The sequence below is a fragment of the Pandoraea sp. XY-2 genome (assembly GCF_004193915.1).
Classification (GTDB): Bacteria; Pseudomonadota; Gammaproteobacteria; order Burkholderiales; family Burkholderiaceae; genus Pandoraea; species Pandoraea cepalis.
In genome coordinates this window covers 173,015-288,357 of record NZ_CP030849.1, presented here as the reverse complement: position 1 = coordinate 288,357, position 115,343 = coordinate 173,015, and the positions used below count along the sequence as shown (strand labels likewise).

Here is a 115,343-nt window from a genome sequence, read left to right as displayed (position 1 = left end):
CGGCGAGCGTTTCGACGAGTATAGGGAGTCGATGCATGCATCGGAATTGCTTTTGCGTGCCGAAGTCATTACGATTTTGCATGACTTATGCGCCGCCATGCTGCCACGTTGGCGGAGCGGCGCTCGGTCTCGTTCCGACCTCCGGAGTGCCCTCCCCCTCATGAGCCTCAATCTCCAGCAATTGCGCGCTTTCACGACCATCGTCGAGACCGGCAGTCTCGGACGCGCCGCGACCGAGCTGCATCTCACGCAGCCCGCGCTGAGCCGCACCATCAAACGGCTCGAAGCCGATCTCGGCGCGCCGCTGTTCGAGCGTCACAGCAAGGGGATGGCCTTGACGGCGGTCGGGCAAGCGTTGCTGCCGCACGCCATGTTGCTCGAGCGCGAAGCCGAACATGCGCGTGAAGAAATCGATGCGCTGCGCGGGCTCGCGAAAGGCACGATCAAGGTCGGCGCGGTCGGCGCCATCGCCAGCCATGTGCTGCCGCTCGCGGTCGAGCGCGTGCTCGACCGCTGGCCGAACCTGCGCGTGGAAATCATCGAAGGGGTTTGGGACCGGCTCGCCCAGGGACTGATGCGCCATGAGATCGATCTGGCGCTCTCGACCGTGGCCCCCGACACCGACGACATCGTCGCGATCTCCGACTGCCATTGGAAGGACGACAGCTATGTGGTCGCCGCGTGCGACCATCCGTTGCGCCAGCGCAAGACGCTCACGCTGGCCGACACACTCGGGGAACGGTGGGCGATTCCGCCACGCGGCACGGCGCCATACGCGCATGTGGAAAGCGTGTTCGCCGCGCATGGGCTCGCGTTGCCGACCATTGTCGTGGAGACGCGCTCTGTCCCGGTGCTCAAGAGCATGGTCGCGCGATGTGGCTTTCTGACGTGGATGCCCGAGCCGATGTATGACGTCGAAGCGCGCGCGCGTGTGATGGACACCCTGCCAATCCCGACCGTTCACGCCACGCGCACGCTCACGGCGTTCCGCCGCCGTCAAGGGATCTTGCCAAGCCCCGCCGCCAAGCTGCTCGACGAACTACGTCGACTGACGGCGCCCGGCTGACGCCCCGGGCGCCGATCAGCCGCCCGCTGCCACGATCTGCGCGCGATGGTACGGCGTGCCGCCGTACTCCTTGGGGCCGTGAATCGTCTCGACGCGCTCGATGCGCCACGGCACCGGGCGCGTGAAGCGAGGGCCATCGTAGGCGAACGTGTGGAACTCGCCGTTCTCACCGCACGCGTCGACGTGCGCCGGCAGGTCGGCCAGCAGCGAGGCATCGTATTCGCGGCCGACGAATTCCGGCCCGAGGTGCCGACCGTCCACACAGACGATCACCGCCCGGTAGCCCAGCGAGATGAATTCGTGCGCGAGCGTCAGGCGCTCGCGTTGCCACAGCGGCAATACGGCGGTCATGCCCGCCGCCGCGCAGACCTTCTCTTCCCAATCGCGATGCGGCTGCAAATCGATATCGCCGAACAAACCGTGCGTGATGCCCTCGGCACGCATCGCCAGCAAGCGGGTGACGAACGCCGCCTCGTATTCGCGCCAGCCGGCATGGCCGACGTCGAGCGCGATGCCGAGCGCCTCGGCCTGCGCCTGCATCAATTCACGCGGCAAACCATGCGAGCGCGAGCTGTCGCCCGTTTCGTCGAACATCGCAAGCAGACGACGCACCTCGTAGTGCGGCTCGCCGCGCGTGTCGCCAGACAATGCGTGATGCAGGGCAAGGCAGGAATCCTTGCCGCCGCTCCAGGAGAAAAAGGCGGGGGTGGGCATGCGGTCTCGCGAAGAAGGGATCACACCAAAACAAAGCGGACCCCGCAGGGTCCGCCTTCGATACTCGTGGGGCCGTGCGATGCTGGCATCGTCACCGCCCCACGCGTCGCACTCAGTGCGAGCGGATCATCGTGCCGAATGGCTGTTCCGTCAGGATTTCGAGCAGCACCGAATGCTCGATGCGGCCGTCGACGATGTGCACCGACTTCACGCCGCTCTTCGCAGCGTCGAGTGCCGACGAGATCTTCGGCAGCATGCCGCCCGAGATCGTGCCGTCGGCGAACAGGTCGTCGATCTCGCGCGCCGACAGGTCGGTCAGCAGATTGCCGTCCTTGTCCATCACGCCCGGGATGTTGGTCATCATCACCAACTTCTCGGCGCCCAACACCGTGGCGAGCTTGCCAGCCACGAGGTCGGCGTTGATGTTGTACGCCTGGCCATCTTCCCCGACGCCGATCGGCGAAATCACCGGAATGAAAGCGTCGTCTTGCAGCGCACGCACCACGGCCGGATTGATCGAGTCGACTTCACCGACGAAACCAATGTCGAGCAGCTCGCCGGCGTTTTCGCGATCCGGAATCAACATCTTGCGCGCGTTGATCAGGCCGCCGTCCTTGCCGGTGAGACCCACCGCCTGGCCGCCGTACTGGTTGATCAGCATGACGATGTCCTGCTGGACTTCGCCGCCGAGCACCCACTCAACCACTTCCATCGTCTCTTCGTCGGTCACGCGCATGCCCTGGATGAACGTGCCCTGCTTGCCGATCTTCTTGAGCGCCTGATCGATCTGCGGACCGCCCCCATGCACCACCACCGGGTTGATGCCCACGAGCTTGAGAAGAATGACGTCGCGCGCGAAGCCTCGCTTCAGGCGCTCCTCGGTCATTGCGTTGCCGCCGTATTTAATCACGACGGTCTTGCCGTGATATTTGCGGATGTACGGCATCGCCTCAGCCAGAACTTCGGCCTTGAGAGCAGGAGCGATGTCGTCGATGGAAGACGGTTGCAGATCGGACATGGCGGGAAGGTTTTTCGCAGGTGGACCAGAAACACGCCGAATTGTACAGCCAAGGCGCCCGGCCGTGCGGGGCTTTGACGGGATTCGGCGGGGTCTGGGACTTGCGTCAGTCGATGCCCATGGCTACCCTTCGTCACATGCGGGGCGGCAACCGCAAATGCGGCGATTCTCGCCCCGTCAGCGGCGCAGGGCCGCGCGTGCGTATCACCCCTTTGGCCGCTCCATGCACGCCCGTCAGTGGCCGATTTTTACCGCGTCCGCTTTCGCCCCCGATTTACGCGCTGCGGCCCGCCGCCAGAGGCCAGCCCCTGACAACGCCGCCGCTGTTGCAGTTGTGCAACTCGTTTCGCCGCGTGGCACCGGCGAGCCGCCGGCAAAACGATTCCGACCGCTCATGCACGCCGCACACCCATGACAGACGAAGACTTGGCCATGACTGAGACGGTGGTGGATCAACGCGCCGATGGACGCGACGGACTGAACGGGCGGGACGGGCGCACGCCGGATCCCTCACGCTGCCCGCAATGTGGCGCGGCCGTAGCGTGTGGTGCGGTGACGTCGCCCACGGAACACCCGAATGAGGTGCGCTGCTGGTGCCTCGACTGGCCCTATCTGCCCGCTTCGCCCCGGCTCGGCACGGGCACCTGTCTATGCCCCGCCTGTCTTCGCGCGGCACTGCTTGCGGCCGGTGTGGGAATCAACGGCACCGCCGCCGCCCGTGCGACGTCCGCCAACCTCACCAACCCCACCGACCTCGCGACCATTGCCAATCCCGACTGAGCCCGGCCGACGGCCCGGCACCCCGGGCGCGCCAGACGCCGGTGGCGGAGGCCGCCCCCCGTGTAACGGGCGCCCGCCCGGCCGCCGACACCCGCCGCGCCGCGAAACATCAGCTTCTGCCGGGTACCGAGCGTCTTGTTGGCCATGACCTGAACCGCCGGTGCTTTATTGACTATGGGCGGCGCCGTGCGCCATGCCGGCCATACCGCTCATACCACTCATGCCGGCGCCCGCAGGCCCGCCCGCCGTCAGGTCGAGCACAGGGACTTGAACCTGCTGCTCGGACATCTTGTGATCGGCGGATTCGAAGCGCAACGTGACCGGCACGGTGTCGCCTTTCTTGAGCGGCGTCTTCAGGTCGCTAAGCATGATGTGATAGCTGCCCGGCTTGAGCTGCACGGGCTGATTGGCCGGCAGCGGCAAACCGCTCGGCAGGGCGCGCATTTTCATGAGCGTGCCTTCGAGCTTCATTTCATGCACTTCGGCGTTTGCGGCGGCGGGCGTGCTCACGCCCACAAGCGTGGTCGCCCGAGACGCCTGCAACGTCATGAAAATGCCGGTCGCACTCTGACCCGGCACGGTGCCACGTGCCCACGCGTCGGTCACCGCCACCTGCCCCACCTGTGCGTAGGCCGAAGCCATGCCGAGACTCAGTGCGGCAACTGCCCATAGCTTGTGCTTCATGCAAACTCCTAATCGTTGTCGACGGAGGGCCTCCGCCCTGTATCGCATGAGAGGTTACGCGACACCCTGCCGCGCAAGACTTGGATGCTCATTGTAGTCGCGCCCCGCCACCCGCGGGAACGCGTTGCGTGATGCCGCCCATCGGCGCCTCATCGGTTCTTCATCGGTTCTTCATCGGCCCCCATGCGGCAGAGTGTCGCAGCGCCCTGCGACGCGGGATAGCCCGTGACCCGGACTTGGTACACTTGTCGTATGACCCATTTCCCCATCGAGCGAGCCAACGTCGTTCAGCTCTTCTGGTTGCGCTGTCTGGCCATCGTCGGCCAGTTGGCGACGATCGGCGTCGTGCAACTCTGGCTCGGCGTACGTCTGCCGCTCGAGCCGATGCTCACCATCATCGCCCTCGAAGTTCTGTTCAACGTCCTCACGTGGGTGCGCGCGCGACGGGGTATCGAGCGCGCACGGCGCCGCACCGATCTGGACCTGATGAGCCAGTTGCTCGTCGATCTGGCCGCGCTCACGGCGCTGCTGTTCTTCTCGGGCGGCGCGACCAACCCGTTCGTCTCCCTCTTCCTGCCGGGCCTGGCGATCGCGGCCGCCGTGCTGCCATGGCGCAACGCGTCGCAACTGGCGCTGCTCTCGCTGGTCGCTTATGGCGCGCTGAACTTTCAGTACGTGCCGCTCGATCTGGCAGACCCGGGCAATCTGCTGCGCCTGCATCTGGCCGGCATGTGGGTCAACTTCGTGGTCAGCGTGCTCGTGATCGCGTGGTTCGTTTCGCGGATGTCGCGGGCCTTGCGCGCGCGCGACGCGCAACTCGCCCGCGCCGAACAGCGGCTGCTGCGCGATGAGCGGATGGCCGCTCTCGGCGCTCAGGCCGCGAGCGTTGCGCACGAACTCGGCACGCCGCTCTCGACCATGGCCGTGGTCATCGGCGAACTGCGCAGCGAGAGCCTGGGCAATGCCGCGTTGAAGCCCTACGAGCCGGATCTGCAGACGCTTGAACAACAGATCGCGCTGTGCAAGAGCGCCATCGGCCACGTGCAGACGCGTGCGGCGGCACCGGTGCGGCAAGCGTTGGCCGAATGGTTACCGGCGTTCACCACGCAATGGCGCTTACGGCATCCGCAAGTCCAGTTCCAGATGCGCGTACCGCCGAAGTTGACCGCGCGCATCGAAGACACCGTGCAAGTTGGCCAGATCCTGACCATCGTGCTCGATAACGCCGCGTATTTCAGCCCGTCGTCGGTCACCCTCGACGTGGCGGTCACGCCGGACGACATCCGCTTCACGGTCTGCGACGAAGGCCCCGGCATGACCGCCGAACTGCGTACCCGGCTGGGAAATTCACCCGTCATGAGTACGCACGGCGGACAAGGCATGGGCCTGTATCTGGCCTTTGCCAGTGCCCAGCGTCTCGGCGGCGACATCGTCCTCACCCCCAACACGCCGCAAGGCACGCGCGCCGAGCTGCGCCTGCCGATGGCCACTTTCCTCTTCGGCTCGCGGAGTCAGACATGAACGCCTCCCACTTCCTCCTTATCGACGACGACGTCGTCTTCGCCGAAACGCTCGCGCGCGCGCTGACGCGGCGCGGCTACGACGTCCAGATCGCCGCCGACAGTGCCGCGGCGCTGCTCGCGGCGCGTACGCGCCAGTTCGACCTGATCTCGGTCGACCTCCATCTGGGCCATGACTCGGGGCTGCCGCTCATCGCGCCATTGCGCGCGTTGCAACCGAAATCACGCATGCTGGTGCTCACCGGCTACGCGAGCATTGCGACGGCGGTGCAAGCCGTCAAGGATGGCGCCGACAACTACCTGGCCAAGCCGGCCAACGCCGACACCATCCTCGCGTCGCTGCGCAGCGACGCGAGCGAGACCCAGGCCGACGAAGCCATCGAAAACCCCTCGCCCCTGTCGGTCGCGCGCCTCGAATGGGAGCACATTCAACGCGTGCTCACCGAGCACAACGGCAACATCTCCGCCACGGCACGCGCGCTGAACATGCATCGGCGCACGCTGCAGCGCAAACTGCTCAAGCGTCCGGTAAAGCAGTAACGTCCATCGTCAAATCGTCAAACGCAAAAAAGGCCCCGAGGGGCCTTTTTCACATTGCAGCGAACGTTACGCCATCACAGCACGTAGCGCGACAGATCTTCGTTCTGCGCCACTTCCTCGAGGAAGCGATTGACGTAGCCGGCGTCGATCGACACGACTTCATTCGCCTGCTTGCCGGCGTTGTACGAGATGTCCTCGAGCAGCTTTTCGATGACGGTATAAAGACGCCGCGCCCCGATGTTTTCCGTCTTCTCGTTGACCGAGAAAGCGATTTCCGCGAGCCGCTTGATGCCGTCCGGCGCGAAGTCGAGTGTCACGTCTTCCGTGGCGAGCAAGGCCTGATACTGCTTCACGAGGCTGGCATCCGTCTGCGTGAGGATCGCTTCGAAATCCTGGACCGACAGCGATTCGAGTTCGACGCGAATCGGGAAGCGACCCTGCAGTTCCGGAATCAGATCACTCGGCTTGGCCAGATGGAACGCCCCGCTCGCGATGAACAGAATGTGATCCGTCTTGATCATGCCGAACTTCGTGCTCACGGTCGTGCCTTCCACGAGCGGCAGCAGGTCGCGCTGCACGCCCTGACGCGACACGTCGCCACCGCCCACTTCGCTGCGCGTGGCGATCTTGTCGATTTCGTCGAGGAACACGATGCCGTTCTGCTCGACGTTGCGCAAGGCCAGTTGCTTGACCTCCTCGTCGTTGAGCATCTTCGACGCTTCTTCGTCGGTCAGCACCTTGAGCGCGTCCTTGATCTTGAGCTTCTGGCGCTTCTTGCGCTGGTTGCCCAGATTCGCGAACATGCCCTTGATCTGCTCGGTCATCTCTTCCATGCCCGGCGGGCCCATGATCTCCATGCCCTGCGCCGGAATTTCCACTTCCAGCTCGACTTCCTTGTCGTCGAGCTGACCTTCGCGCAGACGCTTGCGGAACGTCTGGCGCGTAGCGTTATCCTCGCTGCTGGCCTCGACCTCGTGCGAGGCCGACCCGAAGCGGATATCGCGCGACGACTCGCGCCCGCTCGGCAGCAACAAATCGAGAATGCGATCCTCGGCGCGATCTTCCGCCGTGGTGCGCACCTTCTTCATTTCAGCTTCGCGCGTCTGCTTGATCGCGATTTCCGCGAGGTCGCGCACGATGCTGTCCACGTCGCGTCCCACGTAGCCGACTTCGGTAAACTTCGTCGCCTCGACCTTGATGAACGGCGCATCGGCCAGCTTGGCCAAACGGCGCGCGATTTCGGTCTTGCCGACACCGGTCGGACCGATCATCAGAATGTTCTTCGGCGTGATTTCCTGACGCAGGGGATCGGCCACCTGCTGACGGCGCCAGCGGTTGCGCAACGCCACCGCGACGGCCTTCTTGGCCTTGTGCTGGCCGATGATGTGTTTGTCGAGTTCGGAAACGATCTCTGAGGGGGTCATATGGGTCATGACGTTCGCCAAATTAGGGGGTTCGCACGGAGGGTGACGCCCGGCCGGTCACCTGCCGACCGGCCAATCGTGCCGCAGGAGGGAGGCCCGCTGCGGCACGCGCATCGTCACTGCGCTGCCTTCGGGGCAGCGCCTCGATGATGTGATTGCCGTTGGTGTAGATGCACATTTCGCCCGCGATCGTCAGCGCCTTCTTGACGACTTCCGCCGGCGTCAGGTCCGTGTTCTCGACCAACGCGCGGGCAGCCGCCTGGGCGTACGATCCGCCCGAACCGATCGCGGCAACGCCACCCTCCGGATCGAGCACATCGCCGTTGCCGGTGATGACCAGCGTGGTCTCGGCATCGGCGACGATCATCATCGCTTCGAGCCGGCGCAGCATGCGGTCGGTACGCCAGTCCTTGGCCAGTTCCACCGCCGAGCGCGTCAAATGCCCCTGGTGCTTCTGGAGCTTCGCCTCGAAACGATCGAGCAGCGAGAAGGCATCGGCCGTCGCACCCGCGAAGCCAACCATGACCTTGCCGTCGTAAATCGTGCGAACCTTGCGGGCGGTGCCCTTCATCACGATGTTGCCGAGGGTGACCTGACCGTCGCCGCCAAGCGCGACCTGATCGCCGCGCCGAACGCAGACGATGGTGGTGCCGTGATATTGCTCCATGCCTGTTCCTTTTCGGGGGACGACGTGCGCCCCGTAACGATTGGCCCGGCCGCGCGCGCCACATAACCGTGACGACGTGCCCGACCGAGCGAGATGTCACTGTAGTTTAGGGCAATCGAAAGAATATCAAGAGGCGTCGACGGCAACACGCGCGCCCTGCTTGGCGACCTCGGAGCGATGGCACGCAAAGCGGCATGGATCATGAAATTCGCGCGGCATTGCGCCGCGCGAATCCTGTGCTGCGAGGAAACTTCTCGGAAATTACCCCGTTTTTGCGGCGCAATCCCGCTCAGAACGTGGTGCGCAAACCGACGCGAACCGAGCGCGCCCCCTGCGGCGCAATGTCGCGCAGCACCGAGCTGGCCAAACGTACCTCCTGGTTGGTCAGGTTCTCTCCCTTCAAGTACGCCAGCCACTGCGCGCCACCCGCCTTGAACTGATAGGTGAGCGCCGCACCGAGCGTGGTGTAGCCACGGGTCGTCAGATCGTTGGCGGGCACGCGGCCTTGAGGACTCGCGTGCACCATTTCCAGTCGCGCGCCCCAGTGACCCAACGCATAGGCAAGCGCCGCCGTCAGACGCAAGGGTGCGATGCGCGGCAGCGGTTCGCCCGTCTCGCGGTTGCGCGCGATCGTGTAATCGCCGCGCAGTTCGAGATCGAGGTTGCCGTGACCGCGCCAAAGGCGCGCACGGCCGTCGGCTTCCATACCGTAGAGGTCGGCTGGCACGCCCGCGTACTGATAGACCGGCAAACTTTGGCCGCCCTCGTCGATCGTGCGCCCCGTATTGTTGAGTGCGATGAAGTTGTTGAAGCGGCTGTAGAAGAGACCGATGCTGGCCTTGTTCGGGCCCTGTTCATAGCGTAGCGACAGGTCCGTCGAAAACGCCTTTTCAATCGCGGCCTGCGGACTGCCGATTTCCCAGACCCCGGTCGCCAGGTGCGGGCCGTTCGCATACAGCTCGTAGAACGTTGGCGCGCGCTCGGTGTAGGAGGTGTTGAGCGCGACCGACCACGCGGGGGCCAATGCGAAGACCGCACCCGCCGACACGCTGCCCGGCGTGAAGTCGCGCGACGGGAGATTGTCGAAGCGCTCATTACCGCCCGCCGTCGGCTTGACGCTCGAGTGCTCGATGCGCGCGCCGAACGAGAGCTTGATCGCCGGATGCATGGCCCACTCTTCGAGGGCAAACAGCGCGACATTGCGCGTGTCGCTCTTCGGCACAAAGGCCTCTTCGCCTAGCGCTGAGAAGGTGTTCTGCGAGAACTGCACGCCCACGGCGCCGTCGAGTGGCCCGAGCTTCGCGTGACGCGCTTCGATACGGCCTTCGTAGCCGTGATTCTTGAAGGTCGTTCCCGTCTCGCCGTTTTCGATTTCCTTGTGCTCGTAATCCGTGTAGCCAAAGTTGAACTTGAGGGCCGTGATCGGGCCGCCCAGGTCGCGGATCTCGCTGGCCAATGCCAGACGTTGCTGCCGCAGCCGAATGCGTGTGTCCGCCTCGGCCACGGTGCCGTAATCCGAGTCGTAACCGGAGTACGACAGGCCCGTATAGCCGTCGGCCCACGTCCACGACGCACCGACGGCCGCGCCACTCGCCTGCCCCTGGCTGTTGGGCAAGGTGCCCGACGGTTGCGCCGTGGTCTCGTCGTCGCGGGCGCGTTGTTGCGCCGAACGGGCGAAGCCGGGAATGCGCAGGTCCGCGCTTTTTCGGGCGAAGCCGTCAACGTGGAACGCGAACTCGCCGTTGCCGAATTCGAGTTGCGCGGCCCCGGCGCGTTCGCGGTTCGCACCGCCAGCGCTGAAGTCCGTCGCACCGGAAATACCGGTGATGGATTCACGCGGAATGCGGTTGTCAATGGTGTTGATCACGCCGCCGACCGCGTTGCCGCCGTAGAGCAGTGCCGCAGGGCCCCGCACGACTTCTACGCGTTCGATCGTCAGCGGATCCTGCGCCACGGCGTGATCGTAGGACAGTGACGAGGCGTCGAGCGCCGCGGTGCCGTTCTGCAACACGCGAATGCGGTCGCCGTCGAGGCCACGAATGATGGGGCGGCTGACGTTCGGGCCGTACGACGTGGCCGAAACGCCGGGCAGCCCGTCGAGCGTCTCGCCCAGCGTGCCCGCACGGCGCAACGCCAGCGCCTTCCCGTCGAGTTCGGTGAGTGGCACGGTCAAGTCCGCGGCGGCGCGCCCAAGCGGATTGCCGGTCACGAAGGTGGTTGGCAACGTCACTTCGGGCCTCACCGGAACGGCAGTGGCAGACGTTGCATCCAAAGGTGCATCGGACACATCCGCCGCCTGCACGGACGCGCTTGCCGCAGCGAGCGCGCTGAACGTCAGCGCTGCGGCGAGCGGCCGTGGCGTGTTCACGGGCCACGCGCGGCGTGTTCGGCGAGAAGCCGAAGGGGCCTCGATGGGGAAAGCGGGAGCGGGCAAGGGCGTCGCGCGCTCACGCGCGCTGTTCAAAGCAGAAAGTGCCATGTCGGTATCGGGTGTGTTGGGTCGGTGCGCGGGAGCCTCGTCAGCGGGCTCCCGAGGATTCCGGGCGTCGGCGCGAACGAAACCCCGCCGCGCCGGCGATGATGGGCCGACGAGCGTGCAGCCGCCGCCGCCATCGCAGGCCCGAAGGCTGCGAGGGTCGGGACGGACAGTGGCAGGGATTCGCGCAGTCAGCGCGGAGAAGTTCGAATGACGCGAATGACGCGAGGTGTGGCGCAGATACGCGTCGCGTCAGATCGCGAGCGGCGGTGCGCGAGAGTCGAACGGTCGTCGGTGAACGCTCGGGTGACGGCGCCCAGTCGGGCGCTGAGGGAGGCTCGCGATGACGTTATCGCTTCCCCACGAAAGGACGGCCACGGCCATGGCCGCAGCCAGCGTGGCGCCTTCGAACAGATGGCAATGGTGGTGGGGGTTGCCGAAATCGACGGACGCCGTGCCGACAGCTTGGGCGCGGCCGTGTGCGGCCATCGCGAGATCCGCACCTCCCGCCTCGTCCGGATCATTCGCCTCGGCCGCCGCTGACCGGCTCGCATCTGCCGAAACGGGCGGCACGCCGGACAACCTTCGGGCATGCAGAATCTCGTGTTGCAGCCCCCAGATCTGTACGCCGATCAGCGCAACGATGAGCCACGCAACCCAACCGCTTCGCCCACACCCCACCCGCGTGCGCAGACGCGCGCGCCAAAAGCGGGAAGCGGATTCGATAGACGGCATGGGCGGCCACAATTGCAACTGAGTTGCAATTGTGGCATAAAGTTGGCTCGACGGCGAGCGTCAGCAAGCGTTGCGTGCAAGCCACAGTTCCGGGAGGAACGGGCGCGGTCGACCGGACGACGTCAAAAAACGGCAACAAAAAAGCACGTCGAGACGACGTGCCTTTGGCAAACCGGGAGCCGACGGACCTGACCTGCCGCCACCGCGCGGCGTCGGGCCGGTGGTGCGATGCGATCAGTCGCCGAACAGCTTCTGACGCAATTCGCGACGCTCTTGCGCTTCGAGCGACAGAGTGGCGGTCGGGCGGGCGAGCAGACGCGGAACGCCGATCGGCTCCCCGGTTTCTTCGCACCAGCCATATTCGCCCGATTCGATGCGAGCGAGCGACTGTTGCACCTTCTTCAGCAGCTTGCGTTCACGATCGCGGGTACGCAGCTCAAGCGCGTGCTCCTCTTCAATCGTGGCGCGGTCGGCCGGATCCGGGACGAGAATGGTTTCGCGCAGGTTCTCGGTGGTTTGACCGGCGTTACGCAAAATGTCAGCCTGCAGGTTTTCCAGACGATCCTTGAAGAAGGCGAGTTGATCTTCATTCATGTAGTCCTTCTCGCCCATCTTCAGAATTTCGGCCTCGGTCAAAAGTCTTTTCTTGCTCATGGGTTTTTGTGGCGTCTCTTTCGGATAGTCCGGTGACGCCCCTGCAGCGAGTGGGACGTCTTGCTTACCGGCGATGCCGCGGGCGGCTTCTTGGGTTACGTTCCTACCGGACGATTTGGGCGCCCCGTGCTTGGCGGCGGCCTTTTCGCCCGTCTTCGAATTACCTGCTGGAGCCCGCTTGGCGCCCGCTTCCGACGCCGGCTCTGACCGGCGCGCAGGGCCTGCGGTGGCAGTCTTGCTGGAGGTGGTAGCCATGGCGGTGCTCCCCTGCCTGCCCTCCGAGGTGCCGCGTTGGTTCGCTGGCGGCAGCCCCAGTGGGCACGTATTGTAACCGAATCGTTCAACAGCCCTGATTAAGGGGTTTCCCGTTGCACGGTTCGCCGGTCCCGCTCAGACCAGACAGCGCTCCAGCCCTTGCAGGATGATGTCTTTCGGCAGCTCGGCACCAATAAACACCATCTTGGTGTTCGGCGTCTCATCGGGTTGCCATTTCGCGCCCACGTCGCTGCCCATCATCTGGTGAACGCCCTGGAACACGACCCGGCGGTCGATGCCACGCATGTTTAATACACCTTTATAACGCAATAAGCGTTCGCCGTACACCTGTAGGATGCTCCCGAGGAAATCCTCCAGCTTCGCCGGATCGAAGGCTTTCTCGCTGCGAAAGACAAACGATTTGATGGCGTCGTCGTGGTGGGCGTGGGCGTGACCGTGGTCGTGCCCCTCGTGCGCGCACTGGTCATGATCGTGATCGCAGTGCGAGTGATCGTGATCATGGCCGTGATCGTGCGCGTGGTCGTCGGCGCCGAGGAATTCCGGATCGATGTCGAGCTTGTCGTTCAGGTTGAAGCCGTGAAGGTCGAAGATCTGCTTGAGCTCGGCCTGGCCGAAGTCGACTTCCTGCTGCGGCGCGCGCGGATTCATGTGCGCGAGGCGATGCTTCAGGTCGTCCAGCGCCTCGGGCGTGACCAGATCGGCTTTGGTGATGAACAGGCGATCGGCAAACCCCACCTGGCGCTGCACCACTTCGTGCTGATCGAGCTGCTGCTGGGCGTGCTTCGCGTCGACCAGCGTGATGATGGCGTCGAGCCGGTAGGTGTCGGCCACTTCGTCGTCGATGAAGAAGGTTTGCGCCACCGGGCCGGGGTTGGCCAGGCCGGTCGTCTCGATGACCACGCGGTCGAACTGAATCGCGCCCGCGTCGCGCTGGCTGTTCAGGTCGGACAGCGCCTTCACCAGGTCGCCACGGATCGTACAGCAGATGCAGCCGTTGCTCATCTGCACGATCTGCTCGGCGTTGTCGTGCACGAGGATGTCGTTATCGATGTTCTCTTCACCGAATTCATTTTCGATGACGGCGATCTTCATGCCATGCGCCTCGGTCAGGATGCGCTTGAGCAGCGTGGTTTTCCCGCTGCCGAGAAAGCCGGTCAGGATGGTGACGGGGGTCATGAATGCTATGTCCTGTTGTAATGCGGCGTACCTGACGCCGTCTGAATGTCGCCCACTGTACCCGAGGTAACGAAAAGCGGCTGGGAACGCGTCAGTTGGGGGCGCCCGCACACTGTGCGCAAGTGCCGTGAATCATCAGCTCGACCTGTTCGCCCACGAAACCCTTGGGCAGGCGCTTGAGTTCGCGCTCACTCAATTGGGGATGCTGGGGCCAATCGTCAAGACAGAAGGTCCGGTGGCAGCGTACGCAACGAAAATGTCCGTGTTGCGTATGCGGACGCGGCGATGCCGCACGCTGCGGGTCGACATGCTCGGCCATGACGAAGCGGAAGATTCGGTCATCGCCGGCCTGCTTGATGGCCCAGCCCTGCGCGACCAGCCAATCGAGCACGCGGTAGGCCGTTACGCGGTCCAGCGGATCGGCGTCGGTGGCCAGATCGGCCAGCACCTCCTGATGCGTGAGCGGACGGCCCGCCTTGAGCAGCATCGCCAGCACGCGCACGCGTCCGGAGGTCACGCGGCCCGACTGCTCTTGCAAGCTCGTACGGGCGGCTTCCAGATAAGGTTGTAGTTGAATAAGGCTCATGAATCGATTTAAGCACAGCACCGCCAGCACTGCAACGGAGTTGCAAAAGTAGGCATTTTCCGAGCCCCGAAGGCCGCCGTCCGAGTCTGTCCGGAGGTGCACGGGCAATGCGTCATACAATTGACGCAAAAAACACCGCTCACCATGTCGCTCACCGCTCTCGCCCTCGTCGTTACCGCCGCATTCCTGCATGCCACCTGGAATTTCCTCGCCAAACGCATCGACACGCGCGAAGGTGGCGGCCCGCAGCTCGTCTTCCTCTATGCGCTGCTGACCGTCGTGCTGTACACGCCGCTGGCGCTGTTTTTCCTGATCGGTTCAGACGCCAGTTGGCCGAATGCGCTGGGTTGGGGCGTGATCGCCACGAGCGCCATGCTGCACTACGGCTACACGCTGGTCCTGCAGCGCGGCTACCGGGTGGGCGACCTGTCGGTCGTCTATCCGCTCGCACGGGGCACCGGGCCGTTGCTGTCGTCGCTGGGCGCCATCGTGCTGCTGGGGGAACGCCCGGGCTGGCTGGCCCTTTTCGGGATCGGGCTGGTGGTCGCCGGCGTGCTGATCATCGCCGGGGGCGAGCGCCTGTTCCGGCGCGACACCATGCACGCGGGCGCGGGCTGGGGCGTGCTGACCGGCGGATTCATCGCGGCTTATACGCTGGCCGACGCCTACGCCATCCGCACCCTGCTGCTTGCACCGCTCGTCTACTACTACCTGGAGAATGTGCTGCGAGTCGTGCTCTCGGCACCGATGGCGTGCTCGCGTCCCGCGCGCATGGTCATGGTGTGGCAGGCAAACTGGCGCAAGATCGTGCTGATCTCGCTGATCTCGCCGATGTCCTACTTCCTGATCCTGACGGCACTCAAGTACGCGCCGGTGTCGCACGTTGCCCCGGCGCGGGAGATGTCGATGATGATTGCCGCGCTGTTGGGCGTGCGTCTGCTGGGCGAGGGGAGATGCACCGCCGCGTGGGCGGTGCCGTGTTGATCGCGTTGGGCGTGGTCGCACTGACACTGGGCTGACGTCCACAGAAGCGAGCGCTTACATACGTTGCAACCAAAGCCCTTTGAGATATTCGCCTTCGGGGAACTGGGTGAGCATGGGGTGATCCATGCCCGCCGACAGGCGCCGCAGAATGCGGGCGTCCACTCCCGCATCCACGGCCGCGCCCGCCACGATCTTCTGGAACAGATCGGCGTCGATCGCGCCTGAGCACGAGTACGTCAGCAGTTGGCCGCCCGGGCGCAGCAGCTTGAAACCGGCCAGATTGATGTCCTTGTACGCCCGTGCGGCACGCTCCACGTGATGGGCCGACGGCGCGAACTTGGGCGGATCGAGCACGATCATGTCGAACAGGCGCCCCTCTTCGCGCAACGCGCGCAGGGTCTTGAAGACATCGGCGTCGCGCCATTCGGCACGCGCGGCGTCGAAACCGTTGAGTTCGACATTGCGCGCGCCGATTGCCAACGCGTCGCCGGACGAGTCGATGGACAACACACTCTGCGCCCCGCCCGCCAGCGCCGCCAGCGAAAAGCCACCGGTATAGCAGAAACAGTTGAGCACGTCGCGGCCCTTGGCCTGCTGCTTCACCAGCAGACGATTGTCGCGCTGATCGACATAGAAGCCGGTCTTGTGCCCGTTGCGCACGTCGACGTAATACTTCACGCCACACTCGTACGTCGTGAGCAAGTCGGGCGCCTGGGGCGGCTCAGCCCCCGCCAGCACGCCAGTAAGGCTCGGCAGGCCTTCGCGCTCGCGCACGGCGGCGTCGGAGCGTTCGTAGACATTGGGGCAGCCGGTCGCGCCGACGAGGGCGTTCACAATCGCGTCCTTCCAGGCTTCCACGCCGGCCGCCATGAATTGGCAGACGATCTGGTCCGTCACGGGCGCACCGGGCGCGGACTGGTAGCGGTCGACGATCAGGCCCGGCAGGCCGTCGGCCTCGCCGAAGATCAGGCGGGTTGCCCCGGTGTCGTGGACCATCTGCTCGCGATATGCGAGGGCGGCGCTCACACGACGCTTGAAGAACGCATGATCGACCGGCTCGTTTTCATCGAACGTCCAAACGCGGGCGCGGATGGCCGAGACCGGGCTGAAGGCGGCGCGAGCGAGAAATCGCCCGTCGGCGGCGCGCACCACGACCGTCGCGCCGGAAGCCGGTTTGCCGTCCACGCGCGCCACGGCGGTGGCGTAAATCCAGGGGTGACGGCGCAGCAAGGACTTTTCTTTGCCGGGCTTGAGGGTCAAGGTATTCATGCGGGACGGACCAACGGTTGACGACGGGGTGACGGCAAGTCATCCAGCAGACGGAGAACGTGCGGGACTTGCTGAGGAAGGACGCGATTCTACACCGAGTCGCGCCGTCCGCCGCAACGCTCAGGGCTTCTTGCGCGAGCGCGGATGCGCCTGATCGTAGACCTTCGCAAGGTGCTGGAAATCGAGTTTCGTGTAGATCTGTGTCGTTGAAATATTGCTGTGCCCCAGCATCTCCTGCACGGCGCGCAGATCGCCGGACGATTGCAGGACGTGCGTGGCGAACGAGTGACGCAGCATGTGCGGGTGCACGTGTGTCGGCAGCCCGGCCGCCAGCGCGTGGCGCGCCAGCCCCTGCTGCACCGCGCGCGCGCCGATGCGCTTGCCGCGCGCCGACAGGAACAGCGCATGCGGCTCAGCCGTTGCCAGCCCTGCGCGCATGTCCAGCCAACTGGCCAGTGCCTGCGCCGCTTTCTGGCCCACGGGCACGCGGCGTCGCTTGTTTCCCTTGCCGGTCACGACCACCTCGCGTTCGGGCAAATCAAGCCAACTCACGGAACGGTAGCCCTCGGCCTCGACGTAGCGATGATCGAGGCTCGTGAGCTCCGACAGGCGCAAGCCCGACGAGTACAGCAGCTCGAACATCGCCCGATTGCGCACGGCCTCGGCCGACGTGCCGGAGACGAACTCGACGAGCGCCGATGCCTGATCTGGCGACAGCGCTTTCGGCAACGGCTTGGGCTGTTTCGGCGCGCGCACGCCGTCGACGGGATTGGCCGCCAGCGAGGTGCGCTGGGCAAGCCACGCGAAGTAGCCTCGCCAGGCGGAGAGCTTGCGGGCGATGGAGCGGCCGACGAGGCCCTCGCTGTGCAACTGCATGGCGAAGCGGCGAATGTCGCCGTGCTCCAGCGATTCGAGCGAGCGGCCGCGCGCCAGACGCTGCAACTGGCGCAGGTCGCGCGTGTAGTTCTCAAGGGTGAGCTCGGCGAGCTTGCGCTCGCTGGCGAGCGACGTCAGGTAGTGGCGGATGCCCGGTTCGAGCGGTGTCTCGTCGTCCGACGCCCCGGCTTGCGCCCCGGGCTTGCGCGCGCGATCCGGCGAGGCACGCCCGGCGCGCGCCTTGGGCGTGGCCACGCTGGCAGGACGCGGCGATCGGGTCGAGGTGACCATAAGGCGTGGTGAAAGGTGCCGTCAGCGCATCAGTCCGCCCGGGCGCCGGCGACGCGCATCAGTCGTTCGCGCGCAGCTTGCTGAGCGCCGCGCCGGCCAGTTCCCCGATCTGCGTCAGGAAGTCGGTCGCCATGCCCTCATGGAAACGGCGGGCGTCTTCCGAGCCCATGACGAGCAGGCCGAAGACCGGTCCATCCGTCACTTGCGGGTCGCGCAGCGCGAGCAGCGCCACCGACGCCGGATCGCTCGGCGCGCCGAGCCATGTCACGGCTTCGAAACCGGTGTTGGCACCGCAATAGGGAGTCGCCAGGCTCGAGGCGAAGATCTTGACCTCTTCGCTCACGCTGCGGGCGAACTCGGCCGGTTGGTACGGCGCGGCCACGTTCCACACGCGAACGGCCGCGAAGGGGACGTTGAAAACGTCGCGCAGGCCGCGGGCAATCGCGTCGGGCAATGCGTGCGGATCGCGCTCGCCGAGCAGGCCGAGGTTCCAGCGATGCAGCTTGGCCGAGATGTCGTCGTTCTCGTGCCCGTAGCGCATCAATTCGGCGAGGCGTCGCTCGATCTGCTTGGTCTTTTCGCGCTGCATCTCGATCTGGCGCTCTTGCAGCGACACGGCGCGCTGGCCGTGCGGGCTGGTGAGCCGCACGCCGGCCAGCAATTCGGCATGGCGTTCGAAGAAGTCGGGATGCGCGATCAGGTATTCCGCAATATCTCGGTCGTTCATGAGTGTCCGTCTGCTGTTCGTCAACTGCCGCCAGCCGCCGCTGCGCACGAGGCACAACGGTGGCGCACGGCCGCCAGGGTCGCTAAATCAGAGTCCGTCAGAAACCAAAATCCTACTGTGCCGCTCCCGCGGCCTGCCCGCGCGGAACACCGGGACCGACGCTTGGCGTCAGATCTCGATCGTCCCTTCGAAGACCGTGGTCGCGGGTCCCGTCATGATGACCGGACCGCTTGCGCCGTCCCAGTCGATGGTGAGCGTGCCACCGTGCGTTTCGATGGCCACGGGCGCGGCCAGCAGCCCGCGGCGGATGCCTGCCACTGCCGCCGCGCACGCGCCGGTGCCGCAGGCGAGCGTCTCGCCCGCACCGCGCTCGTACACGCGCAGACGCGCCTGATGCTTGTCCACCACCTGCAGGAAGCCCGCATTCACGCGGCGCGGGAAGCGCGCGTGACGCTCGATCAGCGGGCCGTCCGTTTCCACCGGCGCGGTATCGACGTTATCCACCACCTGCACCGCATGCGGATTGCCCATCGAGACCACGGAAATCCACGTCGTCTTGCCGGCCACGTCGAGCGGCCATAGCGTGTCGTCGCCCTCGCCCCGCCCGGCCAGCCCGCTGGCGTCGAACGGCACATCCGACGCCGTGAGGATCGGCGCGCCCATGTCCACGCTGACCTGGCCGTCGTCGCGCATCGTGAGCGTGATCAAGCCCTGCTGCACCTCGACGCGCACCGTGCGCTTGTCGGTCAACCCCGTGTCGCGCACGAACTTGACGAAGCAGCGCGCCCCGTTGCCACAATGCTCCACCTCACCGCCGTCGGCGTTGAAGATGCGATAGCGGAAGTCAACGCCAGGCTGCGTCGAGCGTTCGACGAGCAGGAGCTGGTCTGCGCCGACGCCGAAATGGCGGTCGGCGAGCGCGCGCCACTGCTCGGGCGTGAAATCGATGGATTGCGAGATGCCGTCGATCACGACGAAGTCGTTGCCGGCACCCTGCATCTTGGTGAATTTGAGCTTCATGGCGCTATTGTAGTGGAGAAGGCCGACGCGCATCCGGCGCCTGTCAATACACGCTCGGCTCGCCGGGCGGGCGCGTCTTGAAGCGCTTGTGCACCCAGTAGTACTGCTCCGGCATCTTCAGGATTTGTTCTTCGAGGAACGCGTTCATCCGGCGCGCATCGGCGTCGGGGTCGCCGCTGGGGTAGTTTTCCCACACGGGGAAGACCTTGAGGCGGTAGCCCTTGTAGTTGGGCAGCACCTCGCCGATGAACGGCAGAATCTGGGCCCGGCCGACTTCGGCCAGCCGGGACACGGACGTCAGCGTACAAGTGTTCACGCCGAAGAACGGCACAAACGTGGAGTTCCGCGCGCCATAGTCCATGTCGGCCGCCAGCATGACCGGCTTGCCCTTTCGGAACATGCGCAGCACATCGCGGGCACTGTCGCCGCGCGCGATCATTTCCGCGTCGAAACGACCGCGCTGCTCGCGGGCCATCGCGTCGAACGCCGGGTTCGACATCGGCGTGTAGAGCGACGCGCACGGCCGGTGCAGCGAGTAATTGATGAAAATCGAGCCCGCCTCGATGCCCACGAAGTGGAACCCGAGCAGGATCGTGGGCGGCATGTTCGGGTCGAGCAGGTCGACCGCCGAATCGAGTTCGATGAGCCGCTCCAGCTTCTTGCCGTCGGCGAACCATTGCACGCTGCGCTCCGCGTAGCTGCGAATGGCATGCACGAACGACGCCTTGGCCACGCGCTCGCGCGTCGCCTCGTCCCAATGCGGGAAACACAGCCGCAAATTGGTGTGCACAACGCGCTTTCGCGAGCTGGGAATCAGGTACAACAGGTGTCCGAGACCGGCGCCAAAGCGCGCGACCCAGCCATAGGGCAGCAGGTTGAGGCCGCGCAGCAGGCCGACGCTCAGGTAGTAGCCGAGGGATTTCTTGGGTGTGGTTGCCATGTCGCAAGCAGGATTTCTTCAGGGGCGTATAATAAGCGACATCGCCGAGTTAACTGACAACTTGCGGGGCGATTCGAATGTGCCACCCTATCGAGGCAGCGCATTCGACCAATTTTCCGCTAAAGCGTCGCCGCTTCCCCTCCGATGACGGCAACGTGAGTCGCCAAATTCGTTTAGAGGAGCCAGAAGTGGCGAACGATTATCTCTTTACTTCCGAATCGGTCTCCGAAGGTCACCCCGACAAGGTCGCCGACCAGATTTCGGATGCCGTGCTCGACGCCATCCTGAAGCAAGACAAGTACGCGCGCGTTGCCGCAGAAACGCTGTGCAACACGGGTCTCGTCGTGCTCGCGGGTGAAATCACCACGACCGCCACGGTCGACTATCAGCAAGTCGCGCGCGAGACCATCCGTCGCATCGGCTACGACAACACCGACTACGGTATCGACTACAAGGGTTGCGCGGTGCTGGTCGCCTACGACCGCCAGTCGCCGGACATCGCCCAGGGCGTGGACCGTGCGCATGACGACAACCTCGATCAGGGCGCCGGCGACCAGGGCCTGATGTTCGGCTACGCTTGCGACGAAACACCGGAACTCATGCCGCTGCCGATCTATCTGTCGCACCGCCTGGTCGAGCGCCAGTCGCAAGTGCGCCGTGACGGTCGTCTGCCCTGGCTGCGCCCGGATGCCAAGTCGCAAGTCACCATCAAGTACGAAAACGGCCGTCCGCACAGCATCGATACCGTCGTGCTCTCGACGCAGCACCATCCGGACATCGCGCTGGAAGCCCTGCGCGAAGCCGTCATCGAAGAAGTCATCAAGCCGGTGCTGCCGGCCGACCTGATCAAGGGCGACATCAAGTTCCTGGTGAACCCGACCGGTCGTTTCGTGATCGGTGGCCCGCAGGGCGACGCCGGCCTCACGGGCCGCAAGATCATCGTCGACACATACGGCGGTGCCGCACCGCACGGCGGTGGCGCGTTCTCGGGCAAGGATCCGTCGAAGGTCGATCGCTCGGCCGCCTACGCGGGCCGTTATGTCGCGAAGAACATCGTGGCCGCCGGCCTTGCCTCGAAGTGCGTGATCCAGGTTTCGTACGCCATCGGCGTGGCGCGACCGACGTCGGTCATGGTCAACACGTTCGGCACGGGCAAGATCAGCGATCAGCGTATCGCCGAGTTGGTCGAGAAGCACTTCGACCTGCGTCCGAAGGGCATCATCCAGATGCTCGACCTGCTGCGCCCGATCTACGAGAAGACCGCCGCCTACGGGCACTTCGGCCGTGAAGAGCCGGAATTCTCGTGGGAAGCGACCGACCGCGCCGACATCCTGCTGGCCGACGCCGGCCTGCGCGCGGTGGCCTGATCCGACATCGCTCTCGTGGTGCCCGCCGGTCTCGACCGGCGAACGCCCAACAAAACCCCCGCTCGGGACTGAACCGGCGGGGGTTTTGTTTTATCGCGACGTCGGATGCCCGACGTCAGAGCTCAGAGGTCAGCGCATCAATTGCCGGATCATCGTGGCGAACACCTTGCCATACGGTGGATTGAGCAGGCCGGCGCCGTTCCAGCGCGCCTGCCGGAAGATCGGCTTCTCCTTGGAGAACGTCCGGAAGCCCGCCTCGCCGTGGTACCCCCCCATGCCCGACGGTCCCACGCCGCCGAACGGCAGCGCATGCTCCGCAACGTGCAGCAGCGTGTCGTTGATCGTCACGCCGCCGGAAATCGTGCCGTCGACGACACGGCCAATGCGCGTATTGTCGGTATCGAACACATACAGCGCGAGTGGACGCGCACGCTCATTGACATAGGCGATGGCGGCGTCCAGGTCATCGTAGGGCACCACCGGCAACAGCGGCCCGAAGATCTCCTCGCGCATCACGCGCATGCCGTCATGAACACCGGTAAGCACCACGGGCGGCAGACGCCTGCGCGCCGCCTGCGCCGGGGTATCGAACAGCGCATGCGACGTGGCGCCCTGCGCCGCCGCCTCGGCGGCAAGCCCGGACAACCGCTCGAAGTGCCGAGACGACACGATGCTCGTGTATTGCGGATTGTTCACGGCGTCGGGATACAAGCGCGCCGCCACCTGCCGCGCCGTGGCAACGAAGGCGTCGAGCTTGTCGCGCGGCACGAGCACATAGTCGGGCGCCACACAGGTCTGACCCGCGTTGACCAGCTTGCCGAGCATGATGCGCTCCACCGCGTGCTCCCATCGCGCACCCGGCCCGATGATGGCCGGCGACTTGCCACCGAGTTCGAGCGTCACCGGCGTGAGGTGTTCGCTGGCCGCTCGCATCACATGATGGCCGATCGACGTCGCACCAGTGAACAGCAAATGGTCGAACGCCAGCGTCGAGAACGCGCGCGCGACCTGTGCGTCACCCGTCACGACCGTGACCCACTCCGGCGGGAACGTCTCGGCCACGGCGGCCGCAAACGCATCCGCGAAGCGCGGCGTGACCTCGGAGACCTTGATCATCACCCGATTGCCGGCGGCCAAGGCGTCGGTGAGCGGACCGACGGCCAGAAACAACGGGTAATTCCACGGCACAATCACACCGACGACGCCGAGCGGCTGCGGCACGACGGCGCGTCGCGCAGGCAGCATCCACAGGTTTGCCCAGCCGCGCGACCCACGCATCCAGTGGCGCGTGTGCGCGAGCGCATGCTTCAGGTTGCCGTGCGACGGGAACAGTTCGAGCATGTCCGTTTCCTGCGCCGAGCGGCCGCCGAAATCCGCGTCGATGGCGCCCGCGAACGCTTCGCGATGCTTGTGAAGCATCGCTTGCAGCGCTTTCAGGTGACGCTTGCGTGTCGGCCATTCGACGTGCGGTGCGGCGTCGTGCGCGCGGCGCATCGCGTCGAAGCGCGGCAATAGCGACGCGCGGGCGATGTCGTCGTCGGTCGAGGTATCCGGTGCCGACAACGGTGTCGCCTCATGCAACCCGTTCAATTCATGTTGGTATCCCATGCCTTCTCCTCCCTGAGGTCGCAGGTGGCCCCCGTAGGGGCCGCCCAACGCCATCGATATATTGTTATCCGTTATGCGAGAAAAGCCCGGTCGAGCCAGGCGCGTTGCACTGCCACCGCGAGCGTGTCCGGCATCACGCCGTACACCCGCCCGCCCGCGTTCGAGAATCGGCTCTCGATGAAGCCATGCGCCAACTCGGCCGGCGCGTGTTCGAGCAACAACGCCGCCTGTGCCAGCAGTACCACCTGCTGTGCAATCGCACGCGCGCGAGTCGCGTGCGTTGCCGGATCGGCCGCCAGCCAACCGTGCAACTGCGCCAACGCCGCGCGCAGCGGCGCATGCGATCCCGTGCGCTCGCCGACCCATCGGAACCAGTGCTGTGCGACGTCAGGCTCACGGCTCATGGCGCGCAACACATCGAGACACATCACGTTGCCCGAGCCTTCCCATATCGAATTGACGGGCGCCTCGCGATACAGCCGCGCCAGCGGGCCGGTCTCGACGTAGCCGTTTCCGCCCCACACCTCCATGCACTCGCCCGCGAGTTCGAGCGCGCGCTTGCATACCCAGAACTTCGCGGCAGGCAGCACGATGCGGCGCCACGCCCGCTCGTGCGGCGAATCGTTGTCGGACACGCCCGCGTCGAACGCCTGTGCCAGCCGCATGGCCAGCCACGTTGCCGCTTCCGACTCCAGCGCCAGATCCGCGAGCACCGTCGTCATCAGATCCTGATCGACGAGCTTCGCCCCGAACGCCGAGCGATGGCGCGCGTGATGAATCGCCTGCACGACCCCCGCGCGCATCATTGCCGCGCTGCCGATCACGCAGTCGAGCCGCGTATACGTCGCCATCTCGATGATCGTGGGAATTCCACGCCCCGGCGCGCCGACGCGTGTGCCATACGCGCCCTGCAACTCGACTTCACTGCTCGCGTTGGAGCGATTGCCGAGCTTGTCCTTGAGACGTTGCACTTGCACACCGTTCTTGCGCCCGTCCGGCGCGTAGCGCGGCACGAAGAAGCAGGACAACGCATCGCTGTCGGCGTCGCGTGCGAGCACCAGATGCGCGTCGCACTGCGGCGCGGAGAAGAACCATTTGTGCCCGACGAGCGAGAACGTGCCGTCCCCGCAATCGGTGGCCGTGGTGGTGTTGGTGCGCACGTCGGAGCCGCCTTGTTTCTCCGTCATCCCCATGCCGATGAGAATGGCGTGCTTCTGCGCCAGCGGCACGTCGCGCGGGTCGTGCTGTGGCGCGAGCAACTTGTCCTTGATCGACGCGAAGCGCGTGGGCTCCTTGGCGAGCACCGGAATGCTCGCGAACGTCATCGTCGTGGGGCACAACGCACCGGCCTCGTTCTGCGCGTGCAGGAAATAGGCCGCCGTGCGCGCCGTCATCGCACCGTCGCGCGGATGCGCCCACGGCAACGACTGCAGTTCGGCCCCCGCAACAAGCCCATGAGCGCATGCCACGACGGATGAAACTCGACGTGATCGATGCGATTGCCTTGCGAATCGAACGATTGCAGTTCCGGCGCGTGACGATTGGCCGCCTCCGCCCACGCCTGCACCTCGGCTTCGCCCAGGCGAGCGCCCTGGCGATGCAGCGTTGTCGCATGCCACCCCGCGCCGAACGCCGCCACTGCGGCTTGCAATGCGGCGTCGGTGGCGTAAAGGTTGTAGTCGGTAAGCGGCGGCACCTGATTGGTGATGTCGTGGGTCTGCCAGGCTTGCGTCATCCGTGTCTCCGTATGCCCAATTGCCGTATGTGACGGTCACGCCATGGGGATCCTTTCATCATAGCGGCTAGGTCCGCGCGCTCCCATAAATTAGAGGATTGCTTCACATCCCCCCGGGCGCAGGGATTGTCTGCTTACAATGAGTGCCGCTTCGAGGCGTCGCCCATGAAGCGGCACCGCGCGCAGCCAGACACGAGACAATCGCGCACAGAACGACAAGCAAAATGCAGCGTACAAGACGTCAAAAAAAGCAGTAGATGCAGTGCCCATCCAAGGGAGGATGACAGCATGGACTACGACTACATCATTGTCGGCGGCGGCTCCGCCGGTTGTGCCTTGGCGGCGCGATTGGCCGACGGTGCGCCGGGCAGCACGATCGCGCTGATCGAAGCGGGTCCGCCCGACAACAGCTTTCTCGTACGGTTGCCGCTCGGTCTCGCCGCATTGGTGCCGTTCCGATCGCGGCGCAACTATGGCTATCGCACGACGCCACAGGCGGGGCTGGCCGGACGTCAGGGCTATCAGCCGCGCGGACGTGGCCTGGGCGGCTCGAGTTCGATCAACGCGATGATCTACACGCGCGGTCACCCGGACGATTACAACGCATGGGCGCAGGCCGGCTGCACCGGCTGGGGATGGGACGACGTGCTGCCGTACTTCCGTCGCAACGAGAACAACGAACGCGGTGCAGACGCCTGGCACGGTACCGGCGGCCCGCTCAACGTTGCCGATCTGCGCACGGTCAATCCGTTCTCGCAACACTATGTCGACGCGGCGCGCGAAGCCGGGTTTCCCGTGAGCGACGACTTCAACGGTCCGCACTACGAAGGCGCGGGCATCTATCAGGTGACGCAAAAAGACGGGCAGCGCTGGAACGCCGCGCGCGCCTATCTGCAAGGAAAATCACGCGCGAATCTGCATGTCATCACCGACGCGCTGGTGCAGCGCGTTGTCTTCGATGGCAAGCGCGCGACCGGCGTCAAAGTGCAACGGCGCGGCGCGCTGGAGACGCTGCGTGCACGCGCTGAAGTCGTGCTGAGCGCCGGAGCGTTCAATTCGCCGCAGTTGCTGATGTGCTCCGGGATCGGTCCCGCCGAACACTTGCGCTCGCATGGCGTGGAGGTGCACGTCGATGCCCCGGGTGTCGGAGAGAACCTGCAGGATCACATCGACTTCATCATCAACAAATACGTGGCGCATCGCGATCTGGTCGGCTACACGCCCGCGGGATTGTGGCATCTGCTCACGCAAGGGCTGGACTATCTTCGCGAGCGGCGCGGCCTGTTCGCCAGCAACGTGGCCGAAGCCGGCGGCTTCCTCAGGAGCGATCCGTCGCTGGCACGCCCCGATTTGCAGATGCACTTCCTCGTGGGCATCTGCGACGACCACAATCGTCGTCTGCATCTGCGCCGAGGCCTGTCGTTGCATGCCTGCGTACTGCATCCGAAAAGCCGCGGGCGCGTGACGCTTGCCAGCGCCGACATGCGCGACGCGCCGCGGATCGACCCGGCTTTTCTGCAAGCGCAGGAGGACGTCGACACGTTGCTGCGCGGGGTGCGCGTGATTCGCCGGATTCTCGCAGCGCCGTCGCTCGCACAGTTCGGTGGCGAGGAGCTGCACAGCCGGGGCATCGAGTCGGACGAAGCACTCACCGCGCTGATCCGTGCGCGCGCCGACACCATCTACCACCCGGTCGGCACGTGCCGGATGGGCAGCGATGCGGCGTCGGTCGTCGATCCGGAACTGAGGGTTCGCGGCGTGGAAGGTTTGCGCGTGGTCGATGCGTCGATCATGCCCACGCTCATCGGCGGCAACACCAACGCCCCGTCGATGATGATCGGCGAAAAGGCCGCGGACCTGATGTTGTCCGGCGGGGGTCGATTGACGCAGCGCGTTGGATCGGCATCCGTCGACACCGCACCGCAAGCACCAGCGACGTTAGCCGCCCGGGCGCAGCCACAGATCCAGGAAAGGCTCGCCCCACAGCCGGCTCGCCACCGCACCCAAGCATAGCCAAGGACCGAACGGCAGCGGCTCGCGCAACGCGCGGCCGCGCCACGCGCCGAGGCCGGCGAAAGCGAGCGTGGCCGCCACCGCGCCGAACGCGAGCATCAGCGGCGTGCCGATCCAGCCCAGCCACGCGCCGCACGCGGCGACGAGCTTGGCGTCGCCGCCGCCGAGTCCGTCGACACCGGTCAGCGCCCGATACGCGCCCCCCATCGCCGCAATGACGCCATACCCCAACGCAGCGCCAAGCACGGCGTCGTCGATGGGTAATGTCAGGCCCGCAACGCTGCCCAGCAAACCGGCCCACAGCAGCGGCAACGTGAGCGCATCGGGCAACAGTCGCGTGTCGATGTCGATCAGCGAAAGCGCGAGCAACGTCGCGCCGAAACCGCACCATGCCAGCATCGCGACGTACTGCGTCGACGGTGCGAACGTCCAGGCGAGCGTCGCGAACATGACACCCACGGCCAGTTCAACGAGCGGGTAGCGCGGGGAAATGCGGTCGCGGCAATGCGCGCACCGGCCGCGCAGGAAGACGTAGCTGAGCACCGGGACATTGTGACGCGCTGCGATGCGAGTCTCGCAATGCGGGCAGCGCGACGGCGGCCACGCGAGGTTGAACGTGGGCGTGACCGGCGGCAACTCGCCCGCCCACGTCGCGGCCTCCTGCGCCCATTGTCGCTCCAGCATGCGCGGCAGACGGGAGACGACGACGTTCAGAAAGCTCCCGACGAGCAGCCCCAGCATCGCCATCGCCACCACCACCGCTTCGCGCGGCAGTGCCCGAAAGTCATTCCCAACGTTATCGATGAGCAACGCCATCATCAGAACATCGACTCCGCGTACTCACCCGCCGCGTGACCGATCTGCAACATGCCGCCCACGGTGAAGATGATCGTCAGACCGACCAACGCCATCAGCACCGAGCGTAGCGCAGCGGAACGCGCCTTGACGCGCTCCGCGACTTCCTCGATGGTCATCAGGCCGATCTTGCGAATGCCGGCATCGAAGTTGGTGCGTCCCGCGTATTCGACCAGACGATCGAAGACCTCCTCGTTGAAGATGCCGGTGTCCATCGCCTTGACCAGACTTCGCTCGCTCTTGAGCGACGCGCGCATGCGCAGCAGGTGCGAGCGCATCCAGGGCGACGCGCCCACGAGCAACAGCGAGACGGCGTCGAACACCGACGTCTTCGCCCCCGTCAGTGCAGCGAGCGCCACAAGGAACTCGCCCGCCCGCACATCGCGATACACGGCGTACGGGCCGAAACGGTCGGCGCGTCGACGCAGCGGGCCCGCCCATCGACTCAGCGACAGCGAGATCGCCACCACGACCGCAAGCGGCACGCCATAGAGCAACGGCCACCAATTCGCCACGAAGCCCGACAACACATACAGCCCCTTGCCCACGAGCGGAAACCGCTCCGGCGGCATGATCTCGGTCATGATCGGCATCATGCCGTAGGCCACGCCCAACTGGATCGCGGCGAGCAGCACCGACATGAAGATCGGCAGCACCACGGCCCCGGCGATCGCCGCGCGGGTTTGCTGCTGCAAGGTGACCACACGCGCCAGAAAGCGCAGCGTGCCGGCAAGATCCCCCTTTTCGCCGGCGGAAATCACGATCAGGTCTTCGTCGGGAATCGTGCCCTGCCACGACTTGCGCAGGTTCTTCGAGCTGGCGCGGTCGCGCCAGATGGCATAGAGCGGCGCCATCGGATTGCGCCGCTCCTTGGCGCGCGCATACCGGCGGGAGAACAGTTCGAACGGATTGGCACCGTCCTCGATAGCGTCGGCGAAGTCGCTGTAGAACTTCGCGCGCATCTTGCGAAAATGACGTTTCGCCCGGCTCAGTCCCGGATACGGATCGCGCGCGGGCGATAGCTTGGCTAGCAGATGTTTGACGGCTTCGAGCATAGGCATTTGAAGGGCGTTTCAAACCAGTTTCGTGACAACGGCTCACACACTCGCGAGTCGGCGCGGCGGCTGCGGCGACGTGGAGCCGCCCTTCCATAACTGGAACTTCTTGAGCTTGTAGAACGCCGCCTCGATGTCCTGCGGATCGATGCGGCCCTGCGCCATCTTGTAGATCGCATGCTCCATCGCCGACTTGCCGCACATGACGGGGCTCGTGAGATCGCCGTCGTGGTACGCGCGCCAGTGCCGCTGCGCTTCCCAGAATTTCGATTGCCGCAACAGGTCGAGCAATTCCTCGGTCAATTCGCACACCTCCGCCACGACTGTCTGCCCGGCCGTGCCCCGGCCCTTGCATTGCGCGCACCCCGGCCCCGCCACACAGACACGCGCCGTGTCGATGCCGAGGCCACCGATCACGCTCAACGTCATCTCGTCAAGCTTGCCGATAGCCGGCAACTTGCAGTGATCGCACAGCACCGGAATCAGCTTCTGGTACACCATCGCGGTAAGAAAATTGGGGGAGGTCACGGCGGAGACGGGCATGCCGATCTCGTCGCTGATCAGGCGCGGAATAATGCCGAAGGCGCTCGACGCGTGCACGGTCGAGAGCACCTGGTGCCCCGTCTCGGTCATCGATTTCGCGAACGAGCCGGTCTCCACGTCGCGGATCTCGCCGGGCATGAGCTTGTCCGGATCGCCGCGCAGCAGCACTTTCGCTGCCGCGCCGAAGGCCGATTCGCCGTGACCGTCTTCGGCACGCCGCTGAATCGGGATCTGCGTCACATGCGGCTGGATGTACTCGACCGGATCTTCGATGGAGAAGAATTTCTTACCGGCGTCGCGCTCGTACATCATCATGGTGCGCAAGGTCGTCGACTTTCCCGAGCCCGTCTCGCCCGCGATGATTGTCAGCCCCGGGCTGCGATACACCGCGTTCTCCAGCACTTCGACCTGGTCGTCCGAATAGCCGAGTTCGGCGAGCGACATGACATCGTCGTCGACGGCCTCGTTGACGAGCAGGCGCAGCACGACATCGACGCCGCGATTTTCCTTGATGCTCTGCAGGCGCAGCTGATACTTGCGATTGCGCAGGTTCAAGGGAATCGAGCAACTCTGATGCTGGTCCTCGTCGAAGTGATTGTGGCTGCGGCTGCTGGGGTCGGCGCGCGAGTTGTAGGCCGCCGAGACCGCGTCGAGCATCGCATGGTAGTCGCGCGACAGGCGATCGACCTCGCTGGTGGCGCGCAACTTGCCGTGAATGCGCATGCGCACGCGCACATGCCGGCCCTCGCGAAACTCGAAATGGATGTCGGACGCCCGAGCGTCAATGGCGCGCTCGATGATCAGATCGAAATTCCGGTAGGCGCCGGTGCGCTGCTCCTCGGTGCGTGCGCCGTCATCGCCGTTCTGTTGCAGACGCGACTGCATGAGCAGGATCTCTTCGGTCGTGCCGACATAGACACCTTCGAGATCGAGCCGGTGCGTCGCCCGCACCGCCTGCTCGAAACGCGAGAGCAGATCCGAGCCCTGCATGCGAACGAACGTCGTGTGCTCGAGCAACACCAGGAACAGGCGCGGCTTGATGGCCACGAGCACCAACGACCCGTTTTCGGCGCCCGCCAGGGTGATGCCGAGATCCTGACGCCAGCCCTGCGTTTGGATGTCTTCCAGGCGAAGGTCGGCAATCGGTCGTGCGACAGCGCCGCCACGCGCGTTGACGCGCGAGAACGCGGCTTGGAAACGGTCAGAAATCGTTGCCATCGCGTCGCCCCGGTGAGCCCTGTCTGGCGTTGTTCGTGGGTGCCGGGCCCATCGCATTGGGCAACAGCAGGCGACGCGGCTTGCCGCCTCGCGCCACGTCGACGAAGTCGCTGCCGATCTTCACCACCCGCCAGTCGCCGAACCGGTCGCCGTTGCTCACGTTGTAGCCGAAGCGGCCATCGACGCGCAAATAGGCCACCGTGGTCTCGTCGACGCCGTGAATGAAGAGCAGCTCTGGCGGCACGTCGGGCGCCCCACCGCTCGTGGGCGGACGCTCGGCCCCTTTTGCCTCGCCCTGGGCGTCCGCGGCTTCCTGCGACGACTTGAGGTGGGCGCGCGCAAAGGTGTCGATGGTCTCGGCGGCACGCGCGGGCACGATCGACATCGGCAACGACAGCATCGCGGCCGTCGCGACCCCAGCGGTCAAGCGAAGCTTAGTGGACATAGTAGGTTCCTTGAGCGGAGAAGACGGGTTTGGTGTCGTCGATCACGATCGTCAACTCGTGCAACGACATGTTGCCGGCGCGCATCATCAGACCGGCCACGGAATCGACGAACGCCAGGTGCCCGGCCATCTTCCACTCGCCCTTGGCGATCGGCGGCGGCACATCGCTGCGTCCCGCGACCTCCGGCGGCACGTTGACGAGCGGCTGAGGCATCGAGAGCGAGATGTCCATGCCGTAGTCCCCGAGCGATTGCAGACGGGCACCCGCCGTGCGCAGGAATTGCGTGCGCGGCACAGGCGTCACACGCGCATCGCCGTCGTCAGGATCGTCTTCGTCGTCGGCAGGCGTTTGCGCGACAGCCTTGGCCGTCGCAGCGACGGCGGACTTCGACACCGGCGGGACGGCGTCGACGGGCGTCATGGACTCCGTCGCGTGGTCGAGATCGACGATCTGCGCGTTCGGACGTTGCGAGAGGAGCAGATCGAATGTGCCGCCCTCCTGGCGTTGCCACTGAATCTCACAGTCCTGCGTGTTGCACGAAATGGCGGCGGGACGCCATCCGCCCGCGTTCGCCGGCAGGGCCTGAATCGTGTATTGCAGTCGACGCGCATACGACGCCCCGGCCGCGAACGGCTCTGCGTCGATGGCGCGCGCAAGCGCCTGCTTGTAGACATCGACCGGATCGACCCGATTGGCCGCCGCGCGCTTCGCCTGCTGCATGTCGTCATACCAGGACCACCCCCACGCCCCGGCGCCACCGACGAGACAGAGCGTGACGAGTGCGATGGCCGCGATTTTCAGTTGCCGTGCCGGCAGGGGCTTGCGCACCGCCTGCAGACACGCCTCGCGCGACGGTTCCTGATCGACCTGCTTCGCGATGTCCTCGAGCGTGAGCGCCACGTCGGCAACGCCGAAACTCAGGGGCGCCACACCGGCAATCGTGATCTCGCCGTCGATCTCTGCGGCCCATTGTTCCAGCCGCGCGCGCACGTCGGACGCTGGCACCACCAGATCCAGTTCCGGACGGTGCTCGCGCAGCGTGATGAGGAGCGTTGCCGCGGCGTTGTCGGGGTCGGGATGCAGAAACGCGACATTCGGCGCATCGACCATCGCACCGAGCACGGCGCCCAGCGCGTATCGCTCCGGCGTGCCTTGCCCCTTGATGACCGGGTCCGTTGAAAACAGGCCCACGGTGCGCGTACCGGCGCCGTCGTCGGCCACGGCGAAGTGCGATGCATCCCGGCTTCTGGCAAGCCCACGGATCTCCGTGGCTTCCTTTTGCAAGCCGATCAACGTCTCCCACTGCCCACCGACGACGAGATGGTTGGACAATATGCGCGTCATGTCACACGCCCTCGGTCAGTTCCGGCGAAATCAGGATGACGACTTCCTTGACCTGCTGACGCGCCTCCTTCGTGCCGCCTTCGTAATTGAAGATGCCGTCGCGATCGGTCGAATCGTCCTTGCGGCGAAAGCCGCTGAGCACCAGCGTATCGCCCGACTTGAGCGATGCCCGCTGCATGGTCTGGATCGACGCCGTGATCGGCAACTGCATAAAGGTGCCCACGCCGAGACCGTCGTCGCCGCTCCCGCGACCGCCCTCGCCCTGGCCGCCAATGCCCACCTGCACGCCATCGGTTCCGATTTTCGCGCTCACGTCCGTGCCTGAGCCCTCTCCGGCGCCCGCGTTGCTGCCGCTCGGCGTTTCCTTGCCCGTGCGCAGGTTGATCTTGTCGAGCTTCCTGAGGTCGGACATGTCGATCTGAACCTGCAACATCACGCTTCGGTTATCCATGAGCGTGGGCAGCAGATTCATCACGAAGCCCGTGGTCAGCACCGACTGTTCGGCGGTCACGACGGCTTGTCCGCCGTAATTGCCGGGTGTCATCTTCGTTTGCGCGACGAAGCCCTGATTTTGAGTGACGGCGACCGGCGCCGGCTGATTGTTCAGCGTGACGACCGTGGTGTCGATCACCGTACTCACGCGCCCCTGCTGGCTGAGCGCGCGGATGAAGGCGTTGGACCCCTTGAATCGCCCGGTATCGATCGTTCTGAGCTGCATCCCACCCTTGCGCGACATGAGCGAGCCGCCGGCTGCTGGGCCCGCCAGGCCCAGCGTGATGCCGCTCGCCGCCTGATACACCAGATCCCAGTCGACGCCCGTGGCCGAATTCTCCTCGAGCGAGACCGAGTACACCTGCACGCGCAGCTTGACCTGACGGCCGAGCACCGCGTTCTCCGCGTCGATATAGCTCGCCACGCGTTCGATGACGTCGGCCGAGTCGCTCACGACCAGCGAACTCGTCACGACGGAAGGCGTGACACGTCCGCCCTCCGAGAGCATGTCGCTCACCGTCTTGACGAGATCCGTCCAGTAATCGAGTTCGGACTCCACGCTGACCTTCGCGTCGGCATTGAAGCTCAGATCGACGCCGCCCGCCGAGCCGCCCGCCCCGCCACCGCCCGAGGCACCGCGACTGGCCTGCATTTGCGACGCCTTGCCCACCGACGCCCGATACGACGAACTGCCGGGCATCATCTTGATCTGGAAAGTCCGCGTGACATACCGTGCGAAATGAACCACGCCGTCGCGGTAGGTCCAGTGCGTGCCGGTTCGAAACGCAATGGTGTCCAACAGTCCCGACAGCGTGCCGGCGTATTGCAGCGGCACCGTCGGCTCGCCCGTGTCGGCGCAATTGAGCTGGAAGAGGTTGGCCGGGCTGCCGCCGTTGCTGCCACGGTTCGCGGCACGCGGGCCGCCCCCGCCGCTACCTGCGCCACTCCCGCCACCCGCGGCGCACGACACGTCCGAGGCCAGGCGAATGGTCAAGCCGTTGCCGCGTGCCACCTGGGCCAGCACGACCGACATCGGCAATGGCGCGCCGGTCGCGAAGCGCACGTTGCGCTTGAAGAAGTCCGGTAACGCTATCGAGGCGTTGATCGGGACGGAACGCTTGGCCAGCCACGCCCCCTCCACGTGCTCGATGGCGCGAATCGGGACCGCCGCATGCGTGTCGAACGCCGATTGCGCGTTCGTCAGCACCTGCGAAACGTTGGCGTCGGTCTTGGAGAGCATGCCGGGCGTGCCGCACGCCGTCAGGAACGTAGTGGCGCACAACACGCCAAGTCGCTTACTCATGGATTACCGCTTCCGTGATGAAGGCTGCGCCGGGGGGAGCGCAACGCTTGTTATTGAGTGGCGTGAACGACGCGCAGCACGCGGTTGGCCTCGTAGACTTTCACGCGAATGGGGGCATCGGTGTTCTGCAACGAAACCACGATCTGCTCGACGATGCCCAGGAAGTCGCCCGTGAAGGTGGCGGGATACTCGATGGGGAAGTCGCGATCGATCTCCCAGGCGAGTTGCCAGCCGTGCGCCTCCAGGTAACGCTGAAGCGCCACAGAGACGCGGCCGTCGCCCGGCGACATGAGCAGTTCGAGAAGTTCGCGCACTTCGACCTGCGCAAGCGGTTCCGACGCGGCGATGGCCGGCGACGGCGATACGGACGACAGGGGCAATGTGGGCAATGCGGACGTCAAGCCCCCTCCGGCAGCGCATCGTTCGACGATGCCGTGTCCAGCGCGCTCGCGAGCGGCGGTGGCGGCGATACTGCCGCCGCCCTGCCGGACATCAACGGTTTGTGACTGGCGAACGCGATCTGCAGATCGGACGATCGAGACGCCTCTCGAGACCTCTCGACAGCGACAACCGTACTCGACCAGACGGTTGTCGCGACGGCAGCGGTCAGCACGCTTTTGATGTGCATGTTTTCCTCACGTCGAATTCAATGCCGAAATACCGGACGGGGTTCGATCATGAGATCAGGAGCCGCTGATGGTGAACTCGAGCTTCGCCTTGGTCAGGTCGTTCTTCTGGCCCGCGTCGTCCCCCGACATATTCGAGGATTGGCACGCCACCGCCAGGTTGCCCATCTCGAAGGGCTTTTTCAAATTCTTGAGATTCGTACCGTTCACGGTGACTGTCGTGAAGTTCGAGTGCAGCGTCGTCATGAACTTCTGACATTGATCGCTGGGCACATCCTCCGACGTCACCTGAACCCCGAAATTCGGCCCATCGTTGATCTTGGTCGTGATGGGTGCCATTTTCAACGTTCCGCCGAAGCGGTTCAGATATTCGCCGACCGTGCCTGCCGGAGACGGGGTAATCGAGCCGAACAGACCCATCTTGTCCATATCTTGCGGGCTCGTCTTGGCCGTCAGTTGCCCGGAAAGCACGGCGTTTTGAATCGACACCACGGCCATCTGCCAGTCCTTGATCTCCTGGTTCACGCGCACGGAGTTCATCAGCCTGGGCACACCCACCATCGCCCCAGCCATGATCAGCCCCATGACCGCGACGGCGACGGACAACTCGACCAGCGTCACACCGCGCTGGCCGCGCTTGATCCATCGACCCTTCATCTTGTTTTTCATTTGCACGAGTGCGCCCTCGTTCACTTGCATGTCCATACCCCTCTTCCTGAGCAAATCGATTGGAAAAGCCGCGCGCCTTTGCGGTGACATCCGTGCGCTGCGACAGGGGCGATTTATGCCTGAACACTCGGCACCGCGTTATCGCGTGTTATCCGAATTTTTCGCAAATTGACAATTCCGGGGGCAGGAAAGCACCCATCTGCGTGCCAATTTCGATAAGACGCTGTCTCTCGCCAAACGGCGAACAAGCGTCCTGGAGGAAGTTCAGAGCAAGGAGGGGCAAGGATCGACGCGAACGAGTGTCGCACCAGGGGTTGTCGTGGCCGTCAGAATCGGCCCAACCGCAACAAGAGTATTCCCAACGTCGCGCGCCGACGTCATCATTCAGCGGTTTCACAAGGCGCGTGGCACGCGTGCGTACGCAGATCGGGACGGTAACGCCACGCGGCGTGGAAGACCGGACGCACCGCGGATTTGCGCCGCCCGCCGCCGAAAACACGACGCCGGACGCGTCAGCGCACCGCAGTCATTCCACCTTCATGCCCGCGAGTTCCGGTCGTGCGGGCGGGTAGGACAGATTCAGATCGGTCAGCGCCTGCACCAGCAACTCAGCCACCATCAGGTTGCGGTGACGTTTAGCGTCGGACGGCACGACGTACCAAGGCGCGTGTTCCGTCGACGTGGCGGATAGCGCCGCCTCGTAAGCCTTGGTGTAATGCGGCCAGAAGCTGCGCTCCTTGAGATCGTTCAGTTCGAACTTCCAGTGCTTGTTCGGATCGTCGATGCGCTCCTGCAAGCGTTTGCGCTGCTCGTCGGACGAGATATACAGGAAGCACTTGACGATGCGCGTGTGGTTGTCGGCCAGCAGACGCTCGAAGTTGTTGATGTGCGTGTAGCGTCGCTTGCACTCGTCGGCGTCGATCCAGTCGTGCACGCGCGTGATGAGCACGTCTTCGTAATGGCTGCGATTGAAGATGACCAACTCGCCCGCCCCGGGCACGACGCTATGGACACGCCACAGAAAGTCGCGCGCCAGTTCCGTGGGCGTGGGCGACTTGAAATTCGCCACGCGAATGCCGAGCGGATCGACGTTCTGGAACACCGCGCGAATGGTGCTGTCCTTGCCGCTGGTGTCCATGCCCTGCAACACGAGCAGGACACGTTGCCGGCTGTTGGCGTGCAGAAGCGTCTGCAACTCGTCGAGCTTGAGCGCCAGCTCGGCCATGCGCGCCTTGTCGTCGCCCTTGCTCTCGCCGCTGAATGGCGTATCGGCCGGATCGTAATCCGACAGGTCGAGCTTCTTGCCGAGCGGTACGCGGTATTTCTCGAACATCGCCAACTCCTCGTGACAAGCCTGCGGGCTAGTATCGCGCAAAAACAAAAGCGCGGCGCCGAACGGGCCACCGCGCTTGTTGCCTGAGGGATTCTCGCCGCCGCGTTGGCAGCGGGTTCTCCCGCGTCAGGCCCGAGCTTCTTCTTGAGCAACGCGTTGACCTGCGCCGGATTGGCCTTGCCCTTGGTGGCCTTCATCGCCTGACCGACCAAGGCGTTGAACGCCTTCTCCTTGCCCGCGCGGAACTCTTCGACGGACTTGGCGTTGGCGGCCAGCACCTCGTCGATGATCTTCTCGATCGCGCCCGTGTCGGTGATCTGCTTCAGCCCCTTCGCTTCGATGAGGCGATCCGCCGCGCCCTCATCGGTGGCGCGCTCCTCCCACATCAACTGGAAGACTTCCTTGGCGATCTTGTTGGAGATCGTGTTGTCGGCGATGCGAGCGAGCAGACCCGCGAGCTGCGCGCTCGAGACCGGGCTTTGGTCGATGCCGATGTCTTCGCGGTTCAGCAGGGACGACAACTCGCCCATGATCCAGTTCGCGGCCGGCTTGGCACTCGCCTTGCCCGTCTTCGCGACCACGGCTTCGAAGTATGACGCTTGCGCTTTCGATTGGGTGAGCACAGCGGCGTCGTAGTCGGACAAGCCGTACGACTCGACGAAGCGCGCCTGCATGCCGGCGGGCAGCTCGGGCAACCCGGCGCGCACGCGCTCGATCCATTCGTTATCGATCACGAGCGGCAGCAGATCCGGATCCGGGAAGTAGCGATAGTCGTGCGCGTCTTCCTTGCTGCGCATCGAACGCGTTTCCTTCTTGTCCGGATCGTACAGACGCGTTTCCTGCACCACCGTGCCGCCGTCTTCGATCAATTCGATCTGACGGCGCACTTCGTACTGAATCGCCTCTTCGAGGAAGCGGAACGAGTTCAGGTTCTTGATTTCAGCACGCGTGCCGAATGCCTTCTGACCGACGGGACGCACAGAGACGTTGGCGTCGCAGCGGAAAGAGCCTTCCTGCATGTTGCCGTCGCAAATGCCGAGCCACACCACGAGTCCGTGCAACGCCTTCGCGTACGCCACGGCCTCGGCCGCGCTGCGCATGTCGGGCTCGGTCACAATTTCGAGCAGCGGCGTGCCGGCGCGGTTCAGGTCGATGCCGGTCATGCCGGCGAAGTCTTCGTGCAGCGACTTGCCCGCGTCTTCCTCAAGATGCGCACGCGTGAGCGTCACGACTTTTTCATAGGCTTCGCGACCGGTGCGGGCATCCGCCTCGACCTGGATCTTCAACGAGCCGCCCTGCACCACCGGGATTTCATACTGACTGATCTGATAGCCCTTCGGCAGGTCGGGGTAGAAGTAATTCTTGCGCGCGAAGATGCTGCGCGGCGCAATCGTCGCCCCAATGGCCAGGCCGAATTCGATCGCGCGCTCGACAGCCCCGCGATTGAGCACCGGCAACACGCCCGGCAGCGCCAGATCCACGGGACAGGCCTGCGTGTTGGGGGCCGCGCCGAACTGCGTCGATGCGCCCGAGAAAATCTTGGAAGCGGTGGAGAGCTGTGTGTGCGTCTCCAGACCAATAACGACTTCCCATTGCATAAGGTTCACCCTGTCTCAACTTGTCGGCATGGCGCATTCGCCCTGCCCTTGCCGCCGGTCGTCGCCGCGACGGTGACGCTCCGGCCTCTGTTCCTGTTCGCCGATGCTGGCTGGCGCTGGTTCGCGTCTACCGGCGAGTATCCGCCGCGCAAATCCCCGAGCGCGGATCGAAACTCACCGGCCAGGCGTTCTGGTAAATGCCTGGCGTGCAATACGCCTCGCAGTTGGCATGGCCGATGGTCACGTTGCCTGGATCCTGCCAGATCAGCAGCTTGCAGCTTCCGCTGTTCGCCCGCAGTTCGATGCTCGGGCGCCACTGCGTCTGGTGGAAATCCGCCAGATTGAAGTGGCAGCTGCCCCGCTGGCCGACCCACAGGCGCCAGTCGAGCGACTGCACCTGATTGGACGCCACCTTGAGCGTTGCCTGTTCGCGAAAGCCATCTTCGTCCGTCTGCGAGCAATAGCCCGACAGATTGATCTCGCGGTAGGCGATCGGCGTCGGACGCCCGATCGGCAAGCTGCACGACGCGAGCGTGAGCACCATGCCGGCGAGCGCCAGCCCCTTCAATGCCCATGCGGCGGTGCGCGCCCCCTGCGGTGCGAGCGACGTGGTCAAGCGCTGGCGGCGCACGATCAGACGCCTGCCGGAGCGCGCGTGTGCCAGTCGGTCGCGCGCTGGAACGCGTCGGCCACTTGCAGCAGGCGGGCTTCGTCGAAGTAGTTGCCGATCAGTTGCAGGCCGACCGGACGCGCATCGCGCCCCGCGCCGACCGGCAGGCTCATCCCCGGCAAACCAGCCAGGCTGACCGACAGCGTGTAGATGTCCGCCAGGTACATCTGCACCGGATCGGCGCTCTTCTCGCCGAGGTTCCATGCGACGGACGGCGCCACCGGCCCCATGATGACGTCGCACTGCGCGAACGCATTCTGGAAGTCCTGCGCGATCAAACGGCGAATCTTCTGCGCCTGCAGGTAGTAAGCGTCGTAGTAGCCGTGCGAGAGCACGTACGCGCCCACCAGAATGCGGCGTTTGACTTCGGTGCCGAAGCCTTCGGCACGCGACTTCTTGTACATGTCGAGCAGATCGCGGTACTCGGCCGCGCGGTGACCGTACCGCACGCCGTCGAAACGCGACAGGTTCGACGAGGCTTCGGCCGGTGCCAACACGTAGTACACGGGAATCGACAGTTCGGTCTTCGGCAGCGACACCGGCACGCGCACGGCGCCAAGCGTCTCGAACTCACGCAACGCGTTGTCGATGGCTTCGCGCACGTCGGCGTCGAGGCCTTCACCGAAGTACTCGGCCGGCAAGCCGATGCGCAGACCGGCCAACGGCTTGTCGGACGTTGCGCCGTCGAGCGGCTTGCCCAGACCGCGCGAGAAGTCTTCGTCGGCGCGCTCCAGGCTGGTCGAGTCACGTTCGTCGAAACCCGCCATGCCGTTGAGCATCCATGCGCAATCCGCCGCGCTATGACCGAACGGGCCGCCCTGGTCGAGCGACGAAGCGAACGCGATCATGCCGTAACGCGACACGCGGCCATACGTCGGCTTGATGCCGGTCACGCCGCAGAACGCCGCCGGCTGACGGATCGAGCCACCGGTGTCGGTCCCGGTGGCGACCGGCGCGAGACGCGCGGCCACCGCGGCAGCCGACCCGCCCGACGAACCGCCGGGCACGGCGCGCGTGTCCCACGGGTTCTTCACCGGGCCGTAATACGAGTTTTCGTTCGACGAGCCCATGGCGAACTCGTCCATATTGGTCTTGCCCAGCGTGACCATGCCCGCGTGCGCCAGACGCTCGACGACGGCGGCGTCGTACGGACTGACGTAGTTCTCGAGCATGCGAGAGCCAGCGGTGCTGCGCCAGCCGCGCGTGACGAATACGTCCTTGTGCGCGACGGGAATGCCCAGCAACGGCCGGTTCGCGCCCTCGCCTGCGGCGATGCGCGCGTCGGCGGCACGGGCTTGCGCGAGGCTCGCTTCGGCGTCGACGTGCACGAACGCGTTCAGATCGGCGGCCCCGGCAATGCGGTCCAGATAGTGCTGCGTCAGCTCGACGCTCGAGACGCGCTTGGCGTCGAGCGCGGCGCGCAAATCCTGCAAATGAATCAGATCTTGTTCCATGGTGGCGGCTGTGCGTTATAGCGCATGAAGGCATGAGGACATGCGGGGCGCCGAGGGCGCGCGGCAATCCGTTGCGCGAGCGTCCGGCGCGCCGGACACGGTCATCGCGCAACGGGCCGGACTCATTCGATGACCTTCGGCACCAGATAGAGGCCGTCCTGGACGGCGGGCGCGGGACGCTGATTGGCCTCGCGATCGACCTGCTCGGTCACCGCGTCGGTGCGCAGGCGCTGGGCGACGGCCTGAATTTGCTCGATCGGATGCGCCAGCGGGGCGACGTCCTTCGTGTCGACCGATTGCATCTGCTCGACGAGCGCGAAGAAGCCGTTCAGCTCCTTTTCCATGTGAGCCGCCTCGTCATCGGCCAGCTCGAGACGCGCGAGGTGGGCGATGCGTTTGACGTCTGAGAGATTCAAAGCCATGAAGAAATCCCGAAAAAGTGCGCATTGGAGAGCAGCCGGGTGCATGCCTGACGCCAAAATTAGGGCCAGAATGCGGAGAATGTGCGGACGGCGTTGGGCTCGTCCGCCGTTTTACTCCGTGCACCGGGCTGCGCAGGAGGGCTGGCGCGCCGTGCCACAAGGCTCCCGGCGGGCGCACCGGGGGCGTCGAATGGGGTGTCAACGTGCTCGTTTTTCCTGCAAAACCTGCGAAATTATAAGGTATCATTGCGCATTAAATTTGCGTCGGAGCGTGTTTTTGCACCCTTCGCCGCTGTCGCGCAGGTGGGCCACGGCCAGTCCGAGGGGCGCGACAGACGTTCGCGCAGTCCATTGGAAGACCCTGACGCGACGGATGGATAACGGCAGCCCCGCCTCCTGCCCGGTACCGCATTCCTCGGTTTGTCCGCACGTTTCGCGAGCCGCCGCGTGGCGCCTGGCGATTTTTTTTGCGAACAGGCCGGAACCCAGATGACAGGCCGCCGTCCCAGTCACATCCATTGGGACGGCCTCACGCAGACACAGGATTTTGCATGTTCGGTTTTCTTCGAAGCTATTTCTCCAACGACCTGGCCATTGACCTGGGCACCGCCAACACGCTCATCTACATGCGCGGCAAGGGCGTCGTGCTCGACGAACCGTCGGTCGTCGCCATTCGCCAGGAAGGCGGCCCGAGCGGCAAGAAGACGATTCAAGCCGTCGGCAAGGAAGCCAAGCAGATGCTTGGCAAGGTGCCGGGCAACATCGAGGCGATTCGCCCGATGAAGGACGGCGTGATCGCCGACTTCACCGTGACCGAGCAGATGATCAAGCAGTTCATCAAGATGGCTCACGAGTCGCGCCTGTTCTCGCCGTCGCCGCGCATCATCATCTGCGTGCCGTGCGGCTCGACCCAGGTCGAGCGCCGCGCCATCAAGGAAGCCGCACACGGCGCGGGCGCCTCGCAGGTGTATCTGATCGAAGAGCCGATGGCCGCGGCCATCGGTGCCGGCCTGCCGGTCTCGGAAGCCACGGGCTCGATGGTCGTCGACATCGGCGGCGGCACGACCGAGGTGGGCGTGATCTCGCTGGGCGGTATCGTCTACAAGGGATCGGTACGTGTCGGTGGCGACAAGTTCGACGAAGCCATCGTCAACTACATCCGCCGCAACTACGGCATGCTGATCGGCGAACAGACCGCCGAAGCGATCAAGAAGGAAATCGGCTCGGCCTTCCCGGGTTCCGAAGTCAAGGAAATGGAAGTCAAGGGCCGCAACCTCTCCGAAGGGATTCCGCGCGCCTTCACCATTTCGAGCAACGAAATCCTCGAAGCGCTGACCGATCCGCTCAACCAGATCGTGTCGTCGGTGAAGATCGCCCTCGAACAAACGCCGCCGGAACTCGGCGCCGACATCGCCGAGCGCGGCATGATGCTCACGGGCGGCGGCGCGCTGCTGCGCGATCTCGACCGTCTGCTCGCCGAAGAAACCGGCCTGCCGGTGCTGGTCGCCGAAGACCCGCTCACCTGCGTGGTGCGTGGCTCGGGCATGGCGCTCGAGCGCATGGACAAGCTCGGCAGCATTTTCTCTTACGAGTAAGCCAACGTGCGTGGTTCGTCGTCCGGCGCGGTGGGGCCATCCCTTCCCCCCTCGCCCGACACGACGGGCCACGCAGCAAGACCATGCGCACGGAGCTTGTCGTCATGCTGTTCCGTCGCACCCGACTGACACCATTCGCGCACCGCGGCGCCTCGCTGCGCGTGCTCCCCTGAAGGGCCCACCATGCAGTACAGTCCGCCGCCACTGTTCAAACAGGGACCGTCGGCGTTGGCCCGGCTAATCTGTTTCGTCGCGCTCGCCATCGGCCTGCTCGTGGTCGACTCGCACTACAACACGCTGGAACGGGTTCGGGCCGTTGTCGGCACCGCCCTGTATCCGGTGCAACGCATGATGCTGTTGCCGCGCGACGCCATTCTCGGCGTGGCGGGCTTCTTCTCGACCGAATCGCAACTCTCGGGCGAGAACCGGGCGCTTCTCGCGCAAAACCTCGAGCTCTCCGTGCAGGCCCAACGCAATAACCAGTTGACCGCCGAGAACGAACATCTGCGCCAGATGCTCGCCTTGCGCGAGCGCCTGCCCGTGCCGAGCATTCCCGCCGAGATCGAGTACGACACACGCGACCCGTTCACGCAGCGCGTGGTCATCGATCGCGGCACAAAGCATGGCGTGAAGCTCGGTGCCCCGGTGGTCACGGAACAGGGTCTGCTCGGTCAGGTCTCGCGCGTCTTCCTGCTGCAAAGCGAAGTCACGCTGCTCACCGACAAGGAGCAAGCCGTGCCCGTGCAAGTCACGCGCAGCGGTGTGCATAGCGTGATCTACGGCGGGCTGCGCGGCAACGTGCTGGACCTGCGCTTCATTCCGCTGTCGGCCGACGTCAAGGTCGGCGACGAAATCGCCACGAGCGGCCTGGACGGCATCTACCCCGCCGGCCTGCCCGTGGCCCGCATCACCAAGGTCGACCGCGTATCCGACACCGCGTTCGCGCGCATTCTGTGTCAGCCGGTGGCCAATCTGCGCAGCCAGCGTCAGGTGCTGGTGCTGCAATACACCACGCCGCTCGCCCTGCATCCGGACGCCGCCGCCGATCTCGCGCGTGCGTCCGATCCGTCGGCAAGCGGCGAGAAGCCCGGCCAGAAGGGCGGCACGCGCGCCGATCCGAAGCGCGCCCCGGCCGCCCGCAAGGGTCATTGAGGAATCGACATGTCACGACCGCAATACATTCTGCTGCCGGTCAATCCGTACTTCATCGCGATCAGTCTCGTGGTGGCGTTTCTGGTCAACCTGATGCCGTGGGGCCACGCCCCCGCCATGCCCGACTTCGTCGCGCTGGTGTTGATGTTCTGGAACATCCACCAGCCGCGCAAGGTGGGCATGGGCGTGGCGTTCCTCGTTGGCCTGCTCATGGACGTGCACAACGCCGGCCTGCTGGGCGAGCACGCGCTCGCTTACACGTTGCTTTCGTACGGCGCTATCATGATTCACCGCCGCGTCCTGTTTTTTACGCTGCTGGGTCAGGCGCTGACGGTGCTGCCGTTGCTGTTGCTCGCGCACGTGGTGCCATTCATCATTCGTCTGGCGACCGGTGCGGCGTTTCCGGGCTGGTGGCCGCTCGCGGCGGGGTTTGTCGAAGCCCTGCTCTGGCCGGTGATCAGTATCCTGTTGCTGGCGCCGCAGAAGCGCGCCGTCGACCGCGACGACACGCGTCCGATCTGATGGGCCCCGTCCCCACCCGATCGCGCCACCGAGCCCTGCTTGCATGACCGAGTTCAAGAATCCCCAGCAACAACTGCAGACGTTTCATCTGCGGATCACGGCGGCTGCATTTTTCGTGCTGATCTGCTTTGGCCTGCTCGGCGTACGCTTCGTCTACCTGCAGGTCTTCCGCCATAGCCAGTACGCGCTGCAAGCCGACGAAAATCGCGTCTCGCTCGCACCGATCGTGCCCAACCGGGGCGTGATCATGGATCGCAACGGCGTGGTGCTCGCGCGTAATTATTCTGCTTACACGCTGGAAATCACGCCATCGAAGATCGGCCGTCCGCTGGAAGATCTCATCACCGATCTGTCCGACGTGATCGAGATCACGCCGCGCGACCGCGCCCGCTTCAAGAAGCTCATGGACGACAGCAAGAGCTTCGAGAGCCTGCCGATCCGCACGCGCCTGACCGACGAGGAAGTCGCACGCTTCACCGCGCAGCGCTTCCGCTTTCCCGGCGTGGACGTGCACGCGCGGCTCTTCCGTCAGTACCCGCTGGGCGAAACCGCCGCGCACGTGATCGGCTACATCGGCCGGATCTCGCAGCGCGATCGCCAGCGGATCGAGGCGATGAGCGAAGAGAACGACAGCGACAGCGCCAAGTACGACATCCGCCGCGACGTCAACAATTACAAGGGCACCGATTACATCGGCAAGATCGGCGTCGAGCAGAGCTACGAGACGCAGCTCCACGGCATCACCGGTTTCGAGGAAATCGAAGTCACCGCCGGTGGCCGCCCGGTGCGCACGATCTCGCGCACCCCGGCCACGCCGGGCGACAACCTGGTGCTGTCGCTCGACATCAAGCTCCAGGAAGTCGCCGAGCAAGCCTTCGCTGGCCGGCGCGGCGCGGTCGTCGCCATCGAGCCGAAAACGGGCGACGTGCTCGCGTTCGTATCGGCGCCGAGCTTCGATCCGAACATGTTCGTCGAAGGCATCGACCAGCAGAACTGGGACGCGCTGAACAACTCGCCCGACCGACCGCTGCTCAATCGTCCGTTGCGCGGCACGTATCCGATCGGCTCGACGTACAAGCCGTTCATGGCGCTCGCCGCGCTCGAACTGGGCAAGCGCACCACGAGCTGGGGTTTCCAGGACACCGGCGCGTTCACCCTCGGCAACCATACGTTCCGCAACGACGTGCGCAACGGCCAGGGCTGGATCGACATGTACCGCTCGATCGTGGTCTCGAACGACACCTATTACTACATGCTCGCGCACGATATGGGCGTGAATGCGATTCATGACTTCATGGCGCCGCTCGGCTTCGGTCAGTTGACGGGTATCGACATCGAAGGCGAGGCGCGCGGCATTCTGCCGTCGACCGAATGGAAGCGCAAGGCGTACAAGAAGCCCGCGCAGCAGAAATGGTACGACGGCGAAACGGTCAGCCTGGGCATTGGACAAGGCTACAACTCGTTCACGATCCTGCAACTGGCGCACGCCACTGCCACGCTGGCCAACAATGGCGTGGTGATGAAGCCTCACCTCGTGAAAGCCATCGAGGATCCTGTCACGCACACACGCCAGCTCACCGTGCCGCACGAAAGCGCACGGCTACCCTATAAGCAGGCGGACATCGATTTCGTCAAACGCGCGATGGTCGGGGTGATCAAGGAAGGCACAGGCCGTCAGGCGTTCGCGGGCGCACCGTACGAGGCCGGTGGCAAAACCGGTACAGCGCAGGTCTACTCGCTCGGCAAGAACGAGAAGTACAACCACAACGCTATCCCCGAATTCAAACGCGATCACGCCTTGTTCATCGCGTTCGCCCCCGCCGACGATCCGAAGATCGCCGTCGCGCTGATCGTCGAGAACGCGGGATGGGGCGGCGCACAAGCCGGTCCGGTCGCGCGCCGTCTGCTCGATTACTACCTCGTCGACGAGCCGAAGGAGCGCGCCGCCGAAGCCGCGGCGTTGCAAGCGGGCGCATCGGGTCCGGGGCGGCATCGGGCGTCTCGGCCGTGTCCGCCGCACCCGATGCCGCACCCGCCAGCGCTGCCGAACTGAGCGGCCGCACGACCGTGGCACGCGTCGCCCCGGTCGCGTCAAACGCGACGGCGAGCGTATCGCGTAGCGCCGACGGCAAGGCTTCCGCTGCCGGTGCACCGAAGCCCGCCCCGGCGCCGCATCGTCAGCCGGCCGTGAGTCCGACTGTCGCCGACGAAGCTCGCCATCGCGCGGCCATTCGCGCGCAAGGAGGAACGCCATGATGGCGCTCGACAAACATACGTGGAAACAGCAGGTGAAGCGCCTGTTCGTCGGTTTCGACAGGCCCCTGGCGCTGATCGTCTTCCTGCTGTTGTGCGTGGGACTGGTCACGCTCTATAGCGCCAGTATCGATGTGCCCGGGCGCGTCGAAGACCAGGTGCGCAACATCGTGCTGACGTTCATTCTGATGTGGCTGCTGGCGATGCTGCCGACGCAGACCCTGATGAAGTTCGCGGTGCCGCTCTATACGGCCGGTGTAGCACTGCTCATTGCGGTCGCGATGTTCGGGCTGACGAAGAAAGGGGCGAAGCGCTGGCTGAACGTGGGGATGGTGATCCAGCCGTCCGAGATCATGAAGATCGCCATGCCGCTGATGCTGGCGTGGTACTTCCAGAAGCGCGAAGGCAATATTCGCTGGTTCGACTACCTGGTCGCCATGGTGTTGCTCGGCTTGCCCGTGGGGCTGATCGCCAAACAGCCTGACCTCGGTACTGGCCTGCTGGTGGCCGCCGCCGGACTTTACGTGATTTATCTGGCCGGGCTGTCGTGGAAGCTCATTCTGCCGGTACTCGTCGCTGTCGTGATCGGCATCGGCACCGTTCTGGCCGTGCAGGACAAGATCTGTCAGCCGGGGGTCGAATGGTACTTCCTGCACGACTACCAGAAGCATCGTGTGTGCACGCTGCTGGACCCAACGTCGGATCCGCTCGGCAAGGGCTTCCACACGATCCAGTCGGTCATTGCCATCGGCTCGGGCGGCACAACCGGCAAGGGCTGGCTCAAGGGAACGCAGGCCCACCTCGAGTTCATTCCCGAGAAGCACACCGACTTTATTTTCGCGGTGTTCGCCGAAGAGTTCGGGCTGATCGGCGAAGCCGTTCTGCTGGTGCTGTATCTGCTGCTGGTCGCGCGCGGGCTGGTGATCGCGGCCTCCGGCGCCACCTTGTTCGGGCGCCTGTTGGCAGGGTCCGTCACGATGATCTTCTTCACCTACGCCTTCGTGAACATGGGCATGGTGAGCGGCATTCTGCCGGTGGTCGGCGTTCCGCTTCCGTTCATGAGCTACGGCGGCACCGCGCTGGTGACGCTCGGCCTGGGGATCGGCATTCTGATGAGCGTGGCGCGCGAGAAGCGCCTGATGCAAAGCTGACGGTCCGGCGCGCTGCGCCGACAAGACAGACGGCAGGAGCAGGGGCATCACTCTGCGCCCTGCCGTTTTTTTGCCTGTGCGAACCCCGGCGGCTAACGGGCCGGCACAGGGGACAGGGCGGGCGCGGCCCCCCGATTCATCGCATCGAGCTTGCCTTGGGCGGCCACGTCGCCCTGGGCGGCGGCCTTTTCGTACCATAGACGCGCACGTCCGAGATCCGGCGTCACGACGCCATAGCCCCGCTCGTAGTAGCTCGCCACGATGTACTGCGACGGCAGATCGCCCCCGCGTGCGGCTTTCTCGTACCAACCAAACGCCGTCTTGTAATCCTTGGGCACGCCGCGCCCGATGAAATACTCGTTGGCGATGGCCGCCTGCGCCTGCACATGGCCCTGCTTCGCCGCTTTTTCGTACCAGAGATTGGCCTGGGGAATCGATTTGCCGACGACGTAGCCGTCGTCGAACATCTTGCCGTAGACGTACTGTGCCTGGGTCATGCCTGCGTTCGCGGCGCGCTCGAGCCACTGCACGGCGCCGCTCGGATCGGGCGTGCCGCCCTCGCCGTTGAGCAGCATCATGGCGTAGTCGAATTGGGCAAGACGATTGCCCTGCTCGGCCGCCCGGCGAAACTCGCCGAGTGCCTGCGACTGCTGGCCCGCCTCATAGTGCTGCACGGCCTGATCGGTCAGCCCCTGGGCCGGGGCTTGCGCGGCGGCTACCGCATAAGGAATCGGCTGGCAGGCCGCTCCCACCAACGTGGCGGCAAGACCGCTGAGCAGCCGGCGCATGGTGTAAGACGTCGACATCGCGAACCTCCTGAGACTGGCTTTGGACGTATTGTGCGCCAAATGGAAAAGACGCGCCGGGGCCGCGTGCCGGCGCCGGTTTCGCCGTCGCCTTGACCATCGAGATCGCGTTGGCCAATGCAAAAGCCCCGGCATCGCGCCAGGGCTTGGATCGGGGGCAAGACGTCCGACTTATGGCTTGATGTACGCGTAACCCTTCTGCTGCAAGCGCGTGATTTCGACGACACCGGACGGCGTGAAGTCCGCGTCGAGCACAAACTGATCCTTCTTCAGGTTGCGCTGCTTCATCGTGATTTCACACACCTCGAACTTGACGCCGCGCGCATGCAACGCCGCGATCAGCGGTCCGACGGTCGCGGCATCCTTGTAACTTTCCATCAGGAAGTCGACCCCCTTCGCGTGCGCGACGACCACGATGTCGGTATCCGGCACCGTGTCGAGCTGGTTGCGAACGTTGCGCAAAGCGGCCAGCGCCTGTTGCTCGGCGTCGTTGATGTGATACACGACCTTGTCGCGCGCGAATGCCTGTGTGGCAGGCACGGCGAATGCCGCGAACAGGAATGCGGCCAGCAAGCCGCGCAGCAGCGTCTTCATTGCGGAGTCTCCTATTGGTTACGTGGTGTCAGCCGCATCATAGCGCGTTGGCCCGCCCCAGGGCATCGCTCGGGCCCGGCGCGCCGGGCGTCACATCCCGCACCGAATACGGCGGCGGCGCCTCCCATGCCGCGTCGGTCTGCGTCGCGGCGTCGGAACATACTCCCCGTTGCTCTCGCGCCGGCACGGGCAACCGCGCATGGCCTGTGGGTGCCGAACTCACAAAATGCGCGCGGAAATCGCCATGATCGAGCGGCGGTGCGCTTGGCTGCCGCTGCGGGAGAACGGCAGCCACCGGGCGATTCGCCACCTGGTCCAGGGAATGCAGATTGCCGTGTGAATCTCGTCGCCGCATCGCGACAAGCCGCACGACGGTCTGCACGTTCTGCGCAATGACGTCGCTGCCCGCTGAAATTTTTGCCATGCCAACTCCTGAAATGAAAAAACCCGCCAGACTCAAGATCTGGCGGGTTGGCACTTTCGGTCAGGTGGCCACCGTCCGCCGTCGAATTTGCCGGCGGGAGTGTCGAATTCGTGGCGGCGTGGGCGTCATCCCAGCGACGGGACGCGGCATCAACGATGACCGCACAAGCGTCTAAGCGTATTACGCCGTGACTTCCGACCAGCAGTTCGGCGTTTCGTACAAACGCAGGCGCACCAAGCGCAAGTCGCGGCCGTAATGCGCGTCAAAGACGTGGCTCAGCGTCTCGAAGGCCGTCGCCGCCAGATTCTCGACAGTCGGCACCCGGTCGAAGACCACCGTCTTGTGGTCGGGCATCGTCTCGAGAAAATTGCGCACGGCCGTGTCGCCCTCATAAACGAGGAACGCGTGGTCCCACACCGACACGAGATGCTCGTTGGCCAGCGCCTTCACGTCGGCGAAGTCCATCACCATGCCATTGTCGGATGCACCGCTCTCGCGGCTCACTTCGCCCGCGAGCGTGATCTCGAGCACATAACGATGCCCGTGCAGATTGCGGCACTGGCTTCGGTGGTCGGGAATGCGGTGGCCCGCATCGAATTCGAGTTTCCGGGTAATCGTAATCACGGCAACGGCTCAGGGAATATTCAGGTATTTGTGCGTCTGCATCGACAACGACCAGCGCGGATGCGCTTTGCAATAGTCGATCGCCAGCTTCGTATTAGTGTCGCGCAGCGGTCCGTCCATCGGCTGGAGGTAGAAGTACTGGAAATCTAGCGCTTCGTACTCAGCCAGACGTTGGCGATCTTGCGGCACCACAACTTTCAGCTCATCGCCGCGCGTGACGATCAGCTCGGCATCGGCTTTCGGGCTCACGCACACCCAGTCGATCCCCTCGGGATCGCTTGCGTGCCGTTGGTCTCCACCGCGATGCGAAAGCCCTCGGCGTGCAGCGCGTCGATGAGCGGCGCGTCGAGCTGCAGCAGCGGCTCACCGCCCGTGCACACGACGAACCGGTGGGCGAGGTCGCCCGCCGGCCACAACGCCACGATCTGCGCGACGAGATCGGCCGGCGTACGGTACTTGCCGCCATTCTCGCCGTCGGTGCCGATGAAGTCAGTGTCGCAGAACTGGCAGACGGCGTCCGCGCGGTCCTCTTCGCGGCCGGTCCACAGGTTGCATCCTGCAAACCGACAGAACACCGCCGGACGTCCGGCGTTGGCCCCCTCGCCCTGCAAGGTGTAGAAGATTTCCTTTACCGCGTACGTCATGATGCTCTCGATTCTCCCAGGATCAGACCGCGCCGCGATCCTGATCGTGACCGCGTGCGCGCCACTGCTCGAAACCGCGCTGGCGCAACTGGCAGGCCGGACATTCGCCGCATCCGTAACCCCACGCATGCAGCACGCTGCGCTCGCCCAGATAGCACGTGTGCGTATCTTCGCGCACGGTCTCGACCAGCGCGTCGCCGCCCAGATCCTGCGCCATCTGCCACGTGTCGGCCTTGTCGATCCACATCAGCGGCGTCTCGACGATAAAGCGCTGGTCCATGCCCAGATTGAGCGCGACCTGCAGCGCTTTCATGGTGTCGTCACGGCAATCGGGGTAGCCCGAAAAATCCGTCTCGCACATGCCGCCGACCAGCACGCGCAAACCGCGTCGATACGCAATGGTCGCACCAATCGTCAGGAACAGCAGATTCCGGCCCGGCACGAAGGTATTCGGCAGATGATTCGCGGCCATCGCGATCGTGGTCTCACGCGTGAGCGACGTCTCGCTGATCTGGCCCAGGATCGACAGGTCGATCATGTGGTCGTCGCCCAGACGCGGCGACCACTGCGGAAAACGCCCGCGCAGCTTGGCCAGCACATCGGTGCGGCACTCCAGCTCCACGCGGTGGCGCTGGCCGTAATCGAAGCCCAGCGTCTCGACGCGCGCATAGCGCGACAGCGCCCACGCGAGGCAGGTAGTCGAATCCTGTCCACCGGAGAACAGGACCAGAGCGGAATCAGTGCTTGTCGTCATGATCATGCGCTAGCAGTATCGCCCTCGCCGTCAGGACGACGGGGGCCGGGGCACGCGCTTGCGGCCGCCCCTCGGGCAGCCCGCGTGCGGGATAGGTCACGCGATTGTGAACCGCGACGCCTGGCATGGCTATCGTCAGGGCGTGATACCCATCATCGGGCAGCGTTTTCGTTCAAACGCAAAAAGGGCTTGCGATGTACGCAAGCCCTTCGAATTTGGTGGCCTGGGTCGGAATCGAACCAACGACACGCGGATTTTCAATCCGCTGCTCTACCAACTGAGCTACCGGGCCAAGAGAAAGCGATTATAGAGACTGCCGACGCTTCGCGCAAGCCCTTCGTTGAAAAATCCGCTGGAAAGCGGCGTCGCGGCGCACTCGGGCGCGCCGCACCTCCGTCATGTCTTGCTCTTCGAGAGTTCCACGCCCAGTTGCTTGAGCTTGCGATACAGGTGCGTGCGCTCCAGGCCCGTTTTCTCGGCCACGCGCGTCATGCTGCCGTGCTCCTTGGCCAGATGGTAGGCGAAGTAGGCACGCTCGAACGCATCGCGCGCCTCGCGCAACGGAACGTCGAACGAGATGTCGCCCGACATGCCCACCACCGCCCCCGCGACGCCGCCATCGAGATCGTGTGCACCGAGCGGCGCGTGATGCACCGCCGAGCCGTTCAGGCCCCCGCCGACGTGGCGCGGTTCGCTCTCGCCGAAGACGCCCGCGTCAGGCGCATCGTCGTCCGCGGCAAACGCGCTGGGCGCGGCGCCGGACGGATCGCGTTTGCCGCGCGCGAGCCCCTGCTCCACCGCCTGCAACAGTTTCTGCAGGGCAATGGGCTTTTCGAGGAAATTGAGGGCACCGATCTTGGTCGCCTCGACGGCGGTATCGATCGTGGCGTGGCCCGACATCATGATCACGGGCATCGTCAACAACTGCTGCGCCGCCCATTCCTTGAGCAAGGTTACGCCGTCGGTATCGGGCATCCAGATATCGAGCAGCACGAGATCGGGCGTGTGCGCGGCGCGAAAGGCGCGCGCTTCCTGCGCGTTCTCCGCGACCTCCACGACATGCCCCTCGTCGCTCAGAATCTCGGAGAGCAGCTCCCGGATCCCCATTTCGTCATCCACCACCAAAATGGTTGCCATTTACGCTACCTTCGTGTGTTCTGCCGGCTTGTTGCGCGACAGTTCCTGGTCGTCAGCCAATTGAGTAAACAAGATCGAAATCTGTGCGCCTGCGCTGCCTTCGCCCTCGGGTAATGGCCGGTTGCGAATGTCGATGCGCGCCTGATGCTCGTCGATGATTTTCTTGACCATCGCCAGTCCGAGCCCGGTGCCCTTCGACTTCGTGGTCACGTAGGGCTCGAATGCGCGGGTCAGAATGCGCGCCGGGAACCCCGGCCCGTTGTCCGTGATCGTCAAGCGCACTGCCGTGCGTTTCGGTTCGCCGGGATGCACATCCGTTCCTGCGTATTCTACTGTCTTCGTTTCCACCGTGATAAGCGGCTTTTCGGTTGCGCTGACGGCATCTTGAGCATTCTGCAGCAGATTATGAATAACTTGGCGCAATTGCGTCGAGTCGCCGCGTATCGCCGGCAGGTCCGCGTCCAGATTCGGACGAATCGCGCCGCGCCCTTCATCCACCCCGTATAACGTCAGCACCTCGCCGATCAACTCGTTGAGTTGCAGCGAATGCATGATCGCCGGCGGCAGTCGCGCGTAGTCGCGGAAATCGTCGACCATGCGCTTCATGGCCGCCACCTGGTTGACGATGGTCGTCGCGCCCCGGCGCAACACCTCGGCATCGGCCGGCGGCAACTTGTCGGACAATTTCATTTGCAGCCGCTCGGCGGAGAGCTGGATCGGTGTGAGCGGGTTCTTGATCTCGTGTGCCAGGCGCCGCGCCACCTCGGCCCACGCGACCGAACGCTGCGCCGAAATCACATCGCTGATATCGTCGAACACCACGACGTAGCCACCGCCCGCACGCGTCGGCACGCCCGCCACCGCGACCATCGGCTCAGGCAAATGCGAACCGCGCACGAGCAGCGTCACGGCATCGGTCTCGCCCGGCAGCGTCAGACCGATCTGCTGCTGCCAGTGCCCGCCCGGGCCGAGATCGGCGTTCGCATCGCGATCGGCGAACGCGCGACGCAGCGTCTCACCAAACTCCACCAACGCCGGAATATGCGCAGGCGAGCGGTTCAGCTCACCCTGCAAGCTCTGCTTGAAGATGCGTTCGGCGCCGGCGTTGGCCGTCGTCAGGCGGAAGTCGCGATCGAAAACGAATACGCCGGCCGTGAGGCTCGACAGAATACTCTCCAAGTGTGCCTTCGAGCTTTCAAGCGCCAGCCGATTGCGCTCGACCGTGGCGCGCGCGTCGGACAACTGACGCGTCATGGCATTGAACGCCTGCGTCAGGAAGCCCAGTTCGTCGTTGGTGCGCATTTCCCCTTTCGGGGACAAATCGCCTGCCGCGACTTCCTGCGTGCCGCGTGCCAGCAGGAAGAGCGGCCGCGCGAGCTGGTTGCCGAGTGCCAGGGCGAGCATCATCGCCACGAACGTGGCGAGGAACAGCGACAGAGTCAACGTGCCGATATACATCTTGCGCAGGCCCGTGCGGCCCAGCGCCTTTTCCTGGTATTCGCGATAGGCGCTCTGCACCGCCTCGGCGTTCTGCGCAAGATTGGCCGGCACCAGTTGGGTGACTTGCAGGAAACGCTCTTCGTCTTGCAATGACGACGTGTACCCGGACGGAATGCGGATCACCACGCGCCAGCGCAATTGATCTCGTGCCTGATGCTTGTCGTAGCCCTCGCTGCCGCCTTCGATGGCCGTATAGCCGCGCGATTGCGTGCGCGCCTGACGCAACATGAGCGGCGTCGGCAAATCCGGCACCAGCGCATTGAAGCTGCCAGACGCCGACGCGAGCACACGCCCGTTGCCGTCGACGATGGTGGCGTCTTGCAGGCCGAACTGGTCACGCATGCGCAGCAGCGCGAGCGTTCCCCCCTTGTCGCCGCTCGACGCGAGGTTATCGGCGACGAGTTGCGCCTTGGCGCTGAGGTCCGACAGACCGTTGTTGAGGATGGCGCGTCCGAGTTCGAGTCCGGAGTCGAGCGCCGTCTCGACGCGCACGTCGAACCACGACTCGATGCTGCGCGAGACGAACTGCAGCGACACCAGATAGATGATGCCGCCCGGCAGCACCCCCACCAGCGCGAAGAAGATGGCCAGCTTGGCGAGAAGTCGCGTGCCGAAGCGGCGCTCGCGCAGCCGCGCAAGAATGATCCAGACGAGCGCACCGACGATGAAGACGAAGATGATCGCCACCGCGATGTTCGCGGTGTAGAGCAGCGAATAGTAGCGATCGAAGAATTCGGTATTGGCCGATGCCAGCGCAAGCAGGCCGAACAGCCCGATGGCGACGAGCGCCATCGTGACGATCAGTGTGCGAATGACGATGCGCTTGAGCAGGCCGCCGCCGTTATTTGACACGGGCGACTCCGGGCGGCAGCGCCGCGCTGAAGGCAAGTGGCAAATGGCCCCTCAGACGGAACGCATGATTCGCGGGGTCGAGCGCCGTGCTCGTCGCCACGGACGGGAGCGCCGGGACGCTGGCCGCCGCCGACGATGGCGCGGGCGAGAACATGAAGCGCGCCCAGTCGGAGCTGAGATTCCAGTCGCGATTGTTGACGGCGTCGATCTGGAACGGCTTGGGCATCAGCGCATTGTCGAGCCGCATGCGTACCGAGGCCTGATATTGCGTGCCCGGTTTGACGACGCCCTTCTCGATGACGCGCCAACCGCTTACATTGCGCACGAGCGCGAGCGCCTCGCCCAACGAGCCGAAGCCAAGCTGCAATCCGCTGTTGCTGCTGTTGCCGCTATTGCTGGAGACGCGATACTGACGCGTGAGCGGCTGGAACCACAACCGCACGCTCTGCGACGTGGTCACGACCTTCTCGTCGAACCAGTACCAGCGAGAGCGAGTGAGTTCGAAGTCGGTTGTGAAATAGAGCGAGATACCGCGATTGACCGCGTCCTCCAGGCTGCTGTTGAGCTCGAAGGCAAAGCGCGCGTCGAGCAACCAGCCGCCCTCGGACGGCTCAAGCCGCGCTTCGCGCACCTGGATGTCATTTTCGGCACGCGCGGGCGCAGCGAAGCCGAGCGCAAAAACGCACAGCAGCAGCGGCAGCAAACTGGCCAGTAGCCGTTGGGAAAAGGTCACCGTTTCTGGAAGCGAGCGTAATAGAAGCCGTCGTGGGCGCCGCCAGGGGTCATCAGCAATTGCCCGGGAGCGTCCAATCGTACCGCATCTGTGCGAATACGTTCAAACCATTGCGCTTGCTGCTCATTTTCCGCCGGGAAGATCGAGCACGTTGCATAGATCAACTCGCCCCCACGGCCAACGTGTCCCAGAGCGCCAGCAAAATGCGCCGCTGCTCTTCGACCAGGGCCGCAATGTCGGCCCGGCGACGCAGCCAGCGAATATCCGGATGACGCCGCACGATGCCGGACGCCGAACACGGCACGTCCGCCAGAATGCGATCGAACGGCACGCCGTCCCAGCCGCCGCCGGACCACTTCGACGGCGTGCCGGCGTCGCCGATGCGCACGTCCGCACTGAGTCCCAGACGCTCCAGGTTTTCGTAGATACGCGGCACGCGCAGGCGATCCGACTCGAGCGCCGTGACCTGCACGTCGGCCATTTCCAGCAAATGGCCGGTCTTGCCGCCGGGGGCCGCGCACGCGTCCAGCACCTTCATGCCGGCACGCGCAGACTCGCCCAGCACGAGCGGCGCGGCCAGTTGTGCCCCGGCGTCCTGCACCGACACCCATCCGTCGGCAAAACCCGGCAAACGGTCCACCGGCACGGCTTGCGCGAGCCGCAACGCGACCGGACCGATGATCTCGGCATCCATGCCCGCCGCCGCCAGACTTGCCTGCATGGCGGCCACACTGACGCGACGTGTGTTCACGCGCAGCGTCATCGGCCCGCGGCTGTCGCCGGCGGCAAGCAACGTCTCCCATTGATCGGGATAGCCTGCGCGCACGGTGTCGATCCACCACGCGGGGTAGTTCCAGCGGGCTTCGGGCTGCTTCGCGATCTCGGCCATCAGGCGCTCGCGCTCGCGCAGAAAGCGACGCAGTACAGCGTTGGCCAACCCCTTCGCCGCGACGGTGCGACGCTGCACGGCAATCGCCTCCACGGCCTGGTCGACGACCGTAAATTCGGTGTACGCAGCATCCTCGGCGGCGTCTTGCAGCAACGCCAATGCGCACAGCAGGATGTCGCGCACGCGCGCTTGCAGTGCGGGCTTGACGAGCAAGGCGAGCAACGCGCGGCTGCTGCCCAGCCGGCGCACGGCGCGGTAAGCGAGATCCTGTGCGGCGGCCCGCACGGTCGGTGCGCATTGCGTGGTGGCCTGGGCCAGCGCTTGCGGCAATGCGGTGCCCTTCTGGACGGATTCGAGGGCCTGCGCGGCGCGCTGCAGCGCATAGGCCAGGGATTCGGTGGGCAGACTCGATTGCGGCATGGGCTTTCTACAAACGAACATGCCCGCGCGACGGCGGGCATGGGAGATATCGGACGGCTGTCGGGCCACAGAATAGCAGACTGACGCCCCGCCTGACGGCGGCGTGCGTGCCGCCGGGCGAGGCCGTGGCGAGCGAGGTCAGTCCTCACTAGCGTGCGCGCGGCACGCTCGGTCAGGCCGGATACTGCCCGGTGCGCGCCATCTCCATCAGTCGGGCGACGCGCTCTTCGGTCGCCGGGTGTGTCGAGAACAGATTCGCGATCGCGCCGCCGGACAGCGGGTTCATGATCATCATCTGCGCCGTGGCCGGATGCTGCTCGGCCGCCTCGAACGGAATACCCTGCGCATAACGATGAATCTTGTCGAGCGCCATCGCCAGCGACTGCGGGTCGCCGGAGATTTCCGCGCCGCCGCGGTCCGCCTCGAATTCACGGGCACGCGAAATCGCCATCTGGATCAGCGAGGCGGCCAACGGCGCGAGAATCGCCACGGCAATGCTCGCGATCGGATTGGCGGGACGGCCGTTCTCGTCGCGCCCACCGAAGAACATGGCGAAGTTGGCGAGCGCCGAAATCGCACCGGCCATCGTGGCGGAAATCGTCGAAATGAGAATGTCGCGATGCTTCACGTGCGCCAGCTCATGCGCCATCACGCCGCGCAGCTCTCGATCGGAGAGCACACGCAAAATGCCGGTCGTGGCCGCCACGGCGGCGTGTTCCGGACTGCGGCCGGTCGCGAACGCGTTGGGCGCGTCCTCGTTGATCAGGTAGACCTTCGGCATTGGCAGCCCGGCGCGCTGCGACAACTCGCGCACCATGTTGTAAAACTGCGGTGCGCTCGTCTCGTCGACTTGCTGCGCGTTGTACATGCGCAGCACCATCTTGTCCGAGAACCAGTACGAAAAGAAATTCATCGCCAGCGCGAACGCCAGCGCGAGCATCATGCCCTGCCTGCCGCCGATCATGCCGCCCACCACCATGAACAACGCGGTGATGGCCGCCATCAGCAGGGTGGTCTTCATCCAATTGAACATGGTGTTCTCCTCTGCAAATCTTGATGACCCGAGGAAACCACGCACTTTGCGTGTCCTCGGGCGTTAGATGGTGCCGGTCGTCAAAAATTCAACGGCAGCGGCGTTCGCATCGATACTTTTCAGACGTTCGCTGAAATTTCCCGCCGATTCCGTGACGTTTTACGACTTTTCCGTACGGTTTCAATGACCAGAACGGTCGATTCGGTCGATATTACTGCGCCGGCGGGTGGCCTGCCGCGAAAACGTCGCCGGGCGCCAGTGCGAACCCCGCGAGGAATTCACGTACCGGCAGACGTTTGCCGCCCGGCTTCTGGCACTCGGTCACCTGAAGCGCGCCCGCCCCGCACGCGACGACGATTGCGTCGGCGCTCACGTCGAGAACGGTGCCGGGGGCAGCCCCCGGATTGCCCGCCACGGCGCACGCGCGCCACAGCTTGACCGGGGTGTCGTGCACTGTGCCGAGCGCCCCCGGGAAAGGATCGAACGCCCGGACCTGGCGCGCCAGTCCCTCGGCGGGTTTGCGCCAGTCGAGCACCGCTTCCTGCTTGGCGATCTTTTCCGCGTAGGTCACCCCGGTCTCGGGCTGGGCAACACTCGGCAGATGCCCATCGCGCGCGAGCTGACGCAAGGCGTCGACGATCAACTTGCCGCCAAGCGCCGCCATGCGGTCGTGCAGCGTCGCCGTGGTGTCGTCCGGTCGGATGGGCTCGGCCTCGCGCAGAATCATCGCGCCGGTGTCGAGGCCGGCGTCCATCTGCATGATAGTGATGCCGGTCTCGGCGTCGCCCGCCTCGATGGCACGATGAATCGGTGCCGCACCGCGCCAGCGCGGCAACAGCGAGCCGTGGATGTTCAGGCACCCGTATCGAGGCAGATCGAGCACTTCCTGCGGCAGGATCAAGCCGTAAGCGGCCACGACCATGACATCGGGTGCCAGCGCACGCAGTTGTTCGATGGCTGCCGCGGCTTCCTCCGCAAACTTGCCGTTACGGCGTAGCGACGACGGCTGCGACACCGGCATGCCGTGCGTCTGGGCGTACCGTTTGACCGGACTGGCGTGCAGCTTCATGCCGCGACCGGCCGGACGATCCGGCTGAGTGAGCACCAACTCGACAGGGAAGTCAGCGGCGTCGATGGCGGCAAGCGCGGTTTGTGCGAATTCCGGCGTGCCGGCGAAGACGATGCGAAGCGTCATGACGAACTTCCTTGTGCTGAACGCGATAACTTACTTGACGGTGCCGGCGGCGGACGCGGCCACCGCGGTCGAAGGCGCCACGAAGGCGCGGAAGCGCTCATTGGTATCGCCTGCACGGCCGCCCTGCCAGATCTCGCGCCAGCCGTCCGGCGCGGGGATGCGCGCATTGGCCTTGTCGAGCACCAGCAACACGTCGCAGCGCGACGCATCTGCCAGATCCGGAAGCTGTACCGGACGCACGTCGATGAAATAGTCGAGCATGGCGCGCTCCGACTCGCCGACGTTGAACGACCCGACGCATCGGGTCGCCAATGGCGTGCCATGTGGCGCCGCATGGGCAAGCGACTCACGCAGTTCGTCGAACGGCGTGCGGTAGCTGCGCGCCTCGTTGATCCAGGGCAGCAACAGCGTGGAAAGCGTTCCCCAGACGAACATCAGCCCGGCGAAACCGAAGACCAGGGCACCGAGCCGACGGCGGTGCACGATGGCACTCACCCACAACGCGGCGACGCCAACCGCCGCGAGCACCAGTCCCGGCGAGAACGGCAGCACGTAATCGAGGGCAGCCACTTGCCGATCGGGCCCGCGGCGACGTGCCCGTTCCCGGTCAGTTGCAGCCCCAACGCACCCAGAGGAACAGTCCCAGCGCACTCATGAGCACGAGCGCCACGCCCGACCACGCCTTCTCGAGCCACGTCGGCAAGCGTGCGTTCGCACCCAGCACCGCGATAGCCGGAAAGAGCGGCAGCATATAGATGTCGCGAATGGCCGACGACGCGACGAGTGTCGCCACGAACAAGCCGGCGTACAGCCAGAGCATGGCCTGCTCCGGAAAATCGATCACGTACCGCCGTAACCCGCCGCCCTGTCGCAGTTGCGCGATCAGCGCGCCAAGCGCGAGCCAGCCCGCCGGGAAGGTCAGCCCGATCAGGCTCGCGAAATCGCTCCCATAGGTCGTGCGTTCCCCGCCGAGATGGACAAAGCCGAAGAACCGGCCGAAGTTGTTATCCAGAACCACTCAATGAAAAGCGGCTCGGAGGCATGCCAGAACAACGCAGGCCAGATCACCAGCCACGGCAGCGACGCCAGCACCGCCCAGCCGAGCGCGCCCGCATAGCGGCGCGTGCGATACGCCGGCACGGCGAGCACGACCAGTGCGGTGAGACCCAGCACACCGGGCACCAGCAGGCCCTTGCTCAGAAAGGCAATACCGGCGCCCGTGCCGAACAAGAGTCCCCACAAGCGCGACGAGTTCTCTGCCTTGGCCAGACGGGCCAGCGCCGCCAGCGCGAGCGCGGCGCCTGCAAGTTGCGGCACATCCGCCGTCAGTTTGTGAATGTTCTCGATGGCCCCGAAGCTGCCGACCATGAGCATGGGCGCGAGCCAGTTGAACGTGTCTGTATTGTGCGTATCCGCAGCGCCGTAGAGGCGTTGCGCCAGCCGGCCGACACAGATCACCGCAATGACCAGCCAGGCGAGCACCGCGAGCTGGGCCGCATCGAAGACCGGCAGCACACCGGACGCCAGCCGAGCGAAGAACGCCCCGGTCCAGTACATCACGGGGGGCTTCTCCACGAACGGATCGGCGGCCACGTGCGGCACGACGAGATCGTGGCCGCGAAAGAAGTTGAGCACCATGCCGACGGAATACGGCTCGTCGGCTTTCCAGGGGTCGCGGTCGAACAGGCCCGCCAGCAGGAAGGCAAACAGGAGCGCGGCGCTCAGCCAGTAGATCGTGCGGGTGCGGGAAGACGACGAAGCGATGGCGATGGACATCTCGGCAAACAGTCGGGAGTTGGCCCGACGGCGGACGTTCGATGACGCCCCGTCGCAGCGGCAGAAAGCGGACACACGCGCCCGCGAGCGCTGCAAGTATAGAGGACTTTACCGGCCACGCCCACGCTGGGCGCCGCCGGAGGGGTTCAGGCGCGTTCGACCTGTTTTTTCATCTTTTGCTTGATACGGTTGCGCTTGAGCGGCGAGAGATACTCGACGAACACGCGGCCCTTGAGGTGATCCATCTCGTGCTGGACGCACACGGCGAGCAGGCCGTCGGCGTCGAGTTCGAACGCCTCACCCTGCTCGTTCAGGGCGCGCACGCGCACGCGGTCGGCGCGCTCGACTTCGTCGTAGATGCCGGGCACCGAGAGGCAGCCCTCTTCATAAACCTTCTGTTCGTCGCTGCGCCAGACGATCTCGGGATTGATGAACACGCGCAATTCGTCGCGCGTTTCCGAGAGATCCATCACGATGACTTGCTCGTGCACGTCGATCTGCGTGGCCGCGAGGCCAATGCCGGGGGCGTCGTACATGGTCTCGGCCATGTCCTTGACGAGCTTGCGGATCCGATCGTCGACCTTGGCAACCGGCTTGGCCACCTTGTGCAGACGCGGATCGGGATATTGAAGAATTGTCAGTAATGCCATGATGAAAACGGGAATTCGCCGCATTGCCCTGCGAGTGGCCGTGAACGCACAATCCTGTGATGGCAGCTGCGTCGCGATGTTCGCGCCGCAGGGGATATCCGCCTTGGCCCCCCGGTCAATGCTTACCGGATGATGAAAAATTTTAGCATAGCGCCCCTCTCGACGCTGGCGGCGGGTCACGCGCGACCCGCCCGAGCCTCTTGCGCCGAGCCCTGTCCCGAGGCCCGTTCTGATGTCATGTCCCGCGAAAGCGCCCTTCACACCGACGTCACGCACGATAGCCCCCATATCGGGGCCGACCACGCGGAAATCAAGGACTGGCTGCGGCTGTGCCACACGCCCGGGGTGCCCCCGGCTGCGGTACGGCGTCTGCTGAGCGCATTCGGGGTGCCTGAAGCGATCTTCCGGGCGTCGCGCGCCAGGCTCGCCGGCGTGCTGCCGGACACGCTCGTGGACAGGCTGCTCGCGCCGATGTCCGCCGAGTTGACGGCACAGATCGCCCGCACTCTCGACTGGGCCAGTCGTCCCGGGTGTGCGGTCGTCACGTTGTCCGAGCCGGCCTACCCGCGTGAGCTGCTGACGCTTGGCGACGCCCCCCCAATCCTGTATTGCCGCGGCGACGCCGGTCTGCCAAACCGCGCCGGGGCCATGGCGGCGGCGCTTGTCGGCAGCCGCCGCGCCACGCCGCAGGGACGCGACAACGCGCGACACTTCGCCCACGCGCTCGGCGACGCGGGCGTGACCGTCGTGTCGGGGCTGGCGGCCGGCATCGACGCTGCCGCGCACGAAGGCGCGCTCGAGACGGTGGGCGGCACCTGCGCCGTCGTGGGCACGGGGCCCGATCTCGTCTACCCGACGCATCATCGCGACTTGGCCGAGCGCATCGCCGAATGCGGCCTCGTGCTGTCCGCGTTTCCCGTGGGCACACCACCGCGTGCCGATCATTTCCCGCGGCGCAACCGGCTGATTGCCGCGCTCGCACGGTGCACCGTGGTCGTCGAGGCCACCACGCACTCGGGATCGCTGATCACGGCGCGTCTGGCAGGCGATTTGGGCCGAGACGTGCTCGCCGTGCCCGGCTCGATCCACGCGCCGCAAAGCCGCGGCTGCCACACGTTGATCCGCGACGGCGCCACGCTCGCGACATCGCCCGACGACGTCTTCGAAGCCTTGGGCATTGCACCGCCCGCGCCGACCGTGGAAACGCTCCCCCTGTCGGACATGGGAAGCGCGGGAAATGCGCGCAAGCGCGCACATGGCGGACACGCCCGTGGATCGAGGCGCCCGCCGTCCGACGGCGCGGCGACCGATCTATTCAGCATGACCGAGACCGTGCGCGCCAGTGGCCCACCGACGGCCCGCGCCGCCGTGGCGACGCCCACCGCCGCGCCCCCCGGCATGGCAGCAGTCCTGGAAGCGCTGGGGTATGATCCGGTCAGCGCGGACACCCTTTGCGGGCGCACCGGCCTGGCGATCACCACCGTGCTTGCGCATCTGAGCGTGCTTGAACTCGACGGCCGGATCGCCCGACTGCCCGGCGGACGGTTTGCCCGGCAGACCGACCGGGGCGTACGCTAGCGAATGCCCGGGTCGCCGAGGCCGATGCCTGAAATGCGCCGGTCGCCGCTGCGTCCCCTCCCAATTCCGAGATACCGACATCACCGACACCATGCCCGTTTTCGATCCTGTCGCCGACCGCTCCGCGCTGGCTGCCGCGCTGGCCGATGGCAACACGCGTCTCGTGGCCTGTTTGTGCGCGGCGTGGTGCGGCACCTGCCGCGAGTATGCGCAGGTGTTCGAGCAATTGGCGGCTCGCCATCCGGCGCTGTGCTTCGTCTGGGTGGATATCGAGACGCACGCCGACTGGCTCGACGATCACGACATCGAGAACTTTCCGACCCTGCTCGTTCAGGATGCGCAGCAGGCGGCGGGACAGGCCCGTTTTTTTGGCCCAGTGCTGCCGGCCGTCGGCATTCTCGAGCGTATGCTCGACGCGCGAGTGCTGGGCGACACGACGGTGGCCGCCCCTGCGCTGCGCGAGCACCTGCTTGCCGGATAGCCCCCGTCGGAGCCGACCGGCAAGCGCATCAGGCAAAGCGCGACGCCGTGTCGCAGCGGTGGGGCCGCGCCGCCGGGCCTGCGCTTGCCGCCGGCTTGCGACGCGCTTATGATGTGCCGCTTTCAGGCATGCCTTGTGCCCGATCCGACGGCAACGCCGGACTGGCTATATGTTATAAAGCCAACGAATGTCGCTTGGCGACACCCCCTCACCATTACCTAACGTCATGTCAAAAGCTCTGATCATTGCCGAGAAACCGTCCGTCGCGAATGACATCGCGCGGGCGTTGGGCGGCTTTACCAAGCATGACGAGTACTTCGAGAACGACGACTACGTCGTCTCGTCGGCGGTTGGCCACCTCGTCGAAATCGGCGCGCCGGAAGACTATGAAGTCAAACGCGGCAAGTGGAGTTTCGCCAACCTTCCCGTGATTCCTCCGCATTTCGACCTCAAGCCGATCGCCAAGAGCGAGTCGCGTCTGAAGGTGCTCACACGGCTCATCAAGCGCAAGGACGTGGACGTCCTGATCAACGCCTGTGACGCGGGACGCGAAGGGGAACTGATTTTTCGCCTGATTGCGCAACACGCGAAGGCGAAGCAGCCGGTCAGGCGTCTGTGGCTGCAATCGATGACGCCGCAGTCGATTCGCGACGGCTTCAGCCGCCTGCGCAGCGACGACGACATGCTGCCGCTGGCCGACGCCGCGCGCAGCCGCGCCGAAGCCGACTGGCTCGTGGGCATCAATGGCACGCGTGCCATGACCGCCTTCAACAGCAAGGGGGGCGGATTCTTCCTGACGACCGTCGGTCGCGTGCAGACGCCGACGCTGTCGATCGTGGTCGAGCGCGAAGAGAAGATTCGCAAGTTCGTGTCACGCGACTATTGGGAAGTGCGCGCCGATTTCGTTGCCGCCTCGGGCTTCTATGAAGGCCGCTGGTTCGATCCGAACTTCAAGCGCAACGAATTCGATCCGGAGCAGCGCGATTCGCGCCTGTGGAGCGTTGCGGCCGCCGAATCGGTCGTGGCAGCGGTGCGCGGCAAGCACGGCACGGTCACTGAAGAATCGAAGCCGTCGACGCAACTCTCACCGCTGCTGTTCGACCTGACGAGCCTGCAGCGCGAGGCCAACGGCCGCTTCGGTTTCTCTGCGAAGAACACGCTGGGCCTGGCGCAGGCGCTGTACGAAAAGCACAAGGTGCTGACGTACCCGCGGACCGACGCGCGCGCGCTGCCGGAAGACTACCTGGCCACCGTCAAGGAAACGATGGCCGTGCTCAAGGAGAGCAACAACTACCACCAGTTCGCCAACCAGGTCCTGAGCAAGGACTGGGTCAAGCCGAACAAGCGGATCTTCGACAACAGCAAGATCAGCGATCACTTCGCCATCATCCCGACGCTGCAGGCGCCGAAGAACCTCTCCGAGCCAGAGCAAAAGCTGTACGACCTCGTCGTCAAGCGCTTCCTGGCGGTGTTCTTCCCGGCGGCCGAGTATCAGGTGACGACCCGGATCACGGAAGTGGTGGGCCATCACTTCAAGACCGAAGGCAAGGTGCTCGTCAACGCCGGCTGGCTGGCCATTTACGGCAAGGAAGCGCAGGGCGACGGGAAAGAGGGCAAGGAAGAGCAGCCGAACCTCGTGCCGGTCGCGAAGGACGAGAAGGTTGGCGTCGACAAGGTCGAATCGGTTGGCCTGCAAACCAAGCCTCCGGCACGATACAGCGAAGCGACGCTGCTCTCGGCCATGGAAGGCGCGGGCAAGCTCGTTGAAGAGGGCGAGTGGCGCGAGGCGATGGCGGGCAAGGGTCTGGGGACCCCGGCCACGCGGGCGGCGATCATTGAAGGGTTGCTGACGGAAAAGTATCTCGTGCGCGAAGGCCGCGAGTTGCATCCGACAGCCAAGGCCTTCCAGTTGATGACACTATTGCGTGGGCTCGGCGTGGACGAACTCACGCTGCCCGAACTCACGGGCGAATGGGAAGCCAAGCTCTCGCAAATCGAGCGCGGTGGCCTCAAGCGTGACGAGTTCATGCACGAGATCGCGCAAATGACGCAGACCATCGTCAAGCGCGCGAAGGAATACGACTCGGACACGATCCCGGGCGACTACGCCACGCTCACCACGCCGTGCCCGCATTGCGGCAGCGTGGTCAAAGAGAACTATCGGCGCTTCGCGTGCACGAACTGCGCCTTCTCGATCTCGAAGATTCCAGGCGGGCGTCAGTTCGAAATCCCGGAAGTCGAAGACCTGCTCAAGAACAAGACGATCGGACCGCTGTCGGGATTCCGCAGCAAGATGGGTCGTCCGTTCTCGGCCATTCTCAAGCTCTCGCCCGACGACGAGATGGGTTACAAGCTCGAGTTCGACTTCGGACAGGACAACGGCGACGAAGACGGCGAGGCTCCCGACTTCACGGGACAGGAGCCGGTCGGCAAGTGTCCGAAGTGCGGCGCAAACGTGTTTGAGCACGGCATGCGTTATGTCTGCGAGAACGCCGTCGCCAGCCCGAAGACTTGCGACTTCACGTCGGGCAAGGTGATTCTCCAGCAGGAAATCACGCGCGAGCAGATTCACAAGCTGCTGACCGAGGGCAAGACGGATCTCCTGACGAGCTTCAAGTCGTCGCGCACCGGTCGTACTTTCAAAGCATATCTGGCCAAGCAGAAGGACGGCACCATCGGCTTCGAATTCGAAGCGAAGGCACCGAAGAAGACGGCTGCGAAGGCGGGCGACGCCGAGGCTGACGGCAAAGCTGCCCCGGCGCGCAAGACGGCAACGAAGACCGCGGCGGCGAAGGCACCGGCCAAGAAGACAGCGGCCCGGAAAACGACGGCCAAAGCCAAGCCGGCCAAGAAGGAAGCCACGTCCGGCGCGTCGGACAACGCTGCCGTCGATGACGACGATCCGCCGTTCTAAGCGGATCGAGTACGGCATCGCCCAGTTGTCGCCGGGCAATGAAAACGGCCACTTCCTTGCGGGAGTGGCCGTTTTTTCATCTCGCGATGGGCACTACGTCACACCGAAATGCCCGTGGTGGGCGCGCTCGGCGACGGAATCTTGGGGGGCACCCAGCGTTCGGCTGCCGAAATGCCTTCGTTCTGGCGGAAATACTCGACGGTGAGATCGATAAAGCCGCGCGTCTTGGCCGACAGATACTTCCGGCTGGGATAGACGAGCGAGACATCGACCGGCGTTTGTGAGTAGTTGCGCATCAGCGCGACGAGATCGCCGTCGCGCACATCGTGCCCCACGAGGTATGACGGCAGGAACGCAATGCCGTGCCCCAGCAGCACCGATTGACGCAGCAGCGCCGTGTTGTTGCAGATGAACTTGTTCTGCACACGCACGCGCACCTCGCCGTCCGGGCCAGAAAACACGCGGTCTTCGCTCCAGATGTCATTCGGCAGACCGAGCACACCGTGCTCGCCCAGTTCTTGCGGTGTGACCGGTTCGCCGTGCTCGGCGATATACGCCGGCGAAGCACACAACATCACGCGCGTCTCGGCGAGCACACGTGAAATCAGGCTTTCGCTGTTGATCATGCGCGTGAGCAGAATGCCGCAATCGTAGCCCTCTTCCACGAGATCGACCGCACGGTCGGTCAGCGCGAGATCGACCACGACCTTCGGGTGCAACTCCTGGTACTTCTTGACGAGCGGGGCGAGGTTGCGCAGACCGAACGACACCGGCGCAACAACCTTCAAGGTGCCTTTCGGATCGCGTGAGGCGCTGGAAATGAGGGCGTCGGCCTCGTCGACTTCGTCGATGATCTGCCGGCAGCGTTCGAGATACACCTGCCCGGCACCGGTCAGCGACAGGCTGCGAGTGGTGCGATTGAGCAGGCGAACACCGAGATGCGATTCCAGTTCGGCGACGTGCCGCGTGACCACGGCGGCCGACAGGTCCATCTGGGCAGCCGTACGGGCAAAGCTGCCGTTGTCGGCCACTTTGACGAAAACGCGCATCGATTGCAGACGATCCATAGTGTTTCCAATCGTGATGTGCCGCGTCGTACGGGCAAGGACAAGCATGGGCGGGCCGGCCATTCACCGGCGCTGCGCGTACCTGCGGGCACCGGTCGGACCCCCGCCCCGGATCGTTCCGGGGTGGGCCGTGCGTGCCGCCAGGGCTGTCGACACGGCGGGGAGACTTCAATAAGGCGCTAGCTTACCGTAGGCAGCCGAAACTTGCCTGACGTGGCAACGATTTTGGTGCATGACCGCCATGCGACTTGCGCCTCCGAGCACCGGGGTCCGCGACAGATACGGGAATTCACTCAACGTCGTCAGCCATCACGCCTGCTTCTCGCCACTTTCTCGCCGTGAGCCCGGTGTTTGACGCAGGTCAGGGCGCGGCGTTCGCGGCGACGCTACAGTCCCCTATCACCTACTGTTACAGGCCGCGTCATGACTCCGCTCCGCCTTTCGTCGACGCCTTGCGCCAACGCCGCAGCCCCCAGCGAACAGCACGCTGGTACGCCATGTCCCGGCTGTGCGTCGCGGGCGTCGTCCGAGGGCCACGGGCATTCACGATGCGGCACGCGGCACGCGCCGCGAAACACCGCGGTCCCGTCCGCCCCGATCCACTTCGATGCACAACTGCTCGCCCGTTACGACGTGAACGGGCCGCGCTACACCTCGTACCCGACGGCACTGCAATTCCGTGACAACTTCGGCGCTGACGACTATGCGCGTGCAGCCGCGCAGTCCAAACGCACTGGCAAACCGCTCTCGCTATATGTCCACGTGCCGTTCTGCGACACGGTGTGCTTCTATTGCGCGTGCACCAAGATCGTCACGCACAATCGCGCTCACGCGCAGGCCTACGTCGAGCGCCTGCATACGGAGATCGCACGGCAGGCGTCGCTGCTCGGCGCCGGGCGCGGGCTCGCGCAGATGCATTGGGGCGGGGGCACGCCGACGTTCCTGTCGTTGGAACAGATCGCCTCCCTTGTCGAGGCCATCAGCCGCCACTTCGTGATGACGCTCGACGACAGCGCCGAGTACACCATCGAAATCGACCCGCGCAGTGCCGGCCCGGCATCGATTCGCGCCTTGCGCGCGCTCGGGTTCAATCGTCTGTCCATCGGGGTGCAGGATTTCGATCCCCGTGTTCAGGCCGCGATTCATCGCGTGCAGCCGCGCGCGCTGGTCGAAGCTACGCTCGACGCGGCGCGAAGTTGTGGTTTCCGGTCGGTCAACTTCGATCTGATCTACGGCCTGCCGTATCAAACGTCCGAGTCGTTCTCGAATACGCTCGACGCCGTGATCGAGATGGCGCCGGAGCGCCTGTCGGTCTTCAGCTACGCGCATCTGCCACAACAGTTCAAGATGCAGCGCTGCCTGCCCGACGCCCTGCCGGACGGCCCGCAAAAGCTGGCGCTGTTGCAGACGATCATTGCCCGCCTGAGTGCAGCGGGCTATGTCTATATCGGCATGGATCACTTCGCGCGGCCCGACGATGAACTCGCTCGTGCGCAGGCCGCTGGCAGTCTGCATCGCAACTTCCAGGGCTACAGCACACGGGCCGATTGCGACCTCGTCGGGGTGGGCATGTCGGCCATCGGCCGGGTGGGGGATAGCTACGCACAGAACGCCAAGACCCTGAAGGCGTATTACGAAGCCATCGATGCCGGTGGACTCGCCATCGCGCGTGGCGTGCGACTCGATGACGACGACCATATCCGGCGCGACGTCATTTCGCGCCTGATGTGCCACATGTCGCTGGAATTCGCGCCACTCGAACAGGCTTACGACATCCGCTTCGCCAGCTATTTTGCGAGTGAGCTGGGCGAGTTGGCCGAACTGGCGGCCGATGGTCTCGTGGCCATCGAGGCCCACGGACTGCGCATCTTGCCGGCCGGACGCTTGCTGGTTCGCGTCGTCGCCCAGGTCTTCGATCGCTATCGTCGCGGCAACGCTCACTCGCGATGCGCAAAAGTGATGTGAGCGCAGCGCGGGGCGGCCCATGAAAAAACGCCCGGTGAAGTGCTCACCGGGCGTTTTCACTTTCTGGGTTGACGAGGCTGACGAGGCGATTGAGGCCAACGACGCCTCAGCAGCATCGTCCGCCGCCTTTGCCGCCGTAGCGCGCTTCCTGCCGTTCCCGGAAGAACGCCTCGTAGCTCATGACCGGTTGATCCGGGTGCGTGACCTGCATATGCGCGACATAGGTGTCGTAGTCGGGCAGGCCAACCATCAGACGCATGGCCTGCCCCAGATACCGGCCCACCTTACCGACTTCATCGAGCATGGCGTCGCCCCCGCTCTCAGACCTGACGACCGGTCGGCATCGGCTCGAACGGCGTTTCCCGGGCCGTCGGCTTGTTGGCCTGGCGTGCCACGAGGATGGTGCGTACGCCAAAGATCGCCACGGACACGACCACGAACATGAACACGCCGGAGAGCGTTGCATCGACGTAATCGTTGAACACGATCTGCTGCATCTGCGCGACCGACTTGGCCGGCGCGAGCAACTTGCCGTCGGCGAGCGCCGCCTGATACTTCGCCGCGTGCGCGAGGAAGCCGACCTTCGGATTCGCGTCGAACATCTTCTGCCACCCGGCCGTGAGCGTGCAGGCCAGCAGCCACAGCGTCGGCAGGATCGTCACCCAGGCAAAGCGCTCACGCTTGAGCTTGAAGAGCACGCACGTCGCGAGAATCAGCGCGATCGCGGCCAGCATCTGGTTCGAGATACCGAACAGCGGCCACAGCGTATTGATGCCGCCCAGCGGATCGACCACGCCCTGGTACAGGAAGTAGCCCCACGCAGCCACGCACAGGCCGGTGGCGGTCAGGTTCGCGGGCCACGAATCCGTACGCTTGAGCGACGGCACGAACGTTCCCAGCAGATCCTGCAGCATGAAGCGGCCGGCACGCGTGCCTGCATCCACCGCCGTCAGGATGAACAGTGCTTCGAACAAAATCGCGAAGTGATACCAGAACGCCATCATCGCTTCGCCGCCGACCACGCGATGCAGGATCTGGGCCATGCCGACGGCGAGCGTCGGTGCGCCACCGGCACGCGAGATGATCGTATTCTCGCCAACGGCATGCGCCGTGGCGGTGAGCACGTCCGGCGTGATGGCGAAACCCCAGCCGGAGACGACGTGCGCCACGGCTTCGGGCGTCGTGCCGATCAAGGCGGCCGGGCTGTTCATCGCGAAATACACGCCCGGGTCGATCACCGAGGCCGCGACCAGCGCCATAATGGCCACGAACGACTCCATCAGCATGCCGCCGTAGCCGATGAAGCGCGCATTGAGTTCGTTATCGAGCAGCTTGGGCGTGGTGCCCGACGAGATCAACGCATGGAAGCCGGACACCGCGCCGCACGCGATCGTAATGAAGAGGAACGGGAACAACTTGCCCGACCAGACCGGACCGCTGCCGTCGACGAACTGGGTGAGCGCGGGCATCTTCAGCTCGGGTGCGACCACCAGAATGCCGATGGCCAGCGCCATGATCGTGCCGATCTTCAGGAACGTCGACAGATAGTCGCGCGGTGCGAGCAACAGCCACACAGGCAAGACGGACGCGACAAAGCCGTAACCGATCAGCATCCACGTGAGTTGCTTGCCGTCGAACGTGAACAGCGGCGCAAAGGTGGCGCTGTCGTGCACGTTCTGGCCGAAAAAGATCGCGGCCATCAGCATCACGAAGCCGATGATCGACACTTCCCCGATGCGGCCCGGACGGATGTAGCGCGTGTAGACGCCCATGAACAGCGCGATCGGGATCGTCAGTCCGACGGTGAACGTGCCCCACGGCGAGCCTGCCAGCGCCTTGACCACGATCAGCGCCAGCACGGCCAGAATGATGATCATGATGAGGAACGCGCCGAACAGCGCGATCACCCCGGGAATCATGCCGAGTTCGGACTTCACGAGATCGCCCAGCGAGCGGCCGTCGCGGCGCGTGGAGATGAACAGCACCATGAAGTCCTGCACTGCGCCCGCGAACACCACTCCGGCGAGAATCCACAACATGCCCGGCAAATAGCCCATTTGCGCGGCAAGTACCGGGCCGACGAGCGGTCCTGCGCCGGCAATGGCCGCGAAGTGGTGCCCGAACAGCACGTAGCGATTGGTCGGCACGTAGTCCAGGCCATCGTTATGGCGCCAGGCCGGCGTCATGCGCGAGCCGTCGAGCTGCGCGACGCGCGTGGCGATGAACTTGCTGTAGAAACGATAAGCGATCAGATACACGCAGACAGCCGCGATCACGATCCAGAGTGCGCTGACGGTTTCGCCGCGCGATAGAGCCACCGTGCCAAGCGCGCAAGCGCCGACGACGGCCACGGCTGCCCAGGGCAGTTGTTGCCAGATGCGATTCATTGTCTCTCCTCGGAACTGCCTCCTTCAGGCAGCAACCCGGGACGGCGCCGTTGCGGCACTGCCCCGCCTCTTGACCCGGCGCCATGACGGCACCGTGGAACGTGGCTCGCTGCACGCGCCCCTCTTTCGGGGCCTGCGCACAGCAAGGACCGGAGGTGCTACGCACCGCATCGGCGTGTGAACATCCGAACTGGCGTAACACCGGCGAGACGCTGACGAGTGACACTCGGCAGCCCCGGCCACGATTCGGCGTGTAGTATTGGCGTTTGCCCGCCGCGCCACAAGCGCGAAACTACGCAGGTTCGCTACGTGCTATTACGTAGCGAAGCCCCGCGAAACGCGGCAATGCAGCTTTCCGAACGCCATGAATCTCCGACAGAAATTTTTCGTCCTGGCGCTGTTGCCGGTCGCCCTGGCGATGGTCGCCATCGCGCTGGCCGTGCGACACCAGGGCAACGAGCTTTCGAGCGCGCAGCACGACGCTGTGCAAACCACATCGCTGGCCAACAAGCGGGCGGAGCTGCTGCATTACGTGGGCCTTGCGCGCAAGGCCATCGAGCCGCTGTACGACGGCCCCGACACGCCCGCCGCCCGCGAGGCGGCCCTCGCCATCCTTGCCCGCCTGGAGTTCGGCCAGGACGGCTACTTTTTCGTCTACGATCTCGAAGGCCGCAGCCTGATGCATCCGCGCCAACCTGAGCTTGTCGGCCACAATCTCTGGTCGCTCAAGGATGCGTCGGGCGCGCCCACGATCCAGCGCCTGATCGCGGCGGCGCGCGCCGGCGGCGGCTATGTGCAATATGCGTGGGAAAAGCCGTCTCTGCACCAGATGGCGCCAAAACTCGGCTACGTCGTCGCCCTGCCCCGCTGGAACTGGATGATCGGCACCGGGATTTATCTCGACGACGTCGAAGCTACGCTGCGCGCGTCGGACGAGCGCGCGCAGGCGAACATCGATCGCACGCTGATCTGGATCACCCTCATCGCCTCGACATGCCTGGCGATCGTGGCCCTGTGCGGGCTCGTCGTGAACATCACCGAACTCAAGACCGCCGATGCGAAGTTGCGCCAACTGGCACGTCAGGTGGTGGAATCGCAGGAACTCGAGCGCGCGCGCATCTCGCGCGAGTTGCACGATGGCATCAGTCAATTGCTGGTGTCGGTCAAGCTGCTGCTCGAGTCGGCGTCGATGCGTCTGCCGGGCTCGCCCGCCGCCGCCAGTACCGCGCTGGGCGTGGCCATCGAGCGGTTGAACGGCACGCTCGGGGAAGTGCGACGTATTTCGCAGGCGCTGCGCCCGGCCATGCTCGACGATCTCGGCCTGGCCGCGGCCATCGACCAGCTCGCACGGGAGTTCGGCTCGCATGCGAATCTGCCTGTCGAGATGCAAGTCGAAGGCGACGCCCCCGTGCTGGACGACAACATCAAAACAATGCTCTATCGCATCGCGCAGGAAGCGCTGACCAACATCGAACGCCATGCGCACGCGTCGCGCGTTTCGATCCTGTTGATGTTCAAACCCGGCGGCATTCACCTGTCGATTGCTGACGACGGCTGCGGATTCGACGTGACCGACGTGCATCACAATCCCAGCCATGGCATCGGCCTGCGCAATATGCGCGAGCGGCTCGATGCCGTCGGCGGCGTTCTCGGCATTCAGTCGTGGCCGGGTCTTACCACCATCAGCGCGTGGGTGCCCCTCACGCCCGCCGCTGCGAAAGCGGCGCTTCGTACAGCCTCACGCCAATGACGCAAGCGCATCCCATTCGACTGCTCCTGATCGACGATCACCCGCTCGTGCGCGATGGACTGCGCGCACGCTTCGATGCCTCGCCCAACCTGCAGGTCGTCGGTGAGGCGGGCAATGCACAGGAAGCGCTCATGCGGGCGAAGACATCGTCGCCGGATCTGGCGCTGATGGACATCAGCATGCGCGGCACGAACGGCATTGAACTGACCGCCCAGTTTCGCGAGCAGTTCCCCCACATCGCCGTGCTGATCCTCTCGATGCATGACAACGCCGAATATGTGCGTCAGGCAGTGCGCGCCGGCGCGCGCGGCTATGTGCTCAAGGACGCGCCCGCCCACGAGATCGTGACCGCCATCGAACGCGTGGCGCGCGGCGATTCGTACTACAGCGCCGCCATTGCCGCGCGCGTGGTACAGGCCTCGACGTCGCACGCGCCCATCGATTCACTCACACCTCGCGAACGCGAAATCCTCTCGCGGATCGCGCGCGGATTGGCAAACAAGCAAATTGCCACGGAAATGGATTTGTCGGTCCGCACCGTGGAGACGCACCGGCTCAACATCAAGCGCAAGCTCGGCATCGAAGGGCAGGCGGAGTTGATCAAGTTTGCGGTGGAGAATCGACTGTAGGTCGCGTGAGGGCGCCTGTCGAGCGCTCGGCGCGCGTGGGTCGGGTGACAGTACGGCGCTCACACCGACCGTGATCAGTGCACAAATGGGTTGTATACCTCCACGCCGGTATTGGAAAAATCCTTCACGTTGCGCGTGACCACGACAAGCCGATGCACCAGCGCAGTGGCGGCGATCAACTTGTCGATGGGGTGCTCGGAATGGGGCACGCGCAGACGTGCCCAAACGTTACAGATCGTCTGGTCCACCGGCAAAATCTCGCGCGCGTAATCGCGTTTCAGCTTCTCGAGCCATGTCTCGATCAACACCGCCTGTCGCGCATCATTCCGGTGCCGAAGGACTTTCACACCACGCTGTAGTTCCCCCAGTGTGATGACCGAAAGAAAGCGCGGTGATTGATCACGATCGGTCCGACGGATAAAGCGCTGGACCCCTTCGTCACCGCCCCCACATTTCCGACACTCGCTAATAACGTTCGTATCGAGTAAATACATCGGACGCTCAGTGCCTTAATTGATACGTTCAAAATCGCTGTCCAGTCCAACATTCGGCATGGCCAACAGTGCTTCCCCCAGCGAGCGAAACCCGGGAACCCGCGCCACGTTATCCAGAATCGTCAGCACTTCTTCCTCCGGGGTTCTCCCGTACATGGCCGCACGCGACCGTATCGATCGCATGAGCGGTTCGTCAATACCTTCGATCAACATCATGTGCATCAGCGCCTCCTGGGGTTCCGAATGGAAAAGTCGTTGTCCGAACAGAACAACAGGAGAAATGCTATCACCACAGTCCTATCGAAAACCGCCAGGATCCTTGCCTGGCAAGCCTTTCGGAAGTCTCACAAGGCAACAAAAATCCCACCGAAGGCTCCCTCGGTGGGATCGTTGTGTGCAGCTTAAACTTGATCCGTGATGCCGGCGCCTCTCAAGTTCGGCGCGCGATCATTCGAACATCGGGCGAATCACGACTTCAGGCGACGCTCGATGTCGGTCTTCGTGTCGAGCAACGCTTGCGGCAGACGATGATTGAACGTGTCGAACAGTTCGGTGTGGAGCTTCAACTCTTCGTGCCAGGCGGCGGAGTCCATCGAAGTCACGTCGTCGAACTGCGACGGCGTGAACGACAGACCGTTCCAGTTCAGATCCTCGTAGCGCGGTGTGATGCCGAACGCGTTCTCCACCCCTTGCGCCGTGCCGTCGATACGGCCGAGCATCCATGCCAACACGCGCATGTTCTCGCCGAAGCCCGGCCACACGAACTTGCCGTCCGCGCCCTTGCGGAACCAGTTCACGCAGTAGATCTTCGGCAACGCGGCGCCAAGCTTGTCCAGATGCGCGCCGGTATCGAGCCAGTGCTGGAAGTAGTCGCTCATGTTGTAGCCGCAGAACGGCAGCATGGCGAACGGATCGCGGCGCACCACCCCCTGCTGGCCCGCCGCCGCAGCCGTCGTCTCCGAGCCCATGGTCGCGGCCATGTACACGCCCTCGGTCCAGTCGCGCGCTTCCGTCACCAGCGGCACGGTCGTCGAGCGGCGGCCGCCGAAGATGAACGCATCGATCGCCACCCCGGCCGGGTTTTCCCAGTCGGCATCGATCGACGGACATTGCGATGCCGGTGCCGTGAACCGCGAATTCGGATGCGCCGCCTTGCGGCCCGTCTCCTTCGCGCTTTCCGGTGTCCAGTCCTTGCCCTGCCAGTCAATCAAATGCGCGGGCGGCGTATCGGTCAGGCCTTCCCACCACACGTCGCCATCGTCGGTCAGGGCCACGTTGGTGAAGATGACGTTCTCGCCGAGCGTCGCCAGCGCGTTCGGGTTGGTCTTCTCGCTCGTGCCCGGCGCCACGCCGAAGAAGCCGGCTTCCGGATTGATCGCGTACAGACGGCCATCGCGGCCCGGCTTGATCCAGGCGATGTCGTCGCCAATGGTCTCGACCTTCCAGCCGTCGAAGCCCTTCGGCGGGATCAGCATGGCAAAGTTGGTCTTGCCGCAGGCCGACGGAAACGCCGCCGCCACGTGATACTTCCTGCCCTCGGGCGACGTCACGCCGAGAATCAGCATATGTTCGGCGAGCCAGCCTTCGTCGCGGCCCATCTTCGAGGCGATGCGCAGCGCGAAACACTTCTTGCCCAGCAGCGCATTGCCGCCGTAGCCCGAACCATAGCTCCAGATTTCGCGGGTTTCCGGAAAATGCACAATGTACTTCGTGTTGTTGCACGGCCATGCCACGTCCTGCTCACCGGCGGCGAGCGGCTTGCCCACCGTGTGAACGCACGGCACGAACTCGCCGTCGGCGCCCAGAACGTCATACACGGCACGGCCCATGCGCGTCATGATGCGCATGTTCACGGCCACGTACGGTGTGTCGGACAATTCCACGCCGATATGGGCGATCGGTGAGCCGAGCGGACCCATCGAGAACGGTACGACATACATCGTGCGACCGCGCATGCAACCCTGGAACAGGCCGTCGAGCGTCGTGCGCATTTCACGCGGATCGATCCAGTGATTGGTCGGGCCGGCGTCTTCGCGCGTTTCGCTGCAGATGAACGTGCGGTCTTCCACCCGCGCGACGTCCGACGGATCGGAGAGCGCGAGGAACGAGTTCGGGCGCTTGGCCGGGTTGAGCCGCTTCATCGTGCCGGCAGCCACCATCTGCTCGCACAGACGGTCGTATTCCTCCTGTGAGCCGTCGCACCAGACGACACGTTCGGGCTGGGTAATCGCCGCGATGTGCGACACCCAGTCGATCAGCTTGCGATGACGCACCCAGGCGGGCAGATCACGGGTTGCAACATTGGACGAGGAGGAGGCGTTGAGCGCGCTTGCGCTCACACTGGCTTGCGTCATGGGGGTTGTCTCCATGCAGAGTCGGGAAATCGAGGCGGACGCCGGGCGTCCGTCGTGCAGGCACCTTGGATGGCCGGGCGACCCTTCCGATTGGGGATACCGGAAGGGCAGGATAGCCCCGGCGATCGCCGTGTGCGCAGAATCTCAACGCGCACGCAGGCATGGGCCGCACGAAGTACGGAGCGTGTTGTGTGGCTTGCGACGCACGCAAGTCCACACGCGGGGCAGCAGGGGCAACACGCGCACCGATACGTGCGCATCAGGCGTCTCGCTCACCGGGTCCGACTTGCTTTTGCGGGGTGGGTTCGATTTTTTGCCATCGTGTTGAGGCGGTTTCGCCATGGTTGCCAGGACACCTGCCATACTATGCAAAACGAGGCGTCAGCATACCACCGCGCAAATCGCGCCGGTGCTGCGTCGCAACAAGGCCGGCGCTGGGTGGCCCCGACAGACGCCGTCCCTGTGGTCGACCCGTTCGTCCGCCGGTCGCGGCGGCCTCAGACCCATGTTCCGCCCGCGCAGAGCGCTCGCCGTCCTGCGCCGATCCGATTACGTTTTGCCATGAAAATTGCCATTCTCGACGACTATCAGGACGCCGTTCGCAAGCTCGACTGCTTCTCCCTGCTGGCTGGTCACGACGTCAAGGTCTTCAACAACACGGTCAAGGGCGTCGGGCAACTCGCCGCCCGCGTCGGCGAAGCGGAAGTGCTCGTTCTGGTTCGCGAGCGCACCGCCATCACCGCCCAGCTCATCGACAAACTGCCGCGTCTGCGCATCATCAGCCAGACCGGGCGTGCCGGTGCGCACATCGACATCGACGCCTGCACCGCCCGCGGCGTGGCCGTGCTCGAGGGCATCGGCTCGCCGACCGCGCCGGCCGAACTCACCTGGGCACTGATCATGGCCGCGCAGCGCCGGATTCCTCAATATGTCTCCAGCCTCAAGCACGGTGCGTGGCAGCAGTCCGGTCTGAAATCGTCGAGCATGCCGGCGAATTTCGGGCTGGGCCAGGTGCTGCGCGGTCAGACCCTCGGCCTCTGGGGCTACGGCAAGATCGGCCGACTCGTGGCGGGCTACGGCCGCGCGTTCGGCATGGAAGTGATGGTCTGGGGCCGCGAAGGATCGCGAGAAGCCGCCGCCGCCGACGGCTTGCGCGTGGCGAACAGCAAGGAAGAACTCTTCACGCAAAGCGACGTGCTGTCGTTGCACCTGCGCCTGAACGACGAGACGCGTCACCTCGTCAAACTCGACGACCTGCTGCACATGAAGCCCACGGCACTGTTCGTGAATACGAGCCGTGCGGAACTGGTCGAAGAGAACGCATTGATCACGGCACTCAATCGGGGCCGCCCCGGCATGGCCGCCATCGACGTCTTCGAGAGCGAGCCGATTCTGCAGGGCAACCCCCTGCTGCGACTGGAGAATTGCGTGTGCACGCCGCACATCGGCTACGTCGAGCGGGAAAGCTACGAGCTGTATTTCCGCGTGGCCTTCCAGAATATCGTCGATTTCCTTAACGGCGACCGCTCGCACGTCGCCAACCCGGCCGCGCTGCTCGGTTTCGGGCGCTGATATTTGCAGCGCCGGCGAGGCGCCTACGCCATCGTGTCCCGATGTCGCAGGAAAGTCTCGCCGTCCTGGCGACCGAGCGCGAAGGCCGGGCCCATCATCTCGGGACGCGTGTAATCCCAACTCGAAATCGGCACGGGCACGGACGGCTGCACGTACAAGCGGTCCTGCCCGGCGTGATGTTGCGTAAAGATCTGCGGACGCGGATAGCGCCGCGTCACCAGCACCAGCACTCGCCCCGGCGTGACGTCGAGCGCATCGACCGGTACGTTGTCGACCATGCCCCCGTCGAGCACAGGGCGACCGTCGCGCCGCAGAATCGGCGTGAACGGCGGCGTGCATGAAGATTGCAGCATCAGATCGGCCAGGTCCGCTGTCGTCCGGCAGTCCTGCGCGCGCACGAATTCGGGGGTAAAACCGAGCTGCCTCGCGAGCGTTGGATGCAACGTGCGGCGCACGTGCTTGTCAATGTTGTAAGCCACTAGCCCGGCCGCCGTCGCCATTCGTGGCCCCAGCCAGCGCGGGATGTGCGACACGCCCACGCGAATCTCCGGCGCCGCGGCAAGTTTGTCGAGCTGGCCGTCATAGATCGCGAGCAGCGCTTGACGATAGATGCGGTAATGCGGAAACACCCGCTCACGGCGCACCAGATTGCCCCAATAGGCATTCTTGCGATTGCTCGCGAGCGCCTGCCGGTAGTAATCCATCACCCAGTCCGACGAGCGCATGTGCAGCATGCACGCCGTGGCCGCGCCGGCAGAAATGCCGGTGATGATACGCGGGCGCAGCGGCATGTCGCGCGTCACGCGCTCCCAGAATCCCGCCTGCCACCAGCAACGGTTGCCGCCCCCGGCGAATACGATCTGATCGAACACTTGCCCTCCTCGGTACTATCGCGCGAGCCACGTCGACCGCCTCGCGCCCGTGTGCTCACAGCAGCGCGTAAGTCGTCGTCGCGTGCACGGCCATCTTGCCCGACGCGTCGAGAATTTCGATTTCGCCGAACACCAGGTTCTTGCCTCGACGCAGAATTCGCGCGATCACGCGCAGATCGCCATCGGTCACCGGGCGCATGAACTGCGTGTTGAGTGTAACGGTTGTCATCGGCTGGAAGCCGCCGAGCGCGGCTGAGAGTGCCACCACCATCGCCGTGTCGGCCACGGCCATGAACACCTGCCCGCAGATCACGCCACCGCCATGCTTGAATGCGGCATCGAACGGCAATCTGAGCTCGCTTTGCTCCGGACCGGTCGCTTCGATCCGCAGATTCAATTGCCGCACCCACGGCGACACGAGTCCGTCGAGCATCTTCTGCGCTTGCACCAGCTCCATCCTGAGCGTCCTCCGGTTTCGTTGAGACGCCGATGATAGCCCCAAAACACAAGCGCCACCCCGCCAGGGGTAGCGCTTGTGTCATCCGCCAGGGTCATGCGCCTCGGTCATGCACGGGTCATGCACGCGAATACCCCTCAGCGACCCCTCATCCGTTCGTCTTGTCGTGACGAATCCGGCCGCTCTGATGATTTTCGCGGTGCTGTACGCCGACCTGCTCGCCCGCGCTCACGTGACCGTTCTTGCCGGCATGCGCTTCGGCGGCGTCGACATGCGCCTGCCCGCGCTCGAGGCTACCGGCCTGCTGGTGGGTCAACGTACCGGCGGCTTGTCCTTGCGCGATGCGCTTCTCCTGATTGACGTTGCGTTGCACGTCGGCCTGCATGCGCTCCGACGACGCCGATCCGGGATTCGCCGCCCGGCCGTTGTGCTTGAGCTGCTCGATCTTGGCGCTCTCCTTGTTCTGGGCGCGGGCAATGCGGGCCTTCTCGGCCGCCGTATCGCCGGTGTGATCGGCGTGCGCCTGCATCCGGTCGATCTTCGCCTCGCCCTTCTCGAGACGCGACGCTTCCTTCGTCGTCAACTGACCGCTCTTGAGGCCATTGTCGATGCGCTGCTGTTGCTTGACGTCGCGCGACGTCTCGGTCGTGGGCGTCTGGGCAAACGCCTGCGAGGCGAACACACCGCCCAAGGCAAGGGTTGCGGCGCTCAGAATCACGGTTTTGCGGACGTTCATAATGGAATCCTTATTGGCTTTGCACTGCTTTGAATTGGCCTGAACGCGCATGCGGTGATGCGTCTTCAGGAAACCGGCGGGGATCCGGGCCGTTGGCGGGATTGCCCGCGAATGACCGTGTCCTTATGCGGTTTAACGACGCAGGCGAGCGCCGCGCCGACAGCCGGCGTGTAACCGGGCAGTCCGAAAAGTAACCACGTGTAATCGGCGCGCCTGTCGCGATTCGCGCTATGTCCCTGAAATCGATAGGACACCCGCAGACAGCACCGTAACGATTTGATACAGTGGTGCCCATTTGGCCGGCACGCGGCGCGAGCGAGCGTGCCACTCCGTACCTGTCAGCCCCTTACGCGAATTCGCGAGTCAAGAAGGAGCCTTCCCCATGCAGAGCACCAGAGACGATCTCGGCAAACTGATCTTGCGCCTTACCCTCGGCATCCTGCTGCTGTTTCACGGCGTCAGCAAGGTCATCAACGGGATCGGCTTCATCGAGGGCATGATCACGTCGCACGGCCTGCCGAGCTTTCTCGCCTACGGCGTCTATCTCGGCGAACTGCTCGCCCCGGTCCTGCTGATTCTCGGCGTTCTCACCCGCCTGGGCGGCCTGCTCGTCGTGGGCAACATGGTGGTCGCGTTCGCGCTGGTGCACCTGAACCAACTGGGCGATCTCGCGAAGACCGGCGGCTGGTCGCTCGAACTGCAAGCCTTCTACTTGTTCATGGGCGTTTGCCTGATGCTCTTCGGCGCGGGCCGCTACAGCGTGTCGGGCGGTCGCGGCGCCTGGGACTGATCGACGGACGAAGCGCGCCAGTCGCGCGCAGTTCATGAACGGCCCGCCCTTGTCGACACCCGGCAAGGGCGGGCCGAGTCGTTTCGGAATATTGCGAATCCCGGCGCTGGTAACGTCAGGTAATACACCGGTTGCACTTTGCAACGTGTTCGCTGCGGCGATGACTTACTCTGAAACTGCCAATTCCGGCAGTATCCACAGGGAGTCAACACCATGCGCAAACTGAAGATCGCCGCCGCGTCGGCCATCCTCGTCGCCACCTCGATGCTCGGCGTCGCTCATACCGCCAATGCCGCCGATGCGGCGGCACCGGCCACGGCACCCCATGCCGCCGCGTACCACATGCGCGGCGAGCGCGGCCCGTGGGGGCTCGGCGACATGCACAAGCTGCACGATCAATTGAAACTCAACGCGCAGCAGGAACAAGCGTGGCAGCAGGCCGTGACCACGTCGAAGCAGAATCACGACGCCATGCGCAAGAATGGCGAACAGTTCCGGCAGATGATGGCGCAGACGAAGGATCAGAAGATCCTCGACCTGGCCGGCATGCGCGCCGCCCGCGAGAAGGCGTTCGACGAGAACCGTCAGCTTCGCAGCCAGACGGAGGATGCCTGGTTGAACGTGTATAACGGTCTGAACAACGACCAGAAGACGCTCGTGAGCACTACGATCAAGGCGCGCTGGGCCAAGATGAAGGCCTGGCACGACAAGGCAAGGCAACATCGCGGTCCGATGCACAAGAACGCCCCGGCCCCGCAACCGCCGGCCGGTCAAGCGCAGTAAGTCACATCGGTGCGAGTCCAGCGCCGCCGGGCACGATGGCCCGGCGCGCGCCGGTGCTCAGGTCTCGCTCCACAGGCGTAGCAGGTTGTGATAGCAGCCGACGAGCGAGCGCCGCGCGGTCTCGTCCGCGTCCGACGCGTTGAGACGCTGGATCGCGTTGTCCATGTCGAAGAGCAGCGTGCGCTGCGTGTCGTCCCTCACGAGACTCTGCACCCAGAAGAAGCACCCGACCCGCGTGCCACGCGTGATCGGGTTCACACGATGCAGGCTGGTCGCCGGATACAGCACCATGTCGCCTGCCGCCAATTTCACCTCGTGCGCCCCGTACTGATCCTCGATCACCAGTTCTCCGCCGTCGTACGCATCCGGAGACGTGAGAAAGAGCGTGGCGGAGATATCCGTGCGAATGCGCATGCCGCTGCCCGGCTGCAAACGAATCGCCCCGTCCACGTGGTGGCCGAAGTGCATGCCTTCGCCATAGCGGTTGAACATCGGCGCGTACACCTTGTTCGGCAATGCCGCGCTGATAAACAGCGGGTGTCGCTCCAGCGCACCGAGAATCACGTCGCCCAGTTCGCGAGCCACGGCCGAGCGCTCGTCGATCTGCTGGTTTTGTTTGACGGGCGCCCCCTGATAGCCCGCCGTGGCCAGGCCGTCGACCCATGCGTCGCCCGCGTTGTCGAGCGATGCGCGAACCCAGCGCACCTGATCGGCATTGAGGACATTCGGAATGCGTAGCAACATCGACGTGCGTCTCCGTCAGAACCGGTAAGTGCCCGTGAGCAGCGCCGTGCGCCCGATGCCCGGCGCAGCCCGCCCGCCGTCGGACGGCACCAGAGCGTCGAAGTAGGTCTTGTTGAACACGTTGAGCAGGTTGAGGCGAATGTCGTATTTCGGCTGATGGAAAGCGATCGTGGCGTCCCAGCGCGTGTAACCCCCCACGCGAATCAGGTTCGTGTTCGCCGCATAGCGCATTGACATGTACTTCATGCCGCCGCCCACCTCCCAGTGACCGAGCGTATAGGTCGACCAGAGCGTCAGCGAGTGTCGCGGCGTGTTGGCCAGCACATTGCCCTGCGTGCCGTCGTTCGCCTGCACCACTTCCGAGTTCAGGAACATATAGCCGCCCATCACCTGCCAGTTCGACGTGATACGGCCCGTGGCGCTCACCTGCGCACCGCGAATGCGCACCTTGCCCGCGTTCGTGTATTCGCCCGACGTGCCGGTCTGCGTGCGCGCATTGTCCTGCGTGACCTGAAACAGCGCGGTGTTGATCGCCAGATTGTCGTCGAACAGATTCCACTTGCTGCCGACTTCGAACGATTCGTTCGTCGCGGGCGGCAGGGCCTGCGTGTTGTTGGTGACGGTGAGCGTTTCAAGCGAGGGGTTGAACGACGTGCCGTACGAGAAGTAATACGATTGTGCCTCGCTCGGCTGATAGATCACGCCCGTGCGCACGCTCGTATGGTTGACCGTTTGCGTCGCGTAGCCCGGAGAACTGACGGTGTTCGAAAGCTGCGCCTTGAAGCGATCCCAGCGCAGGCCGCCCACAATCTTCCAGTGGCGGGTCAGTTCGACGGTATCGTTCGCGTAGAACGCGACGGTCTGCGCCGTTCCCTGCGCCAGGTTACCGGCGGTCGTCGTGACATTCGGCAGATTGGCATAGTACGCCGTACTGTTGGCGGGAATCCAGCCGAGGAAGCCCGTCGACTGTCCGGCGCCGGTGCGCGAATACGCCTGATTTTCATAGGTGTCCTGCCCGAACTCCGCACCGGCGATCAGGGTGTGCTTGACCGGACCGGTCGCGAATGTCTTCACGACATCGGTCTGGTTGTACAGCGACGAGTCGGTGATCTTGCGATCGTGACTCTGCAACTGCACCCAGAGCTGATCGAGCGAATACGACGGAAGTCCCGCCGTCGGACGGGCCGGCAACGACGTGAATCCCCCGGTGCCGTTGGCGACGCCCACGGCATGCGGCGACGTTTCGATGGCGTCGATGACGTAGCGGCTGTATTGCGTCTGGTTCGTGATCTTCAGACTGTCGTCGACCCTGTGCTCGATCTTGGCCGAGAGGCTCATCACGTCCTGCACCGTGCGGTCGGTCGTCAGGCCGTAGAACTGTTGCTTCGACACCGGCAGAGGACTGCCGTTGTAGCCCACGGTGCCGTAGTCCGCCATATCGCGGTTATGTTGGACGAGCGCGGAAAGCGTGATCTGTGTGGGCGTACCGATGCCAAGCTTGAGCGTGGGCGCAACGCCCCAATCCCGATTGTTCATGACGTCGCGCGTCGTATGGATATTTTGCGCAAAGCCGTTGATCCGGAACGCCGCAGTATCCGAGAGCGGATGATTGACGTCGAACGAGGTGCGGTACTGGTCGTTCGTGCCAAGCGTTCCGGAGACTTCATTCAGCGGCTTGAGATTGGCCTGCTTGCTCACCTGGTTGATGACGCCACCGGTCGAACCCCGGCCGAACAGCATGGACGACGGGCCTTCGAGCACCTCGATGGCCTCGAGATCGAACGTGTCGCGATAGTACTGGCCGCGATCGCGCAAGCCGTCGAGATAGATATCGGTGCGTGCCGCGAAACCGCGCAGATTGATGTTGTTGCCGATCTGCCCGCCCTCCGCGCCGCCGAGCGTAATGGCCGGCGAATTGCGCAGCGCGTCGGCGAACGACGTGGCGCCCTGCGCCTGCATGACCGCCTTGTCGATCACGGTGACCGATTGCGGGATGTCGCGGATCGCCGTGGGCACCTTGCCGCCGACGGTCGAGATGTCGCGCTGGTAATCATCACGAATCGACGTGCCGGACACTTCGGTCTGCGGCAACGTGGCGGCCGGCGCCGCGCCTTCCGTCGTGGTCTGCGTCGTGCTTTGGGTCGTGCCCTGGGTCGGGGCGGCAACCGTGCTCTGTGCCATGGCGGGCGAGCCATAAGCGACGGCAAACGGCGTGGCGAAGAGGGCCATCATGGCCACCGTCAGAGGCTTGCGTTGCATCATGATCGATCGGTTTCGAAAGGCGTCGTGGTCGGAAAAAGGAGGAAGAACACCGATGGGTCGCGCCGAGCCCCACGCTGACGTCTCATCCGCGATCGATGTTCTCGATATGGAGCGCGAATATAAATGAGAATGATTTACATTACAATTGCTTTACGACGAGTGACGTAAATCTCCGACAGTCATCTCGCGTCCGGCAACACCTTGGCAGCGCGACCGACCGCCCGATCGATCGCGGCATACGAGCGCAGGGACGGCGCGACGCTCGCAATGACATGTGAATTCCTCGGGTATTGCCGAAGAAATTGAGTCTCGTGTTTATACTTTGGGTTGCAGTACTGAAAGCATTCGGCCGGAGCCCCCCGGAACGGCCTTGACGTTTCGCCAGATTGCCGATGCGCCGGTCCCGATGGCAGCCCATGCCGCGCGCCGGATCCGTCGGTCGGGCACGACGACATCTTGAATTCGCCGCGCCGGTGCCACTCCCCTGGGGTGTGCGCCGGTGTTGCCTATTTGCCGTCCAGGGACAATGCAAGCCACCAGATCGCTCTACCTGCTGGGACCGATGCGGGTCGAACAAGGCAAACAAGCCTGCGCCGTGAAATACACGAAAGCGCGGGCCTGTTGGCCTACCTCGCCCTGCAACCGGGCTTCCATACGCGCGGCGCACTCGCCGACCTGTTCTGGCCCGATGAAGATGGCCAGGGGGCCGCGACAAGCTCAAGCGCATGCTCTTCCATCTGCGCGACACCCTCGGCGACGAACTCTTCGAATCCGACCGCCAGGTTGTGCGTCTGCGCCCCGAGACCGGCCTCTGGATCGACGCGCATGTCTTCGCGAGCATGATCGAGCAGGCGAATCGCACGCTCGACGCCGTGACGGGCCTGGATCTGGCCGCGCATCTACAACATCTCGCCGACGCCGTCGCGCTCTACCAAGGCCCGTTCCTGCACGGACTGTCGGTACGCGACACCCCCGATCTCGAACAGTGGATCGAGCTCCAACGCGACGAATATCAGCGCCGCCGTGTCTTTGGCGAGCGGCTGCTCGCCGACGGTTACGCCCGTCTGGGCGATCTCGATCAGGCACTCGCGCATGCACGCCAGCTCGTCGCGCTCGCCCCGTTCGACGAATCGGGCTGGCACTGTCTGCTCGCGCTGCTGCTGCGCGCCGGACGCCGCGACGAAGCCGAGACCGAATACCGCCGTCTGCGCGACATCCTCGACGAAGAACTCGGTGAGCTGCCCGGCGAGGCGCTCACCCAGTTGCTGGAGACGCCGCCCGCGCGCATGGAACAGCGCGCGACGGGCCCGGAGCGCCGCCAACTGACGGTCGTGGCCATCGAACTCGCGCCGAACGGCATCGACGATCCTGACCAGCTCGTGGGCGCGATGCGCCCGCCGCTCGTGCAGTGCGAGACGATCCTGCGCCAATCGTGGGGCTACACGGTGCGCACGCCGACAGGCGGCCTGCTCGGCTATTTCGGCTATCCCACCGCCCTCGAGGGCGCCGGGCGGCACGCCGTCGAAGCCGCCATGCGCTGCGTGCAGGCAAGCTCCGCGCGCGTTGGCATCGGTGTGGGCATTCACACCGGGCTGGTCATCAGCTCGGTGGCGGACGACAGCCCCGACACTGGCGGACGCGTCTCGCGCTCGGCCACACAGCTTGCCGACATGGCGCTCCCCGGCGAAGTGTTGATCTGCGACGCCACGCAACGTCTCATTGGCGTGGCCATCCCCACCACGTCGCACGGCAGTGTGCGCGAGCGCCACGCCCATCGCGAAATTCCGGTGTTTCGCGTCAATCCCGACCCGACGCCGGAACGCCGTTCGCGCCGTCGCGCGGCGATGCTCTTCGGCCGCGACGCCACCCTGGCGGAACTCACCGCCGCGCACACGGCCATGCGCGACGCCAGCGCCGGACACGGCGTGCTGGCACTCGTGATCGGCGAAGCCGGTATCGGCAAATCGGCGCTGGTGCGGCATTTCGTGGAGACGCGCGGCCTGCGCGCGATTGAACTGGCCTGTGCGCCGGACGGTGCAGGCACGCCCTTCCACCCGATCGCGCGCTGGCTGCGCGCGCGATCCGTCGACGACGCTGCGGAACTTCCACAACCCGCCCTGCTGGCGCATCGCCGCCTGTGCGCCCTGTTTGACCGGCATGCCGACGCCAACGTGCCGCACGCATGGAAACAGGCGGTACTCGACGAGACGCCCGCCCTGCTCTCCGCCCTGCTGCCCGATGGCGGCGTGCTGGTGCTCGACGATGCCCACTGGGCCGATCCATCCACGCTGGAATGGCTCGCGCTCATGGCGGAGAATCCGCCGCGCGGCCGCCTGTTGATGGTGTGCGCCCGGCCCGAATTCGAGCAACCGTGGCGTCATCACGTGGGCATGCGCCGGATCGACCTGGCACCGCTCGATGCAGGCGCCGCCGCGTCGATCGTGCGCGCGGCGACCCCGCGCGTGGCCCTGCCCGCCGCCCTGCGCGAGCGCATCGTGCATCTGGCCGAGGGCGTGCCGCTGTTCCTGCAAGAGCTGGCGCGGGCCACGGCGGCCCAACAGGGCGCCCGCACCGCCGCCGGCGCCATGCCCATGCCCGCGAGCCTTCAGGAACTGATGATGGCGCGTATCGACGCGGCAGGCTGCGCCAAGCCGGTCGCCCACTTCGCCTCGTGTCTCGGCCCGGCATTTCAAGCCGACCTGCTCGCCGCCGCGAGCGGACGTTCGATGGCGCTCGTCGAGCGCGCGCTCGACACGCTCGTCGCCTGCGCACTGGTGCAGCGGCAGGACAATGGCCGCTACGTCTTCCGCCACGCGCTGCTGCACAAGGCCGCCTACGACGCTCAGCCGCAGGAACGCCGTCAGGACGCGCACCGCCGAATCGCGCTCGCCATGCGCGAGCACGCCGCCGCCGCGCAGACCGAACCCGAAGTACTCGCCTGGCATTTCCGTCAGGCCGACGAACCGGACGCCGCCATCGAGCACTACCGTCTCGCGGGCGAATATGCGACCGGGCGCCAGGCGTTCCGCGAGGCGTGCGCGCACTACCAGAGCGCGCTCGACGTGCTGCGTCAGACCGGCACCGGTGCTCAGACCGCGCAGCGCGAGCTGCAACTGCGCATGGCGCTCGGCGTGCCGCTCGTCTCGCTGCACGGCTATGGCTCGGAGCCGGCGCGCCACAACTTCGAGACGGCCCTCGCGCTCGCGCAGCCAATGGGCGACGACGTCGCGCTGTTCCCGGTCTTCTGGGACTGTGGCTCGGCTCGAGCTCCTGGAGCGGCTTCGAGCGCAGCATCGAACTCGCACGCAAGCTCATCCTCATCGCGGAACAGGCCGGTGCGGCACCGTTGCTCGCCCATGCATACTACGCGCTGGGCAACAGCCTGTGCTGCCACGGCGACTTCGGCGGCGCGGTCACGGCGCTGGAAAGCAGCCTGGCCCACTATCGTCCCGAGCACGCCGATACCGGCCTGGGCGAAGACGCTCGCATCACCGCACTCTCGTTCCTCTCGTGGGCGTACTGGTTCGTCGGACGGCACGACGCGTCGCTCGCGGCCAGCGAAGCCGCGCTGGCAATGGGACGTCAGCAAGGCCGCCGCTATTCCTTTTCGTTCGCTCTGGTGTTTGCCGCGATGCTGCGCCGCCTGCGTCGCGAGGTCGCCTCCGCCGAAGCGCTGGCGAGCGAGGCCATCGAAGTCGCGTCGGAGACCGGCGTGGCGCTCTGGGCACTCGCCGGGCAGACGATTCGCGGCTGGGCGCTCGCCTCGCGCGGCGACGTGAGCGGCCTCGAGCGCATTACCGATAGCGTAGGACGCCTAAGCGAAATCATGGGCGGCGTCGAGGGCATCTTCTTCGGGCTGCTCGTGGAAGCGTGTGCCGGCACGGGCGACATTGCGCTCGGACTGCATGCGACCGAGCGCGGCACCCATGTGACCGCGCGCCGCAGCGATGCCCATTGGCAAGCGGAATTCCTGCGCCAGAAGGGGAGTTTTCTGCGCGCCGGTCATCATCCCGACGACGCCGTGCGTCCTTGGCTCGAGCATGCACTGCAGATCGCGCAGGCGCAGGCGTCGCCAATGCTCACCTTGCGCGCATCCGTCAGTCTGTTGCGCCTGGGCGGCGGCAACGCGCCGGGCGATGCCGAGTACGTGGCCGTACTGCGTGAGGCGCTCGACGCACTGCAAGGCGGCGAGACCCTTGCCGACGTGCAGGAGGCGCGTGCGGTGATCGCCGACGTTTTCGCGCGCCGGCCCGTCCTGCGCACCGCCCGCTACGGTAGCTGATCGGGCACGGGCAAGCGAATAGCGGCTATCAGGCACGACGTATGTCCGTGCGGGCCCGGCCGCTATATTGCGGCGACCGGTGCCCCCACGCCCAACCACCGAACCGACATGTCTCTCGACTCCATGCGCGCGCCCGCCGGCGCCTCGCCAGATACTCGCCTCACCGCCAGCGGCGCACCGCCCGCTTCGGTGAGTCCCCTGCCTCTCACGCACGTCGAACCCGCGGCGCCTGACGCATTGGTATCGCGGGAGGTGGTCGTCTCCGGCTGCGTCAAGCGTCGTTACTCCTTCGATCTCTGCGCGCTGATGCGCCTGCCGACGCAACTGACCGGGCCGCTCGATATCATCTGCCTGTCGGGCAGAATGGTGCGCAGCGCGAGCGAATACAAAGGCGTCAGGCTGAGCGCACTGCTCGACATCGCGCAACTGCGCCTACCGCACGCACGCGACTTCACGCGAGCCTTCGTATTGGCGCAGGGTGCCGACGGCTACACCGTCATGTTCTCGTGGCACGAGCTGTACAACACGCCGGTGGGCATCGGCGCACTCGTGGTCTATGAACGCGACGGACAGCCGCTTGACGATGACGAAGGCGGCATTGGCCTAATCTCGACGGGCGATTTTCGCGTGGCGCTACGCCAGGTACGTGCACTCAAGCGGCTTTCCGTCCATTTGGCCAATTCCCCTCCCCGTTGACGGGCCCCGCGCCGAGCGTGAGCCACTTACACTGGTGGCACTTTTCTCACGGTCACGCGAACGATGACGCCACCTCACCCCACACTAGTCGCGATGCACGCGAACGCCGCCGGCCCCTGGCGCATGCCACCCGAGTGGCATCCGCATGCCGCCTGCTGGATGGCGTGGCCGAGCCACACGGTCATGTCGGGCGCCCGCCGGCATGAAGTCGTCGGCGAGCTGGGACGCATGGCCCACGCGATCGCGCGCTTCGAGCCGCTGCATGTGGCGGTGGATCCGCATCATCTCGACGAAGCGCGCCGCCTCCTGCCGGCCAGCGCCACCCTTCACCCGATGCCCGTCGATGATCACTGGATGCGCGACACCGGCCCTACCTTCGTGCTCGACGACGCTGGGGCGCTGCACGCGCTGCGCTGGAACTTCAACGGTTGGGGACAGAAGATCCGGCCGATGCCGCACGCCGATCCGACGCTTGCGAAACGCGTCGCGCTGGCGCTCGACGTGGCTACGACGTCGATGCCGCTTGTCGCCGAGGGCGGGTCGTGGCATGTGGACGGCGAGGGCACGCTGATCGTGACGCAGACGTCGGTGCTCAATCCGAATCGCAACCCCGGACTGACGCGTCGTGAGGCAGAAGACGTGTTCCGTCATTGGCTGGGCGTGACGCACGTCGTGTGGTTGCCCGGCTCGCGGCTCGATACGATCACCGACGGTCACGTCGACGGCATCGCGAGCTTCGTGCGGCCTGGCGTGTTGCTCGCCACCGGGGCCGACGGTAATGACGAATGGGCACGTGAAGCGAGGGAAAACCTGCGAGCGCTGCGCCTGGCGCGCGATGCCCGCGGACGGCCCTTCGAGATCGGCCTGCTGCCCTGCATCGACTTCGACGCGCTGCCCGCCGCCGTCTCGGACGATCCCGACTTCGCGCCGGAGTATGTGAATTTCTATTTGCCAAACGGTGGCGTAGTGATGGCATCGTTCGGCGATTCGGCGGCCGACGCGCAGGCGCGAGACATTGTGCAGCAGGCGTTCCCCGACCGACGCATCGCGCAGGTGCCGCTGCGTGGCATTGCGCGGCGCGGCGGCGGGATTCATTGCTGCACGCAACAACAACCCGCGCCGATCTCGCCCTGAGTTGTCGGCGCGCGCCGCCCCGCGTCCGCCCCGGCCCGCCCTAACTCGACGCCGTACGACGTTTGCGCGCGGGCGCGGTCTTCGTCGCCGCGTCGGCCTTCGTGCCGGGGGTCTTCGGCTTTGCTGACGGCTTCGCGACGGCCTTCGTCGTTGGCTTCGTCGTTGGCTTCGTCGTTGGCTTCGTCGTTGGCTTCGTCGTTGGCTTCGTCGTTGGCTTCGTCGTTGGCTTCTCGGCGGGCTTCACGACAGCCTTCGTCGCGGGCTTCGCCACACGCTTCCCCTCGCCCGCCGGTGCACGCGGCGCGTTCGTCGCGAGTTGCGAGCGCACGCGCTGCTGCATGTCGACGATGTCCGAATCAAGAATGAGACGACCGCGCAGTTTCCCGTTCATCCGTTTGATATAGGTGCGCGCTTCCTGCATGTGAACCTGCATGAGTTCACGCACGCGTTGCGAATCCCCTGCGCGCGCCGCGTCGGTAATCCGACGATGGATATCGACGTTCGCCGTACCGAACTTCTCGTGCTCGCGTCGCGGCGTCTCGTTGCCGAACACAATCAGTTGGCGAATCATCTCGTTGACGAGTTCGCAGGTGAACCGCAGAAAGCTGTTGGGATTGGCCGCCGCGAGAATGTCGTGGAAGTCCATATCGGCCTGACGCTGGCGCAGCAATTCGCGCCGGTCGTGCGAAGCGGGACTGCAACACGCCATGTTGTGCTCCAGCGCGTCGAAGTCGGCCTCGGTCAGATGCGGCACCGCACCCGCGGCGAGCTCCGGCTCGAGCAGTTGGCGCACCGTGTAAATGTCGTCGATGCTTACTTCCTTGAAGAACAGGTAGTTCTGCATGAGCTGGAAGGTGCGATCGAGCGGCACCTCCACCACCATGCCGCCGCCCGACGGGCCGGTGCTCACCTTGATGAGACCCTGAACTTCGAGCGACTTGAGCGCTTCGCGAATGGTGCTCTTCGACACCGCGAACATCTGCTGCAATTCCACTTCGCGCGGCAGACGATCGCCAGCCAACAGGTTGCCCTCGGTAATCAGGCGCTTGATGGCTTCGGCGACCAGATCGCCACGTTTTTGTTGTTTGATTTCCAACGGCTCTCTCACCGTCTGCGCATCTCGTGCCATAAGGCGCCTCACAAGGGTCCGTTCACGTGGCTTGCCGGCTTGCGAACGTGTTCTACCGGCGGTGCCGGATGAGAATTTTTTCCGATTGACACCCCGAAATATTATACCTACGATCAAATTCATCCTATTTATCATAATAAATATGACGGATAGGGATAAGGCCCCGGACGTTGCCAGCTGTCACGCTCAGGTCGCTGCCGCAGATCGATTCTCGGATCGCCGGCCGGTCGGCGTGTGACGCGCTGCACGTTTGCATCCCATGAACGATTGCTCCCTTCCCTGGAGACCCAATTGAATCGTCGTGAACTGTTGAAGCTCGCCGCTGCGGCGTCTCTGCCTGCCTCCTTGATCTCCGCGCGCGACGTGTTCGCGCAGACCACCGGCGCCATCCAGTTGGCGTGTCCGGTACCGATGTCGGGGCCCTTCGCGGCCAACGGCAAGTTTGCCGATCTGGGCATGAAGCTCGTTGTCGAGCAATACGGCAAGGTGGTTGGCCGACCGCTCGCCTATACCACCCTCGATACCGAAGGCAAGCCCGCCACGGCCATCCGTCGCGTGCAGGAAATCGCGCAGCAGAAGGGCGCGCGCTTCTTCGCGGGCGGCATTCTGTCGTCCGAAGCACTCGCCATGGGTAAGGAAGTCGAGAAGGCCGGCGGCATATTCATCACCACGGCCGGCGCCGACGAAATCACAGGCAAGGACTGCAACAGCGCCACGTTCCGCTGGTCGGTGCCGACCTTCGGCGCCATCGAGCAAACGGTGCGCCCGCTCATCGAATCGATGCCCAAGGCCAAGCGCTGGTACACGATTACGCCGCAATACGTGTTCGGCGAAGGCTTGCTCACGGCCGCGAAGAACGTCTTCAAGGAAAAAGGCATCGAGCACGTTGGCAACAGCTACCACTCGCTGTCGGAGAAGGAGTTCTCGGGCTATCTCACCAACGCGGTCGCCGCCAAGCCCGACGTGCTGCTGCTCCTGAACTTCGGCTCGCAATCTTCCGACACGTTGCGTCAGGCAGTGAGCTTCGGCATGAAGAACAACTGCACGATCCTGATGGCGTGGGCCTCCGGCCTGGAGCAGTTCGAGACGCTGGGCGCCGATCTGTGCGAGGGGGTGTACTTCGGTGCGCAGTACTGGCACGCAGTGGCCTCGCCGCTGAACCTCGATCTCGTCAAGCGCACGCAGGCACGCTTCAAGCAGAACCCGAACTACAGCCTCGCGGGCTCGTATATCTGCACGAAGCTCATGCTCGACGGCATGATCAAGGCCGGCAGCGCCGATCCGAAGGCCGTCATCGCCGCGATGGAAGGCATGAAGTACGACGGGCTCACCGGGCCGGAAGAGATCCGCAAGGGTGACCACCAGGTGCTCAAGAACTACTATCTGCTCAAGGGCAAGGCCAAATCGAAGATGCGCAACGCCGACGATTTCGCCGACATTGTCAGCGCCGGGAAATCGTTCCTGCCGCTCGACAAGACCGAGTGCAAGCTGGCCTGAGCCGGTAGCGCGGCGCGCCGCCGCTGCGCGAACGCTCACGCCGTGTCGCTCGCGGGGACGCCTGGCCGTCCCCGCAAGTGTCGTCTGTGCCGCGCGGCGAAAGCCGGACGGCACACGGTGCTCCACGTCCACCCAAGCTCTTCGGGACGCGCATGAACGTCTATTTTCTGCAGGTCATCAACGGCGTCGGGATCGGCATGTTGTACTTCCTGCTCGCCGTCGGGTTATCCATCATCTTCGGCCTGCTGCGCTTCGTGAATTTCGCGCACGGCGCCTTCTATGTGCTCGGCGCGTATTGCTGCTACCAGGCGATGCAATGGGGCCTGTCGTTCTGGCTTGCGCTGATCGTCTGCCCGATCGTCGTCGGCGCCCTCGCCTGGATCGCCGAGAAGCTGCTGCTTTCGCGCATCTACGAGAAAGCGCACGAATTCCACATCCTCGTCACGGTCGGCCTGGCGCTCGTCGTCCAGGAACTGGTCATCATCATCTGGGGCCCGCTCGGCGATAACGTCGCGGTGCCTGCGGCGCTCGACGGCGTGGTGATGTGGGGCAGCTTCATCTATCCGAAGTACCGGCTCTTCCTCATCGGCTTCACCGTCGTGTTCGCTGGCGTGCTCTGGTGGCTGCTCGAAGGCACGCGCCTGGGCAGCGCGGTGCGCGCGGGCAGCGAGTCGTCCGAGATGGTGTCGCTGCTCGGCATCAACGTGTTCCGGGTGTTCAGCCTTGCGTTCGCGCTCGGCGCGGGCACCGCCGCGCTGGCGGGGGTATTGGCGGCGCCGGTGCGCGGTGTCGACCCGTTCATGGGGATCGAGGCGCTGGGCATCGCCTTCGTGGTGGTCGTCATCGGTGGCATGGGCAGTTTCGCCGGGGCGCTCGTGGGCGGCCTCGTGATCGGTATCGTGCAAAGCCTGATGAGCACGATCTGGCCGGAAGGCGCGCGACTGATGATTTATGTGGCGATGGCGGCGGTGCTGCTCATGCGCCCGCACGGCCTGCTCGGGAGGGGATGATGCTGGTACGTTACCGCTTTTGGCTGCTCGCCGCCGCCGTCACGCTGATCCTGCCGGTCACGCTGTCCTCGGGCACGCTCGCGACTGAAGTGCTCGTCTATGCGCTGGCCGCGCTCGGCTGCAATCTGCTGCTCGGCTACACCGGTCTGCTCTCGTTCGGCCAGGGCATCTTCTTCGGCCTGGGTAGCTACACGCTGGGCATCCTGCTCACGCGCTGGGCGCTGCCCATGCCGCTCGCCGTCGTCGCGGCGATCGTCTTGGGCGCCGCGGTCGCGGCCATCGTCGGCAGCTTTGCGATCCGGCAGAAGGGCACCTACTTCGTAATGCTCACGCTGGCGTGCGCGCAGATGTTCTACTTCCTCGCCTACACGGCGACGGACTGGACGGGCGGCGACAATGGGCTGCTGGACATCCCGCGTCATTCGCTCGCGCTGGGCGGCAAGACGCTGATCCCGCTCGAGACGCCATGGCAGTACTACACCTTCGTCGCCGTCGTCTTCCTGATCGTCTTCGCGGGGCTTTTGCGCGTGGCCGATTCCGTGTTCGGCCGCACGCTGCTCGCCATTCGCGACAACGAGGCCCGCGCGGCCGCCGTCGGCTATCACGTGAAGACCTTCAAACTCGTGGCCTTCGCCATCTCGGGTGCCGTCACGGCGTTGGCGGGCGCGTTGCACGCGCTCATGACGGGCATCGCACCGCTGTCCAATATCGAGTACCACTCAAGCGAAATGATCCTTGTGATGACGGTGATCGGCGGCACGGGCAATCTCTTCGCGTCAGTGCTGGGCGCGGCGTTCTACGTGCTCGCCGCCGATTGGCTCTCCACGCTCTGGCCGCGCTGGCTGCTGTTGCTCGGCCTGCTGCTCATCGCCGTAAGCCTGTTCATGCATCGCGGTCTGTGGGGCGTGGGCGAATCGCTGTGGTGTCGCGTCACCGGCAAGCGCAGCGATTCAGATGGCAAGTTGGATACGCAGGGAGACCCGACATGAGCGATGCTCTCATCGAAGCCACCGGCATCGTCAAACGCTACGGCAAGTTCACCGCGTTGCATGGCGTCGATCTGCGAGTGGCCCCCCGCACAGTGCACTCGGTCATCGGGCCGAACGGCGCGGGCAAAACCACGCTGTTCCACATGCTCACCGGCACAGTGCCAGTCTCTGGCGGGCGCATCCTGTTCGACGGTCACGACGTGACCACCGAAGCCGATTTCCGGCGTGTCCAGCGCGGCATTGCACGTTCGTTCCAGGTGACGGCGCTCTTCCAGAACCTGTCGGTGCGCGAGAACCTGCGGCTGGCTGCGCTGGGGGTGACGCCGCGCCGTGCGCTCTCGTGCTGGCGCAAGGCCGACGGCCCGCGTGCCTGTGCGTCCGTCGTCGACGATGTGCTCACGCGCCTCGCGCTCACGCGTCATGCCGGCACCGCGGCGGGTGCGCTCTCGCACGGGCAGCAACGCCGTCTCGAAGTGGGCATGGCGCTCGCGGCGCGTCCCAAGGCGATCTTCCTCGACGAGCCGACGTCGGGCATGGGCATCGACGATCTCGACGACATGAAGCAGCTCATTCGCGGTCTGCGCGACGATCACACGGTCGTGCTCATCGAGCACAACATGAACATCGTGATGGACATCTCCGACACGATCACCGTCATGCAGCAAGGCCGCGTGCTGGTCGAAGGCAAGCCGGACGCCATTCGCGCCGACGAACGCGTGCGCGCCGCCTATCTCGGCAACATGATTACCGGAGGCCGCGCATGATCCTCGACGTCGCAGGCATTCACAGCTATTACGGCAAGAGCCACATCCTGCAAGGCGTAACGCTGAGCGTTGGCGACGGCGAACTCGTCACGCTGCTCGGTCGCAACGGCGCGGGTAAGTCGACCACGCTCAAGACCATCGCGGGCGTCGTACCGCCCAAGGCCGGCAGCATCACGTTCCTGGGCAAGCCCGTCGCCGGACAACCGGCGCACCGAATCGCCGCGCGCGGCGTGTGCTTCGTGCCCGAGCATCGCGGCATCTTCAAACTGCTCACCGTCGAGGAGAACCTCAAGCTCGGGGCGCGACGCGATTCGCCCTGGCAGCTTGCCGACATCTACCGCATCTTTCCGCGGTTGCAGGAGCGTCGCAAGAACGGTGGCGCGCAACTCTCCGGCGGCGAGCAGCAGATGCTGGCCATCGGACGCGCGCTGATGAATCACCCGCGTCTGCTCATGCTCGACGAGCCGGTCGAAGGACTCGCCCCGGTGATCGTCGAGGAGATCGTGGCGCAGTTGAAGCTCATCAAGCAAGCGGGCGTCGCGATCCTGCTCGTCGAACAGAATCTGGAGGTCTGCACGCAGCTCGCCGACCGGCATTACATCGTCGAGCAAGGCGTGATCGTGTATGGCGCGGACAACGCCGCGTTTCTCGCCGACGAGGTCGTCAAGGACCGTTACCTCGGTGTAGGCGTGGCCTGAGCCGCGTGGCCCCGATTTTCCCCGAAGCGCGCCGCCACACCCCCATGCGAAGGGGTGAGCGCGCCACTCTGCCAACGCAGGCGCCAGCGCGAGCGTCGCGGCGTCTGCCCTGAAGGACTGATGAACATGGAACGTCTCGATCAACCGTCACCCGCAGTACGCGTCGACGGCGCGCGCCTGTGGGACAGCCTCATGCAACTCGCGCAAATCGGCGCAACCGAGAAGGGGGGCGTATGCCGTCTCGCGCTGACCGAACTCGACCGGCAGGGCCGCGATCGATTTGTCACCTGGGCCAAGGAGATCGGCTGCACGGTGCGTGTCGACGCGATCGGCAACATCTTTGCGCGACGCGCCGGCCGCAACGACGCGCTGCCGCCCGTCATGACCGGCAGCCACATCGACACCCAGCCAACCGGCGGCAAGTTCGACGGCAACTATGGCGTACTCGCCGGGCTTGAAGTGCTGCGCACGCTCAACGACAACGGCATCGTGACCGAGGCCCCGCTCGAAGTCGCCGTCTGGACCAACGAGGAGGGGTCGCGTTTCGTGCCCGTGATGATGGGGTCCGGTGTCTACGCCGGCGCCTTCACGCTGGATCACGCGCTCGCGCAGAAAGATCGAGAGGGCGTGAGCGTCGCCGACGCGTTGCGCGCCATCGGCTACGCGGGCTCCGCGCCGGCGGTAGGTCAAGCGGGCGCGGTCGGCGCGTACTTCGAAGCGCACATCGAGCAAGGCCCGGTCCTCGAAGCGCATGGGAAGACGATCGGTGTAGTGCAGGGCGCCCTCGGTCAGCGCTGGTACGACGTGACCGTCACGGGCATGGAGGCTCACGCGGGCCCCACGCCGATGGAACTACGTCGCGATGCGCTGCTCGCCGCCGCGCAGCTGATCCAGGCGGTGAACCGCATCGCCTGCGAGCACGCGCCCCATGCGCGCGGCACCGTGGGCTGGGTCGACAACTATCCGAATTCGCGCAACGTGATTCCGGGCCGCGTGACGCTCTCCGTCGATCTGCGCGCGGCCGACGACGCCACGCTCGACGCGCTCGACGCCAAGCTGCGCGCCGAGTGCGACGCGTTGCGCACGAACGGCATCGACGTCGCCATCGAGCCGGTCGTGTACTTCCCGCCGCAGCCGTTTGCACCGGCACTGGTCGACGCGATTCGCTCGGGCGCGCAGGCACTCGGGCTGTCGTCGATGGATGCCATCAGCGGTGCGGGGCACGATGCGGTCTATCTGGCGCGCGTCGCGCCGACGGCGATGATCTTCGTGCCGTGCAAGGACGGCATCAGTCACAACGAAATCGAAGACGCCGATCCGGCGCATCTCGAAGCCGGTTGCAACGTGTTGCTGCAAGCGATGTTGCAACGTGCGGGGGGTGTCGCATGAAAGTGATGATCGCGCGGATGAATCACGAGACGAATACATTCTCGCCGGTGCCCACACCGCTCGACGCCTTCGGCCCTCACGGACCCACGTATGACGAAGCGGCCTATCGCGATAACAAGGGCATGCGCACGGCAATGGCCGCGTTCATCGATCTCGCCGAGGCCGCCGGGGCGCAGATCGTGACACCCGTCTGCGCTGCCGCCAACCCGAGCGGCCCGGTAGCGGCGAGCGCCTACGACGCCCTGTGCGACCGGATTGTGGCTGCGGCGAGCGGCGTCGATGCGATCCTGCTCGATCTGCATGGCGCGATGGTCGCGGAAAACAGCGACGACGGCGAGGGCGATCTGCTCGAGCGCGTGCGCGCCGTCGCACCCGATACGCCGATTGCCGTCGCGCTCGACCTGCATGCCAACGTCACGCAAAAGATCGTCGCGAACGCCGATATCGTCGTGGGATTCAAGACGTATCCGCACATCGACATGTACGAGACCGGCGAGCACGCGGGGCGCCTGCTCTTCGAGATGTTGAAGGGCAAACGCCGCCCTCGCGTGGTGTGGCAACAACCGCCGTTGATGGTGCACACGCTGCGCAGCACGAGCCACGGGGGTGCGATGAAGCGCGCGCTCGACGCCGCGCGGCGTGCCGAAGCCGAGGAGGGTATTCCGGCCGTGTCGGTGTTTTCGGGTTTTTCGCTCGCGGACATCCCCGCGCCTTGCATCAGCGTGGTCGTGACGGCTGGCGACGGGGAGGACGGCGTGGCACGCGCCCAGGCCGTCGCTGACCGTATCGCCGCGCAGATATGGGAGGCGCGCGACGAGTTCGTTTACCGCAGCGCGCCGCTCGGCGAGTCGATCGCCGAAGCGAAACGTCTGGCCGACGGCGCCGACAAGCCGGTGCTGCTGCTCGATCACAGCGACAACTGCATGTCCGGCGGCACATGCGACACGATGGACGTGCTCGAAGCAGCGCTCGCGGCCGGGCTCACCGGTATCGGCGTCGGCCCGCTGTGCGATCCGGAAGCGGTCGCAACGTTGATCGCCGCGGGCGAGGGCGCCGAGGTGACGCTCGCCGTCGGCAACAAACGGCCGCTGACGCAGTTGGGCATCGTCAAGACACCGCCGGTCCTCACGGGCATCGTGCGCAAGATCAGCGATGGCGAGTATGTCGTGAGCGGCCCGACTTACACGGGGCAACGCTGCTACATGGGCCGCACGGTGCTGTTCGATATCGGGCCGGCTCGCATCGTGGTGACCGAGCGCACGCACGAGCCATGGGATCACGGTGTGTTCACGTGCGTCGGCCTCGACCCGCGCAACGAACGCTTCCTGCTGCTCAAGTCGCGCATGTACTGTCGACCGGTGTTCGTGCCGATCTCGGCAGGGCTGGTCGAATGCGACAGCGACGGCGTGACGAGTTCAAATTACGCGCTTTTCCCGTTCTCGCGCGTGAACCGTCCGATGTATCCGCTGGATCGGGAGGTGAAGTTCGGCGGATGAGTATGCGGCGGCGGGCCTTTACGGCCCGCCCCCTCTCAACCTCCTCCACAAGGGATCCCGTCAATCGGGCACTCTTCAGTTCCGGGTGTCGAACGGGTGATAGCCTCGACTTTCCGCTGTGTGCCTTCCGGGTCGGAGACCCAATCGCGGTAGAACCCGAACGGGCAATCGGCGACGCCGTTCGCGCTTTCGCCGGAATGGGTCGTCCCGGTGTACCCGCGGTGAAGCAGCTTATACAGATGGTTTTGGGACTGCATGTTCTTGCGCGCGTCGCGAATCGCGCTCACGGACAGTTCCGCGTATTGCACGCCCATCTCTTCCTCGCCGCACTCACCGAGTGTGCGGCCGTCGAAACCGACGATCGCCGAGTGGCCGAAGTACGAATACACACCGTCCCAGCCCGTCGCGTTCGCGACAGCCACATATGTGTTGTTCATCCACGCCATCGCCTTCGCCACAAGCACCTGCTGATCCTTGGCCGGATACATATATCCCTGACAACGCACCACCAACTCCGCACCGTTCATCGTGCAATCCCGCCAGATCTCCGGATAGTTGCCGTCATCGCAGATGATCAGACTGATCTTCAGCCCCTTCGGTCCCTCCGTCACGTAAGTGCGGTCGCCGGGGTACCAGCCTTCGATGGGTGTCCACGGCATAATCTTGCGATACTTCTGCACGATCTCCCCGCGATTGTCGATCAGCACCAGCGTGTTGTAAGGCACCTTGTTCGGATGATCTTCGTGCCGCTCACCCGTGAGCGAAAACACCCCCCACACATTCGCCTTGCGACATGCCGCCGAGAAAATATCCGTTTCTTCGCCCGGCACCATCGCTGCGGTGTCGAACATCTCCTGACGGTCGTACATGATCCCGTGCGTCGAGTACTCGGGAAAGATCACGAGATCCATACCGGGCAACCCCTGCTTCATGCCGACGACCATGTCGGCGATCTTGCGCGCGTTCTCCAATACCTCCGCCTTCGTATGCAAACGCGGCATCTTGTAGTTGACGACCGCAACACCCACCCCGTCGCGGCTACTCGAAATATCTCCATGTCGCATTAGTCGCTACTCCTTCAAAACTCGCGGTCCCGACGCACGGCCCGGAGACCCCGGGCCGTACCGAACCCTTCCAAGAAAATCAATGGCTGATCATCCAGGGCCGTCCCGTCGGCCGCTTCAGCCCGCCCGTTGCCGTGGACGTCTGCCCACTCGCCCCCGCGAGCGACACCTTGCCGCCGGCGCAGCAACTGCACCCCGGTCGATGGCGCGACGACGGCCCGTCGCCCGAATGTCGCGGTGCATGGGCAGCCCGCTCGTTCGTGGCGTGCGCGGCCCGACTCGCACCTCCCATCAACGCAAGCGATGGCGCCGTCATCACGCGCGTGCCCTCACCCCCGCAATCCGGGCAATGGCACGGCGTGTCGCGATCCGCCATGCGCCGCATGACAGCGAACGGTCCGCACGCCGCACATTCGAAGTCATAAATCGGCATCTCCGCCTCCTGTTGTCCTATTTCGTGAGTGATGCTCGTGGCGCACACCGCGTCAGCTCTTCACCAGATCCGGCGAACACGGCATGTCGACGCTACCGGTCACGTGACGAATCGGTCCGTCGGCATTCGGACGGATGTCGAAGTCGAAGATCTGCGTGGGCAACCACAGCGTCGCACACGCATTCGGAATGTCGACCACGCCGCTGATATGCCCCTGCACCGGCGCACAACCGAGCAACGAGTACGCCTGTGCTCCCGAGTAACCGAACTTCTTCAGATACTCGATGGCGTTCAGGCAGGCCTGACGATAGGCGACCCCGACATCCAGATAGTGCTGCCCGCCCTGCTCGTCGACCGAAATACCCTCGAAGATCAGATAGTCGTTGTATGCCGGCGTAATGGGACTCGGTTGGAACACCGGATTGCGAATGCCGTACTTTTCCATGCCGCCTTTGATCACGTTGACACGCATGTGCACCCACCCCGCCATCTCGATGGCGCCGCAGAACGTGATCTCGCCGTCCCCCTGGCTGAAGTGAAGGTCGCCCACAGACAGCCCCGCGCCATCGACGTACACCGGGAAGAAGACCTTCGAGCCGCGCGAAAGATCCTTGATGTCGCAGTTCCCACCATGCTCGCGCGGCGGCACCGTGCGCGCACCTTCGGCGGCCGCCTTGTTGCGCGCGTCGCCCGTCAGCTTGCCCATGTGCGCCGTCGCGGCGAACGGCGGGTTGGCAAGCGGCGGCACGCGGTCCGGCTCCGTCGCGATCAGTCCGACCTCGCGCTCATTCCATGTCTGAAGCAATTTTGGATCCGGCAGACAGCCGATCAATCCCGGGTGAATCAGTCCGGCGAAATTCACGCCCGGAATATGCCGCGAGCTCGTGTAAAGCCCGTGGAAATCCCAGATCGACTTCTGCGCGTGCGGAAAATGATCGGTCAGAAAGCCACCGCCGTTCGTCTTCGAGAAGAAGCCGTTGAAGCCCCACTGACTGTCCTGCTTCGCGCCGATGTCGAGCAGATCGACGACCAGCAAATCGCCGGGCTGCGCGCCATGCACGCCCACCGGCCCCGACAGGAAATGCACGATCGACAGGTCGATATCGCGAACATCGTCGGCGCTGTCGTTATTTTTGATGAAGCCGCCGGTCCAGTCGTACGTCTCAAGAATGAAGTCGTCGCCGGGATTCACCCAGCACGCCATCGGAATATCCGGATGCCAACGGTTGTGCACCTGCTCGTTTTCGTACGCGGATTGGTTCAGGTCGACCTTGATGAGAGTTTCGGCCATTGCATTCGCTCCTGGTTTCAAATGCCGGCGCTAGGCACCGGCGATCAATGACGCCACGCGGCGTCGGATTACACGGAGAGGTATTCGCGTATGCGCCCGGCATCGCCAGCGTCGCGCGTGCTCTGATGAACGAAGCGCCCGCCCTCGATAACGAACAATCGGTCCGCCACGTCCATCGCGAAACTCAGCACCTGCTCGGAAACGACGACGGCGATGTTGCGCGTCGCACGAATGTGATTGAGCGCCCGGGCAATGTCCTTGATGACGGACGGCTGAATCCCCTCGGTCGGCTCGTCGAGCAGCAGTACCTTGGGATTGGTCGCGAGCGCGCGCGCAATGGCAAGCTGTTGTTGCTGTCCGCCGGAGAGATTGCCGCCCTTGCGACGGCGCATGTCGAACAGCACGGGAAATAACGCGTAGAGATCGTCGGGCACGGACTGGCTCGCCGCATTCTCGAGCCCGGTCTGGATGTTCTCTTCGACGGTGAGCGATGCAAAGATCTGGCGACCCTGCGGAACGTAACCGATTCCCTTGGACACGCGCCGGAAGCTCTCTTCCCTCGACACGTCGACACCGCCCACACGAACGGTGCCGCGATTCGCGGGCAACATGCCGATCAACGACTTGAACAACGTTGTTTTGCCCATCCCGTTGCGGCCCATCACCGCAACGCTTTCGCCACTGGCGACAGAAAAGCCGATGCCGTGCAGCACCTCGCTCTGGCCATAGCTGACGACAAGATCATCGACTTCCAACATGATGTGTCCTCCGATCAGTGTCCGAGATAAACATCGATCACACGCGGGTCGGATTGCACTTTGGCCATCGGGCCCTCGGCGAGAATCTTTCCCTGGTGCATCACGGTGACCTTGTGCGCGATCCGCTCAACGAAAGCCATGTCGTGCTCGATGACGATCATCGAGCGGTTGCGACAGATTCGATCGAGCAGATCAGCCGTCAGTTCGCGCTCGCGCACGCTCATGCCGGCAATCGGCTCATCCAGCATCAAAAGTTCGGGATCCTGCATAAGAAGCATACCAATTTCCAGCCACTGCTTCTGTCCGTGCGACAGCAAACCGGCTTCGAGGTCGAGCGAGGCCGACAGACCGATCTCTTCGGCAACGGATCGGACACGGTCCGCAACCTCGCTATCCGTGCGGTAGAAAAGCGCGCCGAACACGCCGCGCCCACGCGGGAACGACACTTCGAGGTTTTGCGCGACGCTCAGGTTTTCGTAGATCGACGGCGTCTGAAACTTGCGGCCTATGCCCCTGTGCACGCGTCTGAACTCGGCCAGCCGCGTGATTTCCTCGTTGCGGAACTTGATGCTGCCCGCCGTCTCCTTCGTCTTGCCGCAGATAAGATCAAGCAGCGTCGTCTTGCCGGCGCCGTTCGGACCGATCACGACGCGCAACTCACCACGCTCCAGATACAGATTCAGGGAATCGATGGCCTTGAATCCGTCGAATGAAACGCTGAGGTCTTCTATCGCCAGAAGAAAGTCGGTGTTGCTCATGCTTTTCGCTCCTTGTCTGTCGTGCTCCCGGCGCCGAGAAAACGGCGAATTCGCGGGCGCACATGCGCCTCGAAAAGACCCGCCAGACCGTTCGGGAAAGCCATCACCACGCCGATGAACATGGCCGCCATCAGATACAGCCAGAGATTGGGGAAGCTCTCGGAAAACCAGCTCTTGCCCAGATTGACGAGAATCGCGCCGTACACCGCGCCGACAAGCGACATACGTCCGCCAACCGCCGCATAAATCACCATCTCGATGGACGGCACGATGCCCACGAACGACGGCGACATGAAGCCGACCTGAAGCGTGAACATCGCGCCGCCGATCGCAGCGAGCAACGCGGCGAAGCAGAATGAGAACACCTTGAACATCGAGACGTCGTAGCCGGAGAACCGCACGCGGTCTTCCTTGTCTCGCATGGCCAGCAGCAGCGTACCGAGCTTGCCGCGCTGCACCCACCGGCATAGCAGCAACGCGGCGATCAGCAACACCGCGTTGACGAAGTAAAGAACGAGCTTCGCGTGGTCCGTGCGAATGTCCCAGCCGAGCAGCGTGCGCAGATCGGTGATGCCGTTCACCCCGCCGGTATATCCCTGTTGGCCGATGATGAGCACCGACAGAATCAGCGCCACGGCCTGCGTGATGATCGCGAAATACACACCGCCGACCCGCCGTTTGAACATCGCGTAGCCGATCACGAACGCAAGCGCCGTCGGCACGACGAGCACCGCGACAATCGAGAACGGCAGAGAGTGAAACGGCTTCCACATATCCGGCAGCGCGGTAACCTGATTCCAGTCCATGAAGTCCGGAATGCCCGGAGTGGTCTGTGTACTCGTGGCCGCGGCACTCGACGATTCGAGCTTGAGAAACATGGCCATCGCATAACCGCCAAGCCCGAAGAAGACGCCCTGCCCGAGACTGAGCACGCCGCCGTAACCCCATGCGATCACCAGTCCGAGGGCGACGAATGCATACGTCAGGTACTTGCCCATGAGGTTCAGGCGAAACGCGTCGAGCGCGAGCGGAAACACGACAACGATGAGCACGGCCAGAATCACGATGCCCGCGTAGCCTGAAGCGTCGAAGCGCGCCAGCATGGCGCGCCAGCCGACGGGCGGGACGGGGCCTCGGAGCGGAGGGAGACGCCGCCCGCCGAGGTTTGGATGGGTTCCATGTACATCTCTCCATACAGAGGAATCGGTCGACGACCGGGACACCGGCGCACCGGCGGATCACACGCGCCGGACTTTCGAGGCGAACAGGCCCTGCGGGCGCAACATCAGAATGACCACCACGGTGAGGAGCGTCACCACGCGGGCAATCGAGCCGGAAAGGAAAAACTCGCTGATCGACTGCATCTGTGCAATACCGAAGGCCGAGGCCACCGTACCGAGCAGGCTCGCCGCGCCGCCGAACGTCACCACCAGGAACGAATCGACGATATAGAGCGAGCCGCTGGTCGGCCCCGTGGACCCGATGGCCGTGAACGCCGCGCCGGCGACACCGGCGATGCCGCAGCCGATTGCGAATGTCATCCGGTCGGTGCGACGGGTATTGATGCCCGCCGCATTCGCCATCGGCCGGTTGGCGACGGTCGCACGCACACGCAGCCCCCATCGCGAGCGGTACAGCGCCAACAACAGCCCGCCCGTCATGACGAGCGCGAGCGCCATCACGAACATGCCGCTCACCGGAATGTCGAGACCCGGCGTCGGCTCCCACGACCCCATGAGCCAGTCGGGCAGCACCGGGCTGACTTCTTTCGGTCCGAACGTCGAACGGAACACTTGCTGCATGCCCAGACTCAGGCCCCAGGTGGCGAGCAACGTGTCGAGCGGACGCCGGTACAGATGTCGGATCAGCGCCCATTCCGCCAGCCATCCCGCCCCGAAGGCGAGCACGAAGGCGGCGACGATGGCGAAGAAGAAATACACCGGCGCGAATACCGGCCAGACGTTCTGGGTGACCCACGAGATCATGTAGACGGTATAGGCGCCGATAGTCATGAATTCGCCGTGCGCCATGTTGATGACGCCCATCTGCCCGAAAATCACGGCCAGTCCGAGCCCCATGAGCAGCAGAACACTGAATAGGCTCAGTCCCGCAAAGCCTTGCATCAGCGTGATATTGAGAATGTCGTTGGCGGACATCTGACGCTCCTTGCGCAACGACCGTCCGGTCGTCGCGCCTGTGCGGGTTGAGGAATTACATGTAGCCCTTCGGGAACGGATCCGGGTGGATCGGCTCCGGCGAACTCGCCACGACCTTGAACTGTCCGTCCGCCTGCCCTTGCCCGATCAGCGATCGGCTCCACAGGTGATGGTTCGGATCGACCTTCGCGTAGCCCTGGGGTGCGTTGGGCAGTTCAATGCCCGCCGAGGCAGCGACTACCTTGTTCACGTCGAAGCTGCCCGCGCGCTCACATGCGGTCTTCCAGATCCAGGGGCCGAGGTAGGCCGCCTGTGTCACGTCGCCGATCACCGATTTCGCACCGTAGCGGGCCTTGAATGCGGCGACGAACTTTTTGTTGTTGTCGTTATCCAGCGATTGGAAGTACTTCATCGACGAGTAGAAGCCCGCGAAGTTTTCGCCGCCAATGCCCTGCACTTCGTCTTCCGTCACGGAAAGGGTCAGCAGGAACTGCTTCTGGGGCGTGATGCCCGCCGCCCTGAGTTGCTTGTAGAACGCCACGTTCGAGCCGCCCACCACCGTCGCGAAAATGCAGTCGGGACGCGCGAGCTTGATCTTGTTCATCAGCGAATTGAACTCGGTCGTGCCGAGCGGGTAATACTCTTCGCCGACCACCTTGGCGTGAAGATGCTGCTCGATATGACGGCGCGCAATCTTGTTCGACGTGCGCGGCCAGATGTAGTCGGAACCGATCAGGAAGAACGTCTTGGCCTTCTTCGTGTTCGACGCCCAGTCGAGCGCCCAGAGAATCTGCTGCGTGGCTTCCTGACCGGTGTAGAAGACGTTCTTCGACTGCTCCAGGCCTTCATAGAACGTCGGGTAGTACAGCAAGCCGTTGTCCTTCTCGAACACCGGCAGCACCGCCTTGCGCGAGGCCGACGTCCAGCAACCGAAAACGGCCGCGACGTGGTCGTTCTCGAGCAGCTTCTTGGATTTCTCGGCGAAAGTCGGCCAGTCGGACGCACCGTCTTCCTGAATGATGTTGATCTTACGTCCGAGCACGCCGCCCATCGCATTGATCTGTTCGATGGCGAGACGCTCTGCCTGAATCGAGCCCGTCTCGGAGATCGCCATCGTGCCGGTTGCCGAGTGCAACTGGCCGACCGTGACCGTGGTGTCGGTCACGGCGAGACCGGTGGTGTTCACCTTGGCCGTCGGCGGAACCTGTGCGAACGACGTTCGCGGCAGGCCCAGCGCCATGAGCGGGGCCGCGGCCAGGCCGCTGAGCAGCCGCCTGCGCAACGGCGAAGCCATGCGCTCGTCATCTTCGAATCGATCGTCTGCGGACATCACGTTCTCCTGATCATAGGCCCTGTGCAAGAAGCACGGCGGGCGGGTTTCACGGGTTTGAACGCAATGTAGGGAGCCAATTTGACGATCGGAATACGTCGATTGACGTATTCCCCAGGTGGGGCGGTGGAATGTAATTTGCTTTGGGCTTTACACCCAACGTCTTTTGCACCAATCCGGATCGTCTTCACGTCTTCATGGCCAAGATGCACCAAAGTTCAGTCAGCGCGCCCAGCACTCAGCGCATCGTGAAGGTGCGGCGGGATTACAACGCCTGGGTCGGCGACGAAACGCTTGAAGACTATGCGCTGCGCTTCACCCCGCGCTCGTTTCGCCGCTGGTCGGAATTACGCGTCGCGACCACGGCAATCGGCGGCGTATCGTTTCTGGTGCTGGAGGCCATCGGCGGTAGCCTTGTCATCAATTACGGCTTCACCAACGCGCTCTGGGCCATTGCCGCCGTCTCGATCCTGATTTTCCTGACGAGCCTGCCGATCAGCTATTACGCGGCGCGCTACGGCGTGGACATGGATCTGCTCACGCGCGGCGCCGGCTTCGGTTACATAGGCTCGACGGTGACGTCGTTCCTTTACGCCATCTTCACATTCCTGTTCTTCGCACTCGAAGCGGCCATCATGGCGCTGGCGTTACAGCTCTATTTCCACATCTCGCTGGCGCTCGCATATGTCGTGAGTTCGCTCGTCGTGATTCCGCTGGTGATGTTCGGCATCACGCTCATCAACCGGCTGCAAAGCTGGACACAGCCGCTGTGGATCGTGCTGTTCGTGTTGCCTTACGCCGCAGTGCTGTGGCACCACCCCGGGATGATAAGAGAGTGGACCACGTTCGCGGGATTCGCCCCGCAGGGCCGAGCGTTCAGTCTCATTGCGTTCGGGCAGGCGTCGACGGTCGTGTTCGCGCTGATCGTGCAGATCGGCGAGCAGGTGGACTATCTGCGCTTCCTGCCGCCGCTGACGGCGCGCAACCGCAAGCGCTGGTGGCTCGCGCTACTGTCCGCCGGTCCGGGCTGGATCGTACCCGGTGCGCTGAAGATGCTCGGCGGCGCCTTCCTCGCATTTGTGGCGATCCAGAATGAAGTGGGGGTCGCGCAAGCCGCGCAGCCCACGCAGATGTATCTCGTCGCCTATCACATCCTCCTCGATCCGGCCGGGCTGGCCGGTTGGGCGCTGCCGGCCATGACGCTTTTCGTCATCGTCTCGCAACTCAAGATCAACGTGACGAACGCGTATGCGGGATCGCTGGCCTGGTCGAACTTCTTTGCACGTCTCACGCATAGTCATCCGGGGCGCGTGGTGTGGCTCGTGTTCAACGTGATGATCGCGCTGCTGCTCGTGGAGATCGGTGTCTTCGAGGTGATCGGCAAAGTGCTCTCGCTGTATGCAAATGTTGCCGTGGCCTGGATAGGCGCGCTGTGCGCCGATCTCGTCATCAACAAACCCTTGGGATACAGCCCGCGTCACATCGAGTTCAAACGCGCGCATCTCTATGATGTGAATCCCGTCGGGCTGGGCGCGATGTTGCTGGGCGTCGTGGCGGCCCTCACGGCTCGGGCCGGCGTCTTCGGCGAGCTTGGCGAGGCGATGTCGATGTTCCTCGCCTTCGGCGTGGCGTTCGTCTGCGCGCCGATCATTGCCATCGCGACACGCGGCAAGTACTACCTCGCGCGCAAGCCGCAATCGACCGGCGACGCCAGATCGCTGCGCTGCGCGATCTGCGAGCACGCATTCGAGCCGGAGGACACGGCCCACTGTCCGGCCTATGGCGGTACGATCTGCTCGCTTTGCTGCTCGCTGGACTCCCGTTGCCATGATCGCTGCAAGCCGCACGCGCGCTTCTCCGCGCAGGCCGACCGCGCATTACACTGCGTGTTTCCGCGCCTGCGGCTGGGGCCCGCGGCGTTGCGGCTCATTCGCTATGCGAGCCTCGTGCTGGCCATCCTTGCCGTGTTGGCCGGCGTTCTGTTTCTGATCTGGTCGCAGAGTGTGGCGTCGATCAGCCCGGCGGAAGTCGGGGTCATAGGAAGCAGCTTCCTCAAGATCTTCTTCTCGCTCGCCCTCGTGGGCTGCATCGCGGCATGGTGGTTCGTGCTGGAGCGCGAGAGCCGCCGCGTCACGGAAGAGGAATCGCAACGGCAGAACGAATTGCTGATGCAGGAAATCGAAGCGCACCAGAAGACCGACGAGGCACTTAAGCGCGCGAGCGCGGCCGCCGAGTCGGCGAATCAGGCCAAGAGCCGTTACGTATCGGGCCTCAGTCACGAACTGCGGACGCCGCTCAACAGCATCCTCGGCTATGCGCAGCTTCTGTTGCAGGCGAAGGAAGAGCTGTCCCCCACGCGCTACAACGCGGTTCGTACCATCCATCGCAGCGGCGAGCATCTGCTCGCGCTGGTCGACGGACTGCTGGACGTCGCGCGCATCGAGGCGGGCAAGCTGCAATTGAACATCACGAAAGTGTCGCTGACCGATTTCGTGTCTCACGTGTCGTCGATGATGAGTCCGTTGGCGATGGAAAAGGCGCTCGCCTTCGATGTCCAGGCCGTCGGTCGAATTCCGGGGACGGTGAAGTGCGATCAGAAGTACCTCGGGCAGATTCTCACCAACCTGATCGGCAACGCAATTCGCTTCACGTCTGTCGGGACGGTGACGCTGCGCGTGAGTCACGCGCTGGACACGCTGAAATTCGAGGTGATCGATACCGGACCCGGCATCGCGCCGGAGGAAATGGCGCGTCTCTTCCTGCCGTTCGAGCGTGGTGACGCCGCTCATGCGGACGATCATGGCGCGGGCCTCGGGCTGACGATCTGCCGATTGCTCACGCATGCGCTCGGCGGCAGTCTGGACGCGCACAGCGAGGTCGGACGCGGCACGCACTTCGTCGTGAAACTCTTCGCACCGGCAGTGAGCAGCGCACCCGATGTCTACACCGAGCTGGCGGGTATTCGCGGATACGCGGGTGCGCGCCGCACGATTCTGGTGGTGGACGATCTGGCCGATCAGCGGGGGATCGTCGTCCAACTGCTCACGCCGCTGGGCTTCGACGTGACCGAAGTCGCCAGCGGTCCCGACGCGTTGCGATGGCTCGGCACTCACACCGCCGACGCGATCATCATGGACATCTCCATGCCGTTGATGGACGGCTACGAAACCAGCCGCCTGATTCGTGAGAATCAGCTCTCGGCGGCGCCCGTCGTATTGCTCTCGGCCAACGCTTTCGCCGACGATCGCGAGCGTGCCGGCGCGTCCGGCTGCGCAGGCTATCTGGCCAAGCCGTTGCAGGTGAATCTGTTGCTCGACAAGCTCGCACAACTGCTTTCGCTGGAATGGATTGCGTCGGAACCGATGACGCCGCCCAGCCCGGCGCGGACGGAGCCATCGGCGGCGAGGTCCGACGCCATTCAGCTCGCGCTGCCCGAGGGGGTCCTTCAGCGTATCCGCGAGCATCTCGACGTCGGCTATGTGCAGGGGGTCGTCGAGCAACTCGACGAGGCGCGGCGCGTCCACCCGGCACTGTCCGCCCAGATCGATACGCTACGCGCACTTGCCGAACGCTTTGCGCTAAGGGAACTTGAAAATGAGCTTGTCCACCTGCCCCGCGCCACCGGTGCATGATGTGCCCACGGAGGCGAGCGACCCGCCGGAGTGGCTGGGTAACCGTCCCATCGTGCTGATCGTGGACGACACGCCCGACAATCTCGCCTTTCTCTCCGATACCCTGCAAGCGAACGGTTACACAGTGCTCGTCGCGTTAAGCGGCGAGGCGGCATTGAAGTGTCTGGCGCGGGTCACGCCGGACGTCGTGCTGCTCGACGCGATGATGCCCGCGATGGACGGCTTCGAGACCTGCACGCGGATCAAACAGGACCCACGTTACGAGCATCTTCCGGTCATCTTCATGACGTCGCTGACGGAAAGCGAGCATGTCGTGCGGGGCTTTCGCGTCGGGGGCATCGATTACGTGACGAAACCCGTGCGCCCGGAAGAGGTGTGCGCGCGCATTGGCGCGCATGTGGTGCGCTCGCGCGCGCAATCCTATGCACAGGCAGCGCTTTCGCTCGGCACGCGCGCGGCGCTTATCGTCTCGGAGGACGGCGCGATCTGCTGGCAGAGTCCTCAGGCGGCGCGGCAGATCGCGGCCTACGGGGCAACGCACGAGGACGTCGTCAAACCGCGTTTGCCCGCGCCGTTGCTGCACTGGTTCGTGGCCTGGCTTGCGCACGGCGCGCAGGCGAACGTCGTCCATGAATGCGTGCTCGAGAACGTTCGCCGTTCCGCCACGGCCGCCCCCGCCCCGAAGCCCGGCGAGTGGATCGTCACGCTCACGGAAGCCGACGACACCGCTTACTGTACGGCGCTTGCCCTGCGCTTCGGCCTGACCGCACGCGAAGCCGAAGTGCTCCTGTGGGTGTCGCGCGGCAAAGCCAATCGCGACATCGGGGACATCCTCGGCATGGCGCCCCGCACCGTCAACAAGCACCTCGAACACCTGTTCCGAAAGCTCCACGTGGAAACCCGCGCGAGCGCCGCCGCGCTGGTCATGAAAGTCCTCGATCGGCGGTGAGGTCGGCGTCAAGCAGCGAAGCTGATTGGCACGGCGTTCGCGCTGGGCTACCGACCTCAGACGCTTACTCGTCGAGCACCTTGTTGCCGGTCTCTTCAAACATCGACACGGCGATGAGCGAGATGATCACGCAGACGATCATGTACCAGGCCGGCGCCATCTTGTTGCCCGTCGCACGAATCAACCAGCCGGCCACGAGCTGCGCCGTACCGCCGAACACCGACACCGCGATGGCATAGGCGCTCGACATGTAGCCCGCGCGCAGATGTTTCGGGAAGTTCTCCGGCATCAGCGCGTAAGCGGGGGCCGATCCCATCGTGTAGCAGAGCATGAGGACAATCAGCGCCGCCAGGACGACCGGCAGCGACGGGAAGTGCGTCATGATCCAGAATGCCGGATACAGCAGCACGATGAGGGCCACGCGGCCGATGATCGTGAGCGGCTTGCGTCGACCCATCTTGTCCGACAATGCGCCATAGATCGGGCACATCACCAGCGAGATCGTGCTGGCCGCCACGCCCGTGAGCATCGACATTTTCGGCGGCAGGCCAAGGTACTGAATGCAGTACGTCGGCATGTAATACATCATCACGTACGTCGACACCGACATCCCCATGATCGAGAAGATCGTGAGGAACCAGTTGCGCACGTATACGCCGCGCTTTGGGTCGTCGCGACCGGCGATCGTCTTCGCCTTCGGCGGTTCTTCCTGAATGTGACGACGCAGGTAGATCCCGACCGGGGCAATCAGCGTGCCGAGCAGGAACGGAATCCGCCAGCCCCAGCTGTGCATGATGTCGTCCGAGAGCAGGAAGCCCAGGCTCGCGGCCAGGCCCGAGCCGAGCAGCGCGGCCGCGCCCTGGCTCGCCAACTGCCAGCTCGCGCGAAAGCCGCGGCGCTTCGCACCGCCCATTTCCAGCAACGTGGCCGTCGCCGCGCCGAATTCGCCGCCTTGCGCGAAGCCTTGCAGCAGTCGCGCCGCGACGATCAGCAACGGTGCGGCCAGACCGATCTGCGCATACGTGGGCGCGAGGCCGATGGCCGCCGAACCGAGTGCCATCAATCCGATGGTCAACGTGAGCGCCGGCTTGCGGCCGGCACGGTCCGCGTAGCGGCCCAGCACGAAACCGCCGAGCGGGCGCATCACGAAGCCCACCGCGAACACGGCGAACGCCAGCAGCGACGACGTGACGGGATCGTGGGCCGGGAAGAACTGCTTGCCGATGGTCAGCGCGAAATAGCTGTAGACCGTGAAGTCGAAGAACTCCAGCAGGTTGCCGATGACGGCGGCAAACACGATCTTGCGTTGTTGCGCAGCGGTCATCGGCGACGGCTGTGCGCCGTCAAGCGTCAATGTGGAAGTGGCGATGCTCATGCGCGCTCCTTGGCAAGAAAGCGTTCGACCAGACGGGTCCAGAAGGCGGCGCCGATGGTCAGGTTGTCGTCGTTGAAATCGTACTTGGCGTTGTGCAGCATCGGCTTGCCCTCGCCGTTCCCCAGGCGAATGAAGCAGCCCGGCACCTTCTGCAGGTAGTACGCGAAGTCTTCGCTGCCCGCGATCGGCGGGAACGGCGAGATGACGTGCTCGGCGCCCACCAGCTCTTCGGCCACACCGCAGGCGAACGCCGTCTCCGCCTCGGTATTCACGAGCACCGGATAGCCGCGGATATAGTCGATATCGGCACTCGCGCCATAGCCCTCGGTATGCGACGTCACCAGCGCGCGAATGCGCGCCTCCAGCGTGGCGCGCACGTTCGCCGAGAACGAGCGCACGCTTATCTCCAGCACGGCCTCCTCGGGAATCACGTTCGGTGCAAAACCGGCGTGGAACGTGCCGACCGTCACAACGGCGGCTTCGGTCGGGTCGACGTTGCGCGCGACCACGGTTTGCAGCGCCATCACGAGACTGCTGCCGATCATGACCGGATCGATCGCCAGATGCGGTCGCGCCGCATGACCGCCACGGCCGTGGATACGAATCTTGACGGTGTCGCACGCGGCCATCATCGGGCCGGCGCGGAAGCCGAACGTGCCCGTGGGTACGCCCGGGTGATTGTGCAGACCGAAGATCGCCTCGCACGGGAAGCGTTCGAACAAGCCGTCGGCGATCATCTGTTCGGCACCGCTGTTCGAACCGGCTTCTTCCGCCGGCTGGAAAATCAGATGAACGGTGCC

Annotated in this window: 94 protein-coding genes, 1 tRNA gene and 9 pseudogenes (1 of these 104 cut by a window edge); 34 read left to right on the top strand and 70 right to left on the bottom strand. The window is 64.7% G+C overall.

The window, feature by feature from the left end; all coding sequences use genetic code 11:
- Nucleotides 1–160: 160 nt before the first annotated feature.
- A complete protein-coding gene (locus DRB87_RS01200) occupies nt 161–1,066 on the top strand; it encodes a LysR family transcriptional regulator (RefSeq protein WP_130024559.1) in 906 nt (301 codons plus the stop codon).
- Nucleotides 1,067–1,081: 15 nt separating this feature from the next.
- On the opposite strand, the gene DRB87_RS01195 is transcribed toward DRB87_RS01200, so the two are convergent.
- Together DRB87_RS01195 and argB are read right to left on the bottom strand one after the other, a co-directional pair.
- Nucleotides 1,082–1,780, bottom strand: coding sequence for an adenine nucleotide alpha hydrolase (locus tag DRB87_RS01195; RefSeq protein ID WP_130024558.1), 699 nt, complete (start codon nt 1,778–1,780; stop codon nt 1,082–1,084).
- A 112-nt stretch (nt 1,781–1,892) separates the two neighbouring features.
- Nucleotides 1,893–2,798, bottom strand: coding sequence for an acetylglutamate kinase (gene argB, locus DRB87_RS01190; RefSeq protein ID WP_130024557.1), 906 nt, complete (start codon nt 2,796–2,798; stop codon nt 1,893–1,895).
- A gap of 432 nt (nt 2,799–3,230) precedes the next feature.
- On the opposite strand from argB, the gene DRB87_RS23350 reads away from it, so the two are divergent.
- Complete coding sequence (locus DRB87_RS23350) at nt 3,231–3,578, top strand: cysteine-rich CWC family protein (RefSeq protein WP_240756134.1); 348 nt, start codon at nt 3,231–3,233, stop codon at nt 3,576–3,578.
- A 165-nt stretch (nt 3,579–3,743) separates the two neighbouring features.
- Here the strand turns inward: DRB87_RS23350 and DRB87_RS01180 are convergent, their stop codons facing one another.
- On the bottom strand, nt 3,744–4,262 hold the full coding sequence (locus tag DRB87_RS01180; RefSeq protein WP_130024556.1) for a copper chaperone PCu(A)C: 519 nt from the start codon (nt 4,260–4,262) through the stop codon (nt 3,744–3,746).
- Nucleotides 4,263–4,514: 252 nt separating this feature from the next.
- Here DRB87_RS01180 and DRB87_RS01175 point away from each other — a divergent pair, with 252 nt between their 5' ends.
- Nucleotides 4,515–5,783, top strand: a complete 1,269-nt coding sequence (locus tag DRB87_RS01175; protein WP_130024555.1) for an ATP-binding protein — start codon at nt 4,515–4,517, stop codon at nt 5,781–5,783.
- Complete coding sequence (locus DRB87_RS01170; RefSeq protein WP_017235115.1) at nt 5,780–6,322, top strand: response regulator transcription factor; 543 nt, start codon at nt 5,780–5,782, stop codon at nt 6,320–6,322. Before DRB87_RS01175 ends, DRB87_RS01170 begins: the two co-directional genes overlap by 4 nt.
- 74 nt (nt 6,323–6,396) lie before the next feature.
- Here DRB87_RS01170 and hslU read toward each other — a convergent pair whose 3' ends face one another.
- The 7 genes and pseudogenes from hslU to DRB87_RS01135 form a co-directional block, all read right to left on the bottom strand.
- Nucleotides 6,397–7,755, bottom strand: coding sequence for an ATP-dependent protease ATPase subunit HslU (hslU, locus tag DRB87_RS01165; RefSeq protein ID WP_017235116.1), 1,359 nt, complete (start codon nt 7,753–7,755; stop codon nt 6,397–6,399).
- 127 nt (nt 7,756–7,882) lie between these two features.
- Nucleotides 7,883–8,413, bottom strand: a pseudogene (gene hslV / locus DRB87_RS01160) (ATP-dependent protease subunit HslV); the annotation flags it as partial.
- A gap of 289 nt (nt 8,414–8,702) precedes the next feature.
- Nucleotides 8,703–10,715 carry a TonB-dependent receptor gene (locus tag DRB87_RS01155; protein WP_130027652.1) on the bottom strand — a complete coding sequence of 671 codons (2,013 nt, stop codon included), beginning with the start codon at nt 10,713–10,715 and terminating at the stop codon, nt 8,703–8,705.
- Nucleotides 10,716–11,141: 426 nt separating this feature from the next.
- Nucleotides 11,142–11,624: a hypothetical protein gene (locus DRB87_RS01150; RefSeq protein WP_130024553.1), complete on the bottom strand. Its 483-nt coding sequence runs from the start codon at nt 11,622–11,624 to the stop codon at nt 11,142–11,144.
- Nucleotides 11,625–11,858: 234 nt separating this feature from the next.
- Nucleotides 11,859–12,278, bottom strand: coding sequence for an RNA polymerase-binding protein DksA (gene dksA / locus DRB87_RS01145; protein WP_130027651.1), 420 nt, complete (start codon nt 12,276–12,278; stop codon nt 11,859–11,861).
- 390 nt (nt 12,279–12,668) lie between these two features.
- Nucleotides 12,669–13,730, bottom strand: a complete 1,062-nt coding sequence (locus DRB87_RS01140; RefSeq protein ID WP_130024552.1) for a GTP-binding protein — start codon at nt 13,728–13,730, stop codon at nt 12,669–12,671.
- A gap of 91 nt (nt 13,731–13,821) precedes the next feature.
- Entirely contained in the window at nt 13,822–14,316 is a 495-nt protein-coding gene (locus tag DRB87_RS01135; RefSeq protein WP_017235122.1) for a Fur family transcriptional regulator, read from the bottom strand.
- 144 nt (nt 14,317–14,460) lie between these two features.
- On the opposite strand from DRB87_RS01135, the gene DRB87_RS01130 reads away from it, so the two are divergent.
- The gene (locus tag DRB87_RS01130) at nt 14,461–15,300 is read left to right on the top strand and encodes a DMT family transporter (RefSeq protein WP_240756133.1); all 840 of its coding nucleotides are present in this window, start codon (nt 14,461–14,463) and stop codon (nt 15,298–15,300) included.
- A gap of 54 nt (nt 15,301–15,354) precedes the next feature.
- Here DRB87_RS01130 and DRB87_RS01125 read toward each other — a convergent pair whose 3' ends face one another.
- From DRB87_RS01125 to DRB87_RS01105, 5 genes are all read right to left on the bottom strand, one after another.
- Nucleotides 15,355–16,569, bottom strand: coding sequence for a class I SAM-dependent rRNA methyltransferase (locus DRB87_RS01125; RefSeq protein WP_130024551.1), 1,215 nt, complete (start codon nt 16,567–16,569; stop codon nt 15,355–15,357).
- Nucleotides 16,570–16,689: 120 nt separating this feature from the next.
- On the bottom strand, nt 16,690–17,700 hold the full coding sequence (gene xerC, locus DRB87_RS01120; protein WP_370363309.1) for a tyrosine recombinase XerC: 1,011 nt from the start codon (nt 17,698–17,700) through the stop codon (nt 16,690–16,692).
- A 94-nt stretch (nt 17,701–17,794) separates the two neighbouring features.
- Nucleotides 17,795–18,463, bottom strand: a complete 669-nt coding sequence (locus tag DRB87_RS01115) for a DUF484 family protein (protein WP_130024549.1) — start codon at nt 18,461–18,463, stop codon at nt 17,795–17,797.
- A gap of 168 nt (nt 18,464–18,631) precedes the next feature.
- Nucleotides 18,632–19,483, bottom strand: coding sequence for a diaminopimelate epimerase (gene dapF / locus DRB87_RS01110; protein WP_130024548.1), 852 nt, complete (start codon nt 19,481–19,483; stop codon nt 18,632–18,634).
- Between the two features lie 43 nt (nt 19,484–19,526).
- The gene (locus DRB87_RS01105; protein ID WP_130024547.1) at nt 19,527–20,423 is read right to left on the bottom strand and encodes a lipid A biosynthesis lauroyl acyltransferase; all 897 of its coding nucleotides are present in this window, start codon (nt 20,421–20,423) and stop codon (nt 19,527–19,529) included.
- A gap of 188 nt (nt 20,424–20,611) precedes the next feature.
- On the opposite strand from DRB87_RS01105, the gene metK reads away from it, so the two are divergent.
- Complete coding sequence (metK, locus tag DRB87_RS01100; RefSeq protein ID WP_017235129.1) at nt 20,612–21,790, top strand: methionine adenosyltransferase; 1,179 nt, start codon at nt 20,612–20,614, stop codon at nt 21,788–21,790.
- Between the two features lie 129 nt (nt 21,791–21,919).
- Here metK and DRB87_RS01095 read toward each other — a convergent pair whose 3' ends face one another.
- Both DRB87_RS01095 and DRB87_RS01090 read right to left on the bottom strand, forming a co-directional pair.
- The gene (locus DRB87_RS01095; protein ID WP_130024546.1) at nt 21,920–23,398 is read right to left on the bottom strand and encodes a coniferyl aldehyde dehydrogenase; all 1,479 of its coding nucleotides are present in this window, start codon (nt 23,396–23,398) and stop codon (nt 21,920–21,922) included.
- Between the two features lie 71 nt (nt 23,399–23,469).
- A pseudogene (locus DRB87_RS01090) lies at nt 23,470–25,133 on the bottom strand (isovaleryl-CoA dehydrogenase).
- A 288-nt stretch (nt 25,134–25,421) separates the two neighbouring features.
- Here DRB87_RS01090 and DRB87_RS01085 point away from each other — a divergent pair.
- Nucleotides 25,422–27,146, top strand: coding sequence for a GMC family oxidoreductase (locus DRB87_RS01085; protein ID WP_130024545.1), 1,725 nt, complete (start codon nt 25,422–25,424; stop codon nt 27,144–27,146).
- Here the strand turns inward: DRB87_RS01085 and DRB87_RS01080 are convergent.
- The 14 genes and pseudogenes from DRB87_RS01080 to gatC form a co-directional block, all read right to left on the bottom strand.
- Complete coding sequence (locus tag DRB87_RS01080) at nt 27,072–27,965, bottom strand: A24 family peptidase (RefSeq protein WP_240756132.1); 894 nt, start codon at nt 27,963–27,965, stop codon at nt 27,072–27,074. The two genes, DRB87_RS01085 and DRB87_RS01080, sit on opposite strands and share 75 nt — an antisense overlap.
- Complete coding sequence (locus DRB87_RS01075; protein ID WP_130024544.1) at nt 27,965–29,062, bottom strand: type II secretion system F family protein; 1,098 nt, start codon at nt 29,060–29,062, stop codon at nt 27,965–27,967. Before DRB87_RS01075 ends, DRB87_RS01080 begins: the two co-directional genes overlap by 1 nt.
- A gap of 36 nt (nt 29,063–29,098) precedes the next feature.
- On the bottom strand, nt 29,099–30,817 hold the full coding sequence (locus DRB87_RS01070) for a GspE/PulE family protein (RefSeq protein WP_165385219.1): 1,719 nt from the start codon (nt 30,815–30,817) through the stop codon (nt 29,099–29,101).
- A complete protein-coding gene (locus DRB87_RS01065; protein WP_130024542.1) occupies nt 30,801–31,262 on the bottom strand; it encodes a hypothetical protein in 462 nt (153 codons plus the stop codon). Before DRB87_RS01065 ends, DRB87_RS01070 begins: the two co-directional genes overlap by 17 nt.
- Nucleotides 31,252–32,607 (bottom strand): type 4b pilus protein PilO2, encoded by a 1,356-nt coding sequence (pilO2, locus tag DRB87_RS01060; protein WP_130024541.1) that lies wholly within the window; start codon nt 32,605–32,607, stop codon nt 31,252–31,254. The genes DRB87_RS01065 and pilO2 overlap by 11 nt, the downstream gene beginning before the upstream one ends.
- A 1-nt stretch (nt 32,608) precedes the next feature.
- Complete coding sequence (locus tag DRB87_RS01055) at nt 32,609–34,402, bottom strand: secretin N-terminal domain-containing protein (protein WP_130024540.1); 1,794 nt, start codon at nt 34,400–34,402, stop codon at nt 32,609–32,611.
- A 50-nt stretch (nt 34,403–34,452) separates the two neighbouring features.
- Nucleotides 34,453–34,803: a toxin co-regulated pilus biosynthesis Q family protein gene (locus DRB87_RS01050; RefSeq protein ID WP_130024539.1), complete on the bottom strand. Its 351-nt coding sequence runs from the start codon at nt 34,801–34,803 to the stop codon at nt 34,453–34,455.
- Nucleotides 34,800–35,030 carry a hypothetical protein gene (locus DRB87_RS01045; RefSeq protein ID WP_130024538.1) on the bottom strand — a complete coding sequence of 77 codons (231 nt, stop codon included), beginning with the start codon at nt 35,028–35,030 and terminating at the stop codon, nt 34,800–34,802. Before DRB87_RS01045 ends, DRB87_RS01050 begins: the two co-directional genes overlap by 4 nt.
- Nucleotides 35,031–35,085: 55 nt before the next feature.
- A complete protein-coding gene (locus DRB87_RS01040) occupies nt 35,086–35,733 on the bottom strand; it encodes a type 4 pilus major pilin (RefSeq protein WP_165385218.1) in 648 nt (215 codons plus the stop codon).
- A 490-nt stretch (nt 35,734–36,223) separates the two neighbouring features.
- Nucleotides 36,224–37,030: a polyphosphate kinase 2 family protein gene (locus DRB87_RS01035; RefSeq protein WP_130027649.1), complete on the bottom strand. Its 807-nt coding sequence runs from the start codon at nt 37,028–37,030 to the stop codon at nt 36,224–36,226.
- 131 nt (nt 37,031–37,161) lie between these two features.
- Nucleotides 37,162–38,628: pseudogene (gene gatB, locus DRB87_RS01030) on the bottom strand (Asp-tRNA(Asn)/Glu-tRNA(Gln) amidotransferase subunit GatB); the annotation flags it as partial.
- Between the two features lie 127 nt (nt 38,629–38,755).
- On the bottom strand, nt 38,756–39,172 hold the full coding sequence (locus tag DRB87_RS01025; protein ID WP_240756352.1) for a hypothetical protein: 417 nt from the start codon (nt 39,170–39,172) through the stop codon (nt 38,756–38,758).
- 89 nt (nt 39,173–39,261) lie between these two features.
- Complete coding sequence (gatA, locus tag DRB87_RS01020; RefSeq protein ID WP_130024535.1) at nt 39,262–40,752, bottom strand: Asp-tRNA(Asn)/Glu-tRNA(Gln) amidotransferase subunit GatA; 1,491 nt, start codon at nt 40,750–40,752, stop codon at nt 39,262–39,264.
- Between the two features lie 122 nt (nt 40,753–40,874).
- Nucleotides 40,875–41,174, bottom strand: a complete 300-nt coding sequence (gene gatC, locus DRB87_RS01015) for an Asp-tRNA(Asn)/Glu-tRNA(Gln) amidotransferase subunit GatC (protein WP_130024534.1) — start codon at nt 41,172–41,174, stop codon at nt 40,875–40,877.
- A gap of 551 nt (nt 41,175–41,725) precedes the next feature.
- Between gatC and DRB87_RS01010 the strand changes: the two genes are divergently transcribed.
- The 5 genes and pseudogenes from DRB87_RS01010 to rodA all read left to right on the top strand — a co-directional run bounded on the left by DRB87_RS01010 (nt 41,726) and on the right by rodA (nt 47,847).
- On the top strand, nt 41,726–42,769 hold the full coding sequence (locus tag DRB87_RS01010; protein WP_010805637.1) for a rod shape-determining protein: 1,044 nt from the start codon (nt 41,726–41,728) through the stop codon (nt 42,767–42,769).
- 183 nt (nt 42,770–42,952) lie between these two features.
- The gene (mreC, locus tag DRB87_RS01005) at nt 42,953–43,921 is read left to right on the top strand and encodes a rod shape-determining protein MreC (RefSeq protein WP_017231544.1); all 969 of its coding nucleotides are present in this window, start codon (nt 42,953–42,955) and stop codon (nt 43,919–43,921) included.
- Between the two features lie 9 nt (nt 43,922–43,930).
- A complete protein-coding gene (gene mreD / locus DRB87_RS01000) occupies nt 43,931–44,443 on the top strand; it encodes a rod shape-determining protein MreD (protein WP_130024533.1) in 513 nt (170 codons plus the stop codon).
- Between the two features lie 43 nt (nt 44,444–44,486).
- A pseudogene (mrdA, locus tag DRB87_RS00995) lies at nt 44,487–46,699 on the top strand (penicillin-binding protein 2).
- Complete coding sequence (rodA, locus tag DRB87_RS00985; RefSeq protein WP_017231975.1) at nt 46,699–47,847, top strand: rod shape-determining protein RodA; 1,149 nt, start codon at nt 46,699–46,701, stop codon at nt 47,845–47,847. Before mrdA ends, rodA begins: the two are co-directional and overlap by 1 nt.
- Before the next feature lie 92 nt (nt 47,848–47,939).
- On the opposite strand, the gene DRB87_RS00980 is transcribed toward rodA, so the two are convergent.
- The 17 genes and pseudogenes from DRB87_RS00980 to def all read right to left on the bottom strand — a co-directional run bounded on the left by DRB87_RS00980 (nt 47,940) and on the right by def (nt 61,878).
- Nucleotides 47,940–48,653, bottom strand: a complete 714-nt coding sequence (locus DRB87_RS00980) for a tetratricopeptide repeat protein (RefSeq protein ID WP_130024530.1) — start codon at nt 48,651–48,653, stop codon at nt 47,940–47,942.
- Nucleotides 48,654–48,824: 171 nt separating this feature from the next.
- A complete protein-coding gene (locus DRB87_RS00975; RefSeq protein WP_130024529.1) occupies nt 48,825–49,247 on the bottom strand; it encodes a DsrE family protein in 423 nt (140 codons plus the stop codon).
- Nucleotides 49,248–49,284: 37 nt separating this feature from the next.
- Nucleotides 49,285–49,707 carry a hypothetical protein gene (locus tag DRB87_RS00970; RefSeq protein ID WP_130024528.1) on the bottom strand — a complete coding sequence of 141 codons (423 nt, stop codon included), beginning with the start codon at nt 49,705–49,707 and terminating at the stop codon, nt 49,285–49,287.
- Nucleotides 49,708–49,851: 144 nt separating this feature from the next.
- Nucleotides 49,852–50,295 (bottom strand): 6-carboxytetrahydropterin synthase QueD, encoded by a 444-nt coding sequence (gene queD, locus DRB87_RS00965; protein WP_130024527.1) that lies wholly within the window; start codon nt 50,293–50,295, stop codon nt 49,852–49,854.
- Nucleotides 50,296–50,304: 9 nt separating this feature from the next.
- A pseudogene (gene queE / locus DRB87_RS00960) lies at nt 50,305–50,939 on the bottom strand (7-carboxy-7-deazaguanine synthase).
- Between the two features lie 22 nt (nt 50,940–50,961).
- Nucleotides 50,962–51,699: a 7-cyano-7-deazaguanine synthase QueC gene (gene queC / locus DRB87_RS00955; RefSeq protein ID WP_130024526.1), complete on the bottom strand. Its 738-nt coding sequence runs from the start codon at nt 51,697–51,699 to the stop codon at nt 50,962–50,964.
- A gap of 210 nt (nt 51,700–51,909) precedes the next feature.
- Nucleotides 51,910–51,985 (bottom strand) — tRNA-Phe (locus DRB87_RS00950).
- Between the two features lie 104 nt (nt 51,986–52,089).
- On the bottom strand, nt 52,090–52,830 hold the full coding sequence (locus DRB87_RS00945; protein ID WP_130024525.1) for a response regulator: 741 nt from the start codon (nt 52,828–52,830) through the stop codon (nt 52,090–52,092).
- Nucleotides 52,831–55,122 carry a PAS domain-containing sensor histidine kinase gene (locus tag DRB87_RS00940; protein WP_281352549.1) on the bottom strand — a complete coding sequence of 764 codons (2,292 nt, stop codon included), beginning with the start codon at nt 55,120–55,122 and terminating at the stop codon, nt 52,831–52,833. It lies immediately after the preceding gene.
- 199 nt (nt 55,123–55,321) lie between these two features.
- Nucleotides 55,322–55,915: pseudogene (locus DRB87_RS00935) on the bottom strand (DUF4390 domain-containing protein); the annotation flags it as partial.
- Nucleotides 55,912–57,224 (bottom strand): annotated as a pseudogene (gene rsmB / locus DRB87_RS00930) (16S rRNA (cytosine(967)-C(5))-methyltransferase RsmB). The pseudogenes rsmB and DRB87_RS00935, both read right to left, overlap by 4 nt.
- 172 nt (nt 57,225–57,396) lie before the next feature.
- The gene (gene htpX / locus DRB87_RS00925) at nt 57,397–58,257 is read right to left on the bottom strand and encodes a zinc metalloprotease HtpX (protein WP_130024522.1); all 861 of its coding nucleotides are present in this window, start codon (nt 58,255–58,257) and stop codon (nt 57,397–57,399) included.
- A 211-nt stretch (nt 58,258–58,468) separates the two neighbouring features.
- On the bottom strand, nt 58,469–59,452 hold the full coding sequence (gene fmt, locus DRB87_RS00920; RefSeq protein ID WP_130024521.1) for a methionyl-tRNA formyltransferase: 984 nt from the start codon (nt 59,450–59,452) through the stop codon (nt 58,469–58,471).
- A 30-nt stretch (nt 59,453–59,482) separates the two neighbouring features.
- Nucleotides 59,483–60,022 (bottom strand): hypothetical protein, encoded by a 540-nt coding sequence (locus DRB87_RS00915; RefSeq protein ID WP_130024520.1) that lies wholly within the window; start codon nt 60,020–60,022, stop codon nt 59,483–59,485.
- 37 nt (nt 60,023–60,059) lie between these two features.
- Nucleotides 60,060–60,470, bottom strand: a complete 411-nt coding sequence (locus DRB87_RS00910; protein WP_130024519.1) for a hypothetical protein — start codon at nt 60,468–60,470, stop codon at nt 60,060–60,062.
- Nucleotides 60,380–61,228, bottom strand: a complete 849-nt coding sequence (locus DRB87_RS00905) for a glycosyltransferase family 39 protein (RefSeq protein WP_130024518.1) — start codon at nt 61,226–61,228, stop codon at nt 60,380–60,382. Before DRB87_RS00905 ends, DRB87_RS00910 begins: the two co-directional genes overlap by 91 nt.
- A 146-nt stretch (nt 61,229–61,374) precedes the next feature.
- A complete protein-coding gene (gene def / locus DRB87_RS00900) occupies nt 61,375–61,878 on the bottom strand; it encodes a peptide deformylase (protein WP_130024517.1) in 504 nt (167 codons plus the stop codon).
- Between the two features lie 237 nt (nt 61,879–62,115).
- Between def and dprA the strand changes: the two genes are divergently transcribed.
- The 3 genes from dprA (at nt 62,116) to DRB87_RS00885 (ending at nt 66,851) form a co-directional block, all read left to right on the top strand.
- Nucleotides 62,116–63,456, top strand: coding sequence for a DNA-processing protein DprA (dprA, locus tag DRB87_RS00895; protein ID WP_130024516.1), 1,341 nt, complete (start codon nt 62,116–62,118; stop codon nt 63,454–63,456).
- A 91-nt stretch (nt 63,457–63,547) separates the two neighbouring features.
- The gene (locus tag DRB87_RS00890) at nt 63,548–63,937 is read left to right on the top strand and encodes a thioredoxin family protein (RefSeq protein ID WP_130024515.1); all 390 of its coding nucleotides are present in this window, start codon (nt 63,548–63,550) and stop codon (nt 63,935–63,937) included.
- Nucleotides 63,938–64,163: 226 nt separating this feature from the next.
- Nucleotides 64,164–66,851 carry a DNA topoisomerase III gene (locus DRB87_RS00885; RefSeq protein WP_130024514.1) on the top strand — a complete coding sequence of 896 codons (2,688 nt, stop codon included), beginning with the start codon at nt 64,164–64,166 and terminating at the stop codon, nt 66,849–66,851.
- Between the two features lie 98 nt (nt 66,852–66,949).
- On the opposite strand, the gene DRB87_RS00880 is transcribed toward DRB87_RS00885, so the two are convergent.
- Nucleotides 66,950–67,918 (bottom strand): LysR family transcriptional regulator, encoded by a 969-nt coding sequence (locus DRB87_RS00880; protein WP_017233789.1) that lies wholly within the window; start codon nt 67,916–67,918, stop codon nt 66,950–66,952.
- 633 nt (nt 67,919–68,551) lie between these two features.
- Here DRB87_RS00880 and hemN point away from each other — a divergent pair.
- On the top strand, nt 68,552–69,883 hold the full coding sequence (hemN, locus tag DRB87_RS00875; RefSeq protein WP_240756131.1) for an oxygen-independent coproporphyrinogen III oxidase: 1,332 nt from the start codon (nt 68,552–68,554) through the stop codon (nt 69,881–69,883).
- 106 nt (nt 69,884–69,989) lie between these two features.
- Here the strand turns inward: hemN and DRB87_RS00870 are convergent, their stop codons facing one another.
- Nucleotides 69,990–70,187, bottom strand: coding sequence for a YbdD/YjiX family protein (locus DRB87_RS00870; RefSeq protein ID WP_130024512.1), 198 nt, complete (start codon nt 70,185–70,187; stop codon nt 69,990–69,992).
- A 16-nt stretch (nt 70,188–70,203) separates the two neighbouring features.
- Nucleotides 70,204–72,270 carry a carbon starvation CstA family protein gene (locus DRB87_RS00865; RefSeq protein WP_130024511.1) on the bottom strand — a complete coding sequence of 689 codons (2,067 nt, stop codon included), beginning with the start codon at nt 72,268–72,270 and terminating at the stop codon, nt 70,204–70,206.
- Nucleotides 72,271–72,634: 364 nt separating this feature from the next.
- Here DRB87_RS00865 and DRB87_RS00860 point away from each other — a divergent pair, with 364 nt between their 5' ends.
- The gene (locus DRB87_RS00860; RefSeq protein WP_130024510.1) at nt 72,635–74,020 is read left to right on the top strand and encodes a cache domain-containing protein; all 1,386 of its coding nucleotides are present in this window, start codon (nt 72,635–72,637) and stop codon (nt 74,018–74,020) included.
- Nucleotides 74,017–74,649: a response regulator transcription factor gene (locus DRB87_RS00855; protein WP_130024509.1), complete on the top strand. Its 633-nt coding sequence runs from the start codon at nt 74,017–74,019 to the stop codon at nt 74,647–74,649. Before DRB87_RS00860 ends, DRB87_RS00855 begins: the two co-directional genes overlap by 4 nt.
- Before the next feature lie 74 nt (nt 74,650–74,723).
- Here the strand turns inward: DRB87_RS00855 and DRB87_RS00850 are convergent, their stop codons facing one another.
- From DRB87_RS00850 to DRB87_RS00840, 3 genes are all read right to left on the bottom strand, one after another.
- Nucleotides 74,724–75,143 carry a type II toxin-antitoxin system VapC family toxin gene (locus DRB87_RS00850; RefSeq protein ID WP_130024508.1) on the bottom strand — a complete coding sequence of 140 codons (420 nt, stop codon included), beginning with the start codon at nt 75,141–75,143 and terminating at the stop codon, nt 74,724–74,726.
- A 15-nt stretch (nt 75,144–75,158) separates the two neighbouring features.
- On the bottom strand, nt 75,159–75,359 hold the full coding sequence (locus tag DRB87_RS00845) for a DNA-binding protein (RefSeq protein ID WP_130024507.1): 201 nt from the start codon (nt 75,357–75,359) through the stop codon (nt 75,159–75,161).
- A gap of 251 nt (nt 75,360–75,610) precedes the next feature.
- Nucleotides 75,611–77,497, bottom strand: coding sequence for a phosphoenolpyruvate carboxykinase (GTP) (locus DRB87_RS00840; RefSeq protein ID WP_240756130.1), 1,887 nt, complete (start codon nt 77,495–77,497; stop codon nt 75,611–75,613).
- Nucleotides 77,498–78,058: 561 nt separating this feature from the next.
- Here DRB87_RS00840 and DRB87_RS00835 point away from each other — a divergent pair.
- Complete coding sequence (locus tag DRB87_RS00835) at nt 78,059–79,069, top strand: D-2-hydroxyacid dehydrogenase family protein (protein WP_130024506.1); 1,011 nt, start codon at nt 78,059–78,061, stop codon at nt 79,067–79,069.
- 23 nt (nt 79,070–79,092) lie between these two features.
- Here the strand turns inward: DRB87_RS00835 and DRB87_RS00830 are convergent, their stop codons facing one another.
- From DRB87_RS00830 to DRB87_RS00820, 3 genes are all read right to left on the bottom strand, one after another.
- Nucleotides 79,093–79,941 carry a patatin-like phospholipase family protein gene (locus tag DRB87_RS00830; RefSeq protein ID WP_130024505.1) on the bottom strand — a complete coding sequence of 283 codons (849 nt, stop codon included), beginning with the start codon at nt 79,939–79,941 and terminating at the stop codon, nt 79,093–79,095.
- 55 nt (nt 79,942–79,996) lie between these two features.
- On the bottom strand, nt 79,997–80,398 hold the full coding sequence (locus tag DRB87_RS00825; protein WP_130024504.1) for a PaaI family thioesterase: 402 nt from the start codon (nt 80,396–80,398) through the stop codon (nt 79,997–79,999).
- 148 nt (nt 80,399–80,546) lie between these two features.
- The gene (locus tag DRB87_RS00820) at nt 80,547–81,134 is read right to left on the bottom strand and encodes a hypothetical protein (RefSeq protein ID WP_240756129.1); all 588 of its coding nucleotides are present in this window, start codon (nt 81,132–81,134) and stop codon (nt 80,547–80,549) included.
- Between the two features lie 382 nt (nt 81,135–81,516).
- Here DRB87_RS00820 and DRB87_RS00815 point away from each other — a divergent pair, with 382 nt between their 5' ends.
- On the top strand, nt 81,517–81,924 hold the full coding sequence (locus DRB87_RS00815) for a DoxX family protein (RefSeq protein WP_130024502.1): 408 nt from the start codon (nt 81,517–81,519) through the stop codon (nt 81,922–81,924).
- 213 nt (nt 81,925–82,137) lie between these two features.
- Nucleotides 82,138–82,707 (top strand): periplasmic heavy metal sensor, encoded by a 570-nt coding sequence (locus DRB87_RS00810; protein ID WP_130024501.1) that lies wholly within the window; start codon nt 82,138–82,140, stop codon nt 82,705–82,707.
- A gap of 57 nt (nt 82,708–82,764) precedes the next feature.
- On the opposite strand, the gene DRB87_RS00805 is transcribed toward DRB87_RS00810, so the two are convergent.
- Nucleotides 82,765–83,451 carry a Fe2+-dependent dioxygenase gene (locus DRB87_RS00805; RefSeq protein WP_130024500.1) on the bottom strand — a complete coding sequence of 229 codons (687 nt, stop codon included), beginning with the start codon at nt 83,449–83,451 and terminating at the stop codon, nt 82,765–82,767.
- A 15-nt stretch (nt 83,452–83,466) separates the two neighbouring features.
- Nucleotides 83,467–85,713 (bottom strand): TonB-dependent siderophore receptor, encoded by a 2,247-nt coding sequence (locus tag DRB87_RS00800; RefSeq protein WP_130024499.1) that lies wholly within the window; start codon nt 85,711–85,713, stop codon nt 83,467–83,469.
- 725 nt (nt 85,714–86,438) lie between these two features.
- Between DRB87_RS00800 and DRB87_RS00795 the strand changes: the two genes are divergently transcribed.
- From DRB87_RS00795 to DRB87_RS00785, 4 genes are all read left to right on the top strand, one after another.
- The gene (locus DRB87_RS00795) at nt 86,439–89,492 is read left to right on the top strand and encodes a BTAD domain-containing putative transcriptional regulator (protein WP_130024498.1); all 3,054 of its coding nucleotides are present in this window, start codon (nt 86,439–86,441) and stop codon (nt 89,490–89,492) included.
- On the top strand, nt 89,426–89,995 hold the full coding sequence (locus tag DRB87_RS22925; RefSeq protein ID WP_165385217.1) for a hypothetical protein: 570 nt from the start codon (nt 89,426–89,428) through the stop codon (nt 89,993–89,995). Before DRB87_RS00795 ends, DRB87_RS22925 begins: the two co-directional genes overlap by 67 nt.
- 108 nt (nt 89,996–90,103) lie before the next feature.
- Nucleotides 90,104–90,691 carry a molybdopterin-dependent oxidoreductase gene (locus DRB87_RS00790; RefSeq protein WP_130024497.1) on the top strand — a complete coding sequence of 196 codons (588 nt, stop codon included), beginning with the start codon at nt 90,104–90,106 and terminating at the stop codon, nt 90,689–90,691.
- A 63-nt stretch (nt 90,692–90,754) separates the two neighbouring features.
- Nucleotides 90,755–91,825 (top strand): agmatine/peptidylarginine deiminase, encoded by a 1,071-nt coding sequence (locus tag DRB87_RS00785; protein ID WP_130024496.1) that lies wholly within the window; start codon nt 90,755–90,757, stop codon nt 91,823–91,825.
- Between the two features lie 286 nt (nt 91,826–92,111).
- On the opposite strand, the pseudogene DRB87_RS00780 reads toward DRB87_RS00785, so the two are convergent.
- Nucleotides 92,112–92,954: pseudogene (locus DRB87_RS00780) on the bottom strand (FadR/GntR family transcriptional regulator); the annotation flags it as partial.
- A 291-nt stretch (nt 92,955–93,245) separates the two neighbouring features.
- Here DRB87_RS00780 and DRB87_RS00775 point away from each other — a divergent pair.
- The 7 genes from DRB87_RS00775 to DRB87_RS00745 all read left to right on the top strand — a co-directional run bounded on the left by DRB87_RS00775 (nt 93,246) and on the right by DRB87_RS00745 (nt 100,797).
- A complete protein-coding gene (locus tag DRB87_RS00775) occupies nt 93,246–94,451 on the top strand; it encodes an ABC transporter substrate-binding protein (RefSeq protein WP_130024495.1) in 1,206 nt (401 codons plus the stop codon).
- Nucleotides 94,452–94,603: 152 nt separating this feature from the next.
- Entirely contained in the window at nt 94,604–95,461 is an 858-nt protein-coding gene (locus DRB87_RS00770; RefSeq protein WP_130024494.1) for a branched-chain amino acid ABC transporter permease, read from the top strand.
- Nucleotides 95,461–96,450 carry a branched-chain amino acid ABC transporter permease gene (locus DRB87_RS00765; protein WP_130027645.1) on the top strand — a complete coding sequence of 330 codons (990 nt, stop codon included), beginning with the start codon at nt 95,461–95,463 and terminating at the stop codon, nt 96,448–96,450. Before DRB87_RS00770 ends, DRB87_RS00765 begins: the two co-directional genes overlap by 1 nt.
- Nucleotides 96,447–97,214: an ABC transporter ATP-binding protein gene (locus tag DRB87_RS00760; RefSeq protein WP_130024493.1), complete on the top strand. Its 768-nt coding sequence runs from the start codon at nt 96,447–96,449 to the stop codon at nt 97,212–97,214. Before DRB87_RS00765 ends, DRB87_RS00760 begins: the two co-directional genes overlap by 4 nt.
- A complete protein-coding gene (locus DRB87_RS00755) occupies nt 97,211–97,912 on the top strand; it encodes an ABC transporter ATP-binding protein (RefSeq protein ID WP_130024492.1) in 702 nt (233 codons plus the stop codon). Before DRB87_RS00760 ends, DRB87_RS00755 begins: the two co-directional genes overlap by 4 nt.
- 126 nt (nt 97,913–98,038) lie before the next feature.
- Nucleotides 98,039–99,301 carry a Zn-dependent hydrolase gene (locus tag DRB87_RS00750; RefSeq protein ID WP_130024491.1) on the top strand — a complete coding sequence of 421 codons (1,263 nt, stop codon included), beginning with the start codon at nt 98,039–98,041 and terminating at the stop codon, nt 99,299–99,301.
- Nucleotides 99,298–100,797, top strand: coding sequence for a M81 family metallopeptidase (locus tag DRB87_RS00745; RefSeq protein ID WP_130024490.1), 1,500 nt, complete (start codon nt 99,298–99,300; stop codon nt 100,795–100,797). The genes DRB87_RS00750 and DRB87_RS00745 overlap by 4 nt, the downstream gene beginning before the upstream one ends.
- Nucleotides 100,798–100,832: 35 nt before the next feature.
- On the opposite strand, the gene DRB87_RS00740 is transcribed toward DRB87_RS00745, so the two are convergent.
- The 8 genes and pseudogenes from DRB87_RS00740 to urtA all read right to left on the bottom strand — a co-directional run bounded on the left by DRB87_RS00740 (nt 100,833) and on the right by urtA (nt 108,587).
- Complete coding sequence (locus DRB87_RS00740; RefSeq protein WP_130024489.1) at nt 100,833–101,861, bottom strand: aliphatic amidase; 1,029 nt, start codon at nt 101,859–101,861, stop codon at nt 100,833–100,835.
- A gap of 79 nt (nt 101,862–101,940) precedes the next feature.
- Nucleotides 101,941–102,294 carry an FmdB family zinc ribbon protein gene (locus DRB87_RS00735; RefSeq protein WP_130024488.1) on the bottom strand — a complete coding sequence of 118 codons (354 nt, stop codon included), beginning with the start codon at nt 102,292–102,294 and terminating at the stop codon, nt 101,941–101,943.
- Between the two features lie 52 nt (nt 102,295–102,346).
- Nucleotides 102,347–103,585 (bottom strand): formamidase, encoded by a 1,239-nt coding sequence (fmdA, locus tag DRB87_RS00730; RefSeq protein WP_130024487.1) that lies wholly within the window; start codon nt 103,583–103,585, stop codon nt 102,347–102,349.
- A gap of 68 nt (nt 103,586–103,653) precedes the next feature.
- Entirely contained in the window at nt 103,654–104,343 is a 690-nt protein-coding gene (urtE, locus tag DRB87_RS00725) for an urea ABC transporter ATP-binding subunit UrtE (RefSeq protein ID WP_130024486.1), read from the bottom strand.
- 14 nt (nt 104,344–104,357) lie between these two features.
- Complete coding sequence (gene urtD / locus DRB87_RS00720) at nt 104,358–105,101, bottom strand: urea ABC transporter ATP-binding protein UrtD (RefSeq protein WP_130024485.1); 744 nt, start codon at nt 105,099–105,101, stop codon at nt 104,358–104,360.
- Nucleotides 105,098–106,281 (bottom strand): annotated as a pseudogene (urtC, locus tag DRB87_RS00715) (urea ABC transporter permease subunit UrtC). Before urtC ends, urtD begins: the two are co-directional and overlap by 4 nt.
- A 58-nt stretch (nt 106,282–106,339) precedes the next feature.
- Nucleotides 106,340–107,257: an urea ABC transporter permease subunit UrtB gene (gene urtB / locus DRB87_RS00710; protein WP_130024484.1), complete on the bottom strand. Its 918-nt coding sequence runs from the start codon at nt 107,255–107,257 to the stop codon at nt 106,340–106,342.
- A gap of 55 nt (nt 107,258–107,312) precedes the next feature.
- Nucleotides 107,313–108,587, bottom strand: a complete 1,275-nt coding sequence (urtA, locus tag DRB87_RS00705; RefSeq protein WP_130024483.1) for an urea ABC transporter substrate-binding protein — start codon at nt 108,585–108,587, stop codon at nt 107,313–107,315.
- A gap of 206 nt (nt 108,588–108,793) precedes the next feature.
- On the opposite strand from urtA, the gene DRB87_RS00700 reads away from it, so the two are divergent.
- Together DRB87_RS00700 and DRB87_RS00695 are read left to right on the top strand one after the other, a co-directional pair.
- Nucleotides 108,794–112,219 carry an ATP-binding protein gene (locus DRB87_RS00700; protein ID WP_370364053.1) on the top strand — a complete coding sequence of 1,142 codons (3,426 nt, stop codon included), beginning with the start codon at nt 108,794–108,796 and terminating at the stop codon, nt 112,217–112,219.
- A 49-nt stretch (nt 112,220–112,268) separates the two neighbouring features.
- Nucleotides 112,269–113,168 (top strand): response regulator transcription factor, encoded by a 900-nt coding sequence (locus tag DRB87_RS00695; protein ID WP_130027644.1) that lies wholly within the window; start codon nt 112,269–112,271, stop codon nt 113,166–113,168.
- A gap of 64 nt (nt 113,169–113,232) precedes the next feature.
- On the opposite strand, the gene DRB87_RS00690 is transcribed toward DRB87_RS00695, so the two are convergent.
- Nucleotides 113,233–114,543 (bottom strand): MFS transporter, encoded by a 1,311-nt coding sequence (locus DRB87_RS00690; protein ID WP_150551167.1) that lies wholly within the window; start codon nt 114,541–114,543, stop codon nt 113,233–113,235.
- Nucleotides 114,540–115,343, bottom strand: partial view of a M20 aminoacylase family protein gene (locus DRB87_RS00685; protein ID WP_130024481.1) — the 3' portion only. The gene runs 387 nt beyond the window's last position; the window shows 804 of its 1,191 coding nt (coding positions 388–1,191); its start codon lies off the right edge, out of view; the stop codon is at nt 114,540–114,542. Before DRB87_RS00685 ends, DRB87_RS00690 begins: the two co-directional genes overlap by 4 nt.

Coding starts and splice junctions, on each gene's coding strand:
- DRB87_RS01200 (WP_130024559.1), top strand. CDS start 161: ATGAGCCTCAATCTCCAGCAATTGCGCGCTTTCACGACCATCGTCGAG.
- DRB87_RS01195 (WP_130024558.1), bottom strand. CDS start 1,780: ATGCCCACCCCCGCCTTTTTCTCCTGGAGCGGCGGCAAGGATTCCTGC.
- argB (WP_130024557.1), bottom strand. CDS start 2,798: ATGTCCGATCTGCAACCGTCTTCCATCGACGACATCGCTCCTGCTCTC.
- DRB87_RS23350 (WP_240756134.1), top strand. CDS start 3,231: ATGACTGAGACGGTGGTGGATCAACGCGCCGATGGACGCGACGGACTG.
- DRB87_RS01180 (WP_130024556.1), bottom strand. CDS start 4,262: ATGAAGCACAAGCTATGGGCAGTTGCCGCACTGAGTCTCGGCATGGCT.
- DRB87_RS01175 (WP_130024555.1), top strand. CDS start 4,515: ATGACCCATTTCCCCATCGAGCGAGCCAACGTCGTTCAGCTCTTCTGG.
- DRB87_RS01170 (WP_017235115.1), top strand. CDS start 5,780: ATGAACGCCTCCCACTTCCTCCTTATCGACGACGACGTCGTCTTCGCC.
- hslU (WP_017235116.1), bottom strand. CDS start 7,755: ATGACCCATATGACCCCCTCAGAGATCGTTTCCGAACTCGACAAACAC.
- DRB87_RS01150 (WP_130024553.1), bottom strand. CDS start 11,624: ATGCCGTCTATCGAATCCGCTTCCCGCTTTTGGCGCGCGCGTCTGCGC.
- dksA (WP_130027651.1), bottom strand. CDS start 12,278: ATGAGCAAGAAAAGACTTTTGACCGAGGCCGAAATTCTGAAGATGGGC.
- DRB87_RS01140 (WP_130024552.1), bottom strand. CDS start 13,730: ATGACCCCCGTCACCATCCTGACCGGCTTTCTCGGCAGCGGGAAAACC.
- DRB87_RS01135 (WP_017235122.1), bottom strand. CDS start 14,316: ATGAGCCTTATTCAACTACAACCTTATCTGGAAGCCGCCCGTACGAGC.
- DRB87_RS01130 (WP_240756133.1), top strand. CDS start 14,461: ATGTCGCTCACCGCTCTCGCCCTCGTCGTTACCGCCGCATTCCTGCAT.
- DRB87_RS01125 (WP_130024551.1), bottom strand. CDS start 16,569: ATGAATACCTTGACCCTCAAGCCCGGCAAAGAAAAGTCCTTGCTGCGC.
- DRB87_RS01115 (WP_130024549.1), bottom strand. CDS start 18,463: ATGAACGACCGAGATATTGCGGAATACCTGATCGCGCATCCCGACTTC.
- dapF (WP_130024548.1), bottom strand. CDS start 19,483: ATGAAGCTCAAATTCACCAAGATGCAGGGTGCCGGCAACGACTTCGTC.
- DRB87_RS01105 (WP_130024547.1), bottom strand. CDS start 20,423: ATGGCAACCACACCCAAGAAATCCCTCGGCTACTACCTGAGCGTCGGC.
- DRB87_RS01095 (WP_130024546.1), bottom strand. CDS start 23,398: ATGGGATACCAACATGAATTGAACGGGTTGCATGAGGCGACACCGTTG.
- DRB87_RS01085 (WP_130024545.1), top strand. CDS start 25,422: ATGGACTACGACTACATCATTGTCGGCGGCGGCTCCGCCGGTTGTGCC.
- DRB87_RS01080 (WP_240756132.1), bottom strand. CDS start 27,965: ATGATGGCGTTGCTCATCGATAACGTTGGGAATGACTTTCGGGCACTG.
- DRB87_RS01075 (WP_130024544.1), bottom strand. CDS start 29,062: ATGCCTATGCTCGAAGCCGTCAAACATCTGCTAGCCAAGCTATCGCCC.
- DRB87_RS01070 (WP_165385219.1), bottom strand. CDS start 30,817: ATGGCAACGATTTCTGACCGTTTCCAAGCCGCGTTCTCGCGCGTCAAC.
- DRB87_RS01065 (WP_130024542.1), bottom strand. CDS start 31,262: ATGTCCACTAAGCTTCGCTTGACCGCTGGGGTCGCGACGGCCGCGATG.
- pilO2 (WP_130024541.1), bottom strand. CDS start 32,607: ATGACGCGCATATTGTCCAACCATCTCGTCGTCGGTGGGCAGTGGGAG.
- DRB87_RS01055 (WP_130024540.1), bottom strand. CDS start 34,402: ATGAGTAAGCGACTTGGCGTGTTGTGCGCCACTACGTTCCTGACGGCG.
- DRB87_RS01045 (WP_130024538.1), bottom strand. CDS start 35,030: ATGCACATCAAAAGCGTGCTGACCGCTGCCGTCGCGACAACCGTCTGG.
- DRB87_RS01040 (WP_165385218.1), bottom strand. CDS start 35,733: ATGGACATGCAAGTGAACGAGGGCGCACTCGTGCAAATGAAAAACAAG.
- DRB87_RS01035 (WP_130027649.1), bottom strand. CDS start 37,030: ATGTTCGAGAAATACCGCGTACCGCTCGGCAAGAAGCTCGACCTGTCG.
- DRB87_RS01025 (WP_240756352.1), bottom strand. CDS start 39,172: ATGGTGCTCACGCTCGCGTCGTGCAGCTTGCCGATCGGGCGTCCGACG.
- gatA (WP_130024535.1), bottom strand. CDS start 40,752: ATGGAACAAGATCTGATTCATTTGCAGGATTTGCGCGCCGCGCTCGAC.
- gatC (WP_130024534.1), bottom strand. CDS start 41,174: ATGGCTTTGAATCTCTCAGACGTCAAACGCATCGCCCACCTCGCGCGT.
- DRB87_RS01010 (WP_010805637.1), top strand. CDS start 41,726: ATGTTCGGTTTTCTTCGAAGCTATTTCTCCAACGACCTGGCCATTGAC.
- mreC (WP_017231544.1), top strand. CDS start 42,953: ATGCAGTACAGTCCGCCGCCACTGTTCAAACAGGGACCGTCGGCGTTG.
- mreD (WP_130024533.1), top strand. CDS start 43,931: ATGTCACGACCGCAATACATTCTGCTGCCGGTCAATCCGTACTTCATC.
- rodA (WP_017231975.1), top strand. CDS start 46,699: ATGGCGCTCGACAAACATACGTGGAAACAGCAGGTGAAGCGCCTGTTC.
- DRB87_RS00980 (WP_130024530.1), bottom strand. CDS start 48,653: ATGTCGACGTCTTACACCATGCGCCGGCTGCTCAGCGGTCTTGCCGCC.
- DRB87_RS00975 (WP_130024529.1), bottom strand. CDS start 49,247: ATGAAGACGCTGCTGCGCGGCTTGCTGGCCGCATTCCTGTTCGCGGCA.
- queC (WP_130024526.1), bottom strand. CDS start 51,699: ATGATCATGACGACAAGCACTGATTCCGCTCTGGTCCTGTTCTCCGGT.
- DRB87_RS00945 (WP_130024525.1), bottom strand. CDS start 52,830: ATGGCAACCATTTTGGTGGTGGATGACGAAATGGGGATCCGGGAGCTG.
- DRB87_RS00940 (WP_281352549.1), bottom strand. CDS start 55,122: ATGGCGCTCGTCGCCATCGGGCTGTTCGGCCTGCTTGCGCTGGCATCG.
- htpX (WP_130024522.1), bottom strand. CDS start 58,257: ATGTTCAATTGGATGAAGACCACCCTGCTGATGGCGGCCATCACCGCG.
- fmt (WP_130024521.1), bottom strand. CDS start 59,452: ATGACGCTTCGCATCGTCTTCGCCGGCACGCCGGAATTCGCACAAACC.
- DRB87_RS00905 (WP_130024518.1), bottom strand. CDS start 61,228: ATGTCCATCGCCATCGCTTCGTCGTCTTCCCGCACCCGCACGATCTAC.
- def (WP_130024517.1), bottom strand. CDS start 61,878: ATGGCATTACTGACAATTCTTCAATATCCCGATCCGCGTCTGCACAAG.
- dprA (WP_130024516.1), top strand. CDS start 62,116: ATGTCCCGCGAAAGCGCCCTTCACACCGACGTCACGCACGATAGCCCC.
- DRB87_RS00890 (WP_130024515.1), top strand. CDS start 63,548: ATGCCCGTTTTCGATCCTGTCGCCGACCGCTCCGCGCTGGCTGCCGCG.
- DRB87_RS00885 (WP_130024514.1), top strand. CDS start 64,164: ATGTCAAAAGCTCTGATCATTGCCGAGAAACCGTCCGTCGCGAATGAC.
- DRB87_RS00880 (WP_017233789.1), bottom strand. CDS start 67,918: ATGGATCGTCTGCAATCGATGCGCGTTTTCGTCAAAGTGGCCGACAAC.
- DRB87_RS00870 (WP_130024512.1), bottom strand. CDS start 70,187: ATGCTCGATGAAGTCGGTAAGGTGGGCCGGTATCTGGGGCAGGCCATG.
- DRB87_RS00865 (WP_130024511.1), bottom strand. CDS start 72,270: ATGAATCGCATCTGGCAACAACTGCCCTGGGCAGCCGTGGCCGTCGTC.
- DRB87_RS00860 (WP_130024510.1), top strand. CDS start 72,635: ATGAATCTCCGACAGAAATTTTTCGTCCTGGCGCTGTTGCCGGTCGCC.
- DRB87_RS00855 (WP_130024509.1), top strand. CDS start 74,017: ATGACGCAAGCGCATCCCATTCGACTGCTCCTGATCGACGATCACCCG.
- DRB87_RS00850 (WP_130024508.1), bottom strand. CDS start 75,143: ATGTATTTACTCGATACGAACGTTATTAGCGAGTGTCGGAAATGTGGG.
- DRB87_RS00845 (WP_130024507.1), bottom strand. CDS start 75,359: ATGATGTTGATCGAAGGTATTGACGAACCGCTCATGCGATCGATACGG.
- DRB87_RS00840 (WP_240756130.1), bottom strand. CDS start 77,497: ATGACGCAAGCCAGTGTGAGCGCAAGCGCGCTCAACGCCTCCTCCTCG.
- DRB87_RS00835 (WP_130024506.1), top strand. CDS start 78,059: ATGAAAATTGCCATTCTCGACGACTATCAGGACGCCGTTCGCAAGCTC.
- DRB87_RS00825 (WP_130024504.1), bottom strand. CDS start 80,398: ATGGAGCTGGTGCAAGCGCAGAAGATGCTCGACGGACTCGTGTCGCCG.
- DRB87_RS00820 (WP_240756129.1), bottom strand. CDS start 81,134: ATGAACGTCCGCAAAACCGTGATTCTGAGCGCCGCAACCCTTGCCTTG.
- DRB87_RS00815 (WP_130024502.1), top strand. CDS start 81,517: ATGCAGAGCACCAGAGACGATCTCGGCAAACTGATCTTGCGCCTTACC.
- DRB87_RS00810 (WP_130024501.1), top strand. CDS start 82,138: ATGCGCAAACTGAAGATCGCCGCCGCGTCGGCCATCCTCGTCGCCACC.
- DRB87_RS00805 (WP_130024500.1), bottom strand. CDS start 83,451: ATGTTGCTACGCATTCCGAATGTCCTCAATGCCGATCAGGTGCGCTGG.
- DRB87_RS00800 (WP_130024499.1), bottom strand. CDS start 85,713: ATGATGCAACGCAAGCCTCTGACGGTGGCCATGATGGCCCTCTTCGCC.
- DRB87_RS00795 (WP_130024498.1), top strand. CDS start 86,439: ATGCTCTTCCATCTGCGCGACACCCTCGGCGACGAACTCTTCGAATCC.
- DRB87_RS00790 (WP_130024497.1), top strand. CDS start 90,104: ATGTCTCTCGACTCCATGCGCGCGCCCGCCGGCGCCTCGCCAGATACT.
- DRB87_RS00785 (WP_130024496.1), top strand. CDS start 90,755: ATGACGCCACCTCACCCCACACTAGTCGCGATGCACGCGAACGCCGCC.
- DRB87_RS00770 (WP_130024494.1), top strand. CDS start 94,604: ATGAACGTCTATTTTCTGCAGGTCATCAACGGCGTCGGGATCGGCATG.
- DRB87_RS00765 (WP_130027645.1), top strand. CDS start 95,461: ATGCTGGTACGTTACCGCTTTTGGCTGCTCGCCGCCGCCGTCACGCTG.
- DRB87_RS00760 (WP_130024493.1), top strand. CDS start 96,447: ATGAGCGATGCTCTCATCGAAGCCACCGGCATCGTCAAACGCTACGGC.
- DRB87_RS00755 (WP_130024492.1), top strand. CDS start 97,211: ATGATCCTCGACGTCGCAGGCATTCACAGCTATTACGGCAAGAGCCAC.
- DRB87_RS00750 (WP_130024491.1), top strand. CDS start 98,039: ATGGAACGTCTCGATCAACCGTCACCCGCAGTACGCGTCGACGGCGCG.
- DRB87_RS00745 (WP_130024490.1), top strand. CDS start 99,298: ATGAAAGTGATGATCGCGCGGATGAATCACGAGACGAATACATTCTCG.
- DRB87_RS00740 (WP_130024489.1), bottom strand. CDS start 101,861: ATGCGACATGGAGATATTTCGAGTAGCCGCGACGGGGTGGGTGTTGCG.
- DRB87_RS00735 (WP_130024488.1), bottom strand. CDS start 102,294: ATGCCGATTTATGACTTCGAATGTGCGGCGTGCGGACCGTTCGCTGTC.
- fmdA (WP_130024487.1), bottom strand. CDS start 103,585: ATGGCCGAAACTCTCATCAAGGTCGACCTGAACCAATCCGCGTACGAA.
- urtE (WP_130024486.1), bottom strand. CDS start 104,343: ATGTTGGAAGTCGATGATCTTGTCGTCAGCTATGGCCAGAGCGAGGTG.
- urtD (WP_130024485.1), bottom strand. CDS start 105,101: ATGAGCAACACCGACTTTCTTCTGGCGATAGAAGACCTCAGCGTTTCA.
- urtB (WP_130024484.1), bottom strand. CDS start 107,257: ATGTCCGCCAACGACATTCTCAATATCACGCTGATGCAAGGCTTTGCG.
- urtA (WP_130024483.1), bottom strand. CDS start 108,587: ATGTCCGCAGACGATCGATTCGAAGATGACGAGCGCATGGCTTCGCCG.
- DRB87_RS00700 (WP_370364053.1), top strand. CDS start 108,794: ATGCACCAAAGTTCAGTCAGCGCGCCCAGCACTCAGCGCATCGTGAAG.
- DRB87_RS00690 (WP_150551167.1), bottom strand. CDS start 114,543: ATGAGCATCGCCACTTCCACATTGACGCTTGACGGCGCACAGCCGTCG.